Origin of the sequence: Pseudomonas huaxiensis (assembly GCF_003231275.1) — a bacterium.
Lineage (GTDB): Bacteria > Pseudomonadota > Gammaproteobacteria > Pseudomonadales > Pseudomonadaceae > Aquipseudomonas > Aquipseudomonas huaxiensis.
The window spans coordinates 56,507-170,782 of the sequence record NZ_QKVL01000004.1 but is presented as its reverse complement, the minus strand read 5'-3'; the positions used below and the strand labels follow the sequence as shown (position 1 = coordinate 170,782).

General features: G+C 62.1%; 104 protein-coding genes and 2 tRNA genes (2 of these 106 only partly in view). 37 read left to right on the top strand and 69 right to left on the bottom strand.

Annotation, left to right across the window (positions count from 1 at the left end):
- The 19 genes from DM374_RS07215 to mtnA form a co-directional block, all read right to left on the bottom strand.
- Positions 1-69, bottom strand: partial view of a polysaccharide biosynthesis protein gene (locus DM374_RS07215; protein WP_110969248.1) — the beginning only. The gene continues 966 nt to the left of window position 1, outside the view; only the first 69 of its 1,035 coding nucleotides appear in the window; its start codon is at positions 67-69; the stop codon falls past the left edge of the window.
- Positions 70-78: 9 nt separating this feature from the next.
- Positions 79-1,431: a hypothetical protein gene (locus tag DM374_RS07210; RefSeq protein ID WP_110969247.1), complete on the bottom strand. Its 1,353-nt coding sequence runs from the start codon at positions 1,429-1,431 to the stop codon at positions 79-81.
- Between the two features lie 55 nt (positions 1,432-1,486).
- The gene (locus tag DM374_RS07205) at positions 1,487-2,530 is read right to left on the bottom strand and encodes a glycosyltransferase family 2 protein (protein ID WP_110969246.1); all 1,044 of its coding nucleotides are present in this window, start codon (positions 2,528-2,530) and stop codon (positions 1,487-1,489) included.
- Positions 2,527-3,393, bottom strand: a complete 867-nt coding sequence (locus DM374_RS07200) for a hypothetical protein (RefSeq protein ID WP_110969245.1) — start codon at positions 3,391-3,393, stop codon at positions 2,527-2,529. The genes DM374_RS07205 and DM374_RS07200 overlap by 4 nt, the downstream gene beginning before the upstream one ends.
- On the bottom strand, positions 3,390-5,186 hold the full coding sequence (locus DM374_RS07195; protein ID WP_110969244.1) for an ABC transporter ATP-binding protein: 1,797 nt from the start codon (positions 5,184-5,186) through the stop codon (positions 3,390-3,392). The genes DM374_RS07200 and DM374_RS07195 overlap by 4 nt, the downstream gene beginning before the upstream one ends.
- Before the next feature lie 4 nt (positions 5,187-5,190).
- Positions 5,191-6,306: a DegT/DnrJ/EryC1/StrS family aminotransferase gene (locus DM374_RS07190; RefSeq protein WP_110969243.1), complete on the bottom strand. Its 1,116-nt coding sequence runs from the start codon at positions 6,304-6,306 to the stop codon at positions 5,191-5,193.
- Positions 6,303-6,767: an acyltransferase gene (locus DM374_RS07185; protein ID WP_110969242.1), complete on the bottom strand. Its 465-nt coding sequence runs from the start codon at positions 6,765-6,767 to the stop codon at positions 6,303-6,305. Before DM374_RS07185 ends, DM374_RS07190 begins: the two co-directional genes overlap by 4 nt.
- The gene (locus DM374_RS07180; RefSeq protein ID WP_110969241.1) at positions 6,751-7,170 is read right to left on the bottom strand and encodes a sugar 3,4-ketoisomerase; all 420 of its coding nucleotides are present in this window, start codon (positions 7,168-7,170) and stop codon (positions 6,751-6,753) included. Before DM374_RS07180 ends, DM374_RS07185 begins: the two co-directional genes overlap by 17 nt.
- A gap of 429 nt (positions 7,171-7,599) precedes the next feature.
- Entirely contained in the window at positions 7,600-8,946 is a 1,347-nt protein-coding gene (locus tag DM374_RS07175) for a Wzz/FepE/Etk N-terminal domain-containing protein (protein WP_157969675.1), read from the bottom strand.
- 161 nt (positions 8,947-9,107) lie between these two features.
- Entirely contained in the window at positions 9,108-10,166 is a 1,059-nt protein-coding gene (locus tag DM374_RS07170) for an LPS O-antigen chain length determinant protein WzzB (protein WP_110969239.1), read from the bottom strand.
- A gap of 568 nt (positions 10,167-10,734) precedes the next feature.
- A complete protein-coding gene (locus DM374_RS07165; protein ID WP_110969367.1) occupies positions 10,735-10,965 on the bottom strand; it encodes a lipopolysaccharide assembly protein LapA domain-containing protein in 231 nt (76 codons plus the stop codon).
- Positions 10,966-10,986: 21 nt separating this feature from the next.
- Positions 10,987-11,286: an integration host factor subunit beta gene (ihfB, locus tag DM374_RS07160; protein WP_110969238.1), complete on the bottom strand. Its 300-nt coding sequence runs from the start codon at positions 11,284-11,286 to the stop codon at positions 10,987-10,989.
- Between the two features lie 224 nt (positions 11,287-11,510).
- Positions 11,511-13,184, bottom strand: coding sequence for a 30S ribosomal protein S1 (rpsA, locus tag DM374_RS07155; RefSeq protein ID WP_095155498.1), 1,674 nt, complete (start codon positions 13,182-13,184; stop codon positions 11,511-11,513).
- A gap of 122 nt (positions 13,185-13,306) precedes the next feature.
- Positions 13,307-13,996, bottom strand: coding sequence for a (d)CMP kinase (gene cmk / locus DM374_RS07150; RefSeq protein WP_110969237.1), 690 nt, complete (start codon positions 13,994-13,996; stop codon positions 13,307-13,309).
- Positions 13,993-16,233 carry a bifunctional prephenate dehydrogenase/3-phosphoshikimate 1-carboxyvinyltransferase gene (locus DM374_RS07145; RefSeq protein WP_110969236.1) on the bottom strand — a complete coding sequence of 747 codons (2,241 nt, stop codon included), beginning with the start codon at positions 16,231-16,233 and terminating at the stop codon, positions 13,993-13,995. The genes cmk and DM374_RS07145 overlap by 4 nt, the downstream gene beginning before the upstream one ends.
- A gap of 40 nt (positions 16,234-16,273) precedes the next feature.
- Positions 16,274-17,368: a prephenate dehydratase gene (gene pheA, locus DM374_RS07140; protein ID WP_095155495.1), complete on the bottom strand. Its 1,095-nt coding sequence runs from the start codon at positions 17,366-17,368 to the stop codon at positions 16,274-16,276.
- The gene (gene serC / locus DM374_RS07135) at positions 17,368-18,453 is read right to left on the bottom strand and encodes a 3-phosphoserine/phosphohydroxythreonine transaminase (RefSeq protein WP_110969366.1); all 1,086 of its coding nucleotides are present in this window, start codon (positions 18,451-18,453) and stop codon (positions 17,368-17,370) included. Before serC ends, pheA begins: the two co-directional genes overlap by 1 nt.
- 75 nt (positions 18,454-18,528) lie before the next feature.
- Complete coding sequence (gene gyrA / locus DM374_RS07130) at positions 18,529-21,180, bottom strand: DNA gyrase subunit A (RefSeq protein ID WP_110969235.1); 2,652 nt, start codon at positions 21,178-21,180, stop codon at positions 18,529-18,531.
- 260 nt (positions 21,181-21,440) lie between these two features.
- Positions 21,441-22,517 carry an S-methyl-5-thioribose-1-phosphate isomerase gene (mtnA, locus tag DM374_RS07125; protein WP_110969234.1) on the bottom strand — a complete coding sequence of 359 codons (1,077 nt, stop codon included), beginning with the start codon at positions 22,515-22,517 and terminating at the stop codon, positions 21,441-21,443.
- Between the two features lie 107 nt (positions 22,518-22,624).
- Between mtnA and DM374_RS07120 the strand changes: the two genes are divergently transcribed.
- From DM374_RS07120 to DM374_RS07105, 4 genes are all read left to right on the top strand, one after another.
- Positions 22,625-23,956 carry a TRZ/ATZ family hydrolase gene (locus tag DM374_RS07120; protein WP_110969233.1) on the top strand — a complete coding sequence of 444 codons (1,332 nt, stop codon included), beginning with the start codon at positions 22,625-22,627 and terminating at the stop codon, positions 23,954-23,956.
- Between the two features lie 54 nt (positions 23,957-24,010).
- Complete coding sequence (gene ubiG / locus DM374_RS07115) at positions 24,011-24,709, top strand: bifunctional 2-polyprenyl-6-hydroxyphenol methylase/3-demethylubiquinol 3-O-methyltransferase UbiG (RefSeq protein WP_110969232.1); 699 nt, start codon at positions 24,011-24,013, stop codon at positions 24,707-24,709.
- A 2-nt stretch (positions 24,710-24,711) separates the two neighbouring features.
- Positions 24,712-25,383, top strand: a complete 672-nt coding sequence (mupP, locus tag DM374_RS07110; protein WP_110969231.1) for an N-acetylmuramic acid 6-phosphate phosphatase MupP — start codon at positions 24,712-24,714, stop codon at positions 25,381-25,383.
- An 80-nt stretch (positions 25,384-25,463) separates the two neighbouring features.
- Positions 25,464-26,204, top strand: coding sequence for a YciK family oxidoreductase (locus DM374_RS07105; protein WP_110969230.1), 741 nt, complete (start codon positions 25,464-25,466; stop codon positions 26,202-26,204).
- Between the two features lie 3 nt (positions 26,205-26,207).
- Here DM374_RS07105 and DM374_RS07100 read toward each other — a convergent pair whose 3' ends face one another.
- From DM374_RS07100 to DM374_RS07070, 7 genes are all read right to left on the bottom strand, one after another.
- A complete protein-coding gene (locus DM374_RS07100; RefSeq protein ID WP_110969229.1) occupies positions 26,208-27,002 on the bottom strand; it encodes a TenA family transcriptional regulator in 795 nt (264 codons plus the stop codon).
- Between the two features lie 37 nt (positions 27,003-27,039).
- Positions 27,040-29,499, bottom strand: coding sequence for an EAL domain-containing protein (locus DM374_RS07095; protein ID WP_110969228.1), 2,460 nt, complete (start codon positions 29,497-29,499; stop codon positions 27,040-27,042).
- 114 nt (positions 29,500-29,613) lie between these two features.
- The gene (locus DM374_RS07090) at positions 29,614-31,446 is read right to left on the bottom strand and encodes an ABC transporter ATP-binding protein (protein ID WP_110969227.1); all 1,833 of its coding nucleotides are present in this window, start codon (positions 31,444-31,446) and stop codon (positions 29,614-29,616) included.
- Positions 31,439-32,071 (bottom strand): DsbA family protein, encoded by a 633-nt coding sequence (locus DM374_RS07085; RefSeq protein ID WP_110969226.1) that lies wholly within the window; start codon positions 32,069-32,071, stop codon positions 31,439-31,441. The genes DM374_RS07090 and DM374_RS07085 overlap by 8 nt, the downstream gene beginning before the upstream one ends.
- 3 nt (positions 32,072-32,074) lie before the next feature.
- Positions 32,075-33,010 carry an oxygen-dependent tRNA uridine(34) hydroxylase TrhO gene (trhO, locus tag DM374_RS07080; RefSeq protein WP_095155484.1) on the bottom strand — a complete coding sequence of 312 codons (936 nt, stop codon included), beginning with the start codon at positions 33,008-33,010 and terminating at the stop codon, positions 32,075-32,077.
- A gap of 115 nt (positions 33,011-33,125) precedes the next feature.
- Positions 33,126-33,425: a BolA family protein gene (locus tag DM374_RS07075; RefSeq protein ID WP_110969225.1), complete on the bottom strand. Its 300-nt coding sequence runs from the start codon at positions 33,423-33,425 to the stop codon at positions 33,126-33,128.
- A gap of 12 nt (positions 33,426-33,437) precedes the next feature.
- A complete protein-coding gene (locus DM374_RS07070; RefSeq protein ID WP_110969224.1) occupies positions 33,438-33,965 on the bottom strand; it encodes a DUF2059 domain-containing protein in 528 nt (175 codons plus the stop codon).
- 160 nt (positions 33,966-34,125) lie between these two features.
- On the opposite strand from DM374_RS07070, the gene DM374_RS07065 reads away from it, so the two are divergent.
- A complete protein-coding gene (locus DM374_RS07065) occupies positions 34,126-35,520 on the top strand; it encodes a class II fumarate hydratase (RefSeq protein WP_110969223.1) in 1,395 nt (464 codons plus the stop codon).
- Between the two features lies 1 nt (position 35,521).
- On the opposite strand, the gene DM374_RS07060 is transcribed toward DM374_RS07065, so the two are convergent.
- Both DM374_RS07060 and pap read right to left on the bottom strand, forming a co-directional pair.
- Complete coding sequence (locus tag DM374_RS07060; RefSeq protein ID WP_110969222.1) at positions 35,522-36,478, bottom strand: DMT family transporter; 957 nt, start codon at positions 36,476-36,478, stop codon at positions 35,522-35,524.
- A gap of 151 nt (positions 36,479-36,629) precedes the next feature.
- A complete protein-coding gene (gene pap, locus DM374_RS07055; protein ID WP_110969221.1) occupies positions 36,630-38,123 on the bottom strand; it encodes a polyphosphate:AMP phosphotransferase in 1,494 nt (497 codons plus the stop codon).
- A 136-nt stretch (positions 38,124-38,259) separates the two neighbouring features.
- Between pap and mnmC the strand changes: the two genes are divergently transcribed.
- The 5 genes from mnmC to DM374_RS07030 all read left to right on the top strand — a co-directional run bounded on the left by mnmC (position 38,260) and on the right by DM374_RS07030 (position 45,820).
- A complete protein-coding gene (mnmC, locus tag DM374_RS07050) occupies positions 38,260-40,251 on the top strand; it encodes a bifunctional tRNA (5-methylaminomethyl-2-thiouridine)(34)-methyltransferase MnmD/FAD-dependent 5-carboxymethylaminomethyl-2-thiouridine(34) oxidoreductase MnmC (protein WP_110969220.1) in 1,992 nt (663 codons plus the stop codon).
- 134 nt (positions 40,252-40,385) lie between these two features.
- Positions 40,386-42,173: an N-acetylglutaminylglutamine amidotransferase gene (locus DM374_RS07045; RefSeq protein ID WP_110969219.1), complete on the top strand. Its 1,788-nt coding sequence runs from the start codon at positions 40,386-40,388 to the stop codon at positions 42,171-42,173.
- 3 nt (positions 42,174-42,176) lie between these two features.
- Complete coding sequence (ngg, locus tag DM374_RS07040; protein WP_110969218.1) at positions 42,177-43,922, top strand: N-acetylglutaminylglutamine synthetase; 1,746 nt, start codon at positions 42,177-42,179, stop codon at positions 43,920-43,922.
- Between the two features lie 14 nt (positions 43,923-43,936).
- The gene (locus tag DM374_RS07035) at positions 43,937-45,124 is read left to right on the top strand and encodes an osmoprotectant NAGGN system M42 family peptidase (protein WP_110969217.1); all 1,188 of its coding nucleotides are present in this window, start codon (positions 43,937-43,939) and stop codon (positions 45,122-45,124) included.
- Positions 45,125-45,592: 468 nt separating this feature from the next.
- On the top strand, positions 45,593-45,820 hold the full coding sequence (locus DM374_RS07030; RefSeq protein WP_095155474.1) for a YheU family protein: 228 nt from the start codon (positions 45,593-45,595) through the stop codon (positions 45,818-45,820).
- A 9-nt stretch (positions 45,821-45,829) separates the two neighbouring features.
- Here DM374_RS07030 and csrA read toward each other — a convergent pair whose 3' ends face one another.
- From csrA to DM374_RS07015, 3 genes are all read right to left on the bottom strand, one after another.
- The gene (gene csrA / locus DM374_RS07025) at positions 45,830-46,015 is read right to left on the bottom strand and encodes a carbon storage regulator CsrA (RefSeq protein ID WP_110969216.1); all 186 of its coding nucleotides are present in this window, start codon (positions 46,013-46,015) and stop codon (positions 45,830-45,832) included.
- A gap of 129 nt (positions 46,016-46,144) precedes the next feature.
- Entirely contained in the window at positions 46,145-46,480 is a 336-nt protein-coding gene (locus tag DM374_RS07020) for a YnfA family protein (protein ID WP_110969215.1), read from the bottom strand.
- 48 nt (positions 46,481-46,528) lie between these two features.
- Positions 46,529-47,344, bottom strand: a complete 816-nt coding sequence (locus DM374_RS07015; protein WP_110969214.1) for an SDR family oxidoreductase — start codon at positions 47,342-47,344, stop codon at positions 46,529-46,531.
- A gap of 225 nt (positions 47,345-47,569) precedes the next feature.
- Here DM374_RS07015 and DM374_RS07010 point away from each other — a divergent pair, with 225 nt between their 5' ends.
- Entirely contained in the window at positions 47,570-47,728 is a 159-nt protein-coding gene (locus tag DM374_RS07010) for a DUF3309 family protein (RefSeq protein WP_175652484.1), read from the top strand.
- 72 nt (positions 47,729-47,800) lie between these two features.
- Here DM374_RS07010 and DM374_RS07005 read toward each other — a convergent pair whose 3' ends face one another.
- From DM374_RS07005 to DM374_RS06995, 3 genes are all read right to left on the bottom strand, one after another.
- Positions 47,801-49,459 carry a cation acetate symporter gene (locus DM374_RS07005; protein WP_095155469.1) on the bottom strand — a complete coding sequence of 553 codons (1,659 nt, stop codon included), beginning with the start codon at positions 49,457-49,459 and terminating at the stop codon, positions 47,801-47,803.
- Positions 49,456-49,767 (bottom strand): DUF485 domain-containing protein, encoded by a 312-nt coding sequence (locus DM374_RS07000; RefSeq protein ID WP_095155468.1) that lies wholly within the window; start codon positions 49,765-49,767, stop codon positions 49,456-49,458. The genes DM374_RS07005 and DM374_RS07000 overlap by 4 nt, the downstream gene beginning before the upstream one ends.
- A gap of 191 nt (positions 49,768-49,958) precedes the next feature.
- Positions 49,959-50,807 carry a glycine betaine ABC transporter substrate-binding protein gene (locus tag DM374_RS06995; protein ID WP_110969213.1) on the bottom strand — a complete coding sequence of 283 codons (849 nt, stop codon included), beginning with the start codon at positions 50,805-50,807 and terminating at the stop codon, positions 49,959-49,961.
- Positions 50,808-51,135: 328 nt separating this feature from the next.
- Between DM374_RS06995 and DM374_RS06990 the strand changes: the two genes are divergently transcribed.
- Positions 51,136-52,683: a glycoside hydrolase family 17 protein gene (locus DM374_RS06990; protein ID WP_110969212.1), complete on the top strand. Its 1,548-nt coding sequence runs from the start codon at positions 51,136-51,138 to the stop codon at positions 52,681-52,683.
- A 69-nt stretch (positions 52,684-52,752) separates the two neighbouring features.
- Here the strand turns inward: DM374_RS06990 and DM374_RS06985 are convergent, their stop codons facing one another.
- Positions 52,753-53,115 carry a hypothetical protein gene (locus DM374_RS06985; RefSeq protein ID WP_110969365.1) on the bottom strand — a complete coding sequence of 121 codons (363 nt, stop codon included), beginning with the start codon at positions 53,113-53,115 and terminating at the stop codon, positions 52,753-52,755.
- Between the two features lie 245 nt (positions 53,116-53,360).
- On the opposite strand from DM374_RS06985, the gene DM374_RS06980 reads away from it, so the two are divergent.
- Positions 53,361-54,659 carry a serine/threonine protein kinase gene (locus DM374_RS06980; protein WP_110969211.1) on the top strand — a complete coding sequence of 433 codons (1,299 nt, stop codon included), beginning with the start codon at positions 53,361-53,363 and terminating at the stop codon, positions 54,657-54,659.
- On the top strand, positions 54,652-55,437 hold the full coding sequence (locus tag DM374_RS06975) for an MlaA family lipoprotein (RefSeq protein ID WP_110969210.1): 786 nt from the start codon (positions 54,652-54,654) through the stop codon (positions 55,435-55,437). Before DM374_RS06980 ends, DM374_RS06975 begins: the two co-directional genes overlap by 8 nt.
- A gap of 4 nt (positions 55,438-55,441) precedes the next feature.
- On the opposite strand, the gene DM374_RS06970 is transcribed toward DM374_RS06975, so the two are convergent.
- Together DM374_RS06970 and DM374_RS06965 are read right to left on the bottom strand one after the other, a co-directional pair.
- Entirely contained in the window at positions 55,442-56,608 is a 1,167-nt protein-coding gene (locus tag DM374_RS06970; RefSeq protein WP_110969209.1) for a patatin-like phospholipase family protein, read from the bottom strand.
- Between the two features lie 33 nt (positions 56,609-56,641).
- A complete protein-coding gene (locus DM374_RS06965) occupies positions 56,642-57,568 on the bottom strand; it encodes a lipid A biosynthesis lauroyl acyltransferase (RefSeq protein ID WP_110969208.1) in 927 nt (308 codons plus the stop codon).
- Between the two features lie 121 nt (positions 57,569-57,689).
- Here DM374_RS06965 and minC point away from each other — a divergent pair, with 121 nt between their 5' ends.
- The 7 genes from minC (at position 57,690) to DM374_RS06935 (ending at position 64,339) form a co-directional block, all read left to right on the top strand.
- Entirely contained in the window at positions 57,690-58,442 is a 753-nt protein-coding gene (gene minC, locus DM374_RS06960) for a septum site-determining protein MinC (protein ID WP_095155461.1), read from the top strand.
- Positions 58,443-58,543: 101 nt separating this feature from the next.
- Positions 58,544-59,356 (top strand): septum site-determining protein MinD, encoded by an 813-nt coding sequence (gene minD / locus DM374_RS06955; RefSeq protein ID WP_095155460.1) that lies wholly within the window; start codon positions 58,544-58,546, stop codon positions 59,354-59,356.
- 3 nt (positions 59,357-59,359) lie between these two features.
- Positions 59,360-59,614: a cell division topological specificity factor MinE gene (minE, locus tag DM374_RS06950; protein WP_095155459.1), complete on the top strand. Its 255-nt coding sequence runs from the start codon at positions 59,360-59,362 to the stop codon at positions 59,612-59,614.
- Positions 59,615-59,709: 95 nt separating this feature from the next.
- Positions 59,710-60,345, top strand: coding sequence for an RluA family pseudouridine synthase (locus DM374_RS06945; RefSeq protein WP_110969207.1), 636 nt, complete (start codon positions 59,710-59,712; stop codon positions 60,343-60,345).
- 187 nt (positions 60,346-60,532) lie between these two features.
- Positions 60,533-61,822, top strand: coding sequence for a M18 family aminopeptidase (locus tag DM374_RS06940; protein ID WP_110969206.1), 1,290 nt, complete (start codon positions 60,533-60,535; stop codon positions 61,820-61,822).
- Between the two features lie 145 nt (positions 61,823-61,967).
- Complete coding sequence (locus DM374_RS33435; RefSeq protein ID WP_177431524.1) at positions 61,968-62,132, top strand: hypothetical protein; 165 nt, start codon at positions 61,968-61,970, stop codon at positions 62,130-62,132.
- A 47-nt stretch (positions 62,133-62,179) separates the two neighbouring features.
- Complete coding sequence (locus tag DM374_RS06935) at positions 62,180-64,339, top strand: mechanosensitive ion channel family protein (protein ID WP_110969364.1); 2,160 nt, start codon at positions 62,180-62,182, stop codon at positions 64,337-64,339.
- Here the strand turns inward: DM374_RS06935 and DM374_RS06930 are convergent.
- A complete protein-coding gene (locus DM374_RS06930) occupies positions 64,336-65,049 on the bottom strand; it encodes a UTRA domain-containing protein (protein WP_095155456.1) in 714 nt (237 codons plus the stop codon). The two genes, DM374_RS06935 and DM374_RS06930, sit on opposite strands and share 4 nt — an antisense overlap.
- A gap of 348 nt (positions 65,050-65,397) precedes the next feature.
- On the opposite strand from DM374_RS06930, the gene DM374_RS06925 reads away from it, so the two are divergent.
- From DM374_RS06925 to DM374_RS06900, 6 genes are all read left to right on the top strand, one after another.
- On the top strand, positions 65,398-66,462 hold the full coding sequence (locus tag DM374_RS06925; RefSeq protein WP_095155455.1) for an ABC transporter substrate-binding protein: 1,065 nt from the start codon (positions 65,398-65,400) through the stop codon (positions 66,460-66,462).
- Positions 66,463-66,562: 100 nt separating this feature from the next.
- Complete coding sequence (locus DM374_RS06920; protein WP_110969205.1) at positions 66,563-67,369, top strand: alkaline phosphatase family protein; 807 nt, start codon at positions 66,563-66,565, stop codon at positions 67,367-67,369.
- Positions 67,366-68,208 (top strand): ABC transporter permease, encoded by an 843-nt coding sequence (locus DM374_RS06915; RefSeq protein WP_095155453.1) that lies wholly within the window; start codon positions 67,366-67,368, stop codon positions 68,206-68,208. Before DM374_RS06920 ends, DM374_RS06915 begins: the two co-directional genes overlap by 4 nt.
- Positions 68,195-68,992, top strand: a complete 798-nt coding sequence (locus DM374_RS06910) for an ABC transporter permease (RefSeq protein ID WP_095155452.1) — start codon at positions 68,195-68,197, stop codon at positions 68,990-68,992. Before DM374_RS06915 ends, DM374_RS06910 begins: the two co-directional genes overlap by 14 nt.
- Before the next feature lies 1 nt (position 68,993).
- Positions 68,994-69,983 (top strand): ABC transporter ATP-binding protein, encoded by a 990-nt coding sequence (locus DM374_RS06905; protein ID WP_110969204.1) that lies wholly within the window; start codon positions 68,994-68,996, stop codon positions 69,981-69,983.
- A 23-nt stretch (positions 69,984-70,006) separates the two neighbouring features.
- Positions 70,007-70,660, top strand: a complete 654-nt coding sequence (locus DM374_RS06900; protein WP_110969203.1) for an HAD family hydrolase — start codon at positions 70,007-70,009, stop codon at positions 70,658-70,660.
- 45 nt (positions 70,661-70,705) lie between these two features.
- Here DM374_RS06900 and DM374_RS06895 read toward each other — a convergent pair whose 3' ends face one another.
- The gene (locus DM374_RS06895) at positions 70,706-71,668 is read right to left on the bottom strand and encodes an NAD(P)H-quinone oxidoreductase (RefSeq protein WP_110969202.1); all 963 of its coding nucleotides are present in this window, start codon (positions 71,666-71,668) and stop codon (positions 70,706-70,708) included.
- A 139-nt stretch (positions 71,669-71,807) separates the two neighbouring features.
- On the opposite strand from DM374_RS06895, the gene DM374_RS06890 reads away from it, so the two are divergent.
- Positions 71,808-73,889, top strand: a complete 2,082-nt coding sequence (locus DM374_RS06890; protein ID WP_177431523.1) for a carboxy terminal-processing peptidase — start codon at positions 71,808-71,810, stop codon at positions 73,887-73,889.
- 134 nt (positions 73,890-74,023) lie between these two features.
- Positions 74,024-75,781 (top strand): bifunctional diguanylate cyclase/phosphodiesterase, encoded by a 1,758-nt coding sequence (locus DM374_RS06885; protein WP_110969200.1) that lies wholly within the window; start codon positions 74,024-74,026, stop codon positions 75,779-75,781.
- Between the two features lie 167 nt (positions 75,782-75,948).
- Here the strand turns inward: DM374_RS06885 and DM374_RS06880 are convergent, their stop codons facing one another.
- From DM374_RS06880 to DM374_RS06835, 10 genes are all read right to left on the bottom strand, one after another.
- Positions 75,949-77,589 (bottom strand): hypothetical protein, encoded by a 1,641-nt coding sequence (locus tag DM374_RS06880; RefSeq protein WP_110969199.1) that lies wholly within the window; start codon positions 77,587-77,589, stop codon positions 75,949-75,951.
- Between the two features lie 26 nt (positions 77,590-77,615).
- On the bottom strand, positions 77,616-77,942 hold the full coding sequence (locus DM374_RS06875; RefSeq protein ID WP_110969198.1) for a hypothetical protein: 327 nt from the start codon (positions 77,940-77,942) through the stop codon (positions 77,616-77,618).
- Positions 77,943-78,217: 275 nt separating this feature from the next.
- Positions 78,218-78,586 carry a hypothetical protein gene (locus DM374_RS06870; RefSeq protein WP_095155444.1) on the bottom strand — a complete coding sequence of 123 codons (369 nt, stop codon included), beginning with the start codon at positions 78,584-78,586 and terminating at the stop codon, positions 78,218-78,220.
- Complete coding sequence (locus DM374_RS06865; protein ID WP_095155443.1) at positions 78,583-78,927, bottom strand: helix-turn-helix domain-containing protein; 345 nt, start codon at positions 78,925-78,927, stop codon at positions 78,583-78,585. Before DM374_RS06865 ends, DM374_RS06870 begins: the two co-directional genes overlap by 4 nt.
- Positions 78,928-79,028: 101 nt before the next feature.
- The gene (locus DM374_RS06860; RefSeq protein WP_110969197.1) at positions 79,029-79,469 is read right to left on the bottom strand and encodes a YkvA family protein; all 441 of its coding nucleotides are present in this window, start codon (positions 79,467-79,469) and stop codon (positions 79,029-79,031) included.
- A 251-nt stretch (positions 79,470-79,720) separates the two neighbouring features.
- Entirely contained in the window at positions 79,721-80,464 is a 744-nt protein-coding gene (locus DM374_RS06855) for an FKBP-type peptidyl-prolyl cis-trans isomerase (RefSeq protein ID WP_110969196.1), read from the bottom strand.
- 196 nt (positions 80,465-80,660) lie between these two features.
- The gene (pcaQ, locus tag DM374_RS06850; RefSeq protein WP_110969195.1) at positions 80,661-81,593 is read right to left on the bottom strand and encodes a pca operon transcription factor PcaQ; all 933 of its coding nucleotides are present in this window, start codon (positions 81,591-81,593) and stop codon (positions 80,661-80,663) included.
- A 119-nt stretch (positions 81,594-81,712) separates the two neighbouring features.
- Positions 81,713-82,090: a nitrite reductase small subunit NirD gene (gene nirD / locus DM374_RS06845; RefSeq protein WP_110969194.1), complete on the bottom strand. Its 378-nt coding sequence runs from the start codon at positions 82,088-82,090 to the stop codon at positions 81,713-81,715.
- Positions 82,090-84,648 (bottom strand): nitrite reductase large subunit NirB, encoded by a 2,559-nt coding sequence (gene nirB / locus DM374_RS06840; protein WP_110969193.1) that lies wholly within the window; start codon positions 84,646-84,648, stop codon positions 82,090-82,092. The genes nirD and nirB overlap by 1 nt, the downstream gene beginning before the upstream one ends.
- A gap of 316 nt (positions 84,649-84,964) precedes the next feature.
- Positions 84,965-88,984 carry a bifunctional nitrate reductase/sulfite reductase flavoprotein subunit alpha gene (locus tag DM374_RS06835; RefSeq protein WP_110969192.1) on the bottom strand — a complete coding sequence of 1,340 codons (4,020 nt, stop codon included), beginning with the start codon at positions 88,982-88,984 and terminating at the stop codon, positions 84,965-84,967.
- On the opposite strand from DM374_RS06835, the gene DM374_RS34060 reads away from it, so the two are divergent.
- A complete protein-coding gene (locus tag DM374_RS34060; RefSeq protein WP_263854260.1) occupies positions 88,983-89,117 on the top strand; it encodes a hypothetical protein in 135 nt (44 codons plus the stop codon). The two genes, DM374_RS06835 and DM374_RS34060, sit on opposite strands and share 2 nt — an antisense overlap.
- Positions 89,118-89,320: 203 nt before the next feature.
- Here DM374_RS34060 and DM374_RS06830 read toward each other — a convergent pair.
- Together DM374_RS06830 and DM374_RS06825 are read right to left on the bottom strand one after the other, a co-directional pair.
- Positions 89,321-89,397, bottom strand: a tRNA-Asp gene (locus DM374_RS06830).
- A 13-nt stretch (positions 89,398-89,410) separates the two neighbouring features.
- A tRNA-Val gene (locus DM374_RS06825) sits at positions 89,411-89,486 on the bottom strand.
- A 159-nt stretch (positions 89,487-89,645) separates the two neighbouring features.
- On the opposite strand from DM374_RS06825, the gene rdgC reads away from it, so the two are divergent.
- Positions 89,646-90,566 carry a recombination-associated protein RdgC gene (gene rdgC / locus DM374_RS06820; protein WP_110969191.1) on the top strand — a complete coding sequence of 307 codons (921 nt, stop codon included), beginning with the start codon at positions 89,646-89,648 and terminating at the stop codon, positions 90,564-90,566.
- Positions 90,567-90,716: 150 nt separating this feature from the next.
- The gene (sugE, locus tag DM374_RS06815) at positions 90,717-91,034 is read left to right on the top strand and encodes a quaternary ammonium compound efflux SMR transporter SugE (RefSeq protein WP_095155435.1); all 318 of its coding nucleotides are present in this window, start codon (positions 90,717-90,719) and stop codon (positions 91,032-91,034) included.
- A gap of 19 nt (positions 91,035-91,053) precedes the next feature.
- Here the strand turns inward: sugE and DM374_RS06810 are convergent, their stop codons facing one another.
- Complete coding sequence (locus DM374_RS06810; RefSeq protein WP_110969190.1) at positions 91,054-92,928, bottom strand: MFS transporter; 1,875 nt, start codon at positions 92,926-92,928, stop codon at positions 91,054-91,056.
- 107 nt (positions 92,929-93,035) lie between these two features.
- Positions 93,036-94,184, bottom strand: coding sequence for a TDT family transporter (locus tag DM374_RS06805; RefSeq protein WP_110969189.1), 1,149 nt, complete (start codon positions 94,182-94,184; stop codon positions 93,036-93,038).
- Positions 94,185-94,455: 271 nt separating this feature from the next.
- Here DM374_RS06805 and DM374_RS06800 point away from each other — a divergent pair, with 271 nt between their 5' ends.
- Positions 94,456-97,932 carry a PAS domain-containing hybrid sensor histidine kinase/response regulator gene (locus DM374_RS06800; protein ID WP_110969188.1) on the top strand — a complete coding sequence of 1,159 codons (3,477 nt, stop codon included), beginning with the start codon at positions 94,456-94,458 and terminating at the stop codon, positions 97,930-97,932.
- On the opposite strand, the gene rmuC is transcribed toward DM374_RS06800, so the two are convergent.
- On the bottom strand, positions 97,904-99,418 hold the full coding sequence (rmuC, locus tag DM374_RS06795) for a DNA recombination protein RmuC (protein WP_110969187.1): 1,515 nt from the start codon (positions 99,416-99,418) through the stop codon (positions 97,904-97,906). The genes DM374_RS06800 and rmuC overlap by 29 nt on opposite strands.
- 58 nt (positions 99,419-99,476) lie before the next feature.
- Positions 99,477-99,905 (bottom strand): tetratricopeptide repeat protein, encoded by a 429-nt coding sequence (locus DM374_RS06790; RefSeq protein WP_095155430.1) that lies wholly within the window; start codon positions 99,903-99,905, stop codon positions 99,477-99,479.
- Positions 99,906-100,847: 942 nt separating this feature from the next.
- Between DM374_RS06790 and DM374_RS06785 the strand changes: the two genes are divergently transcribed.
- The 3 genes from DM374_RS06785 (at position 100,848) to DM374_RS06775 (ending at position 103,257) form a co-directional block, all read left to right on the top strand.
- Positions 100,848-101,072, top strand: a complete 225-nt coding sequence (locus tag DM374_RS06785) for a hypothetical protein (RefSeq protein WP_110969363.1) — start codon at positions 100,848-100,850, stop codon at positions 101,070-101,072.
- 269 nt (positions 101,073-101,341) lie between these two features.
- Entirely contained in the window at positions 101,342-101,824 is a 483-nt protein-coding gene (locus DM374_RS06780; RefSeq protein WP_110969186.1) for a hypothetical protein, read from the top strand.
- Positions 101,825-101,970: 146 nt separating this feature from the next.
- A complete protein-coding gene (locus DM374_RS06775; protein WP_110969185.1) occupies positions 101,971-103,257 on the top strand; it encodes an OmpP1/FadL family transporter in 1,287 nt (428 codons plus the stop codon).
- Positions 103,258-103,302: 45 nt separating this feature from the next.
- On the opposite strand, the gene DM374_RS06770 is transcribed toward DM374_RS06775, so the two are convergent.
- Positions 103,303-104,238: a LysR family transcriptional regulator gene (locus DM374_RS06770; RefSeq protein ID WP_110969184.1), complete on the bottom strand. Its 936-nt coding sequence runs from the start codon at positions 104,236-104,238 to the stop codon at positions 103,303-103,305.
- A gap of 119 nt (positions 104,239-104,357) precedes the next feature.
- Between DM374_RS06770 and DM374_RS06765 the strand changes: the two genes are divergently transcribed.
- Positions 104,358-104,618, top strand: a complete 261-nt coding sequence (locus DM374_RS06765; protein ID WP_110969183.1) for a DUF2798 domain-containing protein — start codon at positions 104,358-104,360, stop codon at positions 104,616-104,618.
- Positions 104,619-104,630: 12 nt separating this feature from the next.
- Here DM374_RS06765 and DM374_RS06760 read toward each other — a convergent pair whose 3' ends face one another.
- From DM374_RS06760 to DM374_RS06705, 13 genes are all read right to left on the bottom strand, one after another.
- Positions 104,631-105,182, bottom strand: a complete 552-nt coding sequence (locus DM374_RS06760; RefSeq protein ID WP_110969182.1) for a glutathione peroxidase — start codon at positions 105,180-105,182, stop codon at positions 104,631-104,633.
- 39 nt (positions 105,183-105,221) lie between these two features.
- Positions 105,222-105,344: a hypothetical protein gene (locus DM374_RS34055; RefSeq protein ID WP_263854259.1), complete on the bottom strand. Its 123-nt coding sequence runs from the start codon at positions 105,342-105,344 to the stop codon at positions 105,222-105,224.
- A complete protein-coding gene (locus tag DM374_RS06755; RefSeq protein ID WP_110969181.1) occupies positions 105,341-106,549 on the bottom strand; it encodes an MFS transporter in 1,209 nt (402 codons plus the stop codon). The genes DM374_RS34055 and DM374_RS06755 overlap by 4 nt, the downstream gene beginning before the upstream one ends.
- A 63-nt stretch (positions 106,550-106,612) precedes the next feature.
- The gene (locus tag DM374_RS06750) at positions 106,613-107,017 is read right to left on the bottom strand and encodes a MarR family winged helix-turn-helix transcriptional regulator (protein ID WP_110969180.1); all 405 of its coding nucleotides are present in this window, start codon (positions 107,015-107,017) and stop codon (positions 106,613-106,615) included.
- 45 nt (positions 107,018-107,062) lie between these two features.
- A complete protein-coding gene (locus DM374_RS06745; RefSeq protein ID WP_110969179.1) occupies positions 107,063-107,800 on the bottom strand; it encodes an adenosylcobinamide-GDP ribazoletransferase in 738 nt (245 codons plus the stop codon).
- Positions 107,801-107,959: 159 nt separating this feature from the next.
- A complete protein-coding gene (cobC, locus tag DM374_RS06740; protein WP_110969178.1) occupies positions 107,960-108,535 on the bottom strand; it encodes an alpha-ribazole phosphatase family protein in 576 nt (191 codons plus the stop codon).
- On the bottom strand, positions 108,532-109,587 hold the full coding sequence (gene cobT, locus DM374_RS06735) for a nicotinate-nucleotide--dimethylbenzimidazole phosphoribosyltransferase (RefSeq protein ID WP_110969177.1): 1,056 nt from the start codon (positions 109,585-109,587) through the stop codon (positions 108,532-108,534). Before cobT ends, cobC begins: the two co-directional genes overlap by 4 nt.
- Entirely contained in the window at positions 109,584-110,105 is a 522-nt protein-coding gene (gene cobU, locus DM374_RS06730; RefSeq protein WP_110969176.1) for a bifunctional adenosylcobinamide kinase/adenosylcobinamide-phosphate guanylyltransferase, read from the bottom strand. The genes cobT and cobU overlap by 4 nt, the downstream gene beginning before the upstream one ends.
- Before the next feature lies 1 nt (position 110,106).
- Positions 110,107-111,561, bottom strand: a complete 1,455-nt coding sequence (locus DM374_RS06725) for a cobyric acid synthase (RefSeq protein ID WP_110969175.1) — start codon at positions 111,559-111,561, stop codon at positions 110,107-110,109.
- Complete coding sequence (gene cobD, locus DM374_RS06720) at positions 111,558-112,550, bottom strand: threonine-phosphate decarboxylase CobD (protein ID WP_110969174.1); 993 nt, start codon at positions 112,548-112,550, stop codon at positions 111,558-111,560. Before cobD ends, DM374_RS06725 begins: the two co-directional genes overlap by 4 nt.
- Positions 112,543-113,451, bottom strand: a complete 909-nt coding sequence (cbiB, locus tag DM374_RS06715) for an adenosylcobinamide-phosphate synthase CbiB (RefSeq protein WP_110969173.1) — start codon at positions 113,449-113,451, stop codon at positions 112,543-112,545. Before cbiB ends, cobD begins: the two co-directional genes overlap by 8 nt.
- Positions 113,448-114,098: a 5,6-dimethylbenzimidazole synthase gene (gene bluB, locus DM374_RS06710; protein ID WP_110969172.1), complete on the bottom strand. Its 651-nt coding sequence runs from the start codon at positions 114,096-114,098 to the stop codon at positions 113,448-113,450. The genes cbiB and bluB overlap by 4 nt, the downstream gene beginning before the upstream one ends.
- Positions 114,095-114,276 carry the 3' portion of a cobyrinate a,c-diamide synthase gene (locus DM374_RS06705; protein WP_110969171.1) on the bottom strand. The gene runs 1,114 nt beyond the window's last position, so the window shows 182 of its 1,296 coding nt (coding positions 1,115-1,296); the start codon falls outside the window, past its right edge; its stop codon occupies positions 114,095-114,097. Before DM374_RS06705 ends, bluB begins: the two co-directional genes overlap by 4 nt.

The following is a 114,276-nucleotide window of genomic DNA, read 5'->3' as shown; positions in this document are numbered from 1 at the left end:
CCGCTTGAGCACGGCGTTGCCGAACGACCCGGTACCGCCAGTGATCAGCAAGACTTTCTTGTCAAACATAATACCCTCTCAAATATTAAACCCCTGATGCGCCGGTTCCGTGACGCTTCGAACCTGTCGCCGGGTTTTCAAAACACTATGCAACCACAATGCCGTCAGCACAAAGAAAGCGGAGAACGTTTCCAAGAACCCGAAGACCTGATTATTTGCAGGCATGAATACGACCATAACGGCAAATAAAGGAATCATCAGCTTGGCGTACAGGTTGTTGTCATCAATGATACTGACCCACAACTTTGCCAGGTAGAAGCCCAGTACCAGGCACCAGAACGCAACCCCGACAAAGTGATAGTCATTGGCGATATGGCTATAGAATGAATGCCACTGGGCGGTTTCTCCCCACCACGCATCGACCTTGTGCTGATAGGTCAACTCGGAGACATCGATTCCGGTCACCCACTCGAACTGCCGCATGAGAAACTGCGAATTGCCCACCCCGAGGGTACTGGTGAAATCCTGAGTCAAGGCCAGGGAAAATCCGTAATAGCCCTGAACGACGTAGCTTGAAAGCCAGACGAAGGTATACATCAGGAAACCGCCAAGACCATCACTCACATCGATTTCGCTGGTGACCTTGATATCGCCCAGAGGGGAAATGGATTCAATATAAGAAACATCACCGCCACGATTGAGCATCGAGTTCCCGAAGAAAACCACCGCGCCCAGCAAAGCCACCAAAGCCACGATGACGAAAAACTTTCGCTGAAAAAAGCCGAACCGGCCGTGATTGAAATAATTCAACAAAAAATATACCAACAACGACGACCCATAGAAAATGGCAAAGTCGAAGGCAGGCTTATTGGTACCCGTTGCCAGACCGGACAAAACGGGGAGGACACTTGCAAACAGAGCGAACAGGCGCGCGAGGGGGCCCATATTCCCCCAGTAGAAAACAAGAACAGGAATAATCAGGATCTTGGCCGGGGCGATGAAGAAGTAAAGCATGTTCATCAGCTTGTCCCCGGTATATCCAGCGTTCAAGACGATCTCCATCTTCTTGATATACTGCTCTTCTGGATTGGTTATGCCGTTGATCACATCATCCAGCAACCCGTAGGGGATAAGCTCTTCCGAACCCGTAATATTCCGGTGGCCGATCAGACTGGCCATGATCGAAGCAAAGATCAGCAGCCACACGAGCGCCCCGGAATACCGCTCATTATGAGGTTCTTGCTGTATCCGACGCCTACGGGTTTCGCAAGCTACAACATACCCCAACACCATGCTGATATGGTAAGAGAAGATAAAGCCCCAGAATAGCAGTGGGCTATCGAGACGATAGCTGACCGGGCCAAACTCGAAAATAAGCAAGGTTGTGCACAGGTAGAATTCGACCGCCAATATCGGCAAATAATATTTCACAACCCGCCCCTCTCCATCAGCCGGTCCACAGGCACACCTGCCAACAAGGTAGCTTTCAATGTTTTTCTAAGTTACGTAACTGTGGCAGTTGCTCAGCTACGCTAACCGCCATCTGGAACCGTTGGGCAGCACTCGTCATCGCGCTATAGTGCCGTGCATGTCTTGCTACATCAGGTGTGAATTCTGCTACCCGACGGCGGATCATCGGCATTTTTAAAATGCACTTCAGTCCGTAACTCAAAACGGCGAGATTACAAAGGCGCTTTATAAGCTTAGAGTTCGACTTGAAACACAACAAGCGATTCTTAAGCACCAGTCTGGAGAAAATTGACGTCTCTTTCCCTATCAGATAGTCATAGACCTTCTGGTGATCCTTGCAAAAACGGCTGGACGCCACGATGTACGTCGAGCCCGGAGTCCTGCGGTAGTAGACGAACACCTTGTTCAACAATTCGAACCTGGCATGCTCACTGGATTCAGCGATCGCTATCTGCAAAGGCCAATCCTCTACCACATCAAAACCTCCCACAAACTGCTGTACCGCGACACTCTTCAAGTGCTGGGCACCATAGAAAATGTTGGGTGCATTATTTACCGAAATACCTTTGAAGCGATTCAGCAGGGTATCGCCTTCATAAACCAAACTGCTAGCGACCATATGAAAGACATCAGAGTTTCGCTTCGAGATTACACCGTCAGTTAGATCCAGCGGGATACCTGAAACAATATCAGCGCGCGCAAGCTGCGGCGCACCTTCAAAGAGATTTTCATACGAATAGACGTCATCCCCAGCAGTAATTTTACAATACTGAGAGGTCAGTGCATTGACGATATTGCAAAAGCTCCGACAGGTCCCCAAATTCGATTCGTTATACAACCTGGTGACACTACAAAACAAACCTGCATTATCAGCGAGCCAAGCTTCGGCGAGCGCGACTGTTCGGTCTTTGGAGCAATCGTCATTGAAAATCAGCTGTATATCTATGCCCTGACCATAAGTATCGATCAAATATTTGATGCTCTCCAGGTGCTCGACTATGTAATCCTGATGATTATAAGCAAGCACGCAGAATGCAAAACTACGCACGGATACGGTCATTTGAATTTTCTACTCAGAGATGAGATGAAAAAATCCAAGGACTTGAACCCTACCATTCGATAGCCCAGCCAGAGGAATTTGAGCTTCCACGCTAGCGTTCGCTGCTCGAAAGCGCCTTCGACAGACATGCCACGAATACTCAAATCCATACCTAGTTTATATTTCAGATTTTTTGGCTCAACGACCTCGGCAACCCATTTCCCGCGATAGATTGCCCCACCTTTGGCGTGATTGTAATGGAATACGTCATCCTGCACAGTGGTAGGACAGTAAAAATGCTTTCCGTCGCCGTAGGTACGATAGCTACCATAGACCTCCCAGGCCCAAGGCGTGTCGATAGCGCCGGTGTATCGAATCAGATCCTTCCGCCGCCAAAGCGCCGGGGCGGAGTTCAGACGGTACGGAATTGTCGGCTCGATACGGGACTGACCGCACACGTCGGCACCAGGGAGGGTAGTGAGCTTCATGTTGGTCAGGTAGCAAACAGCGATGTCTCGATCAGCATCCATCATGCTGACAAGAGACATCAAACGACCACTATCCAGCGATGCCTCGAGAATAAAGTCATCATAAAGTGCGACGACGTACTCCGTCTTGATACTGTTCAAGGTTTCAAGAAGACGTTTGCCCCATTTGTCCTGCCCACTCTTGTCTTGAAAATTGTGAACGCTCAAGCGAGAAACTTCAAAACCAACAGACTGCGTCTCGGTATTGAGCACAATATCAACACTTCGATCCGGCCAATATTCTTCCAGTGCACTGAAAAATAGAGGCCACACATCACGATAGGCATCGCACGTATTGACGACAACGGTGACCTTGCTTGCATCCAACAATGAGTTTGGTTTCACATCGCTATTCATACGCCGCTTGCCATTTTATTGAAGTATGCATTGTGTTCGAACAAGTGGTCATAGGTACCCTGATCGACTACCCGCCCCTGCTCAATCATGAAAATCATGTCGCAGTTTTTAACGGTATTGAGTCGATGGGCAATCATGACGATCGTTTTCTTCCTGCCAAAATCCTCGATCGCCTCCATGATCATCTTTTCCGTGACACCATCAAGGGCACTGGTCGCTTCGTCAAAAAACAGGAATTCCGCGTCATTGTAAAGAGCACGGGCTATTCCAAGACGCTGGCGCTGGCCGCCGGATATTTGCACACCGCGCTCACCAATCTTCGTGGCGAAACCTTCAGGCAAGCCTTTCACCCACTCATCAAGATGAGCCAACCGTATGGCATTTTCCACCTTGGCCATATCAACGACATCGGCAGCAATCCCAAACGCGACATTCTCGACAATGCTTCCTTCGGTCAAAAATATCGATTGCGGAACGTAGCCCAGCTGATCTTGCCAACTGCGAATATTTTCACTATTGACAAGCTTACCGCCCACTCGAAGCTCGCCCTTGTCGGGTGAGATCAAACCCAACAGAACGTCGACAAGCGTCGACTTCCCCGAACCGGATGGACCAACAATGCCAATCACACTCTTCAATGGAAAAGCGAGACTTATATCATTCAAAGCCGCAGTGGGTTTATTGGGATACTGAAAACCAACTGATCTCAGCTCAACATGACCCGTCAACAAAAGATCGTCTGCCCGCCCAGCACTCGCGGCAGCAGCGGCAGCGCGCGCTCGCGCAAGATCTTTTTTTACCGAGTCGAAGGCAGACACGTTGCTCTTGACCTGGGCAACGCCACTGTAGATCTGCTGGAATGACGGCAACAACTTGAAGGCCGCGAGCCCGAACACTGCCAATACCGGAAGAATTGCTGACAGTTCTCCCTCGTAGAGTTTGAGCAGTATCAGAATAAGACCAACCATGCCGCTGTAGATAACAAACTCCATCAGGTAACGCGGCATATTGTACAGGCCATTGCTTGAGCCGTAGGCCCCGGCAAAGATCTTGCCGCTTTCCCGAAACTTGTGGATGAAGCTGTCCTCCCGGCCAAGCAGTTGAACATCCTTTATCGCTCCGAAGCCTTCATTCATCAGCGTGAAGCGCTCCTTGGAGACCTTTGAAATCAGCTTGCCATTTCGCGCCAGTCGACCCCGGACCGCGAAGAACAGCGAGCAATAGGTAACCAGAAAAACAAGCAAGCCAACCAGCGAGATAACCGGGCTGTAAAAAAAGATCGCGACGGACACGAACAAAGCCGCAATGATGCGTGCGTTGATCTGCACGAGGGGTTGCAGAATATGGTCAGTAATGCGGGTCGCCTCCGTAGCGATCTGCTTGGTCAACTGAGCACTGGTAGTGGTCGAGTGAAACAGAAAGTCACGGCGCAGGTAATACCCATAAAGCGCATCACCTATTTCCGCACCGGTTCTCGCTGCAAAATATGAAAGCTTCCACACTGTAATGACCGACAGCAGGGCCGAGATAGCCAGAAACACCAGCACCAGAACCCCGATGAAAAACAGAAACTCGATCGGGCTGCTCGCTCCGGATTGCACATAAACCTTATTCACAACCGCGTTGGTTTGGACAAGATCGATATTGCCAACCAAGGCCATGAATGGACCGATCGAGGCAATACCCACCACCTCTGCTATCGCCATCAGCACCACGAAAAACTGCAGAAAAAGAAAAGTCTTTCGCTGCTCCGGCGACATCAGCGCAATGAGTTCCCTGACTAACTTGATCATTGACCTACCTTACCGCATTGACTGCTGAGATCACGGTGCTCACATCCTTTTCGCTCATGACCGGGCTGATGGGCAGGCTGAGAACCTGATCATGCATTTTTTCCGTCAACGGGAGCTCAAGATTTACCATATCCGAATAAGCTTTCTGCTTATGTGGAGGAATAGGGTAATGAATCAGCGTGGCAACACCTGCTGCACTCAACGCAGCCTGTACTGCTTCTCTTCGCTCAGCCTTAACCACGTACAGATGAAACACGTGATTATCAAGCTCGGCTATGCTGGCAGATCTGGCGATAGGCTGAACGATGGCAGGGTTTTCAATATGCTGAGCATAGGCAAGAGCAATTTCCTTGCGCCGCTGGATTTCCTGATCAAGATACCTGAGCTTTACTCGAAGCATCGCAGCTTGCATCTCGTCCAGCCGACTGTTCACACCTTGATAAAGGTTTTCGTACTTCCTCTCACTGCCATAGTTGCCAAGTGCACGAATGATTGAGGCAAGTTCAGCATCATTGGTCGTTACAGCCCCCGCATCCCCCAACGCACCGAGGTTCTTTCCGGGGTAGAAGCTGAATCCGGAAGCGTGCCCCCAGGTTCCGGCCTTTTTGCCATCGATATGAGCCCCATGTGCTTGAGCAGCATCCTCCAAGACAAGAAGATCATACTGGCCAGCCAATTCCATGATGGCTGGCATATCGGCCAATTGACCATACAGGTGTACCGCCAGGATTGCCTTGGTACGGGGAGTAATCGCCGCCTTGGCGTTCTTCGGACAAAGATTAAATGTCCGTTCATCCGGCTCGACCAGTACAGGAACAAGGTTGTTCTCAGTAATAGCAAGCACGCTGGCAATATAGGTATTGGCAGGGACAATGACTTCGTCGCCATCACTCAGCTTGCCCAATTGCTTCCAGGCACGCAGCGTGAGAATCAACGCATCCAGTCCATTGGCCACGCCAATGCAATGCTCCACACCGCACCATTGCGCAAATTCTTGCTCGAAAGCCTTGACCTCGGAGCCCTGAATATACCAGCCGGAATCGATAACTTTAGCGCAAGCTTCGACCAGTGCATCACGATACTGCGAGTTGATTTTCTTCAAATCCAGAAAGTTGATCATTGCTCTACATACCTAATAACTTTTGCAGGGTTTCCTACAACGATTGCGAAATCGGGAACATCCTTTGTCACAACCGCCCCCGCCCCAACCATCGCGCGAACCCCGATGGTAACCCCTGGCAAGATCGTTGCATTGGCACCGATGCTAGCGCCCTGTTTTACTGTTATCCCAGTGAACGACTCGGGATACACCTTGGATCGAGGCATCGGATCATTCGTAAAAGTTGCATTTGGTCCGATAAATACATCATCAGCGATACGCGTACCGTCCCAGAGAAAAACTCCGGACTTGACAGTGACATTGTCACCAATCACAACATCGCCTTCAACCAAAGTGTGAGCACAGATATTACAATTACTGCCGATTACTGCCCCTGACAAAATAACACTGTACTGCCAAACGCGGGTATCATCGCCAATCGAAGAGCTTTTGACATCTGCCAACTCATGAAATTTTGGCATTTCCAACTTCCATAATGAAATCAGAATAATTACGAATATAGTCGGTTTCGTCATAGTGCTCGCTAGCTAGCACCAGAAGGATACAGTCCGGGCTGAAATCATGCATTTCACGCCATACGAGGCTTTCGATCACCAGACCTCGTGTGGGGCTATCAAGCCAAACCTCCTCTCGACGCGCACCATCATCAAGCACCATCTTGCACTTACCCATCACACATATAGCGACCTGGCTCAGATCGCGATGGGCGTGGTATCCACGACTGACATTTTCACCAGTGTGGTAGATGTAATAGACCCGCTTGATATCAAAAGGAACCGCCTTTTCCATGCCGATTTCCAATGCAACCAAGCTACCCCGCTCATCACCGAGGCTTTGAAAATCTACCCACTTGACTAAACTCAACCTATTCTCCTTAAATCAGGTCCGCCTGAAGACCCACTCCCTGCACCATCAAGAATCCATTGTGTCAACGACTCAGAAGGACTAAGTGCCTGCTCAGCTCAGTTCGACATAGCGACATACGCCATCAAAATGCCTTCACTCAGAACACATAATCACGGAATTGAGAGAATGTACCACAAGGTGCTCCCCCCTAGTACGCCGCTCAAGAGCTTAAAGCTACTCATGCCTAACGCTTCCAGCACCATGCAACACCTGAGCACATCAAGAGCAAGAGTTAGCACTTTAAATGCCTCAGATTTGACAACGAGCCGGCCTAAGCCAATGCTTCGCCATAGGGTGAAGCAATGAGTCAAGAGAGTCTTGATGGCTGAACGAAGCGCCACCTCAAGCACCTGTGGCGACGCTGTGCGAGAGTCGACCCGAATGAGGTCAGGTTCTTTCCAGGGTGTTTCGCTCATCCGAAACGATTTTCGCCACGGGCAGAATATGCCCGACTCCGGAAAAACGCAGTCTACGTGCCAGTTGCATTTCTCGCAGCAACGCCAACATGACACCGATGCAGCCACCCACCAATACCCCTAGGACGATGGTGAGAGGGCGATTGGGCTTGACCGGATTAGCAGAGGGAACAGCAGGTCGATCAATATCCACAATGGCCATGCTCTGGAAATCGGTATTGATCTTCTCCAGGCGCACCCGCTCAGCCCGCAACGGCTCCACACCACTCACAAAAAGCTCTTCGTTAACTCGCTTCTTGAGCACCTCGACCTGCCGGTTGGACTCCAACAGTTGCAGCTCTTTGCGAATTTCAGCGATACGCGGCTCGAAAGGATCGTCGGACTTGCGCTCACGCAGCGCTTTTTGTTCCGCTTCCAGGGCATTAGTGCCCATGAAATAAAGCGGAATAGCTTGATTATTGACTTCAGTACGGATCACATTTCCGCCGACAGCCGACTGCTCCGACATCGAAGAGGGGGTGGACGGATTCTTCAAGCCAAGAGAGCGCGCAACACTAATAGCCTCAGCCAATTGTGCAATTCTGCTTTCCCGCTTTTCACGAAGCTCTGTACGCAATGCCTTCAACTCGTCCTGCAACTGCGCACGCTTTAACGAGTCCGCTTCAAGCAAATTTGCAATATTTGAAGACTTTTCCATTTCATAAGCAGAAATGGCAGCACCAAGTTTAAGGTCAATTTCTGCCAAGCGGTTTCTAATGATAACACTCAAATCTTTTGAAATACTTGCACGCTCGCGTTCGATTACATACTTAACGAACTCGTTCAGTATTTGATCGCCGCGCACGCCTTCAGGGTATCTCAGTTCCAGGCCGACGTAATTACTAAGCAAATTCGTCTTTTTGGTATCTGGCTGTACAATCTTCAAAGACTTCTGATTGAACCTTTCGAATGCCTGTTCCGGCGCCAGACCAGTAACCTCGAATGATTTGAATAAATCTGGACGCGCCAAGAAAAAACTCAGGCGAGCATCGTAGGAGTCTAATGCAGCCCCCACCCGGGTCAGGGCCACATCTGGGGGCAGAGAGTAAACAGTCGAGCGATTCAACGCATCCAGCTCGTTGAGCGCAGCGGGACGCAAAATAGTGTTTGTTTCATACTCAGGCGTAGCGGTGAATGCATAGAAAACCGCAAGCCCACCCACGACAACGGTGCTGAGCGCCAACAAACGCTTCTGGCGCCACAACCCTGAGACTAAGGAAAAGAGATCATAACCGTCACGGTGATCGACAGAATTAATGCTGGAAGAAAGATTCGTCACGCCGGACACGCCTATGTGGTTATGAGTAATTCGCCCGGGTCAAGCGAAAATGCCCCAACTGCCTATAAACGGTACGTAACTGGACATTCCCTGTCGTCAGGCGACGAACCGGGGCAGTATGCCAGCTTAAATCCAGCTAATCCAGTGAAGCTCCTGCGGAGCTAAAGACCATGCCGGAGCATTTGCGAACGTTTCCACAAAAAGCTGAGCATCGCTAAAAACACCGCTAATGCTGCGCCCAACACCATACCCATCACGACAATAAGAACTTTTCTAGGCTTCACCGGATCATCCGGGATCTCCACAACTCCATCTTGCCGGAACACCGTTACGCTTTCTGGCTTGATGTCGAAGCTTGCGTAGTAGGCCATGAGAACCTGCTGCTGGCGAAGCCGCTCGATGAACGAGTCATCCGACTTTCTGGCCTTCAGATTTTCGATTTCGGCCTCGATAGCCTTGGCACCTCTCATATATGTCAATCCGCCCCCAATGCCAGCCACAGCCCCTTCGGCCGGGCTAGCGCTTATGATTAGGGGTTTCTCTAGGTCTATGGATTGCGCCACCCGCAACGCCTCCTCCAACTGCACGATCTGGTCCTCACGCTCCTTCTGAGCACTTTCCCTTAGCGCTTCGATTTGCTGACGGAGATTTTCAGCCTTTACCGACGCATCGCTCTTCAAATTCTTGATCAATTCGTCCTCAGCCATCTGCCCTGCCCGACCGGCATAGGCCTTAACCCATTCAGCAGCCATCGCACCATCGGAGGCGACCGCGCTCACAGAAAAACGGGTGGGATCATCCCTTCCGGCCTTGGCAACCGTCAAAGCGGAACTGAAACGAGTAAACAATGCATCTCGTGAGCTCTTTTTTTCTTCGCTGGAAAGCGACGGAAGGTAGACACTTTGGAAGAACGCCCTCTTTAAGGATTCCGAATGCAAGTGACGTATATAGATGTCATAAACATCCTTGACCTTGAGCAGTTCAAGACTACTGTCTGCGCCACGCCCGTAATTCAAGCTTGCAATATCATTGTGCGTGGGAGGCTGAAGATAAACCTTGGCTTCGTACTGCGGGACCGAGAAAAACACAAAGGCAACCGCGAGCATCACTATCGACGCGCCTACGGCGAACATCAGGCGCTTTTCACCCCACACCCCCTGAATCAACTCAACGACACCAATCTCCCCTACATCGCCCAAGCGCTCGCGTATTTTGCGCATTTTTTGTTATCCCTCAGACTCCAGCGATCCTCACACGGCAAAAAAGCTACCGCAATTCACCAACGAGGCGCACAAGCAGTGTAGCCTCGAAAGTCACCACCATCCGCCCCCATTCCTTTCTTGCCTTAGCTAACTGCTCCGCTTCAGAAACCCAATCCTTGACTTAGTTCCTGGGTACGCCCGGCCCGATACCTCAAGGCACCAGCACGCAGGCGCCAGGAATCTCGACCAGAGATGACCGACAGCTTCAGTCTCGATAACTGACTCTGGCTCATCACGGGCACTCATGACACGCCCCTGCGGCACGGACACCTGAACCCATACGAACAAGAGAAAAAAGATAGGAAACTTGATGAGGGTGCGTCCTTTGCAGACGTATGCCCGGATACAGCTGGCGCAGGCGATCCCCAGCAGAGGACCCGCAATTCGAATGACAGGGAGGCGCCATATGGATGGACTCACTTCATGTACTCACAGAAGTGCGATTACCCCACAATGCGCACAGAGGTGAATACAGGACGAATCCTAGAGAGCAGTAGGAAATTTCAGCATTTTGCCCGCGCCCATTTCAGTTAGACCGACGATAAAGCCTTAGCCTCATGCAGGCCCCAAGCAATGGACCAACGACTAAACCAGCAATGAGCGCAGCCAGTACGAGTGCCGCAACAGGAACGGCTGGAGCAGTCCAACCAAAAAATACCAACACGACTGACTGCTGGTTTTCCAGGACAAAGAATAAAGTCAGCGCCGCCAGCACGACCGCAAATAGCACCAGCAAAAGGCGCCTGATATTGCGCATGATCAAATCCCCTTGCACAGATCAGTCTTCAGGAAACTCATCTTCTTCATTGACTCTATCGCGCAGCTCCTTGCCAGGCTTGAAATGCGGCACGAATTTTCCGTCAAGGCTGACAGATTGCCCGGTCTTGGGATTGCGCCCCACGCGAGGAGCGCGATAGTGCAGCGAGAAGCTACCAAAGCCCCGGATCTCAATACGGTCGCCAGTAGCGAGGCACTGGGACATCTGCTCAAGCATGGTCTTGATGGCCAGCTCAACATCCTTGGATGAGAGCAGCCCCTGATGGGTGACAATACGTTCGATAAGCTCCGACTTCGTCATCTTTTTCCCTTCTGTATCAAGCAGCTAGGTCATTGCCTCCATTGGTTTTAGCATGGGCTGATGAATTTGAACAGTGCGGTTATTGACTTAAGAAAAAAATCCAGAATTGGATGATGCCGCTTCGCGCTGAAAACCCCATATCTACAGGCTGTCGCGGTTAAACAACTGAAATAGCAGGCATAAAAAAAGGCGACCGAAGTCGCCTTTTTTTGATCAAGCAGAACTTAGTTCTGTTTGGCCATTTCCGCGCGCAGCAGGTCACCCAGGGTAGCGCCAGCGGCTTCTGGAGCCTTGGCGATTTGCTGGATAGCCTCTTTCTCTTCTTCAACGTCTTTCGACTTGATGGAGAGGTTGATTACGCGGCTCTTGCGGTCAACGCTGATGATCTTGGCTTCGATCTCTTCGCCTTCCTTCAGAACGTTACGCGCGTCTTCAACGCGGTCGCGGCTGATTTCGGAAGCTTTCAGAGTAGCTTCGATATCGTCGGCCAGAGTGATGATGGCGCCTTTGGCGTCAACTTCTTTCACAGTGCCCTTGACGATAGCGCCTTTGTCGTTGACAGCAACGTAGTTGGAGAACGGATCGTCTTCCAGCTGTTTGATGCCCAGGGAGATGCGCTCGCGCTCTGGGTCAACCGACAGGATGACGGTTTCCAGCTCGTCGCCCTTCTTGAAGCGACGTACGGCTTCTTCGCCGACTTCGTTCCAGGAGATGTCCGACAGGTGAACCAGACCGTCGATGCCGCCGTCCAGACCAATGAAGATACCGAAATCGGTGATCGACTTGATGGTGCCGGAGATCTTGTCGCCCTTGTTGAACTGGCCAGAGAAGTCTTCCCATGGGTTCGACTTGCACTGTTTGATGCCCAGGGAGATACGACGACGCTCTTCGTCGATGTCCAGAACCATGACTTCCACTTCGTCGCCAACCTGAACGACTTTCGACGGGTGGATGTTCTTGTTGGTCCAGTCCATTTCGGAAACGTGTACCAGACCTTCAACGCCTTCTTCCAGCTCAGCGAAGCAGCCGTAGTCGGTCAGGTTGGTAACGCGCGCCATGACGCGGGTGCTCTCTGGGTAACGTGCCTTGATAGCAACCCATGGGTCTTCGCCCAGTTGCTTCAGGCCCAGGGATACGCGGTTACGCTCGCGATCGTACTTCAGAACCTTGACATCGATCTCGTCGCCAACGTTGACGATTTCCGATGGATGCTTGATACGCTTCCAGGCCATGTCGGTGATGTGCAGCAGGCCATCGACGCCGCCCAGATCCACGAATGCACCGTAGTCGGTGAGGTTCTTGACGATACCTTTGACCTGCTGGCCTTCCTGCAGCGATTCCAGCAGAGCTTCGCGCTCGGCGCTGTTTTCGGCTTCCAGGACACTGCGACGGGAAACGACAACGTTGTTGCGCTTCTGGTCCAGCTTGATGACCTTGAATTCCAGCTCTTTGCCTTCGAGGTGGGTGGTGTCGCGCACTGGGCGGACATCAACCAGGGAGCCCGGCAGGAACGCACGGATACCGTTAACGTCGACAGTGAAGCCGCCTTTAACCTTACCGTTGATAACGCCCTTGACCACTTCTTCGGCGGCGAAAGCTGCTTCCAGAACAATCCAGCACTCGGCGCGCTTGGCTTTTTCACGGGACAGTTTGGTTTCGCCAAAGCCGTCTTCCACCGCGTCCAGCGCAACGTGAACTTCGTCACCGACCTTGATGGTCAGCTCGCCAGCTTCGTTGTAGAACTGCTCGAGCGGGATGACGCCCTCGGACTTCAGACCAGCGTGGACAGTAACCCAGTCACCGTCGATATCGACAACGATACCGGTGATGATCGCACCTGGTTGAAGGTTGAGGGTTTTCAGGCTTTCTTCAAAGAGTTCTGCAAAGCTTTCGCTCATTTTAATTCCTGTAGATTCGGGCGATAAATCCGCCCATCAGCCACATTCCAGACAATGTGGGTTTCGTTCATAGTAAGGGTCGTCTGCAGGACGTTGACTGGGTAATCCTGCAGCCTCCCTGGTCATCCGGTGATATCGCGCAGTGCGACTTCACTCAGGATGCGTTCCAGCACCTGCTCGATGGACAATTCAGTGGAATCCAGCTGAATCGCGTCGGCAGCGGGCTTGAGCGGAGCCACCGAACGCTGGGTGTCGCGCTCATCGCGCGCACGTATCTCATCTAGCAGACTCGACAGACTAACATCATCGCCTTTTGCCTTCAACTGGAGGTAACGGCGACGCGCTCGCTCTTCAGCGCTGGCTGTCAGAAAAATCTTGAGCGGTGCATCCGGAAAGACGACCGTGCCCATATCCCGGCCATCGGCAATCAGGCCCGGCATCTCACGGAAGGCACGCTGGCGCTGCAGCAGCGCTTCACGCACCGCCGGCAGCGCAGCAACCTGCGACGCCCCGGCGCCGATCGTCTCGTTGCGGATGTCATTGGTGACGTCGTCGCCTTCGAGAATGATCCGCTGCAACTGCCCCTCTTCCGCAGCCAGGAACTGCACATCCAGATGAGCGGCGAGCGCCTTCAACAGTTCTTCGTTGGTCAGATCGACGCCATGATTCCCTGCGGCAAAGGCCAGCAAGCGATAGAGGGCACCGGAGTCGAGCAGATTCCAGCCCAGGCGCCGGGCCAGCAGGCCAGCTATCGTGCCCTTGCCCGAGCCGCTTGGTCCGTCAATGGTGATGACCGGTGCGTGCGTGCTCACGACTTGCCCTCTTCAGCAACGCGAATGCCCACTTCCGCACAAAGTGCGAGGAAGTTAGGGAAAGATGTAGCGACGTTGGCGCAATCGTGGATACGGATCGGCGCATTGGCACGCAACGAAGCCACGCTGAAGGCCATGGAAATACGGTGGTCGCCGTGACCATGCACTTCACCGCCGCCAATCTGGCCGCCGTCGATGATAATGCCGTCCGCAGTCGGCTCACATTTCACACCCAGGGCCAACAGGCCATCGGCCATGACCTGGATCCGGTCGGATTCCTTGACCCGCAGCTCTTCAGCACCGCGCAGCACGGTACGCCCTTCGGCGCAGGCGGCAGCGACGAACAGTACCGGGAACTCATCGATGGCCAGCGGCACCAGATCCTCAGGGATATCGATACCCTTGAGTTTCGCACCGCGAACACGCAGATCAGCAACCGGCTCGCCACCCACTTCACGCTGGTTCTCGAGGGTGATGTCGCCACCCATCAGACGCAGGATGTCGATTACGCCGGTACGGGTCGGATTGATGCCGACATGCTCCAGCACCAGCTCCGAGCCCTCGGCGATCGACGCCGCGACCAGGAAGAAGGCAGCCGAGGAGATATCCGCAGGCACTTCGATATGCGTTGCGGTCAATTTGCCGCCAGACACCAGCGACGCAGTCGGCCCATCAACATTCACTTCATAACCGAAGCCGCGCAGCATGCGTTCGGTGTGATCGCGGGTCGGCGCAGGCTCGGTGACGGTGGTCTTGCCTTCGGCATACAGGCCGGCCAGCAGCAGACAGGATTTCACCTGGGCACTGGCCATCGGCAGGGTGTAGGTCAGCGCCTTGAGCGTGTGACCGCCACGAATGGTCATCGGCGGACGGCCTTCAGCCGCAGTCTCGATCACCGCGCCCATTTCCCGCAATGGATTGGCCACACGGTTCATTGGACGCTTGGACAGCGAGGCATCGCCGGTCAGCACGGTGTCGAACTTCTGCGCGGCCAACAGACCAGACAGCAAACGCATCGAGGTGCCGGAGTTACCCAGGTAGATCGGGCCAGGCGGCGGCTTGAGGCCATTGAGGCCCACACCGTGAATCGTGACGCGACCGTGGTGCGGACCTTCGATCACCACACCCATGTCGCGGAAAGCCTGCAACGTCGCCAGGGCATCTTCACCTTCGAGGAAGCCTTCCACCTCAGTGGTGCCCTCCGCCAGGGAGCCGAGCATGATCGAGCGATGGGAAATCGATTTGTCGCCTGGGACGCGAATGCGCCCGGACAGGCGGCCGCCAGGTTGTGCCAGGAAAATCAGGTCGTTGGAATTCATAGCGTCCACATAGGCCCGACGGGCCAGGATTTTACTGAAATGCTCGCGGGCAACCCGGGCGCGCGTGAATACGCCCAACAACTGGTGCCCATCCCCTGCATCGACCGCGTCGCGTAAAGCGTCGAGATCGCTGCGAAATGTATCCAGTGTGCGCAGAACAGCCTCGCGATTGGCGAGGAAGATGTCGTGCCACATGACCGGGTCGCTTCCCGCGATTCTCGTGAAATCGCGGAAACCACCGGCAGCGTAACGGAAGATATCCAGGTTTTCATTGCGCTTGGCCAATGAATCAACCAGACCGAAGGCCAGCAGATGCGGCAAGTGGCTGGTGGCGGCAAGTACTTCGTCGTGCCGCTCGACCTGCATGTGCTCGACATCGGCCTCCAATGCGCGCCACAGCCGGTCAACCACGGCAAGCGCGAGCGGATCGGTTTCCGCCAGCGGCGTGAGAATGACCTTGTGACGGCGGAACAGCGTGGAATTGGAAGCTTCCACCCCGCTCTGCTCGGACCCCGCAATCGGGTGACCCGGCACGAACCGTGACAAACGACCGGCCATGGTCTCGCGCGCTGCGCGCACGACATTGCCCTTGGCGCTGCCCACATCGGTCAGCACGGCCGATCCGAGATCCATCCCGGCCAAACGTGCCAGGAGCTTTTCCATGGCAAGGATCGGCACCGCCAACTGGATGACGTCGGCGCCGACGCAGGCAGCCTCGAGGTCTTCCTCGCAACGGTCAACCACGCCCAGCTCAACCGCCAGCTTGCGCGATTGCGGATCCAGGTCGACACCGACCACCTCGCGGCACAGACCGCTTTCGCGCAGGCCCTTGGCGAAAGATCCGCCAATCAGCCCCAGGCCCACCACCACCAGGCGGCCGACGAGTGGCCCACCCTGTTGCGTTTCAACTTCAATCACGGCGCAGGACCCTGTTCAAAACATCGTGCATTAACGCGCCTCAGAGTACTGCTTTCGGGTACGAGCCCAGCACTTTCAGGGCCACCGCCTCCTGACTGATCTTCTCCAGCACGGCCTTGATCAGCGGATCGCGATGATGGCCAACGAAATCAATGAAGAAGACGTAGGTCCATTTACCGCTGCGGGACGGACGCGTCTCGATGCGCGTCAGGTCGATACCGTTTTCGTGGAACGGCACCAACAGTTCGTGCAGGGCGCCGGGCTTGTTGCTCATGGAGACAATGATCGAGGTCTTGTCGTCGCCAGTCGGCGGCACTTCCTGGCTGCCAATCATCAGGAACCGAGTGGAATTGTCCGGACGGTCCTCGATTTTCTCGGCCAGGCGCGTCAGACCATACAGGCCCGCGGCCATATCACCGGCGATGGCGGCAGAATTCCACTCACCCTTGACCCGTTTGGCAGCCTCGGCGTTGCTCGATACCGCGACGCGCTCGACGTTCGGATAGTGAGCATCGAGCCACTTGCGGCACTGAGCCAGCGACTGAGCGTGGGAATAGATGCGGCTGATGCTGTCGGTCTTGGTGTTCTCGCCCACCAGGAGGTGGTGGTGAATACGCAATTCGACTTCGCCACAGATCACCATGTCGTGCTCGAGGAAGCTGTCGAGGGTGTGGTTGACCGCACCTTCAGTGGAGTTTTCCACCGGCACCACGCCGAAGTTCACCGCGCCGGCGGCAACTTCGCGGAACACTTCGTCGATCGCCGCCATTGGCTTGCTGATCACCGCGTGACCGAAATGCTTCATCGCAGCAGCCTGGGTGAACGTACCCTCAGGACCGAGATAGGCAACTTTCAGCGGCTGCTCCAGCGCCAGGCAGGAGGACATGATTTCACGGAACAGGCGGGCCATTTCTTCATTGCCCAACGGACCCGGGTTGCGATCCATGACACGCTTGAGCACCTGCGCCTCGCGCTCGGGCCGGTAGAATACCGGCACCTCGCCTTCAGCCAGGGAACCCATCTTGACCCGTGCGACTTCTTGCGCACAACGGGCACGATCACTGATCAGTTCGAGGATTTTCTCGTCGAGGCTGTCAATGCGCACCCGCAGCGCCTTGAGTTCCTGTTCCGACATCAGGAATGTTCCTTCTCGAATTCAGCCATGTAGGCGACCAGCGCTTCTACCGCTTCCAGTCCCAGGGCGTTGTAGATCGAGGCGCGCATGCCGCCCACGGAGCGGTGCCCCTTGAGGTTGAGCAGGCCGCGCTCGTCGGCACCGGCAAGGAACGCCTTGTCCAGGCGCTCGTCCGCCAGGCGGAACGGCACGTTCATCCACGAGCGGGCGTTCAGGCTGATCGGGTTGGTGTAGAAATCGCTCTTGTCGATGAAGCCGTACAGGCGATCTTTCTTCGCCCGGTTGCGCTGCTCCATCGCCGCGACGCCACCCTGCTCTTTCAGCCATTCGAAGACCAGGCCGGAGAGATACCAGGAGTAGGTTGCAGGCGTGTTGTACATCGAGCCGTTATCGGCTGCGACCTTGTAATCAAGCATGGTCGGGCAGGCACTGCGCGCACGACCCAGCAGGTCTTCACGCACGATCACGACCACCAGACCGCTCGGACCGATGTTCTTCTGCGCACCGGCGTAGATCATGCCGAACTGCGAAACATCGATGCCACGGGAAAGGATGTCCGAAGACATGTCGACCACCAGCGGAACGTCACCGGCTTGCGGAACCCAGTCGAACTGCAGCCCACCAATGGTTTCATTGGAGGCGTAGTGCAGGTACGCAGCACCGGGGGTCAGCGTCCACTCGTTCTGGCCTGGGATGTTCAGGTAGTCGTAGGGCTTGGCCGAGGCGGCGACATTGACGTTGCCGAAGCGACGCGCTTCCTCGATGGCCTTCTTCGACCAGATACCGGTTTCCACGTAGTCGGCAGTGCCGTTTTCGGGCAACAGGTTCAGTGGAATCTCGGCGAACTGCTGGCTGGCGCCGCCCTGGAGGAACAGCACCTTGTAGTTGGAGGGGATGGTCAGCAGGTCACGCAGGTCCTGCTCGGCCTTTTCGGCGATGGCCACGTAGTCGTCGCTACGATGGCTCATTTCCATCACGGACAGGCCTTTGCCGTTCCAGTCCAGCATTTCGGCCTGGGCGCGCTGCAGAACAGCATCAGGGAGCGCAGCGGGGCCTGCGCAGAAGTTAAAGGCTCGTTTGCTCACATCCACTCTCGCTCTGCTCAAGATAACGAGGAAGCGGGGCCTTGCCCCGCTTCCTTAAGGTTACGCGTCTAAAACTCAGTCCTGTGGCGCCTCTTCGTCAGCGGCGGCATCCCGCTGCTGCCCGTCGGGGGCGTCGATATCCGCCTCGCCATCGACATCCGCTTCGGCGTCGATTGCCAGCTCATCGTCGTCCTCGGACGGCTCCTGAACCCGCTCCAGACCTACCAGCGTCTCGTCGCTGGCCAGCTTGATGAGCGTCACGCCCTGAGTGTTACGACCCAGGCTCGACACTTCACCTACCCGCGTACGCACCAGAGTGCCCTGGTCGGAAATCAACATGATTTCCTCGCCATCCTGCACCTGTACCGCGCCGACCAGACGGCCGTTACGCTCGTTGCTGACCATGGCGATCACGCCCTGGCCGCCACGTTTGTACTCGGGGAACTCGCCGATCGCGGTGCGCTTGCCGAAGCCGCGCTCGGAGGCGGTCAGGATCTGGCTGCCCTCTTCCGGAATGATCATCGAGATCAGTTTCTGGCCTTCGTTCAGGCGCATGCCGCGAACACCGCGGGCGGTACGGCCCATGGCCCGGACATCGGATTCCTTGAAGCGGGTCACCTTGCCGGCGTCGGAGAACAGCATGACCTCACGCTCGCCATCGGTGATCGCGGCGGAAATCAGGATGTCGCCTTCGTCCAGTTCCAGAGCGATCAGACCGACGCTGCGCTGGCGGCTGAACTGCTCCAGCGGGGTCTTCTTCACGGTGCCGTTGGCGGTAGCCATGAAGATGTAGTGACCCTCGGTGTATTCCTCCACCGGCAGCATGGTGGTGATGTGCTCGCCCTCGCCCAGCGGCAGCAGGTTCACCAGCGGCCGGCCGCGAGCGGCGCGGGAGGCTTCGGGAATCTCGTAGGTCTTGAGCCAGTACACCTTGCCCTTGCTGGAGAACAGCAACAGCGTGGTGTGGCTGTTGGCGACCAGCAGGTGGGAAATGTAGTCCTCGTCCTTGACTCCGGTAGCCGACTTGCCCTTACCACCACGACGCTGCGCCTGGTAGGCAGCCAGCGGCTGGGTCTTGGCGTAGCCGCTGTGGGAGATGGTCACCACGCGCTCTTCTTCCGGGATCATGTCGCCGAGGGTCAGGTCCAGGCGGGCATCGAGGATTTCGGTGCGGCGCACATCGCCATATTCGGCACGGATCAGTTCCAGCTCTTCGCGGATCACTTCCATCAGGCGCTCGGCGCTGCTGAGGATGCGGATCAGTTCGCCGATCTGGTTGAGAATTTCCTGGTACTCGGCCAGCAGCTTCTCGTGCTCCAGGCCGGTGAGGCGATGCAGGCGCAGGTCGAGGATGGCCTGGGCCTGTTCTGGCGACAGGAAGTACTTGCCGTCGCGCAGGCCGAACTGCGCATCGAGGGTCTCGGGACGGCAGGAGTCGGCGCCAGCGCGCTCGACCATGACCTGCACGGCACTGGATTCCCATGGCGTGCTGATCAGCGCTTCCTTGGCCTCCGAAGGCGTTGGCGAAGCCTTGATCAGGGCGATGACCGGATCGATGTTGGACAGCGCAACCGCCTGGCCTTCGAGGATGTGCCCGCGCTCACGCGCCTTGCGCAGCTCGAACACGGTACGACGGGTCACCACTTCGCGGCGGTGACGGACGAAGGCTTCGAGCAGGTCCTTGAGGTTGAGCAGGCGCGGACGGCCGTCGATCAGGGCGACGATGTTGATGCCGAATACGCTTTGCAGCTGGGTCTGGGCATAGAGGTTGTTGAGGATGACCTCCGGAACCTCGCCACGACGCAGCTCGATCACGATGCGCATACCGTCCTTGTCGGACTCGTCGCGCAGTTCCGTGATGCCTTCGAGTTTCTTTTCCTTGACCAGTTCGGCGATCTTTTCGATCAGACGCGCCTTGTTCAACTGGTAAGGCAGCTCGGTAACCACGATCTGCTGGCGGCCACCGACCTTGTCGATGTCTTCGATGGTGGAGCGGGCGCGCATGTAGATGCGGCCGCGGCCGGTACGGTAGGCCTCGATGATGCCCTGGCGACCGTTGATGATGGCAGCGGTCGGGAAGTCCGGCCCCGGGATGAACTGCATCAGCTCATCGATGGTGATTTCCGGGTTGTCGATCAGCGCCAGGCAGCCATCGATGACCTCACCGAGGTGGTGCGGCGGAATGTTGGTGGCCATGCCCACGGCGATACCGCTGGAACCGTTGACCAGCAGGTTGGGAATCCGGGTCGGCATGACCGCCGGAATCAGCTCGGTGCCGTCGTAGTTCGGCACCCAGTCCACGGTTTCCTTGTGCAGGTCGGCCAGCAGTTCGTGGGCCAGCTTGGTCATGCGCACTTCGGTGTAACGCATCGCCGCGGCGTTGTCGCCGTCGACCGAACCGAAGTTGCCCTGGCCGTCGACCAGCAGGTAACGCAGGGAGAAAGGCTGGGCCATACGTACGATGGTGTCGTACACGGCCATGTCACCGTGCGGATGGTACTTACCGATGACATCACCGACCACACGGGCGGATTTCTTGTACGGTTTGTTCCAGTCGTTACCCAGTTCACTCATCGCAAACAGAACGCGGCGATGCACGGGCTTCAAGCCATCACGCGCATCGGGCAGTGCACGCCCGACAATGACGCTCATCGCGTAGTCGAGGTAGGACTGTCTCAGTTCGTCTTCGATATTGACCGGGAGGATTTCTTTGGCCAGTTCGCCCATGAGAAGCCTGATTCCTTTTTCTGGTGAAACTTCGTCACATCCATATGGGGAGAAACGAAGCTCGCCGCCACGGAGGAGTTCCTCCGCAACGACTTACGACAAATCAACGAGTTAAAGCATGGATCTGCGTAGTAAAGACAGCCCCTGTGGGCGGTCTTGGAAACCGCCGGATGTTATCACAGTCGCCGAGGGCATGGGAGTATGGCAAAGCGCCGCCCGGCTTGAAGGAAAACGCCCCGACCACCACCCGCACGGGAGGATCAGTGCAGGCGTTTGCGACACATCAACTGGGCCAGCTTGGCGGTATCGGGCCGCTCGACGATACCCTTCTCGGTCACGATCACGTCGATCAGATCCGCAGGGGTCACATCGAACACCGGGTTGAAAGCGTCGACATCCGGCCCGATCCGATGACCGGCAACTTCCAGCAACTCGGCGCCGTCGCGCTCTTCCAACGGGATCTCGTCGCCGCTGGCCAGCGCAAGATCGATGGTCGAACTCGGCGCCACCACCATGAACCGCACGCCGTGGTGCATGGCGTTGACCGCCAACTGGTAGGTGCCGATCTTGTTCGCCACGTCGCCATTGGCGGCGATCCGGTCAGCACCGACGATCACCCAGGTGATGCCCTTGGTCTTCATCAGGTGCGCCGCCGCAGAGTCAGCATTGATGGTGACGGGGATGCCTTCGTTGGCCAGCTCCCAGGCAGTCAGGCGGGTGCCTTGCAGCCAGGGGCGGGTTTCACCGACATAGACGTGCTCGATCATGCCGTCGAGCCACGCACCGCGAATCACCCCGAGCGCCGTGCCGAAACCACCGGTCGCCAGTGCGCCGGTGTTGCAGTGGGTCAGCACAGCCTGCTCGCTGCCCTGGTACTTGCGGATCAACTCCATGCCCAACTGCGCCATGTTCAGATTGGCTTCACGGTCGCTTTCATGAATGGCCAGCGCCTCGGTTTCCAGCACCTGCGACGGATCGTCGCCGTCCTTGAGGCGTTGCAGGCGATCACGCATGCGGCTCAGCGCCCAGGCCAGGTTGCCGCCAGTAGGTCGCGATTCACCCAACACGATGAAATCCGCCTCCAGCGCGGCACGCCAATCGCCGCCGGCAGCCAGGCGCTGACGCAGCCCCAGCAGCAGCCCATAAGCGGCGCTGATACCGATGGCCGGGGCTCCGCGCACCACCATGGAGCGAATCGCTTCAGCCACGCCTGCCGCATCGGTGTAGCTCAGCCAGGTTTCCTCGAACGGCAGCGCGCGCTGGTCGAGCAAGTGCAAGGCGCCATCCCGCCAATCGATGGCCCTTACTTTCTCTGCAGCCAGAAGTCGATCGCGCATGCTCACCCCGTCATTCGGACATCAAAAACCGGCGATTATAACGAGCCCCAAGCGCGGACGCTCGGGTATACTTCGCCACCACCCCAGAACCCAGGGAAACCCGCCCCATGCCCAAGCCGCCCGCCCCTCTCGACCTGCTGCTCCTGCCAACCTGGCTGGTGCCCGTCGAACCGGCCGGAGTGGTGTTCAAGGAGTATGCGCTGGGTATCCGCGACGGCCTGATCGCCTTCATCGGCCCGCGCACTGAGCTTGGGCGCTTCAAGGCCGACGAAGTCCGCGAGCTGCCTGGCTGCCTGCTGGCTCCCGGCCTGATCAACGCCCACGGCCACGCAGCGATGACGCTGTTCCGCGGCATGGCCGACGACCTGCCCCTGATGACCTGGTTGCAGGACCATATCTGGCCCGCCGAGGGCCGCTGGGTCGATGAGGCCTTCGTTCGCGACGGCACCGACCTGGCCATCGCCGAACAGCTCAAGGGCGGCATCACCTGCTTCAGCGACATGTACTTTTACCCGAAGATCGCCAGCGAATGCGTGCATGAGAGCGGCATTCGTGCCCAGATCGCCATTCCGCTGCTGGATTTCCCGATCCCAGGCGCGCGTAGTTTCGACGAAGGCCTGAACCTGGGCGTCGAACTGTTCGGCGACCTGCGCCACCACCCGCGCATCAGCATCGCCTTCGGCCCTCACGCGCCCTACACGGTGAATGACGACAATCTGGAAAAGGTCCGGGTCGTCGCCGAGGAGCTGGATGCACCAATCCAGATGCACATCCACGAGACCGCCAGCGAAGTCCAGCAATCGCTGGAACAGCGCGGCGAGCGGCCGCTGACCCGGCTGGCGCGCCTTGGCTTGCTCGGCCCGAGCCTGCAAGCGGTGCATATGACCCAGGTCAGCGATGAAGACCTGGCTTTGCTGGTAGAAAGCAACACCAGCGTGGTGCACTGCCCGGAATCCAATCTCAAGCTCGCCAGCGGCTTCTGCCCCGTCGAACGGCTGTGGCAGGCGGGGGTAAACGTCGCCATCGGCACCGACGGCGCCGCCAGCAACAACGACCTTGATCTGCTTGGCGAGACGCGCACCGCCGCCCTGCTGGCCAAGGCCGTGGCCGGTTCGGCAAGCGCGCTGGATGTCCACCGCGCCCTGCGCATGGCGACCCTCAATGGCGCCCGCGCCCTTGGCCTGGACACCGTCACCGGCTCCCTGGAAATCGGCAAGGCTGCCGACCTGGTGGCCTTCGACCTTTCCGGCCTGGCGCAACAGCCGATTTACGACCCGGTATCGCAACTGATCTATGCCAGCGGCCGCGACTGCGTGAAGCACGTCTGGGTCGCCGGCAAGGCGCTGCTGGAAGACGGCCGACTGACCCGCATGGACGAGCAGGCCCTGCACGCCACCGCCGTCGCCTGGGGCCAGCGGATTGCCGGCCACACCGAATGATTGCCGGCAGCCAGGCTGCCGCACCGAATTTTCACAGCTTTAGAGGACTGTTCCATGAGCAACGTCGACCACGCCGAAATCGCCAAGTTCGAGGCCCTGGCCCATCGCTGGTGGGACCGCGAGAGCGAGTTCAAACCGCTGCACGACATCAACCCGCTGCGGGTCAACTGGATCGATGAGCGGGTCAAGCTCGCCGGCAAGAAAGTGCTGGACGTCGGTTGCGGCGGCGGCATCCTCAGCGAGGCCATGGCCCTGCGCGGCGCCACGGTCACCGGCATCGACATGGGCGAAGCGCCGCTGGCGGTGGCGCAACTGCATCAACTGGAGTCCGGGGTGAACGTCGAGTACCGGCAGTCCACCGCCGAGGCCCTGGCCGAAGAGATGCCCGAGCAGTTCGACGTGGTCACCTGCCTGGAAATGCTGGAGCACGTGCCGGACCCGTCCTCGGTAATCCGCGCCTGCTTCAAGATGGTCAAGCCGGGCGGCCAGGTGTTCTTCTCCACCATCAACCGCAATCCGAAGGCGTATCTGTTCGCCATCATCGGCGCCGAATACATCATGAAGCTGCTGCCCCGCGGCACCCATGACTTCAAGAAATTCATCCGCCCTTCCGAACTGGGTGCCTGGAGCCGCGCCGCGGGCCTGAGCGTCAAGGACATCATCGGCCTGACCTACAACCCGCTGACCAAGCACTACAAGCTGGCCGCCGACGTCGACGTCAACTACATGATCCAGACCCTTCGCGAGGAATGAACATGCGTTTGCGAGCAGTACTTTTCGACATGGACGGCACCCTGCTCGACACGGCGCCGGACTTCATCGCCATCTGCCAGGCGATGCTCGCCGAGCGCGGCCTGCCGGCGATCGACGACAAGCGGATCCGCGACGTGATTTCCGGCGGTGCCCGGGCAATGGTCGCGGCGACGTTCGACATGGACCCCGAGGCGGCTGAATTCGAAGCCCTGCGTCTGGAGTTCCTCGAGCGCTACCAGCGCGACTGCGCAGTGCACAGCAAACTGTTCGACGGTATGGCCGAGCTGCTCGCCGATATCGAGCGCGGCAATCTGCTGTGGGGCGTGGTCACCAACAAGCCGCTGCGCTTCGCCGAACCGATCATGCAGCGCTTGGGGCTGGCCGAACGCTCGTCCCTGCTGATCTGCCCGGATCACGTGAAGAACAGCAAGCCCGACCCCGAGCCGCTGATCCTCGCCTGCAAGACCCTCGACCTGGATCCGGCCAGCGTGCTGTTCGTCGGTGACGACCTGCGCGACATCGAGTCCGGTCGCGACGCCGGCACCCGTACCGCCGCAGTGCGCTACGGCTATATTCATCCAGAGGACAACCCCAACAACTGGGGCGCGGATGTGGTGGTCGACCATCCCCTGGAACTGCGCAAGGTGCTCGACAACGCCCTTTGCAGCTGCTGATCCCCGCATCCATCCGCCAGGCAGGCCCGCCGCGACGCCGGCCTGTTGGTGATTGAAGCCATTCTTTCGAGGCATTCCTCATGTTCGACTATTCCGCTCGCCCTGACCTGCTCAACGGCCGGGTCATCATGGTCACCGGCGCCGGTCGCGGGATCGGCGCGGCTGCCGCCAAGGCCTTTGCCGCCCATGGCGCCACCGTCCTGTTGCTGGGCAAGACCGAAGCCAACCTGAGCGCGGTCTACGACGAAATCGAAGCCGCCGGCCATCCGCAACCGGTGGTCATTCCGTTCAACCTGGAAACCGCTCTGCCGCATCAGTACGACGAGTTGGCGGTAATGGTCGAGAACGCTTTCGGCCGCCTCGACGGGCTGCTGCACAATGCGTCGATCATTGGCCCGCGCACGCCGCTGGAGCAGTTGTCCGGCGATAACTTCATGCGTGTCATGCACATCAACGTCAACGCGATGTTCATGCTGACCCAGACCCTGCTGCCGCTGCTGAAGCTGTCGGAAGATGCGTCGGTGGTGTTCACCTCCAGCAGCGTCGGCCGCAAAGGCCGCGCCTACTGGGGCGCTTATGGCGTATCGAAGTTCGCCACCGAGGGCCTGATGCAGACCCTGGCGGACGAACTGGAGGGCGTCGCCCCGGTGCGGTCCAACAGCGTGAATCCGGGCGCCACCCGCACCAGCATGCGCGCCCAGGCGTACCCGGCCGAAAACCCGCAGGACAATCCGCTGCCCGAAGCCATCATGCCGGTCTACCTCTACCTGATGGGCCCGGACAGCACCGGGGTCAACGGTCAGGCGTTCAACGCCCAGTAAGCCTCAACCCTGCCCCAGGGCGCTGCGCAAGCGCACGCCCTGGCGCGACTCGGCCTGTTCCAGTTGCATGCAACGCTCCAGGAACAGGTACATATAGTCGTAGCTTTTGCAGATCGCCCGTTTCAGCTCGACCTGCAACGCCTTGCCCGGGCTGTTGCCCGCCAGGGTGCAGATGATTTCCAGCGCTTCCCAGGGATGGGCATCGTCGTACTGGGCATGCATCTTCAGCCATTTCATGGCGCGCTTGCGGCCTTCCTCGGGGAAACCCTCGGCATAGGCTCCGGTGGCACAGACCACCGCCGACCACTCGCCCACCGCCCCTTCGATCGCATAGTTGGTTGCCGCCATGGCCACCACCAGCGAATCCGCGGTGCAGGTGTGCCAGCACCAATCGCTGAGCGCCTGCAACTCTGCCGGCACATCCTGCACCTGCAAGTCGTCAAGGCTTACGCCATGGGCTTCGCACCAGTGCACCCAGTAATCGGCATGGTTGAGTTCGACGCGAATGTTGCGCATCAGCCAGCGCCGCGCCATGTCTTCGCCAGGATGACGGGCGTAGCGAGTCTTGGTGAGGTTGTGGGCCATGTACACGGAGAATTGCTCCACCACTGGCCAACCCCCGATCAGGTATTGGCGCATGGTCGCGCTGCCCAGGCGGCCATCGCGCATGCGCTGGTAGAGCTCGTGCTCCACCACCCTGCGCTTGCTGGCGCTGCATTCCTGGATCAGGCGCTGGGCCCAGAGGGGATAACTTGCGGCGTCCATCAATGGACCTGTCCGAATAAACGCATCAGTCACTGTCAGCTCCTTGTCCTTGTGATCTGGAAAGTGAGCGTCAGCGAAGCGTCCCCGGCGACCCGAACAGCAAGGGCCTGGCGGCGTCACGCTGACGCTGCAGGCTGGCACAGGAAAAGACCTGGGGTCGCTCGATCAGAAAGCCCTGGGCGTAGTCGACACCGATCTCCTGCAAAGCCTGCTGGATCAATGGTGTCTCGACAAACTCGGCGACGGTGCGTTTGCCCATGACGTGGCCGATGTGATTGATCACTTCGACCATCGCCCGGTTGACCGGATCTTCGAGCATATCCTTGACGAAACTTCCGTCGATCTTCAGGAAGTCTACAGGCAAATGTTTCAAATACGCGAACGACGACATTCCGGCGCAAAAGTCGTCCAGCGAGAACTTGCAGCCCAGCCCCTTCAATTCATTGATAAAACGAATCGCGCTACCAAGGTTGGCAATCGCACTCGTTTCGGTTATTTCGAAACAGATCAATTCAGGCGGAATGTTGTAGTCACTGAACTGCCGATGCAGGTATTCGAGAAACTTGTCGTCGCCGATGCTGTTGCCGGAAAGGTTGATCGAACACATCGCCAACGGACCTTCCCGCCCTTCGTCCAGGCACTCGCGAATGATCGTGAAGACGCTGCGCACCACCCAGCGGTCCAGCGCGGTGATCAGACCGAAGCGCTCGGCCGCCGGGATGAAGCTGTCGGGCTGAATGATCAGCCCGCTTTCGTCATGCAGACGCAGAAGAATCTCAAGGTGTCCGCCACCATGGTCTCCAGGAGCGAGCGGGGCAATTTCCTGGGCGTACAGGCAGAAGCGATTTTCCTCAAGCGCGATGTGCAGGCGCTGGATCCAGGCCATCTCGCCGAAGCGCACCGACAACTCGGTGTCGTCCGCATGGTAGAGCTGGACCCGGTTGCGGCCTTTTTCCTTGGCCATGTAGCAGGCCATGTCGGCGGCCCGCAGCGCCGCCTCCAGTGAATCCGGCGCCTGGCTCAAGTGCACCAGGCCGACGCTCACGGTATTCATGAACGGTCGCCCCTTCCACACGAAGTGCAGGCTCTGCACCGCCTGGCGCAGGTTCTCGGCAATCCGCTCGGCCTGCTCGGGCGGGCAGTTCTGCAGCAACACCCCGAATTCGTCGCCGCCCAGCCGCGCCAGCACATCCCCCTCGCGCAGCACCGATTGCAGCACCGCGCAGATATGCCGAAGCAACTCATCGCCAGCGGCATGACCACTGGTGTCGTTGACCACCTTGAACTGGTCGAGGTCAAGGAACATCAGCGAATGCCGCCCGGCCTGACGGGCCAGGTCGGTCAACGCTTGCTCCAGGCGATATTCGAACTCACGGCGGTTGGCCAGCCCGGTCAAGGCGTCGTGGGTCGCCTGCCAGGACAGGTTGGCGATGTACTGCCGCTCCTGGGTCATGTCATGCAGCACCAGCACGATGCCGCTGACCCGCCCTTCACTCATGATCGGCGCCCCGACCAGCGCCACCGAAACCGTGCTGCCGTCCAGGCGCTGGATCAGGCGGATATGCTCGCTGCCCCCACGCAGAGCGCCGCTGAGGATGTGCTCGGTGAGGGTCAGGTTGTCCTTCTCGGCGTTGTCGTCCAGCACGCTGAACAACGCCGCGAGCGGCAGGCCATGGGCATGACTGGCGTCCCAGTGAGTCAGGTGCTCGGCGGCGGCGTTCATGTAGACGATGCAGCCTTCAACATCGGTGGTGATCACCCCGTCACCAATCGAGGCCAGGGTAATCTGCGCCCGCTCCTTCTCGACCTGCAGGGCGCTGGCGAAGGCCTGGCGCTGGGCCAGCAACTTGCTTGAACGCAACCAGGCCAGGGCGATCAGGAACAGTGCGGTGGCCAGGTTGGTCACCAGCAGCAACCGCAGCAGCATCCGCGAGCCTTCGCCCAGCGCGTCGCTGAAGGCGCGGGCCGCAGGCGTCACGGCTTCGTTGATCAGCACAATGCGACGCTTCCAGTCCGCCAGGTCACGCGGCGTGGCCCGGCTGCTGGCAATGCCCTGGTGAATTTCGGCGGCCAGGGTATCGAGCTCTTCCAGGAAACCGTCGCCCACCTGCCACAGGCCGATGGCCTGGTCCATGTAACTGACGTGACGGAAGTTGAGATAGAACCAGATGATGCTCGGCACGTCGTCCGGGTGATTACCGCCAGCGAGAATGCCCTGGCGCGCCGCCTCCAGGTCCGGGGGCTGAAGATCAAGGGCCAGGCGCAGGCGATGGCTGCCCTGGGGAATGGCCATGGCCTGTTGGTATTTGCGGAAGTTTTCTTCGTCGCGGCTGTCGACGTACAGGCTCAGGTAGTAGATCGCGTCTTTCTGGCCCTTGGACCAGAGGCTTTCACCACCGACGTAGGCGCGCATGGCCGACATCGCGTAAAGGCTGATCCCGCCCAGCAGTGCCTGGAACAGCACGACGGCTACAAATGGCCAGATGAGTCCCAGCAACCTGGGTGCTCCGAGCGTCCGTTTTCCCTTCATGAAGTCCCTTGCGGCATAGCCGGTGACGTGACTCACCCCGTTGTTTTCACAGACTAGGCCATTTGCCTTCATGGCAATAAGAGATTTCTGACGCCGCACTACATGATGTCGCTATCAGCTCTGCTGCAAATGCCCGTAAAGCTTGGCGTACAGGCCGCCCTCGGCGATCAGTTGCTGATGACCACCATCCTCGGCCACATGACCGCCGTCGAACACCAGCACCCGGTCGGCCTGTTTCACCGCCGACAGCCGGTGGGCAATGATCAGCGTAGTGCGAGCACTGAGGAAGCGCGCCAAGGCGACATGCAGGTTGTACTCGGTCGCCGCGTCGAGGGCCGAAGTGGCCTCGTCGAGAATCACTACCTTGGGCTCGGCCAGCACCATTCGCGCGATCGCCAGACGCTGGCGCTGGCCACCGGACAAGCGCACGCCCGAACGGCCTACCACGCTATCCAGCCCCTGGGGCAAGGCGCCGATGGTTTCGTCCAGCTGGGCGATGGCCAACGCCTGCCAGCAGGCGTCATCGGAGCAATCGCGGCCCATGGTGAGGTTGGCGCGCACCGTGTCGTTGAACAGCGACGGGTGCTGCAGCACCACCGCGACATTCTCGCGCAGGGTTTCCAGGCCGATCTCCTGCAGTGTCGCACCGCCGAAGCGGATGCTGCCGGCCTGAGCGCTGTACAAGCCCAGCAACAACTGCACCAGGGTACTTTTGCCGCCGCCACTGGCGCCGACGATCGCAACCTTCTCGCCCGGGGCGATGGACAGGTTCAACTGGTCCAGCACCGGTTCCTCACCGTAGCCGAAACGCAGCCCGCGTACCTCGATGCCCACGGTGGTCTGGCCCTGGAAAGGATCGGTGCCGCCGGGGAACTGCGGCTCATCGGACCGTGCAAGCAACTCGTTGATCCGGCTCAGCGCGCCGCCCGCCGCGTAATAGGCGTATTGCAGGTTCAGCAACTGCTCCACCGGACCGATCATGAACCACAGGTAGCTGAACACCGCGAGCATCTGCCCGATGCTGAGGTCCGAGAACAGCACGGTAAGCATCGCCGCCGCGCGGAAGATATCGATACCGAACTGGAACAGCAGGCCACTGGCGCGGCTGCTCGCATCGCTTTTCCACTGCGAGGCCACCGCGTAGTTGCGTACGTCCTGGGCGCGCAGACCGAGGCGGCCGAGGAAATAGCCCTGGCGGTTGCCGGCGCGGATTTCCTGGATCGCATCAAGGGTTTCAGTCAGCGCCTGGGTGAACCGCGAGGTGCTGTCGTTTTCCAGTTTCTTCAGGTGCTTGACCCGCTTGCCCAACTGCACCGTGGCGAAGATCACCAGCGGGTTGAACAGCAGGATCAGCAGCGCCAGTTGCCAGTGCATCCAGATCAGGATCGCCGCAGTGCCGGTCAGGGTCAGCACTGCCACCAGGAAACGGCTGAGGGTTTCGCCGACGAACTTGTCCACGGTGTCCAGGTCGGTCACCAGGTGCGTGGTGACCGTGCCGCTGCCGAGACTTTCGTATTCGCTCAGGGAAATCCGCTTCAAGCGCTCGATCAGGCGGATACGCAAGCGGTAGACGATGTCCTTGGCCAGCCCGGCGAACAGCTTGGCCTGGACCACGTTGAAGGCCAATGCGGAGCAGCGCAGGATCAGGGTGACCGTCAACATCAAGCCGATATAACCGGCCGCCACCTGCCAGTTGGCCGGCAGCAACTGGTTCATCCACTTCAGCGCAGCATCGCCGTGGCCCAGCAGCACTTCGTCCACCAGCAATGGCAGCAACAGCGGGATCGGCACGCTGCACAGCGCCGCCAGTACGGCAACGCCGTTGGCGGTCCACAGGGCTTTCTTGTGATGAAGGGCCAGGCGGCGGATTTCCGCCCAGCTCAAGCGATCGGCAGACGCCGCCGCAGGCCCGGGAACCGGGTCGGGCGAGCCTGGCAGATCAAGCATAAGCGGCCCGCTCCAGCCAGCGACCCAGCAACGGTTCGAGGGCTTCCAGCGGCTGGTAGCCGTTGGTCAGCAAGGCGAGCTGGCCGTTGCGCTCGGCCAGCAAGGTGGGGAATCCGGCGATGCCCAGGTCCTGGACCCAGGTGATATCGGCGGCAGTGGCACCGCGCTGCTCGGGACTGGTGAAGGCTGCAGAGAAACGCGCACGGTCAAAACCGGCCTGTTCGGCCAGTTCCACCAGCTTCGGCGCCAGGGTGACGTCTTCGCCATGCTGGTAGAACGCCTGCTGAATCAACCCGAGCAGCGGCCAGACCGCTTGCGGATCGAGGCTGCGAGCGGTGACCAACGCGCGGCAGGCCGGCTCGGTGTCGTAGACAAAGCCTTCCGGCATCGCGCCCTCGAGCTGGAACGGCTGGCCGGTGGCCTCGTTGACCGCCTGCCAGTGTTCGAGGATATAGCGCCGCGTCGAGGCATCCAGCGGTGAACTGCCGTTACGCAGACCGCCGGCCACCAGATGGGTTTCAACCCCCGCCTGCCCGGCCTGAGCGATCAAGGCGCTGGCCACCGGGGCGAATCCCCAGCACCAGGAGCACATCGGGTCCATGACGTAGAGCAGGCGAGCGGTCATGAATCACACCTCGGCTTTGCGGTAGTTGAACCCGATCGGGTGCGGCTGGTTGCGGGCCTTGGCCAGTTCGATCTGTTTCTGCCGGTCGATGGCGCTGCGGCGCGTCTTCTCGCTCAGGCTGTCCCAGCAATGCGGGCAACTGATACCTGGCGAATAGTGCTCCGAGGCCCGCTCGTCGGCGTTGATCGGGTGGCGGCAGGCGTGGCACTGGTCGTAGTCGCCTTCGCTGAGGTCGTGACGCACGGTGACCCGGTTGTCGAAGACGAAGCAGTCGCCCTGCCACTTGCTCTGCTCCTGAGGTACCTCTTCAAGGTACTTCAGGATCCCGCCTTTAAGATGATAGACCTCTTCGAAACCCTCACCGAGCATATAGCTGGAGGCCTTTTCGCAACGGATGCCACCGGTGCAGAACATAGCGACCTTCTTGTGCCGCGACGGGTCGAAGTTGGCCTTGATGTAGTCGGGGAATTCACGGAAGGAGGTGGTCTTCGGATCGATCGCGCCTTCGAAGGTGCCGATGGCCACTTCGTAGTCGTTTCGGGTGTCGATCAGCAGGACTTCCGGGTCGCTGATGATGGCGTTCCAGTCCTGGGGCTCGATGTAGGTGCCAACCGCCTTGTTCGGGTCCACACCCGGTACGCCCAAGGTGACGATCTCTTTCTTCAGCTTGACCTTGGTGCGGTAGAACGGCTGTTCGTCGCAGTACGACTCTTTATGGTCGACATCCACCAGGCGCGGGTCATTGCGCAGCCAGGTCAACAGGCCATCGATACCTTCGCGGGTGGCGGAAACCGTGCCGTTGATGCCTTCTTCGGCCAGCAGCAGGGTGCCTTTGACACCGTTGGCTTCCATGCAGGCGAGCAGCGGCTCGCGCAGCTCGACGTAGTCTTCGAGGGTGACGAACTTGTACAGCGCCGCCACGACAATGGATTGGGTCATGCTTGCAACTCTCCAGTGGTCACCCTCGTAAAGGGCGGACCGGGTCAAAAAATACAAATAAAAACGCGCCGACAAGCGGCGCGGGTGCGGATTCTAGCAAAACCTGAATTTGAAATCAGTGCTTGCTGCCTCCGGCGCAGGTGGGCGAAGCCGGCGCGCTGCCGACTTTTTCCCATTCCTGCGGGGTGTAGGTGTGCAACGCCAGCGCATGGAACTGGCCCATCAGGTCGCCGAGGGTGGCGTAGACCTTCTGGTGCCGCTTGACGCTGTTCAGGCCTTCGAATTGCTCACTGACCAGCACCGCCTTGTAGTGGGTTTCCACGCCGCGGCTGTGCATGTGGCTCTCGTCCAGCACCTGCAGGTGCTGGGGGGCCAGTGCGTGCAGGCTCTGTTCGATCTTCTGTTGCATCGACATGAACGGCCCCGCTTACGGCTTCTTGGCTGGAGCGGCGGCTTTGCCGGCGCTCGGGTCGAGTTCCTTGGTCATGTCATCCAGCAGCTTGTTGACCACCGGCACCGCGGCTTCCAGCTTCTGCTGGGTCAGTTGGGCCGATTGCTGGGTAACGCGAGGCATGGTTTCCAGCACTTTCTTGCCCAGTGGCGACTGATAGAAGGCCACCAGGTCTTTCAGCTCGCTCTCGGTGAAGTTGCTGGTGTACAGCTTGATCATGTCTGGCTTGAGCTTGTTCCAGCCGATAGCGTTATCCAGCGCGGCGTTGGCCTTGGCCTGGTAGCTGTCGAGCACGGATTTCTTCGAAGCAGGGGCTTTGGTCTGCTCGAAGCGCTGACCGAACATCTGCTGAACCTGCATGTAGACCGGGGTTCCGAGCTTGTCGGCGTGCGCCAGCATGAGGAATTTCTCAGCATTGGCAGCGTGGCTGGCGGCATCGGCGAATACCTGGCCGCTGGCGCAAACCAGCGCGACAGCCGTGCAGAGGGCGCGAAGACGGGTCATCGAAATTCCTTAAAGAGTAAGTGAGTGTTTCCAGCGTAGAGCATTCTGCGCCGACGGGAGCATCTGCTCAATAGTACGAGAGACTATGGAACCGGCCCGGATCATCAGGGCCTAAACTGCTTTGTCAGACCTTGCATCTTGCATAAGGAGTGGGTAGCGCATGAGCCGTATCGAAACTGACAGCCTCGGACCGGTCGAAGTTCCGGACCACGTTTACTGGGGCGCCCAGACGCAACGTTCCCTGATCAACTTCGCCATCGGCAAGGAACGCATGCCGCTGGCGGTGCTGCACGCCCTGGCGCTGGTGAAAAAAGCGGCTGCACGGGTCAACGACCGCAACGGCGACCTGCCCGCAGCGATCGCCCGGCTGATCGAACAGGCCGCCGACGAAGTGCTCGACGGCCAGCACGACGACCAGTTCCCGCTCGTCGTCTGGCAGACCGGCAGCGGCACCCAGAGCAACATGAACGTCAACGAAGTGATCGCCGGTCGCGCCAATGAACTGGCCGGCAAGGGGCGCGGCGGCAAAGACCCGGTGCACCCCAACGATCACGTCAACCGCTCGCAGAGTTCCAACGACTGCTTCCCCACCGCCATGCACATCGCCGCCGCCCAGGCGGTGCACGCCGATCTGCTGCCGGCGATCACCGAGCTGTCGTCGGGGCTGGCGGAGCTGTCGGCACGGCACATGCACCTGGTCAAGACCGGGCGCACCCACATGATGGACGCCACGCCGATCACCTTCGGCCAGGAAGTCTCGGCCTGGGTCGCCCAGCTCGACTACGCCCAACGGGCGATCCGCGCGGCGCTGCCGGCGGTCTGTGAACTGGCCCAGGGCGGCACGGCGGTCGGCACCGGGCTCAACGCACCGCACGGTTTCGCCGAGGCTATCGCTGCGGAATTGGCGGCGCTGTCCGGGCTACCGTTCGTCACCGCACCGAACAAGTTCGCCGCCTTGGCCGGCCATGAACCGCTGACCAGCCTCGCCGGCGGCCTGAAAACCCTGGCCGTGGCGCTGATGAAGATCGCCAACGACCTGCGCCTGCTCAGTTCCGGCCCTCGCGCCGGCTTTCAGGAGGTGCGCTTGCCGGCCAACGAGCCGGGCAGCTCGATCATGCCCGGCAAGGTCAATCCGACCCAATGCGAGGCGCTGTCGATGCTGGCCTGCCAGGTGCTCGGCAACGACACCGCGATCAGCTTCGCAGCGAGCCAGGGCCATTTGCAGTTGAACGTGTTCAAGCCGGTGATCATTCATAACCTGCTGCAATCCATCGAGTTGCTGGCCGACGGCTGCCGCAACTTCCAGCAGCACTGCGTCGCCGGCATCGAGCCGGACCCGCAACAGATGGCCGCGCACCTGGAGCGCGGGCTGATGCTGGTGACCGCGCTGAACCCGCACATCGGCTACGACAAAGCGGCGGAAATCGCCAAGAAAGCCTACAGCGAAGGCACCACCCTGCGCGAAGCGGCGCTCACGCTGGGTTACCTGACCGACGCCCAGTTCGATGAGTGGGTCCGCCCCGAGCAGATGCTCGAGGCGGGTGGCAAAGGCTGAGTCAGCGGGCCAGGCGTGCGCGCCTGGCTCGCCAGCCTGCGCTGATCGACGGTCCGAGGGCGGTCAGCGCCGACCCCAGCACCACCACCAACGCACCGGCATACCCGAGGCCGTTGATCTGCTCGGCGGTTACATAATCCGGCCACAACCACGCGGCCAGCGCCACGGCGACGAACGTCACCAACGGCGTGAGCGCCAGGGTCGCGCTGACCCGCGAAGCCTCCCAGTGCGCCAGCGCCTCGGCGAACGCACCGTAGGCCACCAGGGTGTTCAGACAGCAGGCCAGTAGCAGCCAGCCTTGCAGCGCCGTCAACTGCAGCACTTCCAGCGGATGCGCCCAGGGCGTCAGCAACAGCGCGCAGCACAGGTAGATCACCATCATCACCTGCATGGAATTCCACACCGTCAGCAACTGCTTCTGGCCGAGGGCGTAGAACACCCAGATCGACGACGCCAGCAGAATCACCAGCACGCCGGTGGTGTAGGCGCTGAGCGAGGTCAGCAATTCCTCCAGCCGCTGGTTGAAGAACAGGCCGAAACCCGCCAGCAACAGGGCCAGACCGACACCCTGCCCGGCACTGAAATGCTCCTTGAACAGAAACACGCTGCCGATCAGCAACAACACCGGCCCCACCTGCACCACCAACTGCGCGGTGCCGGCACTGACCAGCTTCAGGCCGATGAGATAAAGCACGTAGTTGCCTACCAGGCCGAAGGTGCAGACCGCCACCAACAGCTTGCCGCGCCGCCCCAGCGGCGTGAACGACGGCAGTCGGCGGGTTGCCGCCAGCCACGCGAACAAGAGCCCGCCGGAGACCAGCAGGCGATACCAGGTGACGGTGATTGGGTCCATGACCAGCAGGACCTGCTTGAGCTTGACCGGAAGGATGCCCCACAGCAGGGCCGTCAACAGCGCCAGGAACAGACCATAGGCCCAGCGTCCGGAAGAGATATGCATGATGGCCTCGATAGCCCGGGGTGGTGGTTGGGTACGACGACACACTGACAGCTGGACCCGGTGCGGTGCTGGTCCAGAAAGGACATCGCGCCCTTTCAAAAGGCCGGGGCTTCTCGCGGGAGCTGACCAACCAGCTCCCCCAAGCCGCTATCTACTTCTTGTGCTTGCGAAACGCCGCCTCCAGCGCGTCGTTGATGGTGCGCAGCACTTTGACCCGGGCCCAGCGCTTGTCGTTGGCTTCCACCAGCGTCCAGGCGGCGATCTCGGTGCTGGTGCGGTCGACCATATCCCCCACCGCGTGGGCATACAGGTCCCACTTGTCGCGGTTGCGCCAGTCTTCCTCGGTGATCTTGAAGCGCTTGAACGGAATCTGCTCACGCTCCTGAAATCGCTCCAGCTGGGTCTGCTGGTCGATGGACAGCCAGAACTTCACCACCACCACGCCGGCGTTGCTCAACTGCTCTTCGAAATCGTTGATCTCGCCGTAGGCACGCATCCAGTCAGCCGGGGTGCAGAAGCCCTCGACCCGCTCCACCAGCACCCGGCCGTACCAGGAACGGTCGAAGACGGTAAATTTGCCGCGTGCCGGGATGTGCCGCCAGAAGCGCCACAGATACGGCTGCGCGCGTTCTTCCTCGGTCGGGGCGGCGATGGGAATGATGCGGTACTGACGCGGGTCCAGCGCGGCGGCCACCCGGCGGATCGCGCCGCCTTTGCCTGCCGCGTCATTGCCTTCGAATACCGCCACCAGCGAATGGTGCTTCATGCGCTTGTCACGCAGCAGCCCGGCCAGGCGTGCCTGCTCGGCGAGCAATTGGTCCTGGTACTCGTTCTTGTCCAGCCGCACGCTCAGGTCGAGGCTGTCCAGCAGGCTGAGCTGGTCGATGCTCTCGCCCAGCGGGGCGATGTGGGTGGGCTGCTTGATGGCGCCTTCGGTCTTGAGGGCGTTTTGCAGGCCCTCCAGCAGAATCCGCCCGACCGCCAGGCTGCGGTAATGCGGGTCCGAGCCTTCGATCACGTGCCAGGGTGCATAGTCGCGGCTGGTGCGGCGCAGCACGCGCTCGCCGAAGCGCACGAAGCGGTCGTAGGTTTCCGACTGCTGCCAGTCCAGCGGGCTGATCATCCAGCGACTGTGCGGGTCAGCCTTGAGCGCCTTGAGCCGCCCCTTCATCTGTTTCTTGGACAGGTGGAACCAGAATTTGAAGATCAGCGCGCCTTCATCGCAAAGCATCTGTTCCAGACGCTCGGCACCGCTGATGGCCTGGTCCAGCACCGCGTCCTTGAACTGGCCATGAACCCGCCCCTGCAGCATCTGGCTGTACCAGTTGCCGAAGAACACGCCCATCCGCCCCTTGGCCGGCAGTGCCCGCCAGTAGCGCCAGGCCGGTGGCCGGGCCAGTTCTTCGTCGCTCTGCTGGTCGAAGGTGCGCACCTCGATCAGCCGTGGGTCCATCCATTCATTGAGCAGCTTGACCGTCTCGCCCTTGCCAGCACCCTCGATGCCGTTGATCAGCACGATGACCGGGAAACGTGCCTGCTGCTTGAGCTCGAACTGCGCTTCGAGCAGGGCCTCGCGCAGGGCGGGCACTTCGGCGTCGTAGGTTTCTTTGTCGATCGCGTGACCGATTTCAGCGGATTCAAACATACCAGGCTCCCTTCTTGGATAAGCAAGACTAGCGGATCGCCATCGATTTTGTCGCTGCCGTGCGTGAGCTTGCGCCAGGTCAAACAGCCGCCGGGCGATCAGATAGAATGCGCCATCCGCTGTAGCCGAGCCCGCCATGACCGACACCCCCGCCCCACGCCACGCCCAGATCGACTGGGACGAACAAGGCCGACCGCATTCGCGGCAGTACGACGACATCTATTTCTCCAAGGACCAGAGCCTGGCGGAAACCGAGCACGTGTTCATCGAGCAGAACGACCTGCGCGAACGCCTCAAGGCCCTGGCGCCGGGAAGCCGCCTGACCATCGGCGAAACCGGCTTCGGCACCGGCCTGAATTTCTTCTGCGCCTGGCAGTTGTTCGAACAATACGCACCCGCCGACAGCCGCCTGCATTTCATCAGCGCCGAGAAGTTTCCCCTCAGCCGCGACGACCTGCGCCGCGCCCTGGCCCTGTGGCCGGAACTGACGAGCTTCAGCGAGGCGCTGCTGCAGCAATACGTTGCGGTGCACGACGGTTACCAGCACTTCCTCTTCGACAATGGCCGGGTCAGCCTGACCCTGATGATCGGTGACGCCAGCGAACAGTTCGCCAGACTGGACGGCCAGGTCGACGCCTGGTTCCTCGATGGCTTCGCCCCGGCGAAAAACCCCGACATGTGGACCCCGGAACTGTTCGCCCAGGTCGGTCGGCTTTCCGTGCCCGGCACCACACTGGGCACCTTTACCAGCACCGGCTGGGTGCGCCGGGCGCTGATCGCGGTGGGCTTCAAGATGAAGCGCATTCCCGGCATCGGCAAAAAATGGGAAGTGCTGCGCGGACGCTTCGAGAGCCGCCCGGAGGAGCATCCGGCGCCAGCGCCCGCAGCGCCTTGGTATCGCCGGCCACCAGCGTTGTCCGGCTCGCGTCAGGCGCTGGTGATCGGTGCCGGACTGGCGGGTTGCGCCAGTGCCGCGAGCCTCGCCGCTCGCGGCTGGCAGGTCGAGTTGCTGGAGCGCCACGCCGGCCCGGCGCAGGAAGCTTCGGGCAACCCGCAGGGCGTGCTGTACCTGAAATTGTCGGCCCACGGCACGCTGCTCTCGCAACTGATCGTCAGCGGCTTCGGCCACACCCGGCGTCTGCTGGAGCGCTTGCAGCGCGGCACCGACTGGGACGATTGCGGCGTTCTGCAACTGGCCTTCGACGACAAGGAAGACCAGCGTCAGGCCGTCCTGGCCGGCGCCTTCAACGAGGAATTGTTGCAACGCCTGGACCGTCAGCACGCCGAGGCCGTGGCCGGAGTGGCCCTGGCCAGTGGCGGGCTGTTCTATCCCGAAGGCGGCTGGGTGCACCCGCCGGCGCTTTGCCGCTGGCACCTCGCGCAGCCCAATGTGCGCCTGCTCACGCACCATGACGCGCTGCAACTGCGCAAGGTCGATGGCCTCTGGCAAGCCTGGGATGGCGAGCGATTGCTGGCCTCGGCGCCGGTGGTGGTGCTGGCCGGTGCCGCCGATATCCAGCGCTTCGAAGGCTGCGCCGGTTTGCCGCTCAAGCGCATACGCGGGCAGATCACCCGCCTGCCGGTCACGGCCGCCAGCCAGACGCTGAACACCGTGGTCTGCGCCGACGGCTATGTCGCGCCGTCGCGACAGGGCGAGCACACCCTGGGGGCCAGCTTCGATTTCCACAGCACTGATCTGGCCCCGACCACCGAGGAGCACCGTAGTAACCTGGAGTTGCTGCGGGAAATCTCTGCCGACCTGGCCGAACGCCTGGATATCGATCACCAGGATCCACAACGACTGGAAGGCCGCGCGGCGTTTCGCTGCACCACCCCGGATTACCTACCGCTGGTGGGGCCGGTGGCGGATGCGCCGAAGTTCGCCGAAGCCTATGCGTCCCTGGCCAGGAACGCCCGGCAGATTCCCGAAGCCGATTGCCCATGGCTGGAGGGGCTTTATGTGAACAGCGGACACGGTTCTCGCGGGTTGATTACCGCACCGTTGTGCGGCGAACTGGTGGCGGCGTGGATCAACGGCGATGCCCTGCCGGTGCCACGGGAACTGGCGGAGGCCTGTCATCCGAATCGCTTCATGCTGCGCGAGCTGAAGCGCGGTAGCGGGAGATAAAACCTGGGCGCGTGTCTGCGCCCGGCATTTCCACTTATTCCATATCGATCTAAAACTCCCAGGATTCGCACCGGTCAGTTCCTGAGTGCCCACCTTTCGGGCACCTTCCCCAACGGCAAAACCGGTAAGGACTTATGTGCGGATTAGCTGGAGAGTTTCGTTTCACCCCTGTAGCCACCCCTTCGCGCCCGGCGGACCTCGCCGCGGTTGAACGGATAACCCACCACCTGGCGCCCCGCGGCCCCGACGCCTGGGGCTTCCACAGTCAGGGGCCGATCGCCCTGGGCCATCGTCGCCTGAAAATCATGGACCTGTCCGATGGCTCGGCCCAGCCCATGGTCGATGCGCAACTGGGCTTGTCGCTGGCCTTCAACGGCGCCATCTACAACTTCCCGGAACTGCGCAGCGAGCTGGAAAGCCTCGGCTACGTCTTCTATTCCGGCGGCGACACCGAAGTGCTGCTCAAGGGCTATCACGCCTGGGGCGAACAGCTTCTGCCACGGCTGAACGGCATGTTCGCCCTGGCGATCTGGGAGCGTGACCGCCAGCAACTGTTCCTCGCCCGCGACCGCCTCGGCGTCAAGCCGCTGTACCTGTCGCGGACCAACGAACGCCTGCGTTTCGCCTCGACCTTGCCGGCCCTGTTGAAAGGCGGCGATATCGACCCGGTGCTGGACCCGGTAGCGCTCAATCACTACCTGAACTTCCACGCCGTGGTACCGGCGCCGCGCACCCTGCTGGCGAACATCGAGAAACTGCCGCCAGCCACCTGGATGCGCATCGATGCCCAGGGCCGCAGCCAGCAGCAACAGTGGTGGAGCCTGCATTACGGGCCACACACCGATGAACAGGACCTGGGCCTGGAAGACTGGCGCGACCGCGTTCTGCACAGCACCCGCGAGGCGGTAGCGATCCGTCAGCGCGCGGCCGTCGATGTCGGCGTGCTGCTGTCGGGCGGTGTCGACTCCAGTCTGCTCGTGGGCTTGTTGCGCGAGGCCGGGGTCGAAGATTTATCGACCTTCTCCATCGGCTTCGAGGATGCCGGCGGCGAACGCGGCGACGAGTTCCAGTACTCCGACCTGATCGCCAAACACTACGGCACCCGTCACCACCAATTGCGCATCGACGAGCGCGAGATCATCACCCAGTTGCCAGCGGCGTTCCGGGCCATGAGCGAGCCGATGGTCAGCCACGACTGTATCGCCTTCTACCTGCTGTCGCGGGAAGTGGCCAAGCACTGCAAGGTGGTGCAGAGCGGCCAGGGCGCCGACGAACTGTTCGCCGGTTATCACTGGTATCCGCAGGTGGATGGCGCGCAGGACCCGCTCGCGGCTTACCGCGCCGCGTTCTTCGACCGCAGCCACGCCGAATACCGCGACACGGTGCAACTGCCCTGGCTGCTGGAGCATGACGCCGCCGGTGATTTCGTCCGCGAGCATTTCGCCCAGCCCGGCGCCCGCCAGGCGGTGGACAAGGCGCTCCGCCTGGACAGCACGGTGATGCTGGTGGATGACCCGGTGAAGCGGGTCGACAACATGACCATGGCCTGGGGCCTGGAAGCGCGCACGCCGTTCCTCGATTACCGCCTGGTCGAGCTGTCGGCGCGGATTCCGGCGCGCTTCAAGCTGCCCGACGGCGGCAAGCAAGTGCTCAAGGAAGCCGCGCGGCTGGTGATCCCAAGCGAAGTGATCGACCGCAAGAAAGGCTATTTCCCGGTGCCCGGCCTCAAGCACCTGCAAGGCGCGACCCTCGACTGGGTGCGCGAGTTGCTGCTCGACCCGAGCCAGGATCGCGGCCTGTTCAACCCGGCGATGCTCGACCGCCTGCTGAGCGACCCGCACGGTCAGCTCACACCGCTGCGCGGTTCGAAACTGTGGCAACTGGCGGCCCTCAACCTGTGGCTCAGCGAACAAGGAATCTGACCGATGAAGCCTCACACTTCCGCCTACGGCCAACGCTTGCTGCGCGGCCAGGTGCCGTCCTATGAACGGCTGCAGGCGCGCCTGGCCGGTGACGGCAACGAACCCAGCGACGAGCCCCGCGCCCTGCATTGCGGCTGGGGCCGCTTGCTGGTCGGCCACACTTATTCCGAGCCGGCCCTGCTGGCCGCAGCGCTGCTGGAAGAGCAACCTGGCGAGCGCGATATCGCCCTGTATGTCGCCGCCCCGCAACAAGTGCTGGCCCAGGCACCGCAGCAACTGTTCCTCGATCCGTCCGACACCCTGCGCCTGTGGTTCAGCGACTATCGCCCGGCGCAACGAGTGTTCCGTGGCTTCCGCATCCGCCGCGCGCAGAGCGACGAGGACTGGCAGGCGATCAACACGCTGTACCTGACCCGCGGCATGCTGCCGGTGAACACCGCCCTGCTGACCCCGCGTCATCTCGGCGGCCCGGTGTACTGGCTGGCCGAGGACGAAGACAGCGGCGCGGTGATCGGCAGCGTCATGGGCCTGAATCACCACAAGGCCTTCGACGACCCGGAACTGGGCAGCAGCCTCTGGTGCCTGGCGGTGGACCCGAACACCACCCGGCCAGGGGTCGGCGAGGTGCTGGTGCGTCACCTGATCGAGCACTTCATGAGTCGCGGGCTCAGTCACCTCGACCTCTCGGTGCTGCACGACAACCGTCAGGCCAAGCGCCTCTACGCCAAGCTCGGCTTCCGCAACCTGCCGACCTTCGCGGTCAAGCGCAAGAACGGCATCAACCAGCCGCTGTTCCTCGGGCCCGGCCCCGAAGCAGGGCTCAATCCCTACGCGCGGATCATCGTCGAGGAAGCCTACCGCCGCGGCATCGATGTGCAGGTGGATGATGCCGATGCCGGGCTGTTCACCCTGATCCATGGCGGGCGCCGGGTGCGTTGCCGCGAGTCGCTGAGCGACCTGACCAGCGCCGTCAGCATGACCCTCTGTCAGGACAAGCAACTGACCCACAAAACCCTCGCCGCCGCCGGCCTGAAGCTGCCGGCCCAGCAACTCGCCGGCAGCGCCGATGACAACCTGGCCTTCCTCGAAGACCACGGCGCGGTGGTGGTCAAGCCGGTGGATGGCGAACAAGGCAATGGCGTCGCCGTCAACCTGAGCAGCCTCGACGAACTCAACCACGCCATCGAACAGGCCCGTCGCTTCGACAGCCGGGTGCTGCTGGAAAGCTTCCACGAAGGGCTCGACCTGCGCATCGTGGTGATTGGTTTCGAGGTGGTGGCCGCGGCGATCCGTCACCCGGCCGAGGTGATCGGCGATGGCCTGCACAGCATCGGCGCGTTGATCGAAGCCCAGAGCCGTCGACGCCAGGCTGCCACCGGTGGCGAAAGCCGCATCCCGCTGGACGACGAAACCGCGCGCACCCTGCACGCCGCCGGTCTCGACTACCACAGCGTGCTGCCCGCCGGGCAGCGCCTGGCGGTCCGCCGCACCGCCAACCTGCACACCGGCGGCTGCCTCGAAGACGTCACCGCGCAGTTGCACCCGACTCTGGTCGACGCTGCGATCCAGGCCGCCCGCGCTCTGGATATCCCGGTGGTCGGGCTGGACCTGATGGTCCGCGCCGCCGATCAGCCGGAGTACGTGTTCATCGAAGCCAATGAACGCGTCGGCCTCGCCAACCACGAACCTCAACCCACTGCCGAACGTTTCGTCGACCTGCTGTTTCCCCACAGCCGGCCCACGCCATGAACCAAGGAGTGCGTATGCCCGCCCCACTACCCGAACCGGACCTGAACTACCTGCAGAAAGTCCTGCTGGAAATGCTCGCGATCCCCAGCCCCACCGGCTTTACCGACACCATCGTGCGCTACGTCGCCGAGCGCCTGGAAGAACTGGGCATCCCCTTCGAGCTGACCCGCCGTGGCACCATCCGCGCCACTCTCAAAGGCCGCAAGAACTCCCCGGACCGCGCCGTCTCGGCGCACCTGGACACCATCGGCGCCAGCGTGCGCAACCTGCAAGACAACGGCCGTCTGGGCCTGGCAGCGGTGGGTTGCTGGTCCAGCCGCTTCGCCGAGGGCAGCCGGGTCAGCGTGTTCACCGACAACGGCGTGTTGCGCGGCAGTGTGCTCCCGCTGATGGCCAGCGGACACGCCTTCAACACCGCCATCGACCAGATGCCGGTGAGCTGGGAACACATCGAAGTGCGCCTGGACGCCTACTGCGCGACCCGCGCTGATTGCGAGTCGCTGGGGATCAACATCGGTGATTTCGTCGCCTTCGATCCCTTGCCCGAGTTCACCGAAAGCGGCCATATCAGCGCCCGACACCTGGATGACAAGGCCGGCGTCGCAGCATTGCTGGCGGCGCTCAAAGCCATTGTCGAAAGCGGCCTGCAGCCGCAGATCGACTGCCACCCACTGTTTACCATCACCGAAGAAACCGGCTCCGGCGCGGCGGGCGCCCTGCCCTGGGATGTCAGCGAATTCGTCGGCATCGACATCGCCCCGGTCGCGCCCGGCCAGCACTCCAGCGAACACGCTGTGAGCGTGGCGATGCAGGATTCTTCCGGGCCCTACGATTACCACCTGTCGCGGCACCTGCTGCACCTGGCCCATGAACACAACCTGCCGGTGCGGCGTGACCTGTTCCGCTATTACTTCAGCGACGCCCACTCGGCGATCACCGCTGGGCACGATATCCGCACCGCGCTGCTGGCCTTCGGTTGTGATGCGACCCACGGTTATGAACGCACCCATATCGACAGCCTCGCGGCGCTGAGCCGATTGCTGGGCGCGTACCTGCTGAGCCCACCAGTGTTCGCCGCCGACTCGCACCCGGCGGGGAGTTCACTGGAGCGCTTCAGTCATCAGCTTGAGCATGACGCGCAGATGGAGAGTGATACGCGGGTGCCGGCGGTTGAGGAGGTGCTGGGCAGGCGGGATCAGTGATGGGTTGGAGGGCCTTATCGTTGCATGGGTATCTACGCGCATGCCGGAGGTTTTCCAGCGCCCGTGAGACCGAGCGCCGCCCGCGCGGCGCATCGCGAGCAAGCTCGCTCCTACAGTGGTTGCAACGTACCCAAGTCTGTCAGGCCATGGTTGACCGCCTTTGTGGCTCGGCTCGATTCCGAGGCTGACGCCTCAACCCCATCGCACTTTCCAGACATACGCCAAGGCTGGCAATGCCGATCTCACAGGCCATGGCACGTTGCAACCACTGTAGGAGCGAGCGTGCTCGCGATGCGCCGCGCGGGCGGCGCTCGCTCTCAAGAACGCTAGAACACTTTCGGCATGCGTCTGGTCGCTGCTACGCGGTCTCCTGACTGGCGCCTCATGGTTTCGGCAAGCCAGCGATGAGGCCCCAGAGAACAAACACAGGTAGCATGTGCCATCCCCCTCCCCCAAGGCCCGCTCCAGATGCTGATCCCCTACGACCAACTCGAAGCCGAGACCCTGACCCGCCTGATCGAGGATTTCGTCACCCGCGAAGGTACCGACAACGGCGACGACACCCCGCTGGAAACCCGCGTACTGCGGGTTCGCCAGGCGCTGGCCAAGGGTCAGGCATTCATCCTCTTCGACCTCGAAAGCCAGCAGTGCCAGTTGCTGGCCAAGCACGATGTGCCCAAGGAACTGCTCGACTGAGCCGACGGCTCAACTGGCCGCCTCCTTTTCCAGTTGCTCGGCCAGGCGCTTGTAGATCTCCGCGCGATGAATTTCGACATTGCGCGGCGCGCTGATACCGAACCGCACGGTCCCGCCGTCCACAGCCAGGACCTTGAGCTTGATGTCGTCGCCGATGTTGATGACCTCGCCTATTTCGCGTCCTATGACCAGCATTCCCGAATCCTCCATTTCAAGGTGAATTCGGAGACTGGCTGTCGGGGTAGTCCGCTTCAATGGTCTGATCTTGAAAGAGAGAGAACCTACACGCCTAACGGAAATGCCCTACACATTCTTCCCACAAGATCAGCCCGCACTCTGGAGCCTCGGTCCCAGCAGGATCACCGTCGCACCCGCGACGCAGAGCAATCCGCCGATCCAGTCGCTACCCAGCGGCCGGCCGCGCTCCACCAGCGCCAGCCAGAGCAATGACGTAACGATGTAGATCCCGCCATAGGCGGCGTAGGCGCGCCCGGCGTAAGCCGACTCGACACGGGTCAGCAGCAGGGCAAAGAGGGTCAGGCTGAGCAGCGCAGGGGCGATCCACCAGGCGCTCTTGCCCAGGCGCAGCCACATGTAGAAGGCGTAGCAACCGGCGATCTCGAACACCGCTGCGAGGAAGAACAACAGGTAGTTGACCACAGGTATCCCCAATGCTGGCAAAGCGCCGAGGATACCCGATGCCGCCGCTCAGGATTGCGGCTGACGGCCTTTGGCGCGCATTTTTTCCGCCATGCTCGCCATTTCGTCGTAGAGCGCCTGCGGATTGTGCTGCTTGAGCTGCCAGGCCATCCGACCCTGCTCGTGCGGCAAGATCATGAACTGGCCGTGCGCGACCTGCTGGTAGATGTATTCGGCGATATCGGTAGCGCTGATAGGCGAACTTTCCAGCAGCTTGCCGACCTGAGCCTTCATCGCCGGCGTCGGGCCGCGGAAGGAGTCCAGCAAGTTGGTCTGGAAGAACGACGGGCAGACCACATGCACCGCTACGTCGAGCTGCCGCAGTTCCACCAGCAGACTCTCGGACAATGCCACCACACCGGCCTTGGCGACGTTGTAGTTGCTCATCGCCGGGCCCTGCATCAGCGCGGCCATGGAAGCGATGTTGATGATCCGCCCCTTGCTGCGCTCCAGCAGCGGCAAGAACGCCTTGCATCCCTTGACCACACCCATGAGGTTGATCGCGATCTGCCAGTCCCAGTCCTCCAGCGACAGCTCGGCGAAGAAACCGCCCGAGGCCACGCCGGCGTTGTTGACGATCACATCGATGCCGTCGAAGTGCTCTTCGCAGGCCTGTGCCAGGGCGATCAACTGGCTGTAGTCGCGGACATCGCAGCGCTGGATGAAGCCACTACCGCCGGCCTCACGAACCAGCGCAAGGGTCTGTTTGAGGCCTTCCTCGCTGACATCGCTCAATGCCAGTCGCCAGCCCTCGCGGGCCCAGCGCAGGGCAATTTCACGACCCAGTCCGGATCCCGCGCCAGTGATCATCATGCGGTTCTGCATAGCCAGCTGCCTTGTGTGCTTGACGGTGAAGGCCAGTGTAGCGAAGGCCCTGCGCCGGCCCACGCGGTATCAGGTTGCTGAATGGCACGGGCAAAAAAAGGCGTGGATTGCGGGGGCTTTCGAAGAGGGAGACGTGAGGTTGATTAAACTTTTCCCTCACGGCGGCAGTCGCAATAACAAGCGGGCCTGAAAGACAGGTCTGCCCATCCGACCGAAACCAGAGGAATCGTCATGGGCACAATTCTAATCATCATCCTGATCCTGCTGCTGATCGGTGGCCTGCCGGTATTCCCGCACTCCAGAAGCTGGGGCTACGGACCATCGGGCATCATCGGTACCGTGCTGATCGTCCTGTTGATACTGCTCTTGCTCGGCTACATATGACCCGCGCCTGACCCGCCTCCCGCAGGCAAAAAAAAGACAGCCCGAGGGCTGTCTTTTTCATTGCCGGGTCGATCAGTGCGAAACCGCACCGCTGGCGCCCAGGCCGGTCTGCGAACGGACGAACTGCGGGAAGAACAGTGCGCGTTCTTCGTCAGCCGCCTTGGACTTGTCGGTGATCGAGAAGAACCAGATACCCACGAAAGCAATCAGCATGGAGAACAGAGCCGGGTACTCGTACGGGTAGATCGGTTTCTCGTGGTGCAGGATCTGCACCCAGATGGTCGGGCCAAGCACCATCAGGGCCACAGCGCTAATCAGCCCCATCCAGCCGCCAATCATGGCGCCACGGGTGGTCAGTTTCTTCCAGTACATCGAGAGCAGCAGTACCGGGAAGTTGCAGCTAGCCGCGATGGAGAACGCCAGACCTACCATGAAGGCGATGTTCTGGCTTTCGAAGAGGATACCCAGGCCGATGGCCAGCACTGCCAGGGCAATGGTGGTGATCTTCGACACACGGATTTCGTCTTTGTCGTTGACTTTGCCTTTGCGCCATACGCTGGCGTACAGGTCGTGGGACACCGCCGAAGCGCCTGCCAGGGTCAGACCGGCAACCACCGCCAGGATGGTGGCGAAGGCCACTGCCGAGATGAAGCCGAGGAAGATGCTGCCGCCAACTGCATTGGCCAGGTGCACCGCCGCCATATTGTTACCGCCCAGCAAGGCACCTGCAGCGTCCTTGAAGGCCGGGTTGGTGCTGACCAGCAGGATCGCGCCGAAGCCGATGATGAAGGTCAGGATGTAGAAGTAGCCGATGAAGCCAGTGGCGTAGAACACCGATTTGCGGGCTTCTTTAGCGTCGCTCACGGTGAAGAAGCGCATCAGGATGTGTGGCAGGCCAGCAGTACCGAACATCAGCGCCAGACCCAGCGAGAACGCGGAGATCGGATCTTTCACCAGACCGCCAGGGCTCATGATCGCTTCACCTTTAGGGTGAACGGCGATGGCCTGGGAGAACAGCTCGCTGAAGTTGAAGTTGACGTGCTTCATCACCATCAGCGCCATGAAACTGGCACCGGAGAGCAGCAGCACTGCCTTGATGATCTGTACCCAGGTGGTCGCCAGCATGCCGCCGAACAGCACGTACAGGCACATCAGGATACCGACCAGGATGACCGCAACGTGGTAGTCCAGACCGAACAGCAGTTGGATCAGCTTGCCCGCACCGACCATCTGCGCGATCAGGTAGAACGCCACCACCACCAGCGAGCCGGAGGCCGACAGGGTGCGGATTTCTTTCTGGCCGAGGCGATAGGACGCCACGTCAGCAAAGGTGTATTTACCCAGGTTGCGCAGGCGTTCGGCGATCAGGAAGAGGATGATCGGCCAGCCGACGAGGAAGCCGATCGAGTAGATCAGACCGTCGTAGCCGGAGGTGAATACCAGGGCGGAAATACCCAGGAAGGACGCCGCAGACATGTAGTCACCGGCAATGGCCAGACCGTTCTGGAAACCAGTGATCTTGCCGCCGGCGGCGTAATAGTCGGACGCCGAGTTGTTCTTTTTCGAAGCCCAGTAGGTGATGCACAGGGTGGCGCCAACGAAGGCGACGAACATGAGGATCGCCGCAACGTTCAGCGGTTGTTTCTGTACCGCGCCGGTCAGGGCGTCGGCGGCCCAGACGGCGGGTGCAAACGCGCCGATGGCCAGGGTTGCCAGTAGACGCCGGATCATTGCTGAGCCTCCTTGAGGATTGCGTTGTTCAGCTCATCGAATTCACCGTTGGCGCGACGCACATAGATACCGGTAAGGATGAAGGCCGAAAGGATCAGTCCCACGCCCAGGGGAATACCCCAGGTAATCGAAGAGTCAGGGCTGATCTTGGTGCCCAGCAGTTGGGGACCATAGGCAATCAGAAGGATGAAAGCAGAATAAAGGCCGAGCATGATTGCCGAGAGAATCCAGGCGAATCGTTCACGTTTTGAAACCAGCTCCTTGAACCGCGGGCTGTTTTGTATCGATAGGTAAATGCTGTCGTTCATTGTTTTTGTCCTCGCAGCACAGATTAGATAGAACGACTCCACTTTATGCTGCCTATGAACGCACTCCAGACGACCTTAGTCTTAGATGTAAAAGTCTTTTGCAAAGACGGTAAAGGTCCGCAAACAGAAGGGCCGCCCACCGGATAAACCGGGGGCGGCCCTGGAAGGCTCAGGATAGAGGCATCAAGCCATTATTTGCCGACCCATTCGGCAACGCGTTCAGGGTGTTTGGCCACCCAGTCCTTGGCGGCGGCATCGGGCTTGGCGCCCTCTTGAATGGCCAACATGACCTCGCCGATTTCGTCTTTCGACTGCCAGGAGAACTTCTTCAGAAACTCCGCCACGTCCGGCGCCTTGGTCGCCAGTTCCTTGCTGCCGATGCTGTTGACGGTTTCGGCGGCGCCATAAACGCCCTTGGGGTCTTCGAGGAAGCGCAGTTTCCACTTGGCGAACATCCAGTGCGGCACCCAGCCGGTGACTGCGATGGACTGCTGCTTGGCATAGGCGCGGCCCAGTTCCGCGGTCATCGCTGCGCCGGAACTGGCCTGCAGTTTGTAGCCGGTGAGGTCGTAGTCCTTGATTGCCTGATCGGTCTTGAGCATCACGCCGGAACCGGCGTCGATGCCGACGATTTTCTTCTTGAAGCTCTCATCGGTCTTGAGGTCGGCGACCGACTGCGCCTTGACGTATTCCGGCACGATCAGGCCGATCTTGGCGTCCTTGAAGTTGGGGCCGTAGTCGACAACGTTGTCTTTGTTCTTCGTCCAGTATTCGCCGTGAGTGACGGGCAGCCAGGCCGAGAGCATGGCGTCGAGTTTGCCGGTGGCGACGCCCTGCCACATGATCCCGGTCGCCACGGGCATGAGCTTCACGTCATAGCCCAGTTTCTGTTTGATGACCTCTGCGGCCACATGGGTGGTTGCCACACTGTCGGACCAGCCATCGACGTAGCCGATGCTCACTTCCTTGGCCATCGCCGTCACGGCGCTCATTGCCAATACCAGGGCGGTGCCCGCCCCCAGGAGTCGTCGCATTTTCATCAAAGCTTCCCCTTGTCACGTCACGGATGTCATGCGTCCGACGCCGGTCGGAGCACGTCTTGTTCTGGTGCACGGCGCCCCCATCACGCCTCACTGCCTGGACCGAGAGAGCATCAGCGGAGTACTGATGCGCCCATCATCAACCCCGGCTCGTGGCGGACCTGCTCTGTCAGCGACCTCGAAACATCGAGAAACGACACCAGTTTGCCAGCACCGCCAGCAATCCCGGGGCCCTCGGTAAAGCCCGCCCGAACTTTGCATGCCAAAGGCAAAACCTCCGGTGTTTACGGGTAGTATTGGCGGCTTTGTTGCCTCACCGGATCGCTCCATGTCCTCGACTGCCCGCTTTGCGCTGCCTCCTTATCTTTTCGCCTGCCTGCTCGGCCTGTTCGCCCTCGCCGGCCTCTGGTACGGGCTCGGCAAGCCGGTGGTGCTGCCGGATGCCGCCAGCGCCACGCACAAATTGCAGTGCGCCTCCTACACCCCGTTCGACAAGGACCAGTCGCCCTTCGACCAGCCCTTCACCCTGCGCCCGGAACGCATCGACGCCGACCTCGCGCTGCTGTCGAAACGCTTCGAATGCATTCGCACCTATTCCATGACCGGCCTCGAAGGCATCCCCGATATCGCCCGCAAGTACGGGCTGAAGGTGATGCTCGGGGCCTGGGTCAACGGCAATCCGGTGGATACCGAAAAAGAGATCACGTCGCTGATCGCCTCGGCCAACGCCAACCAGGACGTGGTCCGCGCTGTGATCGTCGGCAACGAAACGCTGCTGCGCAAAGAGATCACCGGCGACCGCCTCGCCGAATTGATCGGCCGGGTGAAAAGCCAGGTCCAGGTGCCGGTGACCTACGCCGATGTCTGGGAGTTCTGGCTGCAGCACCCGCAAATCGCCCCGGCGGTGGACTTCCTCACCATCCACCTGCTGCCTTACTGGGAAGATGATCCACGCGGGATCGACGATGCCCTGGCGCATGTCGGCGAGATCCGCCAGGTGTTCGGCAACCGCTTCGCGCCCAAGGACATCCTGATCGGTGAAACCGGCTGGCCCAGCGAAGGCCGCCAGCGCGAAACCGCAGTACCGAGCCGGGTCAACGAAGCACGCTTCATTCGTGGTTTCGTCGCCATGGCGGAGAAGAATGGCTGGCACTACAACCTGATCGAAGCCTTCGACCAACCGTGGAAACGCGCCAGCGAAGGCGCGGTGGGCGGTTACTGGGGCTTGTACGACGCCGACCGCCACGACAAGGGCGTACTCGAAGGCCCGGTGAGCAACCTGGCGTTGTGGCCGCAGTGGCTGGCCGCCAGCGTTGCGCTGTTCCTCGCCACCCTGGTGCTGGCGGGCCCGGTCCGCAGCACCCGCAACGCCCTGGCTCTGCCGCTGCTGGCAGCGATCGGTGCCGCCAGCATCGGCCTGTGGGGCGAACTGGCGCGGACCAACAGCCGCTTCTTCGGCGAATGGTTGTGGGTGGTGCTGCTGGTGGGGCTCAACCTGATCGTGCTGGCCCATGGCGCGCTGGCCCTCGCATCGCGCAGTGGCTGGCGTGAGCGAACCTTCGCCTGGCTGGAAGCCCGTGCGGGCTGGTGGGTACTGGCGGCGGGCTTCGCCGCGGCGGTGAGCATGCTGGCGCTGGTGTTCGATCCGCGCTATCGCAGTTTCCCGACTGCGGCGTTCGTGTTGCCGGCACTGGTTTACCTGCTGCGTCCGGTGAAGGTGGCGCGGGCTGAAGTAGCGTTGTTGACCTTGATCGTCGGTGCCGGGATCGGACCGCAGTTGTATCGCGAAGGACTGGAAAGCCTGCAGGCCTGGGGCTGGGCGGTGGTCAGTGTGTTGATGGTCGCTGCGTTGTGGCGCTGTCTGAAAGCCCGATAGTCCTTTCGGGCCTCATCGCTGCAGTTCGGCAGCGATGAGGCCCTCAAATGCCCTGTCAAAGGGCGCGGTTCATCTGGCCCGACGAACCAACCGCAACCCCGCCAGCACCACCGCAAACACCGCGATACTCGCGGTGTACAACACCAGCGCCGGGATCCCCGCCACCAGTGCCAGCACCGCCAGCCAACGCCCGGCCCGGTGCGCCACGAACGTCCCCACCAGCGCCAGTCCCAACGCCAGCCACGCCAGAATCCGGAAGTGAATGGTCAGGCCCAGCGTCGAGCGAACCTGGCACTCCCACACCTGTACCTGCGCCGAGCAGATCCCCACCCACTGCGGATCCTCCATGAACCCGTAGCGAACCCCATAACTGGCGGCCAGCCACAACGGCACGAAGAGCAACAAGGCGATAAGTGGCAAACGCTGAGACATGGTGACTCCAAAATCAGAAAAATCGGCGCCCAGCATAATCCTCCAGGCGGTCTACGCAAGGCGAAAGCGCCAGCCTCGACTACTTTTAACGCCAGGATAAATGGAACCAATTGTTGCAGAGTCCAAGGCCATCACGGCAACATCCGGCACGACAAATACCGTGGCGCCAGGCAACTTTGCCGGTAACACGGATGTCCTAGGCTGGACTACGCACCACGCTTTCGTGCCTTTTCTGGGGATCCGTCATGTTTCGACCACTGCGCCTCGCTGCCCTGCTGGGCGGCCTACTGTTGAGTGCGGCCGCGTCGGCAGCGGACATTGATGCCGCCACCTACGGCTATCCGCTGACCAACCCCTTCGAGGCGACCATCGCCACCACGCCGCCGGACATGCGCCCGGAACTGCCCACTGACGATGACATCACCCAGTCCGACTACGACCTCAACCTGCGCCCGGAACGCGCCTTCACCCTGCCGGACAATTTCTGGCCGGTGAAGAAACTGCGCTATCGCCTGGCCCGCCAGGACCACGAAGCGCCGCTGATCTTCCTGATCGCCGGCACCGGTGCACGCTACAACGCCAGCATCAACGAGTACCTCAAGCGCCTTTATTACAAGGCCGGCTACCACGTGGTGCAGTTGTCCTCGCCGACCAGCTTCGACTTCATAAGCGCCGCATCGCGCTTCGCCACCCCGGGCGTGAGCACCGAGGACGCCGAAGACCTGTACCGGGTGATGCAAGGCGTGCGAGCCCAGCACCCGCGGCTGCCGATCAAGGAGTTCTACCTCAGCGGCTACAGCCTCGGCGCGCTGGACGCCGCATTCGTCAGCCACCTGGACGAGACCCGGCGCAGCTTCAACTTCAAGCGCGTGCTGCTGCTCAACCCGCCGGTGAACCTCTACACCTCCATCAGCAACCTCGACCGCCTGGTACAGACCGAGGTCAAGGGCGTGACCAGCCACACCACCTTCTATGAACTGGTGCTCAACAAACTGACCCGCTACTTCCAGCAGAAGGGCTACATCGACCTCAATGACGCCCTGCTCTACGACTTCCAGCAGTCGCGCCAGCACCTCTCCAATGAACAGATGGCCATGCTGATCGGCACCTCGTTCCGCTTCTCCGCGGCCGATATCGCCTTTACCTCGGACCTGATCAACCGCCGCGGCCTGATCATCCCGCCGAAATTCCCGATCACCGAAGGCAGCAGCCTCACGCCGTTCTTCAAGCGTGCGTTGCAATGCGATTTCGACTGCTACCTGACCGAGCAAGTGATCCCGATGTGGCGCGCCCGCACCGACGGCGGCAGCCTGCTGCAACTGATCGACCAGGTGAGCCTTTATGCCCTGCAGGACTACCTGAGCAAAACGCCGAAGATCGCCGTGATGCACAACGCCGACGATCTGATCCTCGGCCCCGGCGACATCGGTTTCCTGCGCAAGACCTTCGGCGACCGACTCACCCTGTACCCCCATGGCGGCCATTGCGGCAACCTCAACTACCGCGTCAACAGCGACGACATGCTGGAGTTCTTCCGTGGTTAAACGCCTGCTGATCACCGCCCTGCTGCTGTCCGCCGGCCCGGCGTTCGCCGACGAACCCGCGCCTGCGGCCAGCGTCATCGACCCCGACGGCTTCACCGAGCCGCTCAAGGAGCTGAAATTCAACCCCGGACTGGACCAACGCGAATTCGAACGCTCGACGCTCAACGCGCTGACCGTCTACGACCCGCTGGAGTCCTGGAACCGCCGGGTCTATCACTTCAACTACCGCTTCGACGAGTGGGTGTTCCTGCCGGTGGTCAATGGCTACCGCTACGTCACCCCGCAGTTCGTGCGCAGCGGCGTGAGCAACTTCTTCAGCAACATCGGCGACGTGCCGAACCTGCTCAACAGTCTGTTGCAGTTCAAGGGCAAGCGTTCGCTGGACATCACCGCGCGGCTGCTGGTCAACACCACCATCGGCGTTTTCGGCCTGTGGGACCCGGCGACCATGATGGGCGTGCCGAAACAGAACGAGGACTTCGGCCAGACCCTGGGCTTCTATGGCGTGCCGGACGGCCCGTACCTGATGCTGCCGATCCTCGGCCCGTCCAACCTGCGCGACACCGGCGGGCTGATGGTGGATTACGGCGCCGAGAACCAGATCAACTTCCTCAACGTCGCCGAAGTCAGCAGCAATCACCCCGAACTGTGGGTGCTGCGCGCCATCGACCGGCGCTACACCACCGCGTTCCGCTATGGCCAGATGAATTCGCCGTTCGAGTACGAGAAGGTGCGCTACGTCTACACCGAGGCGCGGCACCTGCAAATCGCCGAGTAAGGGTTCAGTCGTGGACGGGCGGCAGGCCGAGGAAGGCGCATAACTGATCACGCTTGGCCAGGGCATCGCGCCGCCCGAGTTCGATCAGTTCACTGCAATAACCGGCTTCGAACAGCAGGTAACTGAGTACCCCCGCTCCGCTGGTCTTGGTCGCACCCGGCCCGCGCAAGAACAGGCGCAGCGCCGCCGGCAGTTCGCGGCGGTGACGTGCGGCGATCTCGTCCAGCGGCTGGCTGGGCGCTACCACCAACACCTCCACCGGCTCCAGCCCGAGCCGGCGCGGATACGCCTGCTCCGGAACCAAATGGCTCAGGTGATTGAGGCGCTGCAACAATTCCAGGTCGTCTTCCAGGCTGTCGATGAAGGTGCTGTTGAGCAGGTGCCCGCCGATTTGCGCAAGGCTCGGCGGCTGGCCGCTATAGATACGCTGCACCGGCTCGCTTGCCGAAGGGCCACGCGGGTTGCCGCTGACCCCGACCACCAGGATGCGGCTCGCGCCCAGGTGCAACGCCGGGCTGATGGGCGCTGACTGGCGCACCGCGCCATCACCGTAATACTCATGGCCCAGCTTGACCGGCGCGAACAGCAGCGGGATCGCCGAGCTGGCCAGCAGGTGCTCGACGCTCAAGCGCGTCGGCACGCCGATACGCCGATGACGCAACCAGGGATCAATCGCGCCACGGCCCTGATAGAAGGTCACCGCCTGCCCCGACTCATAACCGAACGCGGTCACCGCCACCGCGCGCAGACACCGCTGCTCGATGGCGTGACCGATACCGCTCAAGTCGAGGTGTTCGTTGAGCAGCCCGCGCAAGGGCGAGCTATCGAGCAGCGCCACCGGCACTTGCCGGCCAAGGCCGAGCAGGCTGTGACCGACGAAACGGCTGGCTTGGCGCATCACGCCGGGCCAATCACTGCGCAGCACCTGATGGCTGCGAAAACCCTGCCAGAAGCTGGTCAGGCGCCGGATCGCCTCGGCGAAATGCAGGGCTCCGCTGGCCAGGGTCACCGCATTGATGGCGCCGGCGGAGGTGCCGACGATGACCGGGAACGGGTTTGATGCCCCTTGCGGCAGCAGATCGGCGATCCCCGCCAGCACCCCGACCTGATAGGCGGCACGGGCGCCACCACCGGAAAGGATCAGACCGGTGACCGGTTCTGCTGCTGCCATGCTCATGCTCCCTGAGATAAATGTGCGCCGCGCTTAACGCCGATACAGCTTCGGCTCTCCTGGCGGGCGCGACTTGAAGCGCCGATGCGCCCACAGGTACTGCTCCGGACAGGCCCGCAGCGCCTGCTCGATCCACTGGTTGATGCGCAGGCAGTCGGCCTCTTCGGTTTCTCCGGGGAAGTCTGCAAGCGGCGGGTGAATCACCAGCCGGTAACCACTGCCGTCGGCCAGGCGCTCCTGAGTGAACGGAATCACTCGGGCCCGACCCAGACGGGCGAATTTGGTGGTAGCGGTCACGGTCGCCGCCTGAATGCCGAACAGCGGCACGAACAGGCTCTGCTTGGCGCCGTAGTCCTGGTCCGGCGCGTACCAGATCGCCCGGCCGGCACGCAGCAGCTTGAGCATGCCGCGCACATCCTCACGCTCTACTGCCAGCGAATCGAGGTTATGACGCTCGCGGCCACGGCGCTGGATCATGTCGAACAGCGGGTTCTTGTGCTCGCGGTACATGCCGTCGATGGTGTGGACCTGGCCCAGCAGCGCCGCGCCAATCTCCAGGGTGGTGAAATGCAGGGCCATCAGGATGGCGCCCTGGCCATCACGCTGCGCGGCCTGCAGATGCTCCAGTCCCTCGATATGCGCCAGACGCGCCAGCCGGGCCTTTGGCCACCACCAGCTCATGGCCATTTCGAAGAAGGCGATGCCGGTGGACGCGAAGTTTTCCTTTAACAGACGCTTCCGCTCGACGGACGGCAGTTCCGGGAAACACAGTTCCAGGTTGCGCGCAGCGATCGCCCGACGAGCACCGGCCACGCGGTACATCAGCGCACCCAGGACACGACCGATGCCCAGCAAAATCGGGTACGGAAGCTGGACGATCAGCCAGAGCAGCCCGAGCCCCAGCCACAGCGGCCAGAAACGCGGGTGCAGGAAATAAGGACGAAAACGCGGGCGATCCATTCAAGATTCCGGAAAGAAAAAGGCCGGGCATTCTACAACGGTTCGGCGCGGGTTGCGGCTAACCGGCGTTCTCGTTATAAGTCTGGGCACTTTTTTCGCAACAAGGCGCCTCGACGCAGACATGAGCCAGACCCCGACGCCCGACCAAGCCCCCGTGTTCCAGCTCAAGGGCAGCATGCTCGCCATCACTGTGCTGGAGCTTGCCCGGAACAACCTCGAAGGACTCGACCGGCAACTGGCGGCCAAGGTGGCCCAGGCGCCGAATTTCTTCAGCAACACCCCGCTGGTGCTGGCGCTGGACAAGCTGCCGCCGGGCGAAGGCGCGGTGGACCTGCCAGGGCTGATGCGGGTCTGCCGTCAGCACGGGCTGCGCACGCTGGCGATCCGCGCCAGCCGTATCGAGGACATCGCCGCCGCCATCGCCATCGATCTGCCGGTGCTGCCGCCGTCCGGCGCCCGCGAGCGGCCGGTGGAGCCGGAAGTCGAGGTGGTGAAGAAGCCCGAACCGGCTCCGGCGCCGCCTCCACCGCCCGAACCGACCGTCCGCCCGACCAAGATCATCACCTCGCCTGTACGCGGCGGCCAACAGATCTATGCTCAAGGTGGCGATCTGGTAGTGATATCGGCAGTCAGCCCCGGCGCGGAACTTCTCGCCGATGGCAACATCCATGTGTACGGGCCAATGCGGGGGCGTGCGCTGGCAGGTATCAAGGGCAATACCAAGGCGCGGATTTTCTGCCAGCAGATGACCGCCGAACTGGTCTCCATCGCCGGGCAATACAAGGTCTCCGAAGACCTGCGCCGTGACCCTCTGTGGGGGGCCGGCGTGCAGGTCAGCCTGTCCGGTGACGTGTTGAACATCACCCGCCTTTAACGGATACTGCCGCCATTTTCCGCGCAACTTAGTCAGATGTTGCCGTTTTTTGTATTTTGGGACCGATCGTCCTTTTTCATCATTTTTAGGGGTGATACACCTTGGCCAAGATTCTCGTGGTTACTTCCGGCAAGGGTGGTGTGGGCAAAACCACCACCAGTGCCGCCATCGGTACCGGTCTCGCGCTGCGCGGCCACAAGACAGTGATCGTCGACTTCGACGTCGGCCTGCGTAACCTCGACCTGATCATGGGCTGCGAACGCCGCGTGGTGTACGACTTCGTCAACGTGGTCAACGGCGAAGCCAACCTGCAGCAAGCCCTGATCAAGGACAAGCGCCTGGAAAACCTGTACGTGCTGGCCGCCAGCCAGACCCGTGACAAGGACGCGCTGACCGTCGAAGGCGTCGAAAAGGTCCTGATGGAACTGAAGGAAAACTTCGAATACGTGGTCTGCGACTCCCCGGCCGGCATCGAGAAGGGCGCACACCTGGCGATGTACTTCGCCGATGAAGCCATCGTCGTGACCAACCCTGAAGTGTCCTCGGTACGTGACTCGGACCGCATGCTGGGCCTCTTGGCCAGCAAATCGCGCCGCGCCGAGCGCAACGAAGACCCGATCAAGGAACACCTGCTGATCACCCGTTACCACCCCGAGCGCGTCAGCAAGGGCGAGATGCTTGGCGTCGAAGACGTCAAGGAGATCCTCTCGGTCGCCCTGCTCGGTGTCATTCCCGAATCCCAGGCCGTGCTCAAGGCCTCCAACCAAGGCGTCCCGGTCATCCTCGACGACCAGAGCGATGCCGGCCAGGCGTACAGCGACACTGTCGACCGCCTGTTGGGCAAAACCGTGGAACACCGGTTCCTCGATGTACAGAAGAAGGGATTCTTCGAGCGCCTGTTTGGAGGCAACTGAACCATGAACCTTTTTGACTTCTTTCGTGCCAACAAAAAGCAGAGCTCCGCGTCGGTTGCGAAAGAGCGTCTACAGATCATCGTGGCGCACGAGCGCGGTCAGCGCAGTACCCCGGACTACCTGCCAGCCCTGCAAAAGGAACTGGTCGAAGTGATCCGCAAGTACGTCAACATCGGCAACGATGATGTGCAGGTCGCTCTGGAGAACCAGGGCAGCTGCTCGATCCTGGAACTGAACATCACCCTGCCCGAGCGCTGATAGCGTCTGCGGGTAACCTGCCACGGCGACGGCCGGGCCCGGGCTGCGCAAGCCCGGGTTCGACCGTCGCCGTTGGCGTTTGCAGAGAACACGCAATGCCGCTGTCCAACGTTCACATCCTGCACGAGGATGACGCCATCCTGGTGATCAACAAACCGACCCTGTTGCTCTCGGTGCCCGGCCGGGCCGACGACAACAAGGACTGCCTGATCACCCGCCTGCAGGAAAACGGCTATCCCGACGCCCTGATCGTCCACCGTCTGGACTGGGAAACCTCGGGGATCATCCTTCTCGCCCGCGACGCCGACAGCCACCGTGAGCTGTCGCGACAGTTCCACGATCGCGAGACCGAGAAGGCCTACACCGCACTGTGCTGGGGCCAGCCGGAGCGTGACAGCGGCAGCATCGACCTGCCGCTGCGCTACGATCCGCCGACCAAGCCGCGCCACGTGGTCGATCACGAGCAGGGCAAACATGCCCTGACCTTCTGGCGCATCGTCGAGCGCTGCGGCGATCACTGTCGGGTAGAACTGACGCCGATCACCGGTCGCTCGCATCAACTGCGCGTGCACATGCTGTCGATCGGGCATCCGCTGCTGGGTGACCGCCTGTACGCCAACCCTGAAGCCCTGGCCGCCCATGAACGGCTGTGCCTGCACGCCAGCATGCTGAGCTTCACCCATCCGGTGACGGGTGAGCGCCTGAAGTTCGAGTGCCCTGCGCCGTTCTGACAATGCGGGCCTACTTTGAAGGCCATCGCGAGCAAGCTCGCTCCTACAGGCCATAACCCCTCGTAGGAGCGAGCTTGCTCGCGAAGCCCCAGCCTACCTGCGACACAGCCCTTCACCCCCACAAAAACCCGCGTCAGCCCTCGACCATCTGCGTTAAACTCGCGCCCATTGCTGTCTGGAGTGACTTATGCGCGACGCCCTGAACCAAGGCCTGATTGATTTCCTCAAAGCCTCCCCCACGCCCTTCCATGCCACCGCCAGCCTGGCCCAGCGTCTCGACGCCGCCGGCTACCAGCGCCTGGACGAGCGCGACAGTTGGGCCACGGTGCCCGGCGGTCGCTACTACCTGACCCGCAACGATTCTTCGATCATCGCCTTCAAGCTCGGCCGCCATTCGCCGCTGCTCGAAGGCATCCGCCTGGTCGGCGCCCACACCGACAGCCCGTGCCTGCGGGTCAAGCCACAGCCGGAGCTGCAACGCCACGGTTTCTGGCAACTGGGCGTGGAAGTCTACGGCGGCGCCCTGCTCGCGCCCTGGTTTGACCGCGACCTGTCGCTGGCCGGCCGCGTGACCTTCCGCCGCGACGGCAAGGTGGAAAGCCAACTGGTGGACTTCAAGCTGCCGATTGCCGTGATCCCCAACCTGGCGATCCACCTCAACCGCACCGCCAACGAAGGCTGGGCGATCAATCCGCAACTGGAACTGCCGCCGATCCTGGCGCAAGTCGCCGGTGACGAACGCGTCGACTTCCGCGCCCTGCTCACCGAGCAACTGGCTCGCGAACACGGCCTCAACGCCGACGTGGTGCTGGATTACGAACTGAGCTTTTACGACACCCAGGACGCTGCATTGATCGGCCTGCACGGCGAGTTCATCGCCGGCGCGCGGCTGGACAACCTGCTGTCCTGCTACGCCGGGCTGCAAGCGCTGCTCAATGCCGACAGCGACGAAACCTGCGTGCTGGTCTGCACCGACCACGAAGAAGTCGGTTCGTGCTCGGCCTGCGGTGCCGACGGCCCGATGCTGGAGCAGACCCTGCGCCGCCTGCTGCCGGATGGCGACGAGTTCGTGCGCAGCATCCAGCGCTCGCTGCTGGTCTCGGCCGACAACGCCCACGGCGTGCACCCCAACTACGCCGACAAGCACGACGGCAACCACGGCCCGAAACTCAACGCCGGCCCGGTGATCAAGGTCAACAACAACCAGCGCTACGCCACCAACAGCGAAACCGCCGGCTTCTTCCGCCACCTGTGCATGGCCGAGGAAGTCCCGGTACAGAGCTTCGTGGTCCGTAGTGACATGGGCTGTGGCTCGACCATCGGCCCGATCATCGCCAGCAGCCTTGGCGTGCGCACCGTCGATATCGGCCTGCCGACCTTCGCCATGCACTCGATCCGCGAGCTGTGCGGCAGCCAGGACCTGGCGCATCTGGTCAAGGTGCTGACCGCCTTCTACCGCAGCCGCGAGCTGCCCTGAAATCGACGCGGGGCGCTCTGCCCCGCAGTTTCCGACCCGCGTGGACGACCCGTTTGCGCGGACTGTGACACCGGTCAACCCCCTCCCAGCTATTTGCGCCTATGCTCAAGCCAGACATTTCCCAGGAAGAAGAAGGATCTTGCGCATGTCCGCGTTTCACTCGATGTTCCTCCCGGTGCTCGCCGGCCTGATCCTGCTGACCATCGGCTTCAGCAAGCGTGAAAGCAATTACGGGGTGCTGATGATGTGGCTGGGCATGCTTTCGATACTCGGCATCATGGTCTGGAAGATCCTCGAGAAACTCGCCTGACAAATGCTCTACACTGCGCCGATCACGTGTTTGAGGTTGATCGTCCGGTGCCTGCCTTCCTGCGTTGTCTCGCCCTTTTCCTGTTGTTGTTCGGCGCCCTCGGCCCGGTGCACGCCGCCGGCCTGCCCAGCCTGCTCGGCGGTGGCAGTACAGCGCAGCCGGAAGCCAGCGAACCGCTGGGCAAGTCCCTCGATGAAGTCATCACCACCCTGGAAAACGACCAGCAACGCAGCCGCCTGCTCAACGATCTGAAGAAGCTTCGCGACAGCACCCGCAAAGCCCAGCCCGAGCCGGAACAGGGCGTGCTGGGATTGATCGGCAGCACTTTCGCCGAGCTGGAAAAGCAGTTCAGCGGCGAGGCCAGCCCGTTCAAGCGCTGGGCCGCGGAAATGGAGCTGGCGCAGATCGAGCTGGTCGCGTTGCAAGTCCCGGTGCAGCAATGGCCGGCGATGTTCTTCGGCTTCATCGCCATCATCGCCCTGTGGAGTCTGCTGGCCTACGCGCTGAACTGGGTCGGTCACCAGGTGCGCCTGCGCTTCGGCCTGACCGAAGAACTGCCACAGCACCCACGCACCTGGGACCTGGTGCGCTTCGCCCTGCGCAAACTCGGCCCCTGGCTGGTCGCGCTGGTGATCACGGTCTACCTGAGCTTCGCCCTGCCCTCGTCGCTGGGCAAATCCCTGGCCATGGTGCTGGCCTATGCGCTGGTGGTGGGTACCTGCTTCTCGGCCATCTGCGTGATCGCCTTCTCCCTGCTGGACGGCCCTCATCGCCACCGCGCCCTGCACATCCTCCGGCACCAGGCATTCCGCCCGTTGTGGCTGATCGGCAGCTTCGCCGCCTTTGGCGAGGCGATGAACGATCCGCGTCTTTCCCTCGCCCTCGGCGGCCACCTGGCTCACGCGCTGGCGACCCTGGCCAATGTGCTGGCAGCCTTGTCGACGGCGCTGTTCATCCTGCGCTTCCGTCGCCCCATTGCCCACCTGATCCGCAACCAGCCGCTGGCCCAGCGCCTCAAACGCAAGGCACTGAGTGACACCATCGAAATCCTCGGCAGCTTCTGGTTCCTGCCAGCGCTGGTGCTGGTGGGGATTTCCCTGTTCGCCACCTTCGTTTCCGCCGGGGATACCAGTACGGCGTTGCGCCAGTCGCTGATGTGCACCGTGCTGGTCATCCTGTGCATGGTGATCAATGGCCTGGTTCGCCGCCACGCGCTCAAGCCGCGTCGCGCCAACCGGCGCCAGGCGGTGTACACCGAGCGCCTGCGCAGTTTCGGCTACACCCTGGTGCACATGATCATCTGGCTGCTGTTCATCGAACTCGGCCTGCGGGTCTGGGGCTTTTCGCTGATCGCCTTCGCCGAGGGCGAAGGCCATGAGGTCGCCATGCGCCTGATCGGACTCGCCGGCACCCTGATTGCCGCGTGGCTGGTGTGGATCCTCGCCGACACCGCCGTGCACCACGCCCTCACCCGCTCGCGCAAGGGCCTGGCCAATGCCCGCGCGCAGACCATGATGCCGCTGATCCGCAACGTGCTGTTCGTGGCGATCTTCATCATTGCGCTGATCGTCGCCCTGGCGAACATGGGCATGAACGTCACGCCGCTGCTCGCCGGTGCCGGTGTCATCGGCCTGGCGATCGGCTTCGGCGCACAGTCGCTGGTGGCCGACCTGATCACCGGGCTGTTCATCATCATCGAAGACTCCCTGGCCATCGACGACTACGTCGATGTCGGCGGCCACCTCGGCACGGTCGAAGGCCTGACCATCCGCACCGTGCGCCTGCGTGACATCGACGGTATCGTTCACACCATCCCGTTCAGCGAGATCAAGAGCATCAAGAACTACTCCCGTGAGTTCGGCTACGCGATCTTCCGCATCGCCATTCCCCACAGCATGAACATCGACCAGGCCATTACCCTGATCCGCGATGTCGGGCAGAAGATGCGCAACGACCCACTGCAACGCCGCAATATCTGGTCGCCGCTGGAGTTGCAGGGTGTGGAAAGCTTCGAATCCGGCTCGGCGATTCTGCGGGCGCGGTTCAAGACCGCGCCGATCAAGCAGTGGGAAGTCTCCCGGGCCTTCAACCTGGCACTCAAGCGCCGCCTCGACGAAGCCGGACTTGACCTGGCAACCCCGCGCCTGTCGGTGCAGGTCCTCACCACACCGGGCAGCACGCCTGCCACCGGCACTGAAAACGCTTAGCCGGCGTCGGCACGAATGCGGATCGCATCGTGCCGCCAGTACTCCAGGTCACAGTCGATCAAGCGCCCCGCCTGGTCGCTGTTGACTCGGGTAATGTGCAGGCCGGCACTGCCCGGCGTCACCTTCAGCGCCGAAGCCGCCGCCGCGGGCAAGGCAGTCGGCAATATCTCGAAACGCACCCGCCCGTAATGGATGTCGTAGTGCTGGGCGTAGATTTCGGTCAGTGACTGGCCGAGGTCGTGCTCAAGAATTCCCGGAAAGTAATCCGGGTTCAGGTAGTGCTCGGCATACAGCACTGCCCGCCCGTCGATGCGACGCAGGCGGCAGATCTGGATCACGCTCGACAACGGCGGACGCTGCAGCCGCGCACAGATTGCCGCCGCGGCCGGCAGCAAGCGCGCCGACAGCAGTTCGGTCGCCGGGGTGCGGCCCTGGTCGCGGACCATGGCGTGGAAGTGACTACGCTCGATCAGGTCGTAGGTCAGCCGCTGCGGCGCGACAAACCAACCGCGCCGCTCTTCACGGTAAATCAGGCCCTGCGCCTCCAACTGCACCAGTGCCTCACGCAAAGTGATGCGGGTGGTGTCGAATACTTCACTGAGCTTGCGTTCGGCCGGCAGCTTGCAGCCCGAAGCGAGCAAGCCGTGTTCGATCTGCTCCTGCAGGGCATGGCAGATCGCTGTTACTGCGCGTGGCGGCAGTGCGTGCATCAACGGGTTCCTTTCTGGACTAGTCCAGCCTGTGCACAGCCCCATGACGGAGCAGCGACGCAATGCCGGACAACCTCTCAAGCCTAGGCAAAACAAATGAACAGTAGATGACAAGGTCACCGGGCGCTTGCCTTCGTGTCCGGCCAAAGCCTTGTCGGGCGGGGTTTTTCATCTGGTCTACGCTGTAAGCCCAAGGTCAGTTGGCAAGCCTCGGATTAGCGCCTCGACATCAAACTGTCACGCAACCTCCCTACCTTGGCTCAGGTATTGCTGACCTAGACCAACCGAACCGCAACGACGTCTTACCCCTTTACACGTTTTGCAAGGCACCCCATTAAGGAGCTTCGGATGAAACAGCTTTTCCTGGCCTCTCTGTTAGGCGCGAGCATTGCCCTGTCCCACTCGGCCGTCGCCGCCGACACCGATCTCAAAGCCCTCGAAGACGCTGCCCGCAAGGAAGGCACCGTGAACAGCGTCGGCATGCCCGACGCCTGGGCCAACTGGAAAGGGACCTGGGCCGACCTGGCCAGCAAGTACGGTCTCAAGCACATGGACACCGATATGAGTTCGGCCCAGGAAGTGGCCAAGTTCGATGCCGAGAAAGACAACGCCAGCGCCGATATCGGTGACGTCGGCGCTGCCTTCGGACCGATCGCGGTGACCAAGGGCGTGACCCAGCCGTACAAGCCAAGCACCTGGGACCAAGTGCCCGACTGGGCCAAGGATCAGGACGGCCACTGGGCGCTGGCCTATACCGGCACTATCGCCTTCATCGTCAACAAACAACTGGTGAAGGAAGAAGACATCCCGAAGACCTGGCATGACCTGGAAAAGGGCAAGTACAAGGTCGCCATCGGTGACGTCGGCACCGCCGCCCAGGCCGCCAACGGCGTACTGGCCGCAGCCATCGCCTACAAGGGCGACGAGAAGAACATCGAGCCGGGCCTGCAACTGTTCACCAAGCTGGCCCAGCAGAAGCGCCTGTCGCTGGCCAACCCGACCATCCAGACGCTGGAAAAGGGTGAGATCGAAGTGGGCGTGGTCTGGGACTTCAACGGCCTGAGCTACCGCGAGCAGATCGATCCGAAGCGCTTCGAAGTGCTGATCCCGTCCGATGGCTCGGTGATTTCCGGCTACACCACCATCATCAACAAATACGCCAAGCACCCGAACGCGGCCAAGTTGACCCGCGAGTACATCTTCAGCGATGCCGGCCAGACCAACCTGGCCATCGGTCACGCCCGGCCGATACGCGCCGACCACCTGAAGCTGCCGGCTGAGGTTCAGGCCAAGCTGCTGCCGAACGAGCAATACCAGGCCGCGCAGCCGATCAAGGATGCCGCGGCGTGGGAAGCCACCTCGAAGGCCCTGCCGCAGAAGTGGCAGGAGCAGGTCATCATCGAGATGGAGTGAGGCCCAATCGCGAGCAAGCTCGCTCCTACAGACGATCGCGTCGTTCGTGTAGGAGCGAGCTTGCTCGCGATTGACCGCACCGCCGCTTTCGGAGCTTCCAATGAACCACAACGTCATCCTGGTCCTGCTCGACGGTCTCAATCACCAGGTCGCGCACCATGCCATGGGCCACCTGCACGCCTACGTCGAAGCTGACCGCGCCGCGCTGTACCGTCTTGAATGCGAGCTTCCGGCGCTGTCCCGCCCGCTCTACGAATGCATTCTCACCGGTGTACCACCGATCGACAGCGGCATCGTGCACAACCAGGTGTCCCGCCTGTCCCGCGAACGCAGCATCTTCCACTACGCCCGCGATGCCGGCGTGGGGACCGCAGCGGCGGCGTATCACTGGGTCAGCGAACTGTACAACCGCACGCCGTTCGACCCGGTGCGCGATCGCCATACGAACGCGCCCAAGATGCCGATCCAGCACGGCCTGTTCTATTACGCCGACCACTACCCGGACTCGCACCTGTTCGCCGACGCCGAGTACCTGCGGCGCAAGCATCAACCCGGCTTTCTCCTGGTGCACCCGATGAACATCGACGACGCCGGCCACCGCCATGGCCTCGACAGCAGCCAGTACCGCAACAGCGCACGCAGCGCCGATGTTCTCCTGGCCGATTACCTCGGCACCTGGCTCGCCGAGGGCTATCAGGTGCTGGTCACCGCCGATCACGGCATGAACAACGACCGCTCGCACAACGGCCTGCTGCCGGAAGAACGTGACGTGCCGCTGTTCGTGTTCGGCGACGGCTTCAGCCTCGACCCCAACGCCAAGCCCCTGCAAACCGAGCTGTGCGGCACGATCTGCGAGTTGCTCGGTGTGGCCCACGACAAACCGTTCTGCCGGGAGTTGCTTTCGTGAATCCGCTGACCCGCGGCAAGTGGCTAGCGCTGCTGTGCCTGCTGCCCTTCGCAGTGTTCTTCATCATTTTCCAGATCGCCCCGCTGGCCTGGGTAGCGATCCACAGCCTGCAAGCCGAAAGTGGCTGGGGCCTGGACAATTTCAGCAAGATCTTCGCCTCGAAGTTCTACCGCCAGGCGATCCAGCACAGCCTGGAAATCAGCTTCTGGTCGAGCCTGTTCGGAATCGTGATCGCGGTGCTCGGCGCCTATTCGCTGCAGCGAGTCGACTCGCGCCTGCGCGATTTCGTCAACGCCTTCGCCAACATGACCAGCAACTTCTCCGGGGTGCCGCTGGCTTTCGCCTTCATCATCCTCCTCGGCTTCAACGGCGCCCTGACCCTGGCGCTCAAGCAGGCCGGGCTGATCGAGGACTTCAACCTCTATTCCAAGACCGGGCTGATCATCCTCTATACCTACTTCCAGATTCCGCTCGGCGTGCTGCTGCTCTACCCGGCCTTCGATGCCCTGCGCGAAGACTGGCGCGAATCTGCCGCGTTGCTCGGCGCCAACGCCTGGCAGTACTGGCGGCATATCGGCCTGCCGGTGCTGACCCCGGCGCTGCTGGGCACCTTCGTCATCCTCCTGGCCAACGCCCTCGGCGCCTACGCCACGGTGTACGCGCTGACCACCGGCAACTTCAACGTGCTGCCGATCCGCATCGCCGCGCTGGTGGCCGGTGATATTTCCCTCGACCCGAACCTGGCCAGTGCCCTCGCGATCATCCTCGTCGGGCTGATGAGCCTGGTGACCCTGGTCCATCAATGGCTGCTGAAGAGGAGCTACCATGTTGCGCGCTGAACCGGGGGCCAGCCGCCTCTACCACCGACTCGTGGTCTGGGTGCTGTTCCTGATCCTGCTGTTGCCGCTGGCCGGCACGCTGCTGTATTCGCTGTCCACCAGTTGGTCGGCGAGCCTGCTGCCCAGCGGCCTGACCTTCAAATGGTATGTGGCGCTGTGGAGCGACCCGCGCTTCCTCACCGCCTTCGCCCAGTCGCTGCTGGTCTGCGTCGGCGCGCTGCTGCTGTCGGTGCTGCTGATCCTGCCGCTGCTGTTCGTGGTGCACTACCACTTCCCGCGACTCGACGCACTGATGAACATCCTCATCCTGCTGCCCTTCGCCGTGCCGCCGGTGGTGTCCTCGGTGGGGCTGCTGCAACTCTACGGCTCGGGGCCGATGGCCATGGTCGGCACGCCGTGGATTCTGATCGGCTGCTACTTCACCGTGGCCCTGCCGTTCATGTACCGGGCGATCACCAACAACCTCCAGGCGATCAACCTGCGCGACCTGATGGACGCCGCCCAACTGCTCGGTGCCAGCACCTGGCAGGCGGCGTTCCTGGTGGTGCTGCCGAACCTGCGCAAGGGCCTGATGGTGGCACTGCTGCTGTCGTTCTCGTTCCTGTTCGGCGAGTTCGTCTTCGCCAACCTGCTGGTCGGCACCCGCTACGAGACCCTGCAGGTCTACCTCAACAACATGCGTAACAGCAGTGGCCACTTCAACAGTGCCCTGGTGATTTCCTACTTCCTCTTCGTACTGGTGCTGACCTGGGCAGCCAACCGCCTGAACAAGGACAAGACCTGATATGAGCTTCGTCAGCATCCAGAACCTGGAAAAAACCTACGCCGGCAGCCCGGTGTTCAAGGACATCAACTTCGAGATCCAGCGCGGCGAGTTCATCACCCTGCTCGGCCCGTCCGGCTGCGGCAAATCCACCCTGCTGCGCTGCATCGCCGGGCTGACCCCGGTGGACAGCGGCAAGATCCTCCTCGACGGCAACGATCTGGTGCCACAGAGCCCGCAGAAACGCGGGATCGGCATGGTGTTCCAGAGCTACGCGCTGTTCCCCAACATGACCGTGGCGCAGAACGTCGCCTTCGGCCTGCGCATGCAGAAGGTCAAGGACGAGGACAGCCAGACCCGGGTCAACGAAGCGCTGCGCATGGTGGAGTTGCAAGACTTCGCCGGGCGCTACCCGCACCAGCTTTCCGGCGGCCAGTGCCAGCGCGTGGCCCTGGCCCGCTCGCTGGTGACCCGGCCACGCCTGCTGCTGCTTGATGAACCGCTGTCGGCCCTCGACGCGCGTATCCGTAAACACCTGCGCGAACAGATCCGCCAGATCCAGCGCGAGCTGGGGCTGACCACGGTGTTCGTCACCCACGATCAGGAAGAAGCGCTGACCCTGTCCGACCGCATCTTCCTGATGAACCAGGGCAAGATCGTCCAGAGCGGCGACGCCGAAACGCTCTACACCGCGCCGGTGGACGCCTTTGCCGCCGGCTTCATCGGCAACTACAACCTGCTCGACGCCGACAGTGCCAGCCGTCTGCTGCAACGCCCGGTGACTGCTCGCCTGGCGATCCGCCCGGAAGCCATCGCGATCAGCCTCGACGGCGAGCTGGAGGGCCAGGTCCGCAGCCACAGCCTGCTGGGCAATATCATTCGTTACCGCGTCGAAGCCCGCGGCGTCGAGTTGCTGGTGGACGTGCTGAACCGCTCATCCGCAGATCTCTATCCGGACGGACAACGGGTATCCTTGTCGATCGATCCAACTGCCCTGCGCGAAGTCGCGTAGGGGATGCACGGGAGTTTTCTTGAATGGCTTTAGCGATCTTCGATCTCGACGAAACCCTGATCCACGGCGACTGCGCCTCGCTGTGGAGCGAGCAGATGGTCCGCCTGGGCTGGGTCGACGGCCCGTCTTTCCTGCGCCGCGACCATGAGTTGATGGAAGCCTACGGCAAGGGCCACCTGGCCATGGAAGACTACATGGCGTTCAGCCTGGAGCCCGTGGCTGGTCGCACGCCCGAGGAAGTCGAGCACCTGGTGGAACCCTGGGTCGAGGACTTCATCGAACCGATCATCTTCAGCGATGCCTGCCGCTGCATCGCCGAGCACCGGCGCAAGGGCGACCGGATCCTGGTGATCTCTGCCTCTGGCACGCATCTGGTCGGGCCGATCGCGGCGCGGCTGGGCATCGACGAATTTCTCGCGATCGAACTGGAGGTGGTCAACGGCGTGTACAGCGGCAAGACCAGCGGCGTGCTGACCTACCGCGAAGGCAAGATCACCCGGCTGCTGGAATGGCTGGATCAGGAAGAAGAGAACCTGGAAGGGGCGAGTTTCTACTCGGACTCGCGCAATGACTTGCCGCTGTTACTGAAGGTGGATCATCCGCATGTGGTCAACCCGGACCCGGTGTTGCGCGAGCATGCAGAGAAGAATGGCTGGCCAGTGCTGGCCTGGAGCTGATTCGCGGCCAATGAGGGCCTCATCGCGGCGATGAGGCCCTGACAATCACACCAACGCTGGATCAATCACCAACACCAGCTTTCCGGAGACCTGGTTCCCCTCCAGTTCCGCAAAGGCTGCTTCGGCATCCTTCACCGGATAGCTGCGCACCAGTTGCGGTTTCAGCCGGCCTTCGGCGAACAACGGCCAGACCTGCTGTTGCAGGTCACTGAGCAGGTCCGCCTTGAACTGATCATCGCGGTTGCGCAGGGTCGAGCCGGTCACCTGGATGCGCTTGCCCAGCAGCAGGGCGAGGTCCAGGTCGGCCTTGCGCCCGCCCATCAGGCCGATGATGACCCAGCGTCCGTCGCGGCCCAGCAGCTTCAGGTTCAGCGCCGCATAGCTGGCGCCCACCGGATCGAGGACCACGTCGAACGGCGCGAAATCATTCAGCGCCTCCAGATCATCACCCCGCACCACGCCACCGCTGGCGCCCAGGCTTTCGCAATACGCCAGGCGCTCGGCGGAACCGACACTGACCCAGCACGGGCTGCCAAAGGCCTTGCACAACTGGATCGCCGCCGAGCCCACGCCGCTGGCGCCGGCGTGCAGCAACACCTTCTCACCGGGCCTCAGGCCGCCAAGCTGGAACAGATTGAGCCAGGCGGTGGCGTACACTTCCGGCACCGCGGCCGCTTCGTGCAGGCTCAGGCCGTCCGGCACGGCCATTACGTGACGGGCATCAGCCACCACTTCCTCGGCCATGCCACCGCCCGCCAGCAATGCGCAGACCCGGTCACCGACCTGCCACGACGAACCAGCACCCACCTCGGTAATCACCCCGGAGCATTCCAGGCCAAGGTATTCACTGGCGCCGGGCGGCGGCGGGTAGAGACCGGCACGCTGCAGCAGGTCGGCGCGATTCAGACCAGCAGCGGCAACACGAATTCGTACTTGACCTACATCGCAGGTTGGACTTGTCGTATCAACCCACTCCACATGTCCTTCAACGCCTTGCAATGCCTTCACAGTGCCTCCATAGTTGAGTCAAGACTGAGCCTGGGTGCTGTGGCCCCGGGCTTTTTGCATTATGCGACCGGCTCCATGGAGCCGGCGAATTCAAAGACGGCCCACTATGCGTTATCAATTGCCCCTGCGTCGAATCAGCATGAAGCACTTTCTTCCCAGCACCGCCCTCGCCCTGCTGATCGGCCTTGGCAGTCTGCCCCTCGCGGGCAATGCACTGGCCGCCAACAGTTGGGAGTCGCTGCACCCGGACCGCGACCAGGTGGTCGCCAGCCTGAACGTGGTCGAGTTGCTCAAGCGCCACCACTACAGCAAGCCGCCCCTCAACGACGCCCGCTCGGTGATCATCTACGACAGCTACATCAAGCTGCTGGACCCGGCGCGCATCTACTTCACTGCGGGTGATATCGCCGAGTTCGACAAGTGGAAGGCCCAGTTCGACGATTTCCTCAAGAGCGGCAACCTGGAACCCGGCTTCGATATCTACAAGCGTTACCTGGACCGCGTGAAGTCGCGTCTCGACTTCACTCTGGCCGAGCTGAACAAAGGCATCGACAAGATCGACTTCACGGTCAGCGAAACCCTGCTGGTGGACCGCAAGGACGCCCCGTGGATGAAGACCGACGCCGAGCTGGATGACCTGTGGCGCAAACGTCTGAAAGACGAAGTGCTGCGCCTGAAGATCGCCGGCAAGGAACCCAAGGCCATCCAGGAACTGCTGACCAAGCGCTACAAGAACCAACTGTCGCGCCTTGACCAGACCCGTTCGGAAGACATCTTCCAGGCCTACATCAATACCTTCGCCCAGTCCTACGACCCGCACACCAACTACCTGTCGCCGGACAACGCGGAAAACTTCGACATCAACATGAGTCTGTCGCTGGAAGGTATCGGCGCGGTGCTGCAGAGCGACAACGACCAGGTCAAGATCGTGCGCCTGGTACCGGCCGGCCCTGCCGCCAAGACCAAGCAGGTCGCACCCGCCGACAAGATCATCGGTGTCGCCCAGGGCGACAAGGAAATGGTCGACGTGATCGGCTGGCGCCTGGACGAAGTGGTCAAGCTGATCCGCGGCCCGAAAGGCTCTGTGGTCCGCCTGGAAGTGATTCCGGCGAACAACGCGCCGAACGACCAGACCAGCAAGATCGTCTCGATCACCCGCGAAGCGGTCAAGCTGGAAGAGCAGGCGGCGAAAAAATCCGTGCTCAACCTCAAGCAGGATGGCCGCGACTACAAGCTCGGCATCATCGAGATCCCGGCCTTCTACCTCGACTTCAAGGCCTTCCGTGCCGGCGATCCGGAGTACAAGAGCACTACCCGCGACGTGAAGAAACTGCTCACCGAGCTGCAGAAGGAAAAAGTCGACGGCGTGGTCATCGACCTGCGCAACAACGGCGGCGGTTCCCTGCAGGAAGCCACCGAGCTGACCAGCCTGTTCATCGACAAGGGCCCGACCGTGCTGGTGCGCAACAGCGACGGCCGTGTGGACGTGCTCGAAGACGAGAACAGCGGTGCCTTCTACAAAGGCCCGCTGGCATTGCTGGTCAACCGCCTCTCGGCCTCGGCCTCGGAGATTTTCGCCGGCGCCATGCAGGACTACCACCGCGCACTGATCATCGGCGGCCAGACCTTCGGCAAGGGCACCGTGCAGACCATCCAGCCGCTCAACCATGGCGAGCTGAAGCTGACCCTGGCCAAGTTCTACCGGGTGTCCGGCCAGAGCACCCAGCACCAGGGCGTACTGCCTGACATCGATTACCCGTCGATCATCGACACCAAGGAAATCGGCGAGAGCGCCCTGCCCGAAGCGATGCCGTGGGACACCATCCGTCCGGCGATCAAACCAGCCAGCGATCCGTTCAAACCGTTCCTTGCGCAACTCAAGAACCGCCACGACGACCGCAGCGCCAAGGACCCGGAGTTCGTCTACATTCGCGATCGTCTGGCCCTGACCCAGAAACTGATGAGCGAGAAGACCGTCAGCCTCAACGAGGTCGAGCGCCGTGCGCAGCACGCCGATATCGAAAACAAGCAACTGGTCCTGGAAAACGCTCGTCGCAAGGCCAAGGGCGAGGAACCACTGAAAGAACTGAAGAAGGAAGACGAAGACGCCATTCCAGCAGAGCCGGACGATACCAAGCCGGAAGACGATGCCTACCTGAGCGAAACCGGGCGCATCCTGCTGGACTACCTGAGCCTGAATTCGGCAGTCGCCAAGCACTGAAAAATGGCTGAATCGATAATGGCAAAATAGTATGAGCGCATAGCGTTACGTCATTAAACAGTCATCAAACTGTCGTGAAATAAGGGACTGAGCACCACTGGTGCTCAGTCCCTTTTTTTCAAGGTAGTCCCGACATGACCATGACCGAACAGCTCAGCGCGTTGAGTTCCATCCTGACTCAAAGCGGCTTGCACAGCCTGTTCCAGCCCATCGTCTGCCTCTCCGAACGGCGCATCCTCGGCTACGAAGCCTTGAGCCGCGGACCGTCCAACAGCCCGCTGCATTCGCCGATCAACCTGTTCGCCGTGGCGCGTCACGCCGGTCGTCTGACCGAGCTGGAAATCGCCTGCCGGGAAAGCGCCTGCCGCCGCTTCAGCCAGCAGAAACTGGACGGCAAGCTGTTCCTCAACGTCTCGCCTGAATCGCTGCTAGAACCGCAATACCAGTCCGGACTGACCCTCAAGCTGCTGCAGAACCTCGGCATCCCCGCCAGCCAGGTGGTCATCGAACTGACCGAGCAAACCCCCACTGACGACTTCCAACTGCTGTTCAACGCCCTGCACCACTACCGCGACATGGGCTTTTCCATTGCCCTGGACGACCTCGGTGCTGGTTATTCGAGCTTGCGCCTGTGGTCCGAGCTGCGTCCGGACTACGTGAAGATCGACCGCCACTTCATCGACGGCATCCACCTGGACGCGGTCAAGCGCGAGTTCGTCGGCTCCATCCTGCAGATTGCCAAGGCCTCGCGGGCCAAGGTGATCGCCGAAGGCATCGAGCTGGCCGAAGAACTGGCGGTGCTGACCGAGATGGGCGTCGATCTGGTCCAGGGCTATTTCATCAGCCGCCCGCAGGAGCAGCCGCCACGGGATGCCGCGCAATTGCTCCCCGGCCCGGTGACAAGCAGCGTACCGGCGCTGGTGGACGAGCCCTCGGACCTCGGCGCCCTGCTGATCGAGCAACCGGCGGTGACCGGCAGCACCGCCACGCCGAAGGTGCTGGAAGCTTTCCGCCGCCAGGCCAACCTCAACTCGCTGGCGGTGCTCGATGAGCAGCAGCGGCCTTGTGGCATCGTCCACCGCCACTCGCTCTCCGATGCGCTGCTCAAGCCCTTCGCCACCGACCTGTTCGCGCGCAAGCCGATCAGCCGGCTGATGAGCGAGGACTTCCTCGCCGTGGAACTGACCCAATCGTTGCAGACCGTCAGCCGCCTGCTCACCAGCCGCGCCCGCCAGCGTATCGAGGAAGATTTCATCATCACCCACCTCGGCCGCTACGTTGGTCTGGGCCGGGTCATCGATGTGCTCAAGTTGATCACCGAGCAGAAGATCCAGCAGGCTCGCTATGCCAACCCGCTGACCCTGCTGCCAGGTAACGTGCCGATCAAGCAGTGCCTGACCCGCTTGCTGCAACAGCAGCGCAAGGCGGCGATCTGCTACGTCGATATCGACAGCTTCAAGCCCTTCAACGATATCTACGGCTACGCCCGTGGCGATGAAGTCTTGTTGTGCCTGGCCCAGTGCCTGAATGACCGGGTGGATCCGGCCCGGGATTTCGTCGGACACATCGGTGGCGACGATTTCATGCTGGTACTCGGCTCACTGGATTGGGAGCAGCGCCTGAACGTGCTGCTGGAGGACTTTCAAAAGCAATGCCGGCGTTTCTATCGCGCCGAGCATGTGGAAGCCGGCTGTTTCATTGCGCACAACCGCCTCGGTCAGCGTCAGGAATTTCCTCTGCTGTCGCTGTCCATCGGTGTCGTGCAGTTGCGCCCGGAAGCCTGTGCACAGCTCGATGCCGACCAGTTGGCCGACCTCGCGTCGCAGGCCAAGCACCACGCCAAGGATGTCGCCGGCCACAGCCTGTACCTGATCGATACTGCGGTTGCCTAAACGAAAAAACCGGGGCCAGGCCCTAATGCCAGTCAGTTAAGCCTGTTGACACCCATCGCGAGCAAGCTCGCTCCTACACTGTAGGAGCGAGCTTGCTCGCGATGGACTGCATAAAACGCTAACTGACTGACATTAGGCCAGGCCCCGGTTTTCTGTCAGCGTTCGGCTCAGGCCTTCGGCGTGACTCGGTCGGCGGTCATCGCGGCTTGCGCGTCACCGTTTTCGATCATCAGTTGCTTCAGACCCTGCGGGAAACCAGGGAATGGCGCGTCGAAGCGGAACTTGGAATGGCTCATCAAGCCACCCGCCTTCTCTACCGCCGCCTGACTCCAGCTCACCTGATAAGCGCTACCTGCGATCGACTCCAGGTCAATGTTGACCAAGAACAGCGCATGCATCGGGGTGATACCAGCGTAGTCGGCGGCATCGAGATCAGCGCCCGCAGCAACCAGTCCATCGATGAACTGCGGGTTCTTCTTCATGCAGTAGTGCAGCGCGGTCTTGCCCTGGTAGTCCTTGGCGTTGACGTCCTGATTGGCGATCAGACTCTGCAGGCGCTCATCGGCACGGGTGTCCTCGCGGAAGCCCATGAACTTGGCCGAACGGCACAGCAGGTGCAACGGGGTGTTGCCGTACAGATCGACCTGCTTGCCTGCCGGTTCAGCGGCCAGACGCAGCACGTGGTCGGCGGAGCAGTTGAGTTCGTTGGTCATGCAGCGCATCAGGCGGTTCTGGCCGTTGAACGCCTGCTTGGAAGCATCAGCACCCAGCTTGATCATCAGCTCGTAGGCGTTTTCCGCGGCGCGGTGAATCGGCCGGTTGCCGTACTGATCAAGTGGCGCGTTGATATCGACCTTGCTGTTGGTCAGCAGGTATTCCAGGCCCTGCAGATCCGCCACCTCGTTGGCGTAACCCTGTTGCCGGCCTTCGAGCATCTTGGCCAGTTGGTAGTTCTCGCCCTCGTTCAAGCTGCGCTCGTAGACGTTGGCCTTGCCGTAGGTGAAGGTGGTCAGGGTCTTTTCGCTGTCGTTGACGATGTCCTGACGTTCCTTGACCGTGCCTTCCGGCCACGGCGCGCGGAAGTAACGAAGCTGCTCGCCCTCACGTTTGCCAGCCACGTAGTTGTTCACCTCGGCAAGACGCGAAGTGCCGTCTTCGAGCTGGTAATACTCCTCGCTGCGACCGCTGAGCTCACCGTTCTTGTAAGCCTTGCGCACGCCGATGACACCCGTAGGGAAATACACCTCGCTGATGCCCTCGAGCTTGCCGCTGCCGTCGGTGGCGTAACGCTCGACGCCGCGCAGCACCTGCTTGCCCTCGACGATCTGCCAGGCCTTCTGCTCGCCAACGGTCTTGCGGTGGTTGGGTGTGCCCGGCTCGTCGATCTTGGCGATCTCGCGCAGGCTGAAGCCAGTGGCGCAGTCGAACGTGGTATCGGTGCGCACACCGCTTTTCACCACGATGGTCATGGATTGCTTCTTCTCGTCGCCCTTGCTGGTGCAGTACACCGTGGACGAACCGGTGAATTCGCCGGCGCGCAGCTCCAGGTCCTGTGTCAGGTTGCCCTGCTCGTCGTGAGCTACCCACTTGCCATCGGCGCGACCGTCCTTGACGCTGAATTCCAGGGTCTTCACACCGTTTTCGGTACGGGTCACCGAACCGTTGGCCGGCTTGCCGCCATCACGCTCGGCGTAGCGGGAGCCGGGCCGGAACTGGTCGCCGTCGGACGACTTGAGGTCCTTGGCGTCATAGCCACCACAACCGGTGAGGATCAGGCCGATGGCGGCGGGCAACAGAAGTTTGCGCATGCGTTTCTCTCCGTGGATGAACACAATCACTTGACGCGAACGAGGGTGACGTTGAGCAGGTTGCCCTCGCCGACCACTTGCAGGCGGTTACCGCCGTCGAGCACGCGGGCATGGATGATGGCCTGACCGTCTTTGTCGCGGGCGGTGACCATGCCGTCGGCCTGTTCCCACTCGTCGACCACGAACTTGTCACCGTCAATGACGATGCTGTCGGACTTGAGTACGGCCTGGCCGCCGTTGATCTGCATACCCATGACACTGCTCTGGACCTGGAAGGTGCCTTCGATCGCGTCATTGCCGCAGCCAGTCAAAAGCGTGGCAGCGCACAGCAGGGAGAGAAATTTGAGTTTCACGAGGAAGCTTCCTTGTCGCAGGGTATGGGCCCGACTCAAGGCAGCGTGCCATCCGTGGATGGCTGACGTTCGTCCCTGAACCTGGCGATGGAGAGATCGAACGCACCATCCAAATGATGGCTACTCAATATCTTGACGCCATTGACTTGCCACCATCGGGAAAGTTCCGATAAGCGGTCAGGAAAGATGAAAAAGTTTTCATTCTGGCGGGAAAATCCGGCCCGCACGCCACCACGTCAGGGCGAGGGCCGCCCCGAAGACGCGCGAAAAAACCGTCAGGCTTCTTCGGGGTAACTGAACTCGAAGACCCGCACCACTTCAGAGGCATGCCATGACGCTGCGGCCATGCCGTCCGAGGGCCCGGAAAAACGCCCCAGACGCTCCACGCACTCGAAGAAGCCGGTTCGCGGCAACCGGCTGGCGCCCTGGCTGATCACCAGCGAGCTGCGCAGCGGCTGCTCGGCACGGGCATCCAGAAGCGCCAGGTGTTCCAGGGCGGCGGTCAGCGTCTGCATCGCCGGGCTGGGCAATTGCAGACGTTCGAGCAAGGCGCGGTAGGTCAGTAGATGGCGCTGGCGGCGCGCGACATCCAGCTCGCCGAGCAGCCCGTCCCAGTGCTGCCGGCTGATCCGCACGGCGCTCATGACGGATCGCTCCAGCCCGGCAACCCCAGCTCCCAGGCCAAGCTGCGGCGTATCGCCGAGTCGGGCAGGCGCTCACCGCTTTCGATCATGGCCAGGTAGTGCGGGCTGATGCCAACGCTCCGGGCCAGTTGCTCCGCCGCCAGGCCCTTGGCCTGACGCAACACGGCCAGCTCGCTCAACAAAGGCAGGCTGGCCGGTTCGGAGGGTGCTTCAATGGCGGTCTGCGCGGCCGGAGATACGGCCTCCGGCTGACCCGCCGCCTTGAGTAACGCCTGATAGTGGTCCCAGGGAACAACCGCGTACTCGGGTTGACCGTCTCGGCTAATAACCTGAATAGCCATCACAACCCCCTTGTCGGACTTCTCGCATGTAATCTGTAGGCATAATCGTTATGCCAATAATATTACCAGCCAACGGGGGAATTGCAGCAGCCCGGTTTTACTCAGCGCCGGTTCTGTTCCAGGCGCAGGGCTTCCGGGGTGTCTGGCAGGCGTTCGACCACCCGCAGTTTTTCCGGAGATTGACGCTCGCGCCAGGCACGGAAAGCGTCCAGTTCATCACTCACAGTCTTGAGCACCCAGCCCAGCACGGCAATGTCGTCAAGCAGGCCGACGCCGAGCAGCCAGTCAGGAATGGCGTCCAGCGGGCTGACGAAATACAACAGGCCCGCCACGATGGTCACCAGCGCCTTGGGACTGATGGCCCGGTATTCGCCACGCCACCAGGCGACGCAGAGCGCCTGCAGCAGCCGGACGTCGTCCTTGAGCTGGCCCAGCCGCGGGCCTTTGCGGGCGACGGCGAACAGCAGTGCCGGCAAGCGGCCGCGGCTGAGCAGGCGTTCGGCCAGGGGCAGGAAGCGAGTGAAATTCCACGGTGCTTTCATGTGACCTCCAACGGCAATGCCGGAAGGTTATCCACATTAATTGTGGATAACCTTGTGAACAGAGCCTCTTTTTAGGCCCGCAAATCCCGCTGGGCAAGGCCCGGGGTTAAATCGGGCGTTTTTTACACACTTGTTTCAATCCGCAATCGTTTTGCGAAGGGCTTCACAGTCCGGCCGCAACCGCCTTTCCCGTCCCGCACAAACGACAACGCCCCGTCATGACGGGGCGTTGGACAACAGCATCGGCCGAATTACTTGGCAGGTGCTTCTGGGGCTTCTGGTGCTTCAGGAGCATCCAGCTTGGCCTGGTCCTTGATGCCCAGCAGTTCCAGGTCGAAGACCAGAACCGAGTTGGCCGGGATCATAGGGCTCGGGCTCTGTGCGCCGTAGGCCAGGTCAGCCGGGATGAACAGCTTGACCTTCTCGCCGACGTGCATCAGTTGCAGGCCTTCGACCCAACCCGGGATCACGCCGCTGACCGGCAGATCGATCGGGCTGCCGCGCTCGACGGAGCTGTCGAACACCTTGCCATCGATCAGTTTGCCTTCGTAGTGAACAGTCACCACGTCGGTCGGCTTGGGCTGAACGCCGTCGGCCTTCTTGACGATTTCGTACTGCAGGCCCGAAGCAGTGGTGACGACACCCGTCTTCTTGCCGTTCTCTTCGAGGAATTTCTTGCCAGCCGCGGCGGACTCTTCGCTCATCTTGGTCAGGCGCTCTTCAGCGCGCTTCTGCAAGGCGGCAAAGGCTTCGATCAGCTCTTCGTCCTTGAGACGCTGCTCTTTCTTGCCTACGGCGTCTTCGATGCCCTGGGCAACAGCCTTGGAATCGAGGTCGTCCATGCCTTCCTGAGCCAGGCTCTTGCCCATGTTCAGGCCGATACCGTAGGAGGCTTTCTGTGCCGGGGTTTTCAGCTCGACGCTGGTCTGCGAATCGCAACCCGCCAGGACCAGGCTAACCAGGGCAACCGCAGCCGCCAACCGATGCTGTTTCATGCTATTTCCTTGTTCATGCGCCAAAGGGGCAATCGGGTAAAGCCGCGAGAATATCAGGCGGCCACGACCAATGGCTACCGGCAATAGGAACGAGAAAAGTCCTAGAAGTTCAGCAAGATGAACAGGTCTTCATACAAGCATCCGGCACGGGGCCAGTATGGAAGGTTCGACCGGGGCAAAAGTGCCATTGCGCGGCTTACGGATAGTCGCCGTCACGGTATTGCGCTGCAACTTCACGCAACACTTCACACAGCCATTGCGCCGGTAGCGGCAGCGGCAAGGCGGCGTTGCTGCAGATCCCCACCGAGCCGCCCGGCTCGCTGACGCCCAGGTCCAGCTCGGCCAGTTCGCCACGATCCAGGTCTACCCGTACCGCGTCGCGCGGCGCGACCCAGATCGCATCGCTGCCCTGGACATAACGCCGGCTCAGGGCTGGCGAAAGGGTTTCCAGGCGCTGGCGCGGCTGTTCGATGGCGCATTGCACGAACAGGCTGTCGGCATGCTTGCGAATGGTCGTGCCGGCCAGCGGCAGCACCAGCGGATAGGCGCCGAGCTGGCTGCGCTCGATCGGCACGCGCGCCAGCAATGGATGGCCGGGGCGCACCACCAACGACATCGATTCGCTGTACAGGTGTTCGAACAACAGGCCCTGGATTTGCGGGCTGTCGGTCATGCGACCGATCACCAGATCCAGCTCACCGACATGCAATTGCGCCAGCAGGTGCGCGCTCGGCCCCGTAGCGACACTGACCACCAGTGCGGCATGACGCTGATGCAGGCGGCAGAGGGCTTCCGGCATCAGCAGGCTTTCCACCGTCGACAGCACGCCCACCTTCACCTGCGGCGGCGCATGTTCTTCGCCGCGCAGGGTGCTCACCCCTTCCCGCAGCGCCTGCACGCAAGGACCGGCGTAACGCATGAAACGCACCCCGGCCGGGGTCAGTTCAACGCCTTGACGGCCGCGCTCGAACAGGCGGGTCTGGAGCAGGTCTTCCAGTTCCTTGAGGGTCTTGGAAATCGCCGGCTGAGTGATGGCCACGGCATCGGCGGCCTTGGCGAAACTGCCCTGGCGGGCAATTTCGAGAAAGCACAGGAGGTGGCGGAATTTGATTCGGGTGTCGAGGTTCATGGTCGGAGTTTATCGGCTCTCAAGCTTCAAGTTACAAGTTTCAAGCGGCAAGAAAGAGCGGTCGGCGTCGCCGCTGCTTTCCTCTTGCAGCTTGCCGCTTACAGCTTGAAGCTTGAAGCTTACAGCTTGTAAGTGCGTTCCTCGCCGATCTCCACCCGCCCCTCATTCACCCGCACCGCCCAGACCCGCAACCCCTGCCCTTCATCCTCCAGACAGCGCCCGTCGTGCAGTGAGAAATGCTGTTTGTACAACGGCGACGCCACCACCAGTTCGCCCTTCAGGCTGCCGATCAGGCCACGCCCGATCACATTGGCACCAGACCGCGGGTCATGGTTGTCCAGCGCATGCACTTCGGTCTCGGCACCCGGCACATAGAACAACGCCACCTGCGCTCCCTCGTGCCACACCACCACGCCCGACTGGGCCACCAGGTCGGTTTCGGCGCATACCGGGGTCCATTGGGTTGGCGATTGCACCGCTACGTTCGACAGGTTCATCAGAGCACCTCCTCGGTGGTCGGGATCAAATGGAGTTCAGCCGCAGCAATCGGCCGGCGCTGGCCACGCTCGCGGACGAAATGCACGCCCGGATCGGCGCGATGGTCATTGACGAAGGTACGGAAGCGCTTGAGCTTTTCCGGGTCTTTCAGGGCGTTGGCCCACTCGCATTCGTAGCGGTCGACCACATGCTGCATCTGCGCTTCCAGCTCGGCAGCGAGGCCCAGGCTGTCGTCGAGGATCACTTGTTTGAGGTAGTCCAGCCCGCCCTCCAGGCTTTCACGCCAGACCGAGGTGCGCTGCAGCTTGTCGGCGGTGCGGATGTAGAACATCAGCACGCGGTCGATGATGCGCACCAGGCTGTCGTCGTCGAGGTCGGTAGCGAACAGTTCGGCATGCCGCGGACGCATGCCGCCGTTGCCGCAGACATAGAGGTTCCAGCCCTTTTCGGTGGCGATCACACCGATGTCTTTGCTCTGCGCCTCGGCGCACTCGCGGGTGCAGCCGGACACCGCGAACTTGAGCTTGTGCGGCGAGCGCAGTCCCTTGTAGCGGTCCTCCAACAGCAAGGCCATTTTCACGCTGTCCTGCACGCCGTAGCGGCACCAGGTGCTGCCGACGCAGGACTTCACCGTGCGGGTAGATTTGCCGTAGGCGTGGCCGGTCTCGAAACCGGCAGCGATGAGCTCTTCCCAGATCAGCGGCAACTCATGCAACTGGGCGCCGAACAGGTCGATGCGCTGGCCGCCGGTGATCTTGGTGTAGAGGTCGTATTTCTTCGCTACTTCACCGATCACGATCAGCTTTTCCGGGGTGATTTCACCGCCAGGAATTCGCGGCACCACCGAGTAGGTGCCGTTCTTCTGCATGTTGGCCATGAAGGTGTCGTTGGTGTCCTGCAGCGGCACCAGCGCCGGGTCCATGATCGGCTGATTCCAGCACGACGCGAGGATCGAGCCTACGGTGGGCTTGCAGATATCGCAGCCGATATGACCCTTGCCGTGGCGCTCCAGCAGTTCGGCGAAGGTGCGAATCCCCTCGACCCGCACCATGCCGTACAGCTCCTGGCGCGTGTAGGCGAAGTGTTCGCAGAGGCTCTTGTCCACGGTCACGCCGCGGGCGGTCAGCTCATGCTCGAACACCTGCTTGAGCAGCGCCGCGCAGCCGCCGCAACCGGTGGCGGCCTTGGTACAGCCCTTGACTGCGGCGAGGTCGCCACAACCGCTGTCGATGGCGGCGCAGATCGCGCCTTTGCTGACGTTGTGGCAGGAGCAGATGGTCGCGGTGTCCGGCAGCGCGTCGGCGCCGAGGGCCGGGGCACCGGAGGATAGCGGCAGGATCAGCGACGACGGATCGGCCGGCACCGCGATGCCGTTCTGCACGTATTGCAGCAGGGTGTCGTAATAGCTGTTGTCGCCCACCAGCACCGCACCGATCACCCGCTTGCCGCTGGGGTCCAGCACCAGTCGGCGGTAGGCGCTGCCGGCCTCGTCGATAAAGCGGTAGCTGCGCGCACCGGGCGTGGCGCCGTGGGCGTCGCCGATGGAACCGACGTCCACGCCGAGCAGCTTGAGCTTGGTGGACATGTCGGCGCCTTCGAAGGCGCTGAACGACTGCCCCGCCAGTGCCGCCGCAAGGTTGCGGGCCATGTTGTAGCCGGGCGCCACCAGACCGAAGATACTGCCGTTCCAGGACGCGCATTCGCCAATGGCGTAGATACGCGGGTCGCTGGAGCGGCATTCGCCGTCGATTACCACGCCGCCGCGCGGGGCAATCTCCAGGCCACAACCACGGGCCAGTGCGTCCTGCGGCCGGATGCCGGCGGAGAACACGATCAGGTCGGTCTCAAGGCTCTCGCCACCGTCGAAGTTCATGCGGTAGCGGTAGTCCTGGCCGTCTACAATCGCCTGGGTCGCCCGCGAGGTATGCACGCCGACACCCAGCGCCTCGATCTGCGCACGCAGGGCCGCGCCGCCTTCGCTGTCCAGTTGCACCGGCATCAGCCGCGGCGCGAATTCCACCACATGGGCTTCCAGGCCGAGGGATTTGAGCGCGTTGGCCGCCTCCAGCCCGAGCAGGCCCCCGCCCACCACCACGCCGCGCCGAGCGTTGGTGGCGGCGATGCGGATGGCGTCGAGGTCATCAAGGGTCCGGTAAACCAGCCGCGCCGCGCCTTCGGAGCCCTGGATCGGCGGCACGAAGGGATAGGAACCGGTGGCCAGGATCAGCCGGTCGTAGGGGTAACGGCCCTCGGCCGTCACCACTTCGCGGCGCTCGCGGTCCAGTTCCAGCACCGTCTCGCCCAGGTGCAGCGCAATGCCATGCTCGGCGTACAACTCCGCCTCACCCAGCGCCAGCGCCTCGGCGTCGCTGCCACTGAAGTACTCCGACAGGTGCACCCGGTCGTAGGCGCGTTGGCGCTCTTCGCCAAACACCCGCACCTCGAAACGGGCCAGAGCGCCGCGCTCGATCAGTTGCTCGACGCAATGGTGGCCCACCATGCCGTTGCCGACGATGACCAGCTTTTCTCGTTGTTCGATGGACGCGATGGCGTTCATGTCCGGATCCTCACGGTGCGGGGCGTGCCCCGAAAAAAACACAAAAAAAGGCGCCTGGAGCCGAAGCTCCAGGCGCCTTTGCCTGGTCTTGAATCGTTATGTAGTCCGTAGCGGTGATCGACGTTGACCACCCGGGACGTTGTGGAGTTGTAAAAGCAGGGAGTGTGCCAAGTGGGGAAATCAGGGAAATTGCAGTGAAACCGTGGGGAAATCGAACCACGCTGGTGCAATTCATTCCGGGGGTGAACTCTAATGGGGCTGCTTCGCGAGCAAGCTCGCTCCTACAGAGTCGGCCCGGCTGAGCTGCCGTGAGGCCTCAATAGACATCCCGCAGATAACGCTTGTCCCGCCCCATCTGCGCCACATAGAGCGCGGCATCCTCGGCACTCATCCCACCCTGCACGGCAATCACCTCTTTCAGCGCGGCATCCACATCCTTGGCCATCCGCGCCCCATCACCACACACATAGAAGCAGGCGCCCTCCTCCAGCCATTGCCACAACAGCGCGCCGTGTTCACGCATGCGCTGTTGCACGTAGACCTTTTCCGCTTGATCCCGCGAAAACGCCGTGTCCAGTCGGGTCAGAACACCACTGTCACACCACGCCATCAGTTCATCGCGGTAGTAGAAATCACAGGCCTCTCGCTGCTCACCGAAGAACAGCCAGTTACGCCCCTTGGCCTGCCGCGCCTCCCGCTCCTGCAGAAACGCGCGAAACGGCGCAATCCCGGTGCCGGGGCCGATCATGATCACCGGCACGCCATCATCCGCCGGCAACCGAAAACTCGCCGACGGCTGCGGGAAAATCTGCACCCTCAGGTTCTCGGCGCGATCCGCGAGGTAGCTGGAGCAAACCCCTTTGCGCTGACCGAAGCGCACGGTGGACATGGTCAGATGCACCTGCGTCGGGTGCAGCTTTGGACTGGAACTGATGGAATACAGCCGCGGCTGCAATGGTTTGAGCAGCGCCAGCCACTCCGCCAGGGAAAGGTTCAAGGGAAATTCGGCGAGCAGATCGACCAACTGCCGTCCCCAGAGCCAGTCATTCAATTCGGCCTTGCCAGCGGGCAACCCGGACACTTTGGCCAATACCTGCGGCGTGATGCGGGTGATATCCAGATGCTCGCCCAACGCAACAGCCAGCGGCATCGGTTCCTTGAGGTTGACCACGGCATCACCGTCCAGCCCGCTACAGCGCAGGAACTCCTCCACCAGTTGCGGACAGTTGCGCGGCCAGACACCCAGCGCATCGCCCGCCTGGTAACTCAGCCCGCTGTCGCCAAGATCGAACACAAGCTGCCGGGTTTCCTTGCTCGCCCCCGGCCCATTGAGCACGCGGTTTTCCAGCAACTGCGCGGGCAGCGGATGGTTTTTGCCGAACGCAGGCTTTGCCACCTCGGCGACCGGCACCGGCATCGGCATCGGCATCGGCATCGGCGCTTCGGCGAGTTTGGCCGTCAGCGCCTGCAGCCAACTGGCGAAGGGCTCATCGAAATCCGGCTCGCAATCGACCCGTTCCAGCAGGCGCTCGCCACCCAGTTCGGTCAGACGCTGATCCAGTTTTCGCCCGAAACCGCAGAACTGGTCGTAGCTGGAGTCGCCCAGGGCCAGCACCGCATAAGGCCGCTTCGCCCAGGCGGCGTCATCCTGCAGCGCCTGCCAGAAGCTGGTGGCGCTGTCGGGCGCTTCGCCATCGCCGAAGGTGCTGGTGATCAACAGCAGACTGGCCGCTTCGCCGACCTGCGCCGGCTTCGCCGCTTCCATGCAGTCCAGGTGCACGCTCAGCCCCGCCTCCCGCAGGTGGCTGGCGCAACGCTCGGCGAGGGTCTGGCTGTTGCCGGTCTGGGAAGCCCAGAGCACCAGATGCGAGGGCTTTTGCTCGATCGCCGCTAGCGCGCTGCTGGTCGACGCCTCACTGCGGGAATACATCCCGGCCAGCAGCCCATCGACAAACAGGCGCCGCGCCGGGGCGAGGGGCGCATTGGCGGGCAGTACCGGCACACCAACGGGCGTCGCCGCACCAAGCCCGAGCAGGAAGCCGTGCAAATACTGCTGTTCGCTTTCGGCCAGGGCCAAAGCAGGGGGCGCACCCAGGCCCAGGACCTGGCGCAAGGTGTCGGTCGGCATCAGCCCGGCCTCCTTGGTAATGACGGGATTCAGTTGAAGTGCATCGATGCGCTCGCCGCTGACCCGGGTCAGGGCCACGGCGCAGTGCTTGAACGCCGGCTGCAGGGAAATCGGGTCCACGGCATCGCAGGTCACGGCGTTGATCGCCAGTTGCTCGCCATACAGGTCGTTCCAGTGAAACGGCGCAAAGCAGTTGCCCGCCAGGACCCGCGCGCTGATCCGCGCTGGCAGCACGGCCTGGCCGCGGCGGGAGCTGACTTTCACCTGGTCCTTGTCGGCAATGCCCAAGGCGGCGGCGTCTTCGGGGTTGATTTCGAGGAACGGCCCAGGCTCGAGCTTGTTCAGGCTGGCGACCTTGCCGGTCTTGGTCAGGGTGTGCCACTGGTGCTGGACGCGGCCGGTGTTGAGCACCAGCGGGTAGGACTCGTCCGGTAATTCGGACGGCGGCAACCATGGCCGGGCGAAGAAACGGGCCTTGCCACTGGCGGTAGCAAAAACGATGGCCGGGCGTTCACCATCGACACCGTCGCGTGGCGTCTGGCTCAGGCCGTCATTGAGGTAGCGCAGCGGGCTGCGGCTGTCGGCCCGCCCCGGCTCGCACGGCCATTGCCGCGGGCCTTCTCGCAGTTGCTGATAATCGAGACCGCGCAGGTCGTAGCCGGTTGCCGGGTTCCAGGCCTGGCGGATTTCCTCGAATACCGCTTCGGCGCTGGCATAGCTGAAACCCTCGGCGTAGCCCATGGCACAAGCCACCCGGGCGATGATCTGCCAGTCCGGCAGGCTATCGCCAGGGGCATCCACCGCCTTGGCGGTGAGGGTCAGGTTGCGTTCGGAGTTGATCATCACGCCTTCGGATTCGGCCCACAGCGCGGCGGGAAGAAGGATGTCGGCGTAACGGTTGGTTTCGGTGTCGAGAAAAGCGTCCTGGCTGATCACCAGTTCCGCCGCGCGCAGGCCGTCGATCACCCCCTGGCGGTTGGCGACACTGGCCACCGGGTTGCTGCAGATGATCCAGCAGGCCTTCACCTCGCCCGCCGCCATCTGCTCGAACAGGCCGATGGTGCCCTCGCCGCCTTCGGCGCGCAGGCTGCCCGGCGCAATGTTCCAGAGACCTTCGACAAACTGCCGGTCGGCCTCGACCAACGCCGAACGCTGTCCGGGAAGGCCGGGGCCCATGTAGCCCATTTCCCGCCCGCCCATGGCATTGGGCTGGCCGGTCAGCGAGAACGGTCCGCTGCCGGGACGGCAAATCGTTCCGGTTGCCAGGTGCAGATTGCACAGCGCATTGGTGTGCCAGGTGCCATGGATGCTCTGGTTGAGGCCCATGGTCCAGCAGCTCATCCAGTCCTTCGCCGCACCGATCCAGGCGGCGGCCTGGCGGATATCGGCTTCGGCCAAACCGGTGATTTCAGCAACCCGTGCCGGCGTGTAATCGGCGAGGAAGGCCGGCATTTCGTCCCAGCCCTCGGTGTAGCGGGCGATGAACTCGTTATCGGTGTGACCGTTTTCGTGCAGCAGGTGCAGCAGGCCGTTGATCAGGGCGAGGTCGGTGCCGGGGCGGATCTGCAGAAACAGGTTGGCCTTGTCGGCGGTGGCGCTACGCCGCGGATCGACGACGATCAGCCGAGCGCCGGCCTTGAGCCGGTCGAGCAGGCGCAAAAAAAGAATCGGATGACAGTCGGCCATATTGGCGCCGATGACGAAGAACACCTCGGCGTGCTCGAAATCCTGATAGCTGCCCGGTGGGCCGTCAGCGCCCAGCGACAACTTGTAGCCGCTGCCAGCGCTGGCCATGCACAGGCGCGAGTTGGACTCGATATGCCGGCTGCGGATAAAGCCCTTCACCAGCTTGTTCGCCAGGTACTGGGCTTCCAGCGACATCTGCCCGGACACATACAACGCCACGGCGTCCGGGCCGTCGCGGTCGATGATTGCGCGAAGGCGGCGGGCGGTCTGTTCGATGGCCTGCTCAATCCCCAGACGCACCGGGTCGCGCTGGCGCTGATCGCGCAGAAACGCCCATTCCATGCGCCCGGACTCGCGCAGCGGCTGATGGCAGCTCAGCCCTTTGGTGCAGAGCCGGCCGAAATTGCTCGGGTGCTGCTTGTCACCGCTGACCTTGGTCACCCGGTTGTCGGTCACGCTCATGACGATGCCGCAACCGACACCGCAATACGGACAGACACTGCGCACCGTCGTGCTGGTCATGACCCTGACTCCCCTGCCTTTTGCACAAAAACAAAAAGGCGCCCTGCCGCTCCGCCCTGAAAAACAGGGGAAGCAGCACGGCGCCTTTGTCGTGAACGGGGCAATCGACGTTGATTGCCTGATGAGCAGGTGAAAGCAAGGGGCGCGCCAGAGTGCCCGAAGCCCTGATTCATGGGGCTTGGCGGTCTGTCGTGAGGAAATCGCTGCACCGTGATGGTGAGCGGCGCACCAAGGCGTGGCATGGGATGCCGAAGAAATCGTGGGCACAAAAAAAGCGACCCTAAGGTCGCTTCCTTTGTAACTTCCGGGTGTTCAGTGGGCCCTGGAAGTTGAATATGGCGCAGCGGACGGGACTCGAACCCGCGACCCCCGGCGTGACAGGCCGGTATTCTAACCGACTGAACTACCGCTGCGCTTAACACTGAGTGGTGGGTGATGACGGGATCGAACCGCCGACCCTCTGCTTGTAAGGCAGATGCTCTCCCGGCTGAGCTAATCACCCTTCGTCTCGGTGTGGCGCGCATTCTACGGAGCACCCCAAGGTCTGTAAAGCACTTTTTGAAAAAATTTTTTCAGGCGTTCCAACGACTTAGCGGGGTTGGCCTCAGCGGCTCCCTCGGAGAATAATGCCCCCCTTATATAGAGAGGAGTGATCCGCCCCATGTGGTTCAAAAACCTGCTGAGCTACCGCCTGACCCAGGACATCCCGTTCGATGCCGAAGCACTGGAAACTGCACTGGCCACCAAGCCCGCTCGCCCATGCGCCAGCCAGGAGTTGACCACCTACGGTTTTGTCGCCCCCTTCGGCAAAGGCGAAGACGCGCCACTGGTGCACGTCAGTGGTGACTTCCTGCTGATCGCTGCGCGCAAGGAAGAGCGCATCCTGCCCGGCAGCGTCGTGCGCGACGCGGTCAAGGAGAAGGTCGAAGAGATCGAGGCCGAGCAGATGCGCAAGGTCTACAAGAAGGAACGCGACCAGATCAAGGACGAGATCATCCAGGCCTTCCTGCCGCGTGCCTTTATCCGCCGCGCCATGGTCTTCGCCGCCATCGCGCCGAAGCTGGGCCTGGTACTGGTCAACTCGGCCAGCGCCAAGCGTGCCGAAGACCTGCTGTCGACCCTGCGTGAAGTGATGGGCTCGCTGCCGGTGCGTCCGGTGACCGTGAAGATCGCCCCAACCGCCACCATGACCGACTGGGTGAAAAGCCAGAAAGCCGCCCCGGACTTCTATGTCCTGGACGAATGCGAACTGCGCGACACCCACGAAGACGGCGGCATCGTCCGTTGCAAGCGCCAGGACCTGACCAGCGACGAGATCCAGTTGCACCTGGGCACCGGCAAGCAAGTCACGCAACTGTCCCTGGCCTGGCAAGACAAACTGTCGTTCGTCCTCGACGACAAGATGGTCATCAAGCGCCTGAAGTTCGAAGAACTGCTGCAGGATCAGGCCGAGGAAGACGGCGGCGAGGAGGCCCTGGGCCAGCTCGATGCCAGCTTCACCCTGATGATGCTGACCTTCACCGAGTTCCTGCCGGCGCTGTTCGAAGCGCTGGGCGGTGAAGATATTCCGCAAGGCATCTGATGAAGCGCGGGGCCGCGGTTGCGGTCCCGCCTACATCCTGTTTGCCCTTCGCACCAAGACTGTGCACTATACTGCGCACTGCGAGGACGGCCTCGCGACGCACCGCGTGACCATCCGGGGACGGCCCCATCACCTGATGGAGTAACGAGCATGTCCTGGATCATTCTGTTTTTCGCCGGCCTTTTCGAAGTCGGCTGGGCTGTCGGCCTGAAGTACACCGACGGCTTCACCCGCCCCCTGCCCACCGCCCTCACCGTCGCCGCCATGGCTGTCAGCCTTGGCTTGCTCGGTCTTGCCATGAAGGAATTGCCGCTGGGTACTGCCTATGCAATCTGGACCGGCGTGGGTGCGGTGGGGACGGTCATCGCCGGGATCATCCTGTTCGGGGAGTCCATGGCGCTGGTGCGGCTGCTCAGCGTTGCGCTGATCGTCGCCGGCCTGATTGGACTGAAGGTCAGCGCAAGCTGACCTTCTTCGCTCACGTCAGTTAGCGAATCTCGCCGCGCAACGCCCCTACCCGTTCGCGCAACAGCGCCGGCTCCGCCTGTTCTCCCGCAACAGCGGGGCCGGCCACCAGGGTCACCCGCGACCAGAACCGTCGGAAGAAGCCCTTGCCCGGATCGCGGCTGAAGAAACTCCCCCACAACCCCTGCAACGCCAGCGGAATCACCGGTACCGGCGTGCGCTGCAGAATCAGCTTCATCCCGCCCTTGAACTCGTCGATCTCACCGTCGCTGGTCAGCTTGCCTTCCGGGAAGATGCACACCAGCTCACCGTCCTCCAGGTACGCGGCAATCCGCTCGAACGCCCGCTCGTAGGTGGCGAGGTCTTCACTGCGCCCGGCGATCGGGATGGCGCCGGCGGTGCGGAAGATAAAGTTCAGCACCGGCAGGTTGTAGATCTTGTAGTACATGACAAAGCGCATCGGCCTACGCACCGCACCCGCGATCAGTAACGCATCGACAAACGACACGTGGTTGCACACCAGAAGCGCCGCCCCTTCGTCCGGGATCTGCTCCAGGTCGCGGTGCTTGACCCGGTACATGGAATGGCTCAGCAGCCAGATCATGAAGCGCATGCTGAACTCGGGAACGATGCTGAAGATATAGGCGTTCACCGCAATATTGAGCAGGGACACCACCAGGAACAGCTCGGGGATCTCCAGCCCGGCCACGCCCAGCAGAACCATGGTGACGATGGCCGAGACCACCATGAACAGCGCATTGAGGATGTTGTTCGCGGCGATGACCCGGGCCCGTTGGTCTTCCGGGGTGCGCGCCTGGATCAGCGCGTACAGCGGCACGATATAGAAGCCGCCGAATACGCCGAGGCCGACGATCGACAGCAGAATCCACCAGGCCTTGGCCATGCCCAGCAGCGCCAACCAGTCATAAGGCGCGGCGCCGGCCGGGATATCGCCGGAATGCCACCACCAGAGCAGCCCAAACAGGGTCAGGCCGAACGAGCCGAACGGTACCAGGCCGATTTCCACCTTGCGTCCGCTCAAGCGCTCGCAGAGCAGTGAGCCGAGGGCGATGCCCACCGAGAACAGGGTCAGGATCAGCGTGACCACGGTTTCATCACCGTGCATCCACACCTGGGCATACGCCGGGATCTGCGTCAGGTAGATCGCCCCGACAAACCAGAACCACGAGTTACCGACGATCGAGCGCGACACCGCCGGCGTCTGGCGCAAGCCCATGCGCAGGGTCGCGCCGGTCTGGGCGATGATGTTCCATTGCAGTTTGAGTTCCGGCGATGCCGCGGCTGCGCGGGGAATCGAACGGCTGGCGAGATAACCCAGCACCGCGGTGCCGACGATGCCAGTGGCCACCACGGGAGCGTAAGTGCTGCTGGACATCATCACCCCGGCGGCAATGGTGCCGGCGAGGATCGCCAGGAACGTGCCCATCTCCACCAGGCCGTTGCCGCCGACCAGCTCTTCTTCGCGCAGGGCCTGGGGCAGGATCGAATACTTCACCGGACCGAACAACGCCGAGTGCGTGCCCATGGCGAACAACGCCACGAGCATCAGCCACAACTGGTTATAAAGGAAGCCGACCGCGCCGATGCTCATGATCACCACCTCGGCCAATTTGATCGCGCGGATCAGGGCGTCCTTGGTGTACTTCTCGCCGAATTGCCCGGCCAGCGCCGAGAACAGGAAGAACGGCAGGATGAACAGCAGTGCACAGAGGTTGACCAGCATCGAGCCATCGCCGCCGATACTGAGCTTGTAGAGGATCGCCAGGATCAACGACTGCTTGTACAGGTTGTCGTTGAATGCTCCCAGCGACTGGGTAATGAAGAAGGGCAAGAAGCGGCGTTTCTTGAGCAAGGCGAACTGCGAGGTGTGGCTCATCGTCCATGTACCTGAGTGGGCTTTGTGATTTGAGGCGCCGAGCGCGAGAAAAGCCACACTTTGCCGGATTGGCCGTCTTTCAATCCAGTGCCGCTTGCCCTGATCGGTCAGCCCTTCTTGCGGCCACAATCGGCAATACACGGCGAAACAAACAACTCTCCCCGCCACGCCCCCCGCACGGTGCGCCAGGCCACCACCGACCACATCCCGATCAACGCCAGCACCAGCACGCCGCCGAGGGTCTGGAAGAATCCGAGCTTGAGCCACACCGCCAGTTTCAGCGTCGCCAGGGCGTACACCCCCAGCGGGAAGGTAAAGCCCCACCAGCCCAGGTTGAACGGCATGCCCTGATGCAGGTGACGCAGGGTGATCAGCACCGCCGTCAGCAACCACCAGAACCCACAGCCCCAGAGCACGATCCCGGCGATCAGGCCCAGGCCGCGGGCGATCTCGCCGAAGCCGGCCAGGCCGTTGGCGGCGAAGATTGCCGGGGCATCACCGCCCAGCAGCAACATACCCAGCGCGCCGGTGCCGATCGGGCCAAGCGCCAGCCAGCTCGAGGCGGCCATGTGCGCCGGCGGCAGTTTGTGCAGGGCCATGCGCAGGATAAGGATGGTCAGGATGCTGAAGGCCACCGGCAACGACACCGCCCACAGCACATAGCTGGTGATCAGCACCTGGAACTGCCGCGCGGCGTCGTCCAGATGAACTGCCAGCAAGCCGCCGCTGGCCGCCGCCACTTCCGCCGCCACCACCGGCAGCAGCCAGACCGCAGTCATCTGGTCGATGCTGTGCTCCTGGCGGGTGAACATCAGAAACGGAATCGCCACGCCGCACAGCAGCGCCAGCGCCACGTCCAGCCACCACAGCGCTTCGACCCACGGCAGGATGCCGTCGCCAAAACGCGCGAGGCCAAACGCCAGGGCGCCGTTGAGCAAGGTCGCCAGCGCCATGGGAATGGTGCCGAAGAACATCGACACGGTGGAGTGGGCGAAGATGCGCCGGGCTTCATCGAAGAACAGCACCCAGCGCGCGCCATAAAGCACGCAGAACAACACGAACAACCCCATGGCCAGCCACCACAGCGCTTCGGCCACGCCCATCAGCGCCGGCATCGCTTGCGGCAAGGCCAGCGCCAGCACGCCGGTGCCCATGACCACGGCGAACCAGTTCGGCGTGAACTGGCGAATCACCTCGCGGGGATGGGCCAACTGGTTGAAGGGACGTAAGGGATGGGCAGTGGTCTGGCAAGTCATGGCGGTTATCTCCTGTCCTCTGATGAGGTAGGAATGAGCTTACAACTGACAGGAATATCCATATAACGGTTATTTTCTCTATCTGTTATCGATTTAACCGATAACAGAACCCCGCAATTGCGCCACAACCCGTCTGGATCACCGCTTCCCTGCGACACCCCGCCACTGCGACCTTGGTCGGCGCTGACGAAGCGTTGGCGGCGTGCCAGACTGATTGATCGAGGCTCGTCGTCTGCCATGCCGGCCAGCTCACTTTTTGTTCGGAGTTGTCATGTCGTTGTCCAGCGGGCTGATCGCGGTGGTCGCCCTGGCCTATATGGCCATCATGTTCGCTATCGCCTTCTACGGTGACCGTCGCAGCACCCCGCTGCCGCCGCGCCTGCGCGCCTGGGTCTACAGCCTGTCGCTGGCGGTGTACTGCACCAGTTGGACATTCTTCGGCGCGGTCGGCCAGGCCGCTGAACAACTCTGGGCGTTTCTACCGATCTACCTCGGCCCGGTGCTGCTGATGATCTTCGCGCCCTGGGTGCTGCAGAAGATGGTGGCGATCAGCAAACAGGAAAACATCACCTCCATCGCCGACTTCATCGCCGCCCGCTACGGCAAGTCGCAGGCGCTCGCGGTGGTGGTCGCGCTGATCTGCCTGGTCGGCGTGCTGCCCTACATTGCCCTGCAACTGAAAGGCATCGTCCTCGGGGTCAACCTGCTGATCGGCGCCAACGCCGACGCCACCGGCAGCCGGGTGCAAGACACCGCGCTGGTGGTGTCGCTGGTGCTGGCGCTGTTCTCCATCGTCTTCGGCACCCGCAGCCTCGATGTCACCGAGCACCACCGCGGCATGGTCCTGGCCATCGCCTTCGAAGCCATCGTCAAGCTGCTGGCGTTCCTCGCCGTCGGCGCCTTCGTGGTGTTCAACCTGTATGACGGCTTTGACGACCTGTTCAGCCAGGCCAAGGCCTCGCCAGCGCTGGACGCCTATTGGCAAGAGACCATCAATTGGCCGTCGATGGTGGTGCAGACCGGGGTGGCGATGATGGCGATCATCTGCCTGCCGAGGCAGTTCCAGGTCACCGTGGTGGAGAACATCGAGCCGCAGGACATGCGCATGGCGCGCTGGGTGTTTCCGATGTACCTGGTTCTGGCCGCACTGTTCGTGGTGCCGATCGCCCTGGCCGGACAGATGCTGCTGCCGGGCACGGTGATTTCCGACTCATTCGTCATCAGCCTGCCACTGGCCGAGGCCCATCCGAGCCTCGCCCTGCTGGCGTTCATCGGCGGTGCTTCGGCCGCCACCGGCATGGTCATCGTCGAGGCCGTGGCGCTGTCGACCATGGTGTCCAACGACATGCTGCTGCCCTGGCTGCTACGCCGTAACAACGCCGAGCGGCCGTTCGAAGCGTTCCGCCACTGGATGCTCACGGTGCGCCGGGTGACCATCGTGGTCATCCTGCTGCTGGCATATGTCAGCTACCGCTTGCTCGGCTCGACGGCAAGCCTGGCGACCATCGGCCAGATCGCCTTCGCCGCAGTCACCCAATTGACTCCAGCCATGCTCGGCGCGCTGTACTGGAAACAGGCCAACCGCCGCGGCGTATTCGCCGGTCTCGCCACGGGCACCTTCCTCTGGTTCTACACCCTGGTGTTGCCGATCGCCGCCCATAGCCTGGGCTGGTCGCTGGATCTGTTCCCCGGCCTGGCGTGGCTGCACGGTAACCCGCTGGACCTGCCGATCACACCGCTGACCCAAGGCGTTGTGCTGTCGCTGGCCGGCAACTTCACCGTTTTCGCCTGGGTCTCGGTGCTGTCACGGACCCGGGTCACCGAGCACTGGCAGGCCGGGCGTTTCATCGGCCAGCAAAGCAGCGCGCGGCCGAGCAACCGGTCGCTGCTGGCGGTGCAGATCGATGACCTGCTGCACCTCGCCGCGCGTTTTGTCGGCGAAGAACGTGCGCGCCAGAGCTTCATCCGCTTCGCCTACCGCCAGGGCAAGGGCTTCAACCCCAACCAGAATGCCGACGGCGAGTGGATCGAACACACCGAGCGCCTGCTCGCCGGTGTGCTGGGCACGTCCTCGACCCGCGCGGTGGTCAAGGCGGCCATCGAAGGCCGCGACATGCAACTCGAAGACGTGGTGCGCATCGCCGACGAAGCCTCGGAAGTGCTGCAGTTCAACCGCGCCTTGCTGCAAGGCGCCATCGAAAACATCAGCCAGGGCATCAGCGTGGTCGACCAGTCGCTGCGCCTGGTGGCCTGGAACCGCCGCTACCTTGAGCTGTTCAACTATCCGGACGGGCTGATCAGCGTTGGCCGGCCGATCGCCGACATCATTCGCTACAACGCCGAACGCGGTCTGTGCGGCCCCGGCGAAGCGCAGGTCCACGTCGCCCGGCGCCTGCACTGGATGCGCCAGGGCCGCGCGCATACCTCCGAGCGGCTGTTCCCCAACGGTCGGGTCATCGAGCTGATCGGCAACCCGATGCCGGGCGGTGGTTTCGTCATGAGTTTCACCGACATCACCCCGTTCCGCGAAGCCGAACAGGCACTCAAGGACTCCAACGAAAGCCTCGAACAACGGGTCGCCGAGCGTACCCGCGAGCTGTCGCAACTGAACCTGGCCCTGACCGAAGCCAAGAGCCATGCCGAGGCGGCGAACAAGTCCAAGACCCGCTTCCTCGCTGCGGTCAGCCACGACCTGATGCAGCCGCTGAACGCCGCGCGACTGTTCTCGGCGGCGCTGTCGCACCAGGCCGAGGGCCTGTCCGGCGAAGCCCAGCAACTGGTACAGCACATGGACAGCTCGCTGCGCTCGGCGGAAGAACTGATCAGCGACCTGCTGGATATCTCCCGCCTGGAAAACGGCAAGATCACCCCGGACGCCAAGCCCTTCGCCCTCAGCGATCTGTTCGACACCCTCGGCGCCGAGTTCAAGGTGCTGGCCCGCGAACAGGGCCTGGACTTCCGCCTCCGCGGTAGCCGCCTGCGGGTCAACAGCGACATGAAGCTGCTGCGGCGCATCCTGCAGAACTTCCTGACCAACGCCTTCCGCTACGGCAAAAGCCCGATCTTGCTGGGCGTGCGCCGCCACAAGGACCACCTGTGGCTGGAAGTCTGGGACCGAGGGCCGGGTATCGCCGACGACAAGCTGCAAGTGATCTTCGAAGAATTCAAACGCCTGGACAGCCACCAGACCCGCGCCGAAAAAGGCCTCGGCCTGGGCCTCGCGATCGCCGACGGCCTGTGCAAGGTGCTCGGCCACCCGCTGGAAGTGCAGTCATGGACCGGCAAGGGCAGCGTGTTCCGGGTCAGGGTCCCGCTGGCCAGTGAGCGGGCTATCGAACCAGTGAAAACGCCGGAACAGGCCGGCCAGCCTCTGGCGGGCCTGCAAGTGCTGTGCGTGGATAACGAAGACAGCATCCTGATCGGCATGAACAGCCTGCTCAGTCGCTGGGGCTGCCAGGTCTCCACCGCGCGTAATCGCGAAGAATGCGCCGCGCTGCTGGACAAGGGCCTGCGCCCGCACCTGGCACTGGTGGACTATCACCTGGACGACGGCGAGGTGGGAACGGAACTGATGGCCTGGCTACGTACCCGCTTGGGCGAGCCAGTACCGGGCGTGGTGATCAGCGCCGACGGTCACGGCGAGACCGTGGCCAAGGTGCATGCCGCGGGCCTCGACTACTTGAGCAAGCCGGTCAAGCCGGCAGCCCTGCGCGCCCTGCTCAATCGCCATCTGAGCCTGGTGCAGTAAGCAGGTCGTTGGCCGGGTTGTCGCCGGCCTGCATGGCCCGCTCCAGCAGATCGGCAGGCAGGCTCTTGCTGGCCCGGGCGCCGAGCAGCTTGAGTTGTTCGCTGCGGCTGATCAGGTTGCCGCGCCCCTCGCAGAGCTTGTTGCGCGCCGCCGCGTAAGCCTTGTCCACCTGTTGCAGGCGACTGCCGAGCTCGTCCAGGTCCTGGATGAACAGTACGAACTTGTCGTACAGCCAGCCGGCGCGCTCGGCGATTTCCTTGGCATTCTGGCTCTGCCGCTCCTGTTTCCACAGACTGTCGATAACCCGCAGGGTGGCCAGCAACGTGGTCGGGCTGACGACCACGATCTGCCGGTCGAAGGCTTCCTGAAACAGCGTCGGCTCGGCCTGCAGCGCCGCCGAGAACGCCGCCTCGATCGGCACGAACAACAGAACGAAATCCAGGCTGCGCAAACCTTCAAGGCGGCTGTAGTCTTTGCTGGACAAGCCTTTGATGTGGCTACGCAACGAATGCACGTGCTGCTTCAATGCGGCTTGGGCGACGTCGTCCTCGGTGGCGGCGACGAACTGCTGATAGGCCGTCAGGCTGACCTTGGAGTCCACCACGACCTGCTTGTCGTCCGGCAGGAAAATCAGCACGTCCGGCTGGAAGCGCTCGCCATCGGCGCTCTTCAGACTGACCTGGGTCTGGTACTCGCGGCCCTTCTCCAGGCCGGCATGTTCCAGCACCCGCTCCAGAATCAGTTCGCCCCAGTTGCCTTGGGTTTTCTGCCCCTTGAGCGCCTGGGTCAGGTTGGTCGCCTCGTCGCTCAGGCGCAGGTTGAGTTGTTGCAGGCGCTCCAGTTCCTTGCCCAGCGAGAAGCGCTCGCGCGCTTCCTGCTGGTAGCTTTCTTCCACCCGTTTTTCGAACGCCTGGATGCGCTCCTTGAGTGGATCGAGCAACTGCCCGAGGTGCTGCTGGCTGGTCTGGGCGAAACGCTGTTCGCGCTCGTCGAAGATGCGCGTGGCCATTTCCGCGAACTGCGCACGCAATTCATCCCGCGAGCCTTGCAGGTCATTCAGGCGTTGCTGGTGGCTGTCCTGCTGCTCGCGCAGCTCGGCGTCGAGGGCGGCGCAACGGGCATCGAGGCGGCGCAGTTCGGCTTCGCGGGAAGTGCGCTCAAGGCTCCAGGCGTGGGCGGCATCGCGCGCGTTATCGCGATCGATCTGCAGCAGGTCCAGTTCGCGGGCCTGGGCGGCGAGATTGGCCTGTTTGACGGCGTTGGCCTGGCTGAGATCGCTGATCTCGTCACGGCTGGCGTCCAATTGCGCCTGCAGGCCTTCCTGGGCCAGCAGGGCACTGCTCAGGCGCTCCTCGTGCAGGATCGCCAGGGCCTGGCGCTCCGTCTGCTGACGCTGCCAACGCAACAGGAGCAGGCCCGACGGCACCAGGGCCAGCACCACACCCAGCATCACACTGGCCAGATCGATTGCAGCCATCGACAACATGCTCACCCCCGGAAAAAAGTCCCGCAGAGCTTAACAGCACCCGAGCACGCTGCAGCACTCAGCCGCGTGGCAGTTGCCCCAGCAGGCGGCTGGCCTCGGCCGAGCCCTTGGCTGCGGCCTGTTCAAGCCAGTGACGGGCCTGCTCCGGCTCGTTGACCTCGGGCTGGCTACAGAGCCGGCCGTATTCCAGTTGCGCCCTCCGGTCACCGGCCCGGGCCGCCTGGCGCAGCAGTTCATGACCGATACGCCGGTCGCGGGCATTGCCGCAATCGCGACATAGCATCTGGCCCAACCGGCTTTGCGCCACCACCACGCCTTCGCGGGCCGGCTGCTTGAGCAGGCGACCGGCAAAATGCTTGACCTGGGGTTTGTCACCCAGGCGCGGGCTGTCGAGCAGCCACAACGCTACCTTCAGCGAAAAGCGCCGAGGCTCGGGTACGGACGATGACGAGGGATTAGAGTCTGAGGATTTACCGCGAAACTTCATAAAAACAGGGAAGGAATTTCTTGGGGCGCGCACTCTACCCGATTTTTCCGACGATCGCCCGGGTCATTTCTGAAGTTTTTTTCGATTCGGCTGAAGTTTTTTCTTGACCTTTCTTAGGTGATTTTTTAGCCAGTACTACGCCCAAGGTAAATTGTCCGACAGCCTTCGATCAGCTAGCACGCCCGTCCTAGAGCAACCGCTCGGGACAATCCACAGAAGCTGTGGATAACTCGGTGGACAACCGCTCCTGACACCCCGCAAACCCCGGTGGAATGGGGCTCCCAGTCAAACTGTCGATTTTTTCACCAGCTCAAAAAAGTGTTTTTTTTCATTGACTTGTCCGTTCGAGCAAGTCAATGGCTGGCATATCTCAGGCTGTTACAGCGCTGTGACACAGGTCGCGCCAAGTGTGCACAAGCGCCCCAAAGCGAGGCGGCGCACTGCACCATCGCAGCGATTCGCAGCAAGATGCAGGGCTTCACAGCGACCCGCAAAGTGGACATAATGCTCGGCTTGCCGGACGAAAGATAAAAAGCTTGCCAACACCGGACGAGCCCTATACTCTTGCCGCCGTTAGTACCAAGCTGAAACTCATTCTGGCAAAAGCGGTCCTTGCAGCATCGCCCACACTTCCGGGCCATCCTGCTGAAACAGGACCCGCCACTCGAAAGCTCCCCAGGCAAATCCATACCCGCCCTGCAGAGCCAAAAAGCAGACTGAACAGGATCCTCACCCAGAGGCGCAGAACCTTGCCCTGGCGTGTTGCCCGTCTTCTGAAGTACCTACCAGTCAGCCCAGGCGCCACTTTTTATTGCGCTCTTCACTGGCTGCCCTGTTCCAGTCAGGTTCTCCGCATCGCCTTACTAAAGGCCAGCGTTACTGGAACGTTTGAAATATATACGGCTCAAACTGCCGTATCTCATGCAGGAACTTCCAATAATGATGAATCAAAACACCCGTACTCAGGCTGCCATTCGCACCCTCTCCCAGGCTTTTGCGCCACTGAACTGCATCATTCTCGCCTCGCGCAAGAACAGCTTCAGCTTCACCCTGGTCGACGAACACGGTATCGCTCAACACAGCGAACGTCTTTACCCCGACCAATACACCGGTGCCGAGCCGCTGCAAGCGGTCATCGACCGGACCCGCCAGGCGCTCGTCGCCTGATGGACACACGCCCAAGCCCCTCATCCGAGGGGCTTTTGCTATCCGCATCGCCGTTCCGGCACGCCTGAAACACCCCTGATTTTTAATCACCTAACGGCATATTACCTATAACGAAAAGCCGGAAATGATTTAAAAACAGCCCTTTACAGCGCAAATATGACACTACACTTCAACTCAAGCGGCCCTGTCCGCTTCCGGCGGGCCTGACCCCCGACCACCTGCTGCCAAGCACCAGCGTCCCGCCGGCCACTTTTCAGTTCGAGGGCATTATGGGTATCGCCGCGAGCGAGTTGAGCCAATACGTGATCCGTCCGACCTTGATCTACCTGGACCGTCACTGCCCCAGCGCCGAAGCCCTTCTACTGGGCGTAGCGGCCAGCCAGTCAGCCCTCGGCGCCGCCCTCCACGACCGCCGCGGCCATGGCCTCTACCGCATCGCTGAACTGCGTCACCAATCCGTCTGGGATCACTTTCTCGCCCGCGATCCGGAACTGGCCAGCCTGGTGCGCGGTCTGGCTAGTCAACATGCCTTTCTCAACGGCCCGCACCTGGAACTGACGGTCAATCTTCGTTACGCGACCGCGATTGCCTGGATGCTGATCGAAGAACAAGCGCCCCGGTTGCCCGATGCAGATGACCTGCTCGGCATGGCGAAAATATGGCGCCAGATATTTCAGCCGCAGGGCCGGCTGCGCGACTTCACCCGGGCTTGGCAGGCGTGCATCACGCCACTGGAACGCCAGGCATGTTAGGAAAATAACTACATCAGCAAACGGAAAAATTACCAATAATGGTCGGATTGTCCTACAAAACCGCTCTATCTCCGGCGATACAGCCTATAGCGCATGTAGAAAAATATTGGTAATTTGCGCCCCGGTGATCCCCTGGAGTTCTAATAATGAAAAAAGTCACACTCGTCAAAACCACCCTCAGTCTTGCCGTTGCCCTCGCCTCTTCCAACCTGTTCGCCAGCGGTTTTGCGCTCAACGAACAGAGCATCAGCGGCATGGGCACCGGTTTCGCGGGACGTTCTTCTACTGCCGATGACGCCAGCACCGTGTTTGGCAACCCTGCCGGCATGTCGCGCCTGAAGCGCGAACAAGTCACCGTTGGCGGCGCCGCCGTCATCGCCAAGACCGACATCAAGCACGCGAGCGGCACCTTCGGCGGCAGCAACGACGGCGACATGGTTCCCGTGGTTGGCGTCCCGATGGGCTACTACGTCAAGCCGATCGATGACCACTGGGCCTTCGGTTTCGGTATGTACGTACCGTTCGGCCTGCTGACCGACTATGAAAACGGCTTTGCCGGCCGTTACTTCGGGACCAAGTCCGAAGTACAAGTCGTCACCCTGCAGCCAACCATCAGCTACGCCTTCAACGACAAGGTCTCGATCGGTTTCGGTCCGACCATCAACCGTATCGAAGGCGCTCTGGAATCCGCTGCGCTGAACCGCGCAACCCTGGGCCGCAACGACGGCAAGGTGAAGATTTCCGGTGACGACACCGCTATCGGCTACAACATCGGCATCCTGGTACAGGCCACCGACAGCACCCGCGTCGGCCTGACCTACCACTCGATGGTCGACTACAAGCTCGAAGGCGACACCAAGATCCAGGGTTCCGGCTTCGGTCCGCTGAGCGGCTCCAAGTACGACGCCTCGCTGAAGATCAAGACCCCTGAGTCGGTGGACTTCTCGGTTACCCACGAGCTGGACGACCAGTGGACCATCTACGCGGGCAGCACCTGGACCCGCTGGAGCCGCCTGGAAGCCATCACCGTCAACAACGACGGCGTACCGGCTGCCCTGGCGCCAACCCTCAGCCAGATCAGCGAAGAGCAGAACTGGCATGACACCTGGGCACACGCCATCGGTGCTTCCTACAAGCTGAACAAGGAATGGGTACTGCGTACCGGCTTCACCGTCGACCAGTCGCCAACCAACAACGTCAACCGCTCGCCACGCATTCCGACTGGCGATCGCAAGATCTTCAGCCTCGGTGCCGGCTGGAGCCCGAATGACGACATGACCATCGACGTCGCCTACTCCTACCTGTGGGAAGAAGACGCGAAGATCAACCAGACCACCTCGCCGACCGACCCTGCGCACTTCAAGGGCTCGTACCGCGCCACCTACGAAAACAGTGCACACGGTGTGGGTGCGTCCCTGACCTACCGCTTCTGATTTCGCGTCTGGCTGCATGAAAAAACCGCCCTCGTGGCGGTTTTTTCATGGCTGCGATTTCACCTTCCACTCATCGCCCAGGTTCGCCTGGAGAAACGCCTGGAACGCGCGCACCTTCGGCGTCATCGCCAAGCGGTCGGTGACGCACAGGTAGATATCCATCGGTTCGGTCTGGGCGTAAGCCTGCTCCCCGTCCCGGTCCTCGAACAGCGGCACCAACTCGCCGCGCTCCACATACGGCCGGGCGACGAATTCGGCGAGCCGCGTGATACCGCCATCGCGGGCGGCCATTTGGGCCAGGACGTCAATATCGTCGCTGATCAGCACATCGCCGAACTCGGCATCGAAGCGCAGACCATCGCGCACGAAGCCCCAGCGCAGAAAGCGCCCATCCACCGGGTAGCGGAACACCAGGCAACGGCGCTGCTTGAGCGACTCCGGGCTTTGCGGCCAGCCTTCGCGGGCCAGGTAGCCAGGGGACGCGCAGCAGACAAACGGCACCTGAGCGATGTGCCGCGCCAGCAGGCCGTCTTCAAGCTGCGGGGTGATGCGGATACTCACGTCGACACCTTGGCGAGCGTGGTCGACCTTGTTGTCACTCGTAAGCAATTCAATCGAAAGACGGGGATACAGGGCGCTGAATTCAGGAATCAACCGCCCCAGCACATGCCGACCGAACGCCGAGGAGGTGGAGATGCACAGGCGGCCCTGGGGCTCGCTGTCCACCGTGGTCACGGCCTGCTGTGCCTCTTCCAGGTCGCGCTCGATAGACCGCACTTTGTCGTAATAGAGCGAACCGCTGGAGGTCAGCACCATGCTGCGGGTTGTGCGGGCCAGCAGGCGGACCTGCAGGTGCGCTTCAAGACGGGCGATATTCTGGCTGACCGCGGCAGCACTCAGGCCGAGCGTGCGGGCGCCACCGGCGATGCTGCCGGCCTCGACCACCTTGATGAAACTCTTGATCAGGCCCAGCAGGTTCACGGGCAATCTCCTGGATTCGTAAGATTCCCTTTATAAAGACCTAAGAATTGCCCGTCTACTTGCCTCGCGGAGGCCTTGTTAACCTGCGGCCACTCAACTGAATCCTTCGAGGAGCATTCATGACTTCATCCGCCGTCACCCGTCGCCCGAAACTCGGCGTCCGCGCCACGCCCTACGTCTTCGCGTTTTACATGTCGTCCATCATGGCCATGCTGATGTGCTTCGTGATCACCGCCGCAAACAGCGGTGTCAACGAGCACTACCTGGGCAATGTGCTGCGGGCCTATCAACTGGCCATGCCGGTCGCGTTCGCCTGCGTGCTGGTGGTCCGGCCGATCGTGATCAAACTGGTGTCGTGGACCGTCCACCCGCCGAAATGACCCCGCGCCGCATCAGGGCCGGGAGGCGATGGCTTTTTCGATGGCTGCCTTGAACTCCGGATCATCCGGCTTGGTCAGGCTGGAGAAATTGGCCACCACCTTGCCCTGGCGGTCGACCACGTACTTGTAGAAATTCCACTTCGGCGCACTGCTCTGCTGCGCCAGCTCGCGGAACAGCGGCGTGGCGTCATCGCCGCGCACCCGCTGCGGCTCGGTCATGGTGAAGGTCACACCGTAGTTGGCGTAGCAGACCTTCGCGGTCTTCTCGCTGTCGGCGTCTTCCTGCTTGAAGTCATTGGACGGCACCCCGAGCATTTCCAGCCCCTGCTCGTGGTACTCCTTGTAGACCGCTTCAAGCCCTTCGAACTGCGGGGCAAAACCGCAATAGCTGGCGGTATTGACCACCACCAGCGGCTTGCCGGCAAACTGTTCGCACAGATCGATCCGCTCTTTGGCGCGCAGTTTCTGCAGATCGCCCTGGAGCAAGGCCGGGCAGCCGTCGGCCAAGGCAAAACCACTGAAGCCGAGCAGGAGTGAGGCAATCAACAGGCGGCGGACGTGCATGAAGGTTCTCCTTTTAGGGTGCGAACCTTCAGCCTACGCCTAACAGACGCCCATGCCCAACTGCATCAGCGCCAGACCACCGCGCTGCCAGCCCCACCAGGCCAACGCCAGCAACAGGGCTGCCAGCGACAGCCCGAACAACCACAGGCCGTACCGACTCACGCCGCCCCCGCCGTGGCTTGCAGACGCGCCACGGGACGCTCGCGCACCGGCCAGTTCAACGCCGCGGCCAGCAAGCTGAGGACGATGGAAATCTGCCAGACCAGATCGTAGTTACCGGTCTGGTCATACACCACCCCGCCCAGCCAGCCACCCAGGAAGGCGCCCAGTTGATGGAAGAGGAAGACGATCCCGCCGAGCATCGACAGATTGCGCACACCGAACAGGGTCGCCACGGTGCCGTTGGTCAGTGGCACGGTGGACAGCCACAGCAGGCCCATGGCGATGCCGAACAGGTAGGCGCTGAACGTGGTGATCGGCGCCCACAGGAACAGCACGATGACCACGCTGCGTAGCAGGTACAGCGCGGCGAGCAAGCGTGGCTTGGACATCCGCCCGCCGAGCCAGCCGGCGGTGTAGGTGCCGACGATATTGAACAGGCCGACCAGCGCCAGCACCGTGGTGCCGGTAGTCGCCGGCAGGTGCTGGTCCACCAGATAGGCCGGCAGGTGCACACCGATGAACACCACCTGGAAGCCACAGACGAAGAAGCCCAGCGCCAGCAGCCAGAAACCCGGGTGCGCACAGGCTTCACGCAGCGCCTCGCCGAGGGTCTGTTCATGCCCTTGGGCGGGCAGTGGACGGTCCTTGAGCATGCCCACCAGCGGCACGATGAACGCCACCATCAGGCCCAGCGCCAGCAACGCCAGCGACCAGCCCAGCCAGTTGATCAGGCCGAGGGTGCCGGGAAGCATGGCGAACTGGCCGAACGAGCCGGCAGCGCTGGCGATACCCATGGCCATGCTGCGTTTTTCCGGCGGTACGGCGCGGCCGACCACACCGAGAATTACCGAGAACGACGTGCCGGACAGGCCAATACCGATCAGCAGACCGGCGCTGAGGGACAGCGTCACAGGCGAGTCCGACATACCCATCAGCACCAGGCCACAGGCATAGAGTATGCCGCCGATGACCACCACTTTCGCCGCGCCCAGGCGGTCAGCCAGTGCGCCGGCAAAAGGCTGGGCGAGGCCCCAGACCAGGTTCTGCAAGGCGATGGCGAAGGCGAATACACCGCGCCCCCAGCCGAATTCCGCACTCATCGGCGCCAGGAACAGGCCAAAGCCGTGTCGCACGCCCAGCGACAACGCCAGGATCAGGGCCGCGCCCAGCAACAGCCAACCACTGGTTCGCCATACGGATGTCATTGTTCTTCTCTCCTGTGCCGGCAGCTATTTGCGGGTATATACCCGCTTAAGGTCGTTAAAAACTCAGGCCAACTGTTTCAGCAAGCGGACCAGCTCATCGCGCTGGGTTTCACCCAGATTGTCCACCAGCCGTTCCTGGGCCTGCTCCCAAGCGGGTTCGGCGGCCTGCACGCGGGCCTTGCCCTGCTCGGTGAGCAACACCAGGCGATTGCGCAAGTCATCGCCCTCGGCCAGCGCTACCAGTCCGTCAGCCTCCAATACCTTGAGGTTGCGCCCCAGGGTGCTGCGGTCCAGGCCCATGGCCTCGGCCAAGGAGGAAATGCTGGGCTTGTCGAGGCGTTGCAGGTGCCGCAGCAGGGAAAACTGGGCGACATTGATGCCGAAGCCTTCGAGGGCTTCGTCGTAATGCCGGCTCACCCCACGGGCAGCGCGACGCAGATGGGTGCAGATGCAGATACTGGTCAACATAGATGCGTGTATATACCCGCACCTCGGTAAACGCAACAGAATATTTCAGCCGAGCTTCAGGGCCAGGGTCAGCAAAACCACCATTTCCAGCAGCTCCAGCACGGCGCCAGCGGTGTCGCCGGTGGTGCCGCCCAGTCGTCGCATCATCGAACGGCGCAGGGCGAAAAAGGCCAGCGCCGCCGCCAGCAGTGCCACCGCTGCCGCGCCTCCGCCCAGGAGCAAACAGCCTGCGCCACTCAGCAACAGCACCCAGGTCGCGCCGCGCCGTGGCAGGTGTTCGGCCAGCGCCTGGCCGAGGCCGCCGGGCCGTACATAAGGCGTATTGAGAAACAGCGCCAGCATCGCCGCCCGTCCTGTAACCGGCGCGAGCAACAGCAGTGCGCCCTGCCCCGCCTCGATCAGGGCCAGCAACGCGCAGAACTTGAGCAGCAGCACCAACACCAGCGTGACCACCGCAATCGGCCCGCTGCGCGGATCCTTCATGATGGTCAATGTGCGCTCGCGATCGCCGAAACCGCCCAGCCAGGCATCGGCGCTATCGGCCAGGCCGTCTAGGTGAAGGCCGCCGCTCAAGGCAACCCAGGCACTCAGCAGCAACGCCGCATGCAACAGCGGCGGACTACCGGCCAACAGACTGTTCAAACCCCAGAGCAGCACACCGAACAACAGCCCCACCAACGGATAGAAGAGCAACGAGCGCCCGTTCTGCTGGGGCGATGGCATGCCCGGCAAGGTCACCGGCAGGCTGCTGAGGAACTGCAAGGCGATCCAGAACGGCAACATCGATTTATCTCTCCTGGAAAAGTCTACTTGGGGAGCCGGCTTCAAGCGCATCGGGAGCAAGCTCGCTCCTACAGAGGACGATGTGCCCCGGATTTGTAGGAGCGAGCTTGTCGGGGCGCCGAACCGTCGCGAGGCGCCGCAAGCCCCCACAGGGTTCATTTAGCGCTGGCAAGCTTCCAGCAGGCGACCGCCTGCCTCGACATGCAGCCGATGCAACGCACCATGGCCGACCTGCACCTGTAACAACTGCTCACGGGGCAAGCCACGGGCGCGCGCCAGCAACAGGCGCATGACCCCGCCATGCGTCACCAGCAACACCCGCTGACCGGCATAAGCCACCTGCAAACGCTCCAACGCGGCCAGCACCCGCGCGGAAAACGCCTCCACCGGCTCGCCCTCCGGCGGCGTGAAACCATAGGGGTCGGCCCAGAATTCGCCCAGCGCCTGTTCGTGGTCTTGCATCAGATCGAGGGCGCTGCGCCCTTCCCACTCACCGAAATGCAGCTCCTGAAGCCCTGGCTCCAGCGCCAGCGGCAGTTCCAGACGCGCGGCCAGCACCTCGGCAAACCGCGCGCAGCGCTGCAACGGCGAACTCACCAGTTGATCCCAAGGCCCGGCTTCGGACACCGCTGCGTGCATCTGCGCCCAACCCTGCTCAGTCAAAGCATCATCAAGGCTGCCGCGAAAGCCGCCGCCCAGTTCGGTTTCACCGTGCCGCAGCAGGTCGAGGATCATGCCGGACGGTCCGCCACCGCGGCTTCGGCGAAAGTCGCCATCTGCCCGTGCAGATCGCAGGCCAGACGCAACAGCGGCACCGCCAACGCCGCGCCACTGCCCTCGCCCAGGCGCAGGCCCAGTTCCAGCAGCGGCTCGCCGTCCAGTTCCGCCAGCACGCGGCGATGGCCCGGCTCGGCGCCGCGATGACCGAAGAACAGCCACTCGCGGCAAGACGGATTGATTCGCACCGCCACCAGCGCCGCCACGGTGCAGATAAATCCGTCCACCAGCACCGCCACGCCTTCCTGAGCACAGGCCAGATAAGCGCCGACCAGCGCCGCGATTTCCAGGCCGCCGACATGGAACAGCGCCAGCAGCGGATCGCCGTTGACCTCGGCATGACGCTCCAGCGCCGCCTCGATTACTGCCGCCTTGTGCCGTACGCCCGCCGCGTCCAGACCGGTGCCTGGCCCGCTCAGTTCAGTCGCCGGGCAGCCGAGCAAAGCGCAGGCCAGAGCACTGGCGGCGGTGGTGTTACCGATGCCCATTTCACCCCCGATAAACAGCCGCGCACCCGCCTCGACCGCACGCAACACACTGTCGCGCCCCGCTTGCAGCGCCTGCCGGCCCTGCTCGTCAGTCATCGCCGGCTCGCGGGCGAAGTTGGCGGTGCCGGGAGCGATGCGCAGGTGGCGCACGCCGGGCAGATCCAGCGCCAGGTTCACCGTGCCGAGGTCAACCACCTCCAGCCGTGCTTCCAATTGCCGGGCAAGCACGCTGATGGCCGCACCGCCGCTGACGAAGTTCAGCAGCATCTGTCCGGTAACTTCTTGCGGATAAGCGGAAATGCCTTCGGCAACCACGCCGTGATCGCCCGCGAAAATGCTGATCCAGACCTGCTCCAGCGCCGGCTTCACCCGGCCCTGCAGCGCGGCCAGGGTCACCGCCACCTGCTCCAGCCGGCCAAGGGAGCCGGCCGGTTTGGTCAGTTGCTGCTGACGCGCCAGCGCGGCGTCGCGCACCGATTCGTCGGCGGCGCGACAAGGCTTCAGCCACCAGGTTTGACTCATGATTCGGCTCCTTTGAGGAAAAGCGGCAAGCCCGCGACGGTCAGCACCACGCGCTGGCAACGTTCGGCGATGGCCTGGTGCAACCAGCCGGCTTCATCGACGTAACGCCGGGTCAGTTCGCCCATGGGCACCACGCCGAGGCCGGTTTCGTTGCTGACCAGGATAATCTCGCCCGGTAGCGTCGGCAGGCAGGCCAGCAGCGCGTCGCGCTCGGCGGCCAGGCGCTGCGGGTCTTCGAGCATCAGCAGGTTGGTCAGCCACAGGGTCAGGCAGTCCACCAGCAGGCAACGGTCGCTGGCGGCTTCGGCCTGGAGGACCCGGGCCAGAGCCACGGGCTCTTCGATCAAGGCCCATTCGGCGGGGCGGCGCTCGCGGTGCAGTTGCACCCGGGCGTTCATTTCACCGTCGAGCGGTTCGCTGGTGGCGATGTAGGTCACCGCCAAGCCGCTATCCACAGCGCGCTGTTCGGCCAGGCGGCTCTTGCCCGAGCGGGCGCCACCGAGAATCAGGTTGAGCATGTCAGTCGAGCCCACAGAGTTGACGGAGCCGGGCGCAATCCAGGTGGCTGTCCACCAGATCGGCCAGGCGTTCGATATCGCGTTCGCGCAGGGCGTGATAGTCGATCCGCTGAACCTCGCTCAGCCCGGCCCAGCGCAGCAACGCGGCGCAAGAGTCCGGCGCTTCGAACAGACCATGCAGGTAGGTGGCGAGGATCTGCCCGTCGGCGCTGATGGCCCCGTCGCGGCGGCCATCGGCCAGCTGCACCGCCGGACGGTCCAGGGCCGCGCCGCTGGTCACGCCGGCATGAATCTCGTAACCGCTGATCGCCGCCTGTTCCAGTTCAAGAACGCCGCTGACATTGCGCAATTGCTTGTGGGTTTCCAGCACCGTGGCGTAGTCCAGCAGGCCCAGGCCCGGACTACTGCCAGCGGCGCCTTCCAGGCCCAGTGGATCTTGCACATCGCGCCCGAGCATCTGCAGGCCGCCGCAAATCCCCAGAACCTTGCCGCCGTAGCGCAGGTGGCGGGCGATGGCCTGTTCCCAGCCGCGCTCGCGAAGTTGCGCCAGGTCGCCGCGCACGCTTTTGGAGCCGGGCAGGATGATCAGGTCGGCTGGCGGAATCGGCTGGCCGGGGCCGATGAATTGCAGGTCCACTTGCGGGTGCAGGCGCAGCGGATCGAAATCGGTGTGGTTACTGATGCGCGGCAGCACCGGCACGATCACCTTGAGCACCTGCGCGACCTTGTCGCCCTGGCGCCGGTCGAGGCCGTCCTCGGCTTCCAGGTGCAGGTCGGTGACGTAGGGCAGCACGCCGAGCACCGGTTTGCCGGTTCGCGCTTCGAGCCAGTCCAGGCCCGGCTGCAACAAGGCGATGTCGCCACGGAAACGGTTGATGACAAAGCCCTTGACCCGCGCCTGCTCGCTTGGCGAAAGCAGCTCCAGCGTGCCGACCAGGTGGGCGAAGACGCCGCCGCGGTTGATATCAGCGATCAGGATCACCGGGCAGTCCACCGCCTCAGCGAAGCCCATGTTGGCGATATCACCCGCGCGCAGGTTGATCTCGGCCGGCGAGCCGGCGCCTTCCACCATCACCACTGGCCAGGCGGCGCTGAGGCGTTGGTGCGAAGCCAGGACCGCCTGCATGGCGATGGCCTTATAGTCGTGATAGGCCACCGCGTTCATGCTGGTGACTGCGCGGCCATGGATGATGACCTGCGCACCGGTGTCGCTGTTGGGCTTGAGCAGCACCGGGTTCATGTCGGTGTGCGGTTCCAGGCCCGCGGCCTGAGCCTGGACTGCCTGGGCGCGGCCGATTTCACCGCCGTCGGCGGTGACCGCGCTGTTCAGCGCCATGTTCTGCGGCTTGAACGGCACCACGCCGACACCCTGGCGTTTCAGCCAGCGGCACAGCGCGGTCACCAGCGTGCTTTTGCCGGCATCGGAGGTGGTGCCTTGCACCATCAGGGTGGTCATGGCGTTTCCTTGCGGTAGTCGTCCAGCGCCACGGCCAGCCGCTGCCAGTCGGCGTCCTCGGCGGGCAGGCCGAAGCGCAGGCTCGGCGGATGATCGAACAGGCGCAGGAGAATGCCGCGCCGGGCCATGAAATCGTGAATGGCAGCGGCCTGCTCATGGCGCAGGTACTGGAACAGGTCGCAGCCGCCGGAGGGCGTGAGCCCGGCGCTGTCCAGCAACGCGGCGAGACGGGCGCTGGCAGCGGCGCAGCGTTCGGTCTGCTGACGCTGGCTGGCCAGATCAGTGAAACAGGCCTGGGCCAGCGCCCGGGTCGGGCCGCTGACGGACCAGGGCCCCAACTCTTCGGCCAGCGCCCGCAGCAGCAACGGCTCGGCCAGCACACAGCCAAGGCGCACCCCGGCCAGGCCGAAGAACTTGCCGAACGAACGCAGGACGATCAGGCCCTCGCGCGCGCTATGCGCGGCGATGCTCTGCGCCGGCGTGTTGTCCATGAAGGCTTCGTCCACCAACAGCCAGCCGCCGTGGCGCGACAGGCGCTGATGCCAGTCGAGCAAGGTGTCCGCTGCCAGCAGGCGGCCCGTGGGGTTGTTCGGGTTGACCACCACCAGCACGTCGAGGTGGTCGAGTTGCCCGGCGAGCTGTTCCTCGCTCAGTTCCAGCACGTGATGCCCGGCGCGGCGCCAGCCTTCGGCATGCTCGGCATAGCACGGCGAGAGCACGCCGACGGTGCAGCGCGGACGCAAGCGCGGCAGCGCCTGGATCGCCGCCTGTGAGCCGGCCACCGGCAGGAGGTGCGAGACGCCGTAATACCCGGCCGCCGCCTGCTCCAGGCCATCATCGGTTTCTGGCAGTCGCGCCCAGGCGCGCAGTGGAATCTCGGGAATCGGAAAAGACCAGGGCGCGATGCCGCTGGACAGGTCCAGCCAGTCCTCGCGGGCGATGCCGTAGTGCTCAATCGCCCGCAGCAGGCGGCCACCGTGTTCAAGCATAGAATTCGGCTCCCAGGCACAGCAGCAACAGCCACAACCAGACGCCCTGGCACACCAGCCGCCAGCCGCGCTCGATGGCGCCGGCATCGGCCGCCGGGCCTTCGCCCAGGCGGGCACGCTCGTGCAATTCACCGTGGTAGACCGCCGGCCCGCCCAGCTCGACGCCAAGGGCACCGGCCCCCGCCGCCATCACCGGGCCGGCGTTGGGGCTGTCCCATTGCGGCGCCTGCTGGCGCCAGCACTTGAGCGCCAGACGGGTCTTGCCCAGCAGCGCATAGGTCAGCGCCACCAGCCGCGCCGGCAGGTAATTGAGCACATCGTCGATACGCGCCGCGGCCCAGCCGAAGCGCTCGAAGCGTTCATTGCGGTAACCCCACATGGCATCCAGCGTATTGCTCAGACGATAGAGCACCACCCCCGGCGCGCCAGCAACGACGAACCAGAACAACGCAGCGAACACCGCGTCGCTGCCGTTCTCCAGCACCGACTCGGTCGCGGCACGGGCCACGGCGGTTTCGTCCAGCTCGGAAGTCTGCCGGCTGACCAGATATCCCACGCGCTGACGCGCTTCGTCCAGGTCGCCAGCCCGCAGGGCATCGGCCACCGGCTGCACATGCTCGCCAAGGCTGCGCAGACCGAGAGCGCAGTACAGCGCAAGGATCTCCACCAACCAGCCGATGTAGGGCAGCCAGGACAAGGCCGTGACCAATAGCGTCAAAGGAACCACCGCGAGAACCCAGGCCGTGACGCCATGGCTGCGCCAGCCGCGCCCGCCCGCGTTGAAACGCTGTTCCAGGCGCCCGGCCATGTTTCCGAACGCCACCAGCGGATGCCAGCGCCGCGGTTCGCCCAGCAGCGCATCCAGCGCCACCCCGGCCACGGTCAGCAAGGCCACACTCATTCGGCTTCTCCCCATTGGTTTTCAAACAGCATGTCCGCCAGCGGTCGCGGCGTGGTCCAGCCTTCCAGCGCCAGCATCGGCGCCGGGTAAAATTCGTGCACCGGGCCCAGGCAGAGAATCGCCAGCGGCTTGGCCCCCACCGGCATGCCCAGCAGTTCGGCCAGTGCCTGTGGATCGAACAGCGACACCCAGCCCATCCCCAGGCCTTCGGCGCGGGCCGCCAGCCACAGGTTCTGGATGGCGCAGGACAGCGAGGCGAGGTCCATTTCCGGCAAGGTACGACGGCCGAAGATATGCGCCTCGCGCTTGTCCATCAGCGCGGCGACCAGCACTTCGGCGCAGTCGTTGATGCCTTCGACCTTGAGTTTCATGAACTCATCGGAGCGCTGCCCCAGCGCTTCGGCGGTGCGTATGCGCTCGTCCTCCACCAGCGCCTGGATGCGCTGACGCAGGTCGCGACGGGTAATGCGGATGAAGCGCCAAGGCTGCATCAAGCCGACGCTGGGCGCCTGGTGCGCCGCGTCCAGCAGACGGACAAGCAACTCGGGCGCTACTTCGCCACCGCTGAAATGGCGCATGTCGCGGCGCTCGCCAATGGCCCGGTAGATCGCCGCGCGCTCGGCCTCGCTGTAGGCGTGTTCGCTCATGGTGCCAGCAGCGCCGCCGTCGCATCAGGGTTGGACGGGAAGTAAAAATGCACGTACGAAGCGGTCAACCGGCCAAGGCGGTAGACCGCTTCGGCGCCGCGTCCGCCGTTGGGGCTCTGGCCGCGGGCGATGGGTTCCAGTTCGGTGCTGGTCAGCGAATGGTGGTAAGTGTGCCCAC

What these genes read in the sequence shown, in the direction of transcription:
- DM374_RS07205 (WP_110969246.1), bottom strand. Translation starts at nt 2,530, where the DNA reads ATGACCGTATCCGTGCGTAGTTTTGCATTCTGCGTGCTTGCTTATAAT.
- DM374_RS07200 (WP_110969245.1), bottom strand. Translation starts at nt 3,393, where the DNA reads ATGAATAGCGATGTGAAACCAAACTCATTGTTGGATGCAAGCAAGGTC.
- DM374_RS07195 (WP_110969244.1), bottom strand. Translation starts at nt 5,186, where the DNA reads ATGATCAAGTTAGTCAGGGAACTCATTGCGCTGATGTCGCCGGAGCAG.
- DM374_RS07190 (WP_110969243.1), bottom strand. Translation starts at nt 6,306, where the DNA reads ATGATCAACTTTCTGGATTTGAAGAAAATCAACTCGCAGTATCGTGAT.
- DM374_RS07185 (WP_110969242.1), bottom strand. Translation starts at nt 6,767, where the DNA reads ATGCCAAAATTTCATGAGTTGGCAGATGTCAAAAGCTCTTCGATTGGC.
- DM374_RS07170 (WP_110969239.1), bottom strand. Translation starts at nt 10,166, where the DNA reads ATGCGCAAAATACGCGAGCGCTTGGGCGATGTAGGGGAGATTGGTGTC.
- DM374_RS07165 (WP_110969367.1), bottom strand. Translation starts at nt 10,965, where the DNA reads ATGCGCAATATCAGGCGCCTTTTGCTGGTGCTATTTGCGGTCGTGCTG.
- ihfB (WP_110969238.1), bottom strand. Translation starts at nt 11,286, where the DNA reads ATGACGAAGTCGGAGCTTATCGAACGTATTGTCACCCATCAGGGGCTG.
- rpsA (WP_095155498.1), bottom strand. Translation starts at nt 13,184, where the DNA reads ATGAGCGAAAGCTTTGCAGAACTCTTTGAAGAAAGCCTGAAAACCCTC.
- pheA (WP_095155495.1), bottom strand. Translation starts at nt 17,368, where the DNA reads ATGTCGGAACAGGAACTCAAGGCGCTGCGGGTGCGCATTGACAGCCTC.
- gyrA (WP_110969235.1), bottom strand. Translation starts at nt 21,180, where the DNA reads ATGGGCGAACTGGCCAAAGAAATCCTCCCGGTCAATATCGAAGACGAA.
- mtnA (WP_110969234.1), bottom strand. Translation starts at nt 22,517, where the DNA reads ATGCGCGATCGACTTCTGGCTGCAGAGAAAGTAAGGGCCATCGATTGG.
- DM374_RS07120 (WP_110969233.1), top strand. Translation starts at nt 22,625, where the DNA reads ATGCCCAAGCCGCCCGCCCCTCTCGACCTGCTGCTCCTGCCAACCTGG.
- ubiG (WP_110969232.1), top strand. Translation starts at nt 24,011, where the DNA reads ATGAGCAACGTCGACCACGCCGAAATCGCCAAGTTCGAGGCCCTGGCC.
- mupP (WP_110969231.1), top strand. Translation starts at nt 24,712, where the DNA reads ATGCGTTTGCGAGCAGTACTTTTCGACATGGACGGCACCCTGCTCGAC.
- DM374_RS07105 (WP_110969230.1), top strand. Translation starts at nt 25,464, where the DNA reads ATGTTCGACTATTCCGCTCGCCCTGACCTGCTCAACGGCCGGGTCATC.
- DM374_RS07095 (WP_110969228.1), bottom strand. Translation starts at nt 29,499, where the DNA reads ATGAAGGGAAAACGGACGCTCGGAGCACCCAGGTTGCTGGGACTCATC.
- DM374_RS07090 (WP_110969227.1), bottom strand. Translation starts at nt 31,446, where the DNA reads ATGCTTGATCTGCCAGGCTCGCCCGACCCGGTTCCCGGGCCTGCGGCG.
- DM374_RS07085 (WP_110969226.1), bottom strand. Translation starts at nt 32,071, where the DNA reads ATGACCGCTCGCCTGCTCTACGTCATGGACCCGATGTGCTCCTGGTGC.
- trhO (WP_095155484.1), bottom strand. Translation starts at nt 33,010, where the DNA reads ATGACCCAATCCATTGTCGTGGCGGCGCTGTACAAGTTCGTCACCCTC.
- DM374_RS07075 (WP_110969225.1), bottom strand. Translation starts at nt 33,425, where the DNA reads ATGTCGATGCAACAGAAGATCGAACAGAGCCTGCACGCACTGGCCCCC.
- DM374_RS07070 (WP_110969224.1), bottom strand. Translation starts at nt 33,965, where the DNA reads ATGACCCGTCTTCGCGCCCTCTGCACGGCTGTCGCGCTGGTTTGCGCC.
- DM374_RS07065 (WP_110969223.1), top strand. Translation starts at nt 34,126, where the DNA reads ATGAGCCGTATCGAAACTGACAGCCTCGGACCGGTCGAAGTTCCGGAC.
- DM374_RS07060 (WP_110969222.1), bottom strand. Translation starts at nt 36,478, where the DNA reads ATGCATATCTCTTCCGGACGCTGGGCCTATGGTCTGTTCCTGGCGCTG.
- pap (WP_110969221.1), bottom strand. Translation starts at nt 38,123, where the DNA reads ATGTTTGAATCCGCTGAAATCGGTCACGCGATCGACAAAGAAACCTAC.
- mnmC (WP_110969220.1), top strand. Translation starts at nt 38,260, where the DNA reads ATGACCGACACCCCCGCCCCACGCCACGCCCAGATCGACTGGGACGAA.
- DM374_RS07045 (WP_110969219.1), top strand. Translation starts at nt 40,386, where the DNA reads ATGTGCGGATTAGCTGGAGAGTTTCGTTTCACCCCTGTAGCCACCCCT.
- ngg (WP_110969218.1), top strand. Translation starts at nt 42,177, where the DNA reads ATGAAGCCTCACACTTCCGCCTACGGCCAACGCTTGCTGCGCGGCCAG.
- DM374_RS07035 (WP_110969217.1), top strand. Translation starts at nt 43,937, where the DNA reads ATGCCCGCCCCACTACCCGAACCGGACCTGAACTACCTGCAGAAAGTC.
- DM374_RS07030 (WP_095155474.1), top strand. Translation starts at nt 45,593, where the DNA reads ATGCTGATCCCCTACGACCAACTCGAAGCCGAGACCCTGACCCGCCTG.
- csrA (WP_110969216.1), bottom strand. Translation starts at nt 46,015, where the DNA reads ATGCTGGTCATAGGACGCGAAATAGGCGAGGTCATCAACATCGGCGAC.
- DM374_RS07015 (WP_110969214.1), bottom strand. Translation starts at nt 47,344, where the DNA reads ATGCAGAACCGCATGATGATCACTGGCGCGGGATCCGGACTGGGTCGT.
- DM374_RS07005 (WP_095155469.1), bottom strand. Translation starts at nt 49,459, where the DNA reads ATGATCCGGCGTCTACTGGCAACCCTGGCCATCGGCGCGTTTGCACCC.
- DM374_RS07000 (WP_095155468.1), bottom strand. Translation starts at nt 49,767, where the DNA reads ATGAACGACAGCATTTACCTATCGATACAAAACAGCCCGCGGTTCAAG.
- DM374_RS06995 (WP_110969213.1), bottom strand. Translation starts at nt 50,807, where the DNA reads ATGAAAATGCGACGACTCCTGGGGGCGGGCACCGCCCTGGTATTGGCA.
- DM374_RS06990 (WP_110969212.1), top strand. Translation starts at nt 51,136, where the DNA reads ATGTCCTCGACTGCCCGCTTTGCGCTGCCTCCTTATCTTTTCGCCTGC.
- DM374_RS06985 (WP_110969365.1), bottom strand. Translation starts at nt 53,115, where the DNA reads ATGTCTCAGCGTTTGCCACTTATCGCCTTGTTGCTCTTCGTGCCGTTG.
- DM374_RS06980 (WP_110969211.1), top strand. Translation starts at nt 53,361, where the DNA reads ATGTTTCGACCACTGCGCCTCGCTGCCCTGCTGGGCGGCCTACTGTTG.
- DM374_RS06970 (WP_110969209.1), bottom strand. Translation starts at nt 56,608, where the DNA reads ATGGCAGCAGCAGAACCGGTCACCGGTCTGATCCTTTCCGGTGGTGGC.
- DM374_RS06965 (WP_110969208.1), bottom strand. Translation starts at nt 57,568, where the DNA reads ATGGATCGCCCGCGTTTTCGTCCTTATTTCCTGCACCCGCGTTTCTGG.
- minC (WP_095155461.1), top strand. Translation starts at nt 57,690, where the DNA reads ATGAGCCAGACCCCGACGCCCGACCAAGCCCCCGTGTTCCAGCTCAAG.
- minE (WP_095155459.1), top strand. Translation starts at nt 59,360, where the DNA reads ATGAACCTTTTTGACTTCTTTCGTGCCAACAAAAAGCAGAGCTCCGCG.
- DM374_RS06945 (WP_110969207.1), top strand. Translation starts at nt 59,710, where the DNA reads ATGCCGCTGTCCAACGTTCACATCCTGCACGAGGATGACGCCATCCTG.
- DM374_RS06940 (WP_110969206.1), top strand. Translation starts at nt 60,533, where the DNA reads ATGCGCGACGCCCTGAACCAAGGCCTGATTGATTTCCTCAAAGCCTCC.
- DM374_RS33435 (WP_177431524.1), top strand. Translation starts at nt 61,968, where the DNA reads ATGTCCGCGTTTCACTCGATGTTCCTCCCGGTGCTCGCCGGCCTGATC.
- DM374_RS06930 (WP_095155456.1), bottom strand. Translation starts at nt 65,049, where the DNA reads ATGCACGCACTGCCGCCACGCGCAGTAACAGCGATCTGCCATGCCCTG.
- DM374_RS06925 (WP_095155455.1), top strand. Translation starts at nt 65,398, where the DNA reads ATGAAACAGCTTTTCCTGGCCTCTCTGTTAGGCGCGAGCATTGCCCTG.
- DM374_RS06920 (WP_110969205.1), top strand. Translation starts at nt 66,563, where the DNA reads ATGAACCACAACGTCATCCTGGTCCTGCTCGACGGTCTCAATCACCAG.
- DM374_RS06910 (WP_095155452.1), top strand. Translation starts at nt 68,195, where the DNA reads ATGTTGCGCGCTGAACCGGGGGCCAGCCGCCTCTACCACCGACTCGTG.
- DM374_RS06905 (WP_110969204.1), top strand. Translation starts at nt 68,994, where the DNA reads ATGAGCTTCGTCAGCATCCAGAACCTGGAAAAAACCTACGCCGGCAGC.
- DM374_RS06900 (WP_110969203.1), top strand. Translation starts at nt 70,007, where the DNA reads ATGGCTTTAGCGATCTTCGATCTCGACGAAACCCTGATCCACGGCGAC.
- DM374_RS06890 (WP_177431523.1), top strand. Translation starts at nt 71,808, where the DNA reads ATGAAGCACTTTCTTCCCAGCACCGCCCTCGCCCTGCTGATCGGCCTT.
- DM374_RS06885 (WP_110969200.1), top strand. Translation starts at nt 74,024, where the DNA reads ATGACCATGACCGAACAGCTCAGCGCGTTGAGTTCCATCCTGACTCAA.
- DM374_RS06880 (WP_110969199.1), bottom strand. Translation starts at nt 77,589, where the DNA reads ATGCGCAAACTTCTGTTGCCCGCCGCCATCGGCCTGATCCTCACCGGT.
- DM374_RS06870 (WP_095155444.1), bottom strand. Translation starts at nt 78,586, where the DNA reads ATGAGCGCCGTGCGGATCAGCCGGCAGCACTGGGACGGGCTGCTCGGC.
- DM374_RS06865 (WP_095155443.1), bottom strand. Translation starts at nt 78,927, where the DNA reads ATGGCTATTCAGGTTATTAGCCGAGACGGTCAACCCGAGTACGCGGTT.
- DM374_RS06860 (WP_110969197.1), bottom strand. Translation starts at nt 79,469, where the DNA reads ATGAAAGCACCGTGGAATTTCACTCGCTTCCTGCCCCTGGCCGAACGC.
- DM374_RS06855 (WP_110969196.1), bottom strand. Translation starts at nt 80,464, where the DNA reads ATGAAACAGCATCGGTTGGCGGCTGCGGTTGCCCTGGTTAGCCTGGTC.
- pcaQ (WP_110969195.1), bottom strand. Translation starts at nt 81,593, where the DNA reads ATGAACCTCGACACCCGAATCAAATTCCGCCACCTCCTGTGCTTTCTC.
- nirD (WP_110969194.1), bottom strand. Translation starts at nt 82,090, where the DNA reads ATGAACCTGTCGAACGTAGCGGTGCAATCGCCAACCCAATGGACCCCG.
- nirB (WP_110969193.1), bottom strand. Translation starts at nt 84,648, where the DNA reads ATGAACGCCATCGCGTCCATCGAACAACGAGAAAAGCTGGTCATCGTC.
- DM374_RS34060 (WP_263854260.1), top strand. Translation starts at nt 88,983, where the DNA reads ATGACCCTGACTCCCCTGCCTTTTGCACAAAAACAAAAAGGCGCCCTG.
- DM374_RS06835 (WP_110969192.1), bottom strand. Translation starts at nt 88,984, where the DNA reads ATGACCAGCACGACGGTGCGCAGTGTCTGTCCGTATTGCGGTGTCGGT.
- rdgC (WP_110969191.1), top strand. Translation starts at nt 89,646, where the DNA reads ATGTGGTTCAAAAACCTGCTGAGCTACCGCCTGACCCAGGACATCCCG.
- sugE (WP_095155435.1), top strand. Translation starts at nt 90,717, where the DNA reads ATGTCCTGGATCATTCTGTTTTTCGCCGGCCTTTTCGAAGTCGGCTGG.
- DM374_RS06810 (WP_110969190.1), bottom strand. Translation starts at nt 92,928, where the DNA reads ATGAGCCACACCTCGCAGTTCGCCTTGCTCAAGAAACGCCGCTTCTTG.
- DM374_RS06805 (WP_110969189.1), bottom strand. Translation starts at nt 94,184, where the DNA reads ATGACTTGCCAGACCACTGCCCATCCCTTACGTCCCTTCAACCAGTTG.
- DM374_RS06800 (WP_110969188.1), top strand. Translation starts at nt 94,456, where the DNA reads ATGTCGTTGTCCAGCGGGCTGATCGCGGTGGTCGCCCTGGCCTATATG.
- rmuC (WP_110969187.1), bottom strand. Translation starts at nt 99,418, where the DNA reads ATGTTGTCGATGGCTGCAATCGATCTGGCCAGTGTGATGCTGGGTGTG.
- DM374_RS06790 (WP_095155430.1), bottom strand. Translation starts at nt 99,905, where the DNA reads ATGAAGTTTCGCGGTAAATCCTCAGACTCTAATCCCTCGTCATCGTCC.
- DM374_RS06785 (WP_110969363.1), top strand. Translation starts at nt 100,848, where the DNA reads ATGAATCAAAACACCCGTACTCAGGCTGCCATTCGCACCCTCTCCCAG.
- DM374_RS06780 (WP_110969186.1), top strand. Translation starts at nt 101,342, where the DNA reads ATGGGTATCGCCGCGAGCGAGTTGAGCCAATACGTGATCCGTCCGACC.
- DM374_RS06775 (WP_110969185.1), top strand. Translation starts at nt 101,971, where the DNA reads ATGAAAAAAGTCACACTCGTCAAAACCACCCTCAGTCTTGCCGTTGCC.
- DM374_RS06765 (WP_110969183.1), top strand. Translation starts at nt 104,358, where the DNA reads ATGACTTCATCCGCCGTCACCCGTCGCCCGAAACTCGGCGTCCGCGCC.
- DM374_RS06760 (WP_110969182.1), bottom strand. Translation starts at nt 105,182, where the DNA reads ATGCACGTCCGCCGCCTGTTGATTGCCTCACTCCTGCTCGGCTTCAGT.
- DM374_RS06755 (WP_110969181.1), bottom strand. Translation starts at nt 106,549, where the DNA reads ATGACATCCGTATGGCGAACCAGTGGTTGGCTGTTGCTGGGCGCGGCC.
- DM374_RS06750 (WP_110969180.1), bottom strand. Translation starts at nt 107,017, where the DNA reads ATGTTGACCAGTATCTGCATCTGCACCCATCTGCGTCGCGCTGCCCGT.
- DM374_RS06745 (WP_110969179.1), bottom strand. Translation starts at nt 107,800, where the DNA reads ATGTTGCCGTTCTGGATCGCCTTGCAGTTCCTCAGCAGCCTGCCGGTG.
- cobC (WP_110969178.1), bottom strand. Translation starts at nt 108,535, where the DNA reads ATGATCCTCGACCTGCTGCGGCACGGTGAAACCGAACTGGGCGGCGGC.
- cobT (WP_110969177.1), bottom strand. Translation starts at nt 109,587, where the DNA reads ATGAGTCAAACCTGGTGGCTGAAGCCTTGTCGCGCCGCCGACGAATCG.
- cobU (WP_110969176.1), bottom strand. Translation starts at nt 110,105, where the DNA reads ATGCTCAACCTGATTCTCGGTGGCGCCCGCTCGGGCAAGAGCCGCCTG.
- DM374_RS06725 (WP_110969175.1), bottom strand. Translation starts at nt 111,561, where the DNA reads ATGACCACCCTGATGGTGCAAGGCACCACCTCCGATGCCGGCAAAAGC.
- cobD (WP_110969174.1), bottom strand. Translation starts at nt 112,550, where the DNA reads ATGCTTGAACACGGTGGCCGCCTGCTGCGGGCGATTGAGCACTACGGC.
- cbiB (WP_110969173.1), bottom strand. Translation starts at nt 113,451, where the DNA reads ATGAGTGTGGCCTTGCTGACCGTGGCCGGGGTGGCGCTGGATGCGCTG.
- bluB (WP_110969172.1), bottom strand. Translation starts at nt 114,098, where the DNA reads ATGAGCGAACACGCCTACAGCGAGGCCGAGCGCGCGGCGATCTACCGG.